118 protein-coding genes and 4 pseudogenes (2 of these 122 cut by a window edge) are annotated in these 110,435 nt (G+C 60.8%); 73 read left to right on the top strand and 49 right to left on the bottom strand.

The window, feature by feature from the left end:
* The 3 genes in view from ACNAOT_RS18120 to ACNAOT_RS18110 are tightly spaced (each overlapping or abutting the next) and all read right to left on the bottom strand, a layout consistent with a single transcriptional unit that may run on beyond the window.
* Positions 1-515, bottom strand: the 5' portion of a protein-coding gene (locus ACNAOT_RS18120; RefSeq protein WP_420178857.1) for an ABC transporter ATP-binding protein. Its footprint begins 589 nt before the window's first position; 515 of the gene's 1,104 nt are visible here — the first part of the coding sequence; it begins with the start codon at positions 513-515; the stop codon falls past the left edge of the window.
* Complete coding sequence (locus ACNAOT_RS18115) at positions 508-2,262, bottom strand: ABC transporter permease (RefSeq protein ID WP_420178856.1); 1,755 nt, start codon at positions 2,260-2,262, stop codon at positions 508-510. Before ACNAOT_RS18115 ends, ACNAOT_RS18120 begins: the two co-directional genes overlap by 8 nt.
* A complete protein-coding gene (locus ACNAOT_RS18110; protein WP_420178855.1) occupies positions 2,259-3,365 on the bottom strand; it encodes an ABC transporter substrate-binding protein in 1,107 nt (368 codons plus the stop codon). The genes ACNAOT_RS18115 and ACNAOT_RS18110 overlap by 4 nt, the downstream gene beginning before the upstream one ends.
* Positions 3,366-3,741: 376 nt before the next feature.
* Between ACNAOT_RS18110 and ACNAOT_RS18105 the strand changes: the two genes are divergently transcribed.
* The 18 genes from ACNAOT_RS18105 (at position 3,742) to ACNAOT_RS18020 (ending at position 22,520) form a co-directional block, all read left to right on the top strand.
* Positions 3,742-4,917, top strand: a complete 1,176-nt coding sequence (locus tag ACNAOT_RS18105) for a TetR/AcrR family transcriptional regulator (RefSeq protein ID WP_420178854.1) — start codon at positions 3,742-3,744, stop codon at positions 4,915-4,917.
* A gap of 223 nt (positions 4,918-5,140) precedes the next feature.
* A complete protein-coding gene (locus ACNAOT_RS18100; RefSeq protein ID WP_420178853.1) occupies positions 5,141-6,496 on the top strand; it encodes an MFS transporter in 1,356 nt (451 codons plus the stop codon).
* Between the two features lie 47 nt (positions 6,497-6,543).
* Positions 6,544-7,398: a TauD/TfdA dioxygenase family protein gene (locus ACNAOT_RS18095; protein ID WP_420178852.1), complete on the top strand. Its 855-nt coding sequence runs from the start codon at positions 6,544-6,546 to the stop codon at positions 7,396-7,398.
* A gap of 152 nt (positions 7,399-7,550) precedes the next feature.
* The gene (locus ACNAOT_RS18090; protein WP_420178851.1) at positions 7,551-8,372 is read left to right on the top strand and encodes an FAD binding domain-containing protein; all 822 of its coding nucleotides are present in this window, start codon (positions 7,551-7,553) and stop codon (positions 8,370-8,372) included.
* Positions 8,373-8,378: 6 nt separating this feature from the next.
* A complete protein-coding gene (locus tag ACNAOT_RS18085; RefSeq protein WP_420178850.1) occupies positions 8,379-8,912 on the top strand; it encodes a (2Fe-2S)-binding protein in 534 nt (177 codons plus the stop codon).
* Complete coding sequence (locus ACNAOT_RS18080) at positions 8,909-11,248, top strand: xanthine dehydrogenase family protein molybdopterin-binding subunit (protein WP_420178849.1); 2,340 nt, start codon at positions 8,909-8,911, stop codon at positions 11,246-11,248. Before ACNAOT_RS18085 ends, ACNAOT_RS18080 begins: the two co-directional genes overlap by 4 nt.
* On the top strand, positions 11,235-12,395 hold the full coding sequence (locus ACNAOT_RS18075; RefSeq protein WP_420178848.1) for an XdhC family protein: 1,161 nt from the start codon (positions 11,235-11,237) through the stop codon (positions 12,393-12,395). The genes ACNAOT_RS18080 and ACNAOT_RS18075 overlap by 14 nt, the downstream gene beginning before the upstream one ends.
* 145 nt (positions 12,396-12,540) lie before the next feature.
* Positions 12,541-14,034: an aldehyde dehydrogenase gene (locus ACNAOT_RS18070; protein WP_420178847.1), complete on the top strand. Its 1,494-nt coding sequence runs from the start codon at positions 12,541-12,543 to the stop codon at positions 14,032-14,034.
* Between the two features lie 42 nt (positions 14,035-14,076).
* A complete protein-coding gene (locus tag ACNAOT_RS18065; RefSeq protein WP_420178846.1) occupies positions 14,077-14,421 on the top strand; it encodes a RidA family protein in 345 nt (114 codons plus the stop codon).
* 6 nt (positions 14,422-14,427) lie between these two features.
* A complete protein-coding gene (locus ACNAOT_RS18060) occupies positions 14,428-15,429 on the top strand; it encodes a PDR/VanB family oxidoreductase (RefSeq protein WP_420178845.1) in 1,002 nt (333 codons plus the stop codon).
* A gap of 32 nt (positions 15,430-15,461) precedes the next feature.
* On the top strand, positions 15,462-16,454 hold the full coding sequence (locus ACNAOT_RS18055; RefSeq protein ID WP_420178844.1) for a VOC family protein: 993 nt from the start codon (positions 15,462-15,464) through the stop codon (positions 16,452-16,454).
* Positions 16,447-17,271, top strand: coding sequence for an alpha/beta fold hydrolase (locus ACNAOT_RS18050; RefSeq protein ID WP_420178843.1), 825 nt, complete (start codon positions 16,447-16,449; stop codon positions 17,269-17,271). Before ACNAOT_RS18055 ends, ACNAOT_RS18050 begins: the two co-directional genes overlap by 8 nt.
* Entirely contained in the window at positions 17,268-18,011 is a 744-nt protein-coding gene (locus ACNAOT_RS18045) for a 3-oxoacyl-ACP reductase family protein (RefSeq protein WP_420178842.1), read from the top strand. Before ACNAOT_RS18050 ends, ACNAOT_RS18045 begins: the two co-directional genes overlap by 4 nt.
* Positions 18,012-18,072: 61 nt before the next feature.
* Positions 18,073-18,861, top strand: coding sequence for an SDR family oxidoreductase (locus ACNAOT_RS18040; RefSeq protein WP_420178841.1), 789 nt, complete (start codon positions 18,073-18,075; stop codon positions 18,859-18,861).
* 33 nt (positions 18,862-18,894) lie between these two features.
* Positions 18,895-20,565 carry a thiamine pyrophosphate-binding protein gene (locus ACNAOT_RS18035; protein ID WP_420178840.1) on the top strand — a complete coding sequence of 557 codons (1,671 nt, stop codon included), beginning with the start codon at positions 18,895-18,897 and terminating at the stop codon, positions 20,563-20,565.
* A 16-nt stretch (positions 20,566-20,581) separates the two neighbouring features.
* Complete coding sequence (locus ACNAOT_RS18030) at positions 20,582-21,208, top strand: alpha/beta fold hydrolase (protein WP_420178839.1); 627 nt, start codon at positions 20,582-20,584, stop codon at positions 21,206-21,208.
* Positions 21,201-21,419, top strand: a complete 219-nt coding sequence (locus ACNAOT_RS18025) for a recombinase-like helix-turn-helix domain-containing protein (RefSeq protein WP_091470632.1) — start codon at positions 21,201-21,203, stop codon at positions 21,417-21,419. The genes ACNAOT_RS18030 and ACNAOT_RS18025 overlap by 8 nt, the downstream gene beginning before the upstream one ends.
* Positions 21,420-21,422: 3 nt before the next feature.
* Complete coding sequence (locus ACNAOT_RS18020) at positions 21,423-22,520, top strand: Rieske 2Fe-2S domain-containing protein (RefSeq protein ID WP_420178838.1); 1,098 nt, start codon at positions 21,423-21,425, stop codon at positions 22,518-22,520.
* Between the two features lie 123 nt (positions 22,521-22,643).
* Here the strand turns inward: ACNAOT_RS18020 and ACNAOT_RS18015 are convergent, their stop codons facing one another.
* Positions 22,644-23,162 carry a cupin domain-containing protein gene (locus ACNAOT_RS18015; RefSeq protein WP_011774625.1) on the bottom strand — a complete coding sequence of 173 codons (519 nt, stop codon included), beginning with the start codon at positions 23,160-23,162 and terminating at the stop codon, positions 22,644-22,646.
* 198 nt (positions 23,163-23,360) lie between these two features.
* Between ACNAOT_RS18015 and ACNAOT_RS18010 the strand changes: the two genes are divergently transcribed.
* Both ACNAOT_RS18010 and ACNAOT_RS18005 read left to right on the top strand, forming a co-directional pair.
* The gene (locus ACNAOT_RS18010) at positions 23,361-23,918 is read left to right on the top strand and encodes a MarR family winged helix-turn-helix transcriptional regulator (protein WP_402934848.1); all 558 of its coding nucleotides are present in this window, start codon (positions 23,361-23,363) and stop codon (positions 23,916-23,918) included.
* 46 nt (positions 23,919-23,964) lie between these two features.
* Positions 23,965-24,762, top strand: a complete 798-nt coding sequence (locus tag ACNAOT_RS18005; RefSeq protein ID WP_420178837.1) for an aspartate dehydrogenase domain-containing protein — start codon at positions 23,965-23,967, stop codon at positions 24,760-24,762.
* Here ACNAOT_RS18005 and ACNAOT_RS18000 read toward each other — a convergent pair.
* The 4 genes and pseudogenes from ACNAOT_RS18000 to ACNAOT_RS17985 form a co-directional block, all read right to left on the bottom strand.
* Positions 24,759-25,664: a glucose-6-phosphate dehydrogenase assembly protein OpcA gene (locus tag ACNAOT_RS18000; protein ID WP_420178836.1), complete on the bottom strand. Its 906-nt coding sequence runs from the start codon at positions 25,662-25,664 to the stop codon at positions 24,759-24,761. The two genes, ACNAOT_RS18005 and ACNAOT_RS18000, sit on opposite strands and share 4 nt — an antisense overlap.
* Positions 25,661-27,214 (bottom strand): glucose-6-phosphate dehydrogenase, encoded by a 1,554-nt coding sequence (gene zwf / locus ACNAOT_RS17995; protein WP_420178835.1) that lies wholly within the window; start codon positions 27,212-27,214, stop codon positions 25,661-25,663. The genes ACNAOT_RS18000 and zwf overlap by 4 nt, the downstream gene beginning before the upstream one ends.
* 123 nt (positions 27,215-27,337) lie before the next feature.
* Entirely contained in the window at positions 27,338-27,988 is a 651-nt protein-coding gene (locus ACNAOT_RS17990; protein WP_420181190.1) for an S-layer homology domain-containing protein, read from the bottom strand.
* A gap of 288 nt (positions 27,989-28,276) precedes the next feature.
* Positions 28,277-28,474, bottom strand: a pseudogene (locus ACNAOT_RS17985) (S-layer protein); the annotation flags it as partial.
* A 554-nt stretch (positions 28,475-29,028) separates the two neighbouring features.
* Between ACNAOT_RS17985 and ACNAOT_RS17980 the strand changes: the two are divergent.
* The 3 genes from ACNAOT_RS17980 to ACNAOT_RS17970 all read left to right on the top strand — a co-directional run bounded on the left by ACNAOT_RS17980 (position 29,029) and on the right by ACNAOT_RS17970 (position 30,438).
* The gene (locus ACNAOT_RS17980) at positions 29,029-29,508 is read left to right on the top strand and encodes a TM2 domain-containing protein (protein WP_420178834.1); all 480 of its coding nucleotides are present in this window, start codon (positions 29,029-29,031) and stop codon (positions 29,506-29,508) included.
* Between the two features lie 137 nt (positions 29,509-29,645).
* The gene (locus ACNAOT_RS17975; protein ID WP_420178833.1) at positions 29,646-29,933 is read left to right on the top strand and encodes a hypothetical protein; all 288 of its coding nucleotides are present in this window, start codon (positions 29,646-29,648) and stop codon (positions 29,931-29,933) included.
* 127 nt (positions 29,934-30,060) lie between these two features.
* Complete coding sequence (locus ACNAOT_RS17970; RefSeq protein WP_420178832.1) at positions 30,061-30,438, top strand: hypothetical protein; 378 nt, start codon at positions 30,061-30,063, stop codon at positions 30,436-30,438.
* A 33-nt stretch (positions 30,439-30,471) separates the two neighbouring features.
* Here ACNAOT_RS17970 and ACNAOT_RS17965 read toward each other — a convergent pair whose 3' ends face one another.
* Positions 30,472-30,660 carry a hypothetical protein gene (locus tag ACNAOT_RS17965; RefSeq protein WP_420178831.1) on the bottom strand — a complete coding sequence of 63 codons (189 nt, stop codon included), beginning with the start codon at positions 30,658-30,660 and terminating at the stop codon, positions 30,472-30,474.
* 181 nt (positions 30,661-30,841) lie between these two features.
* On the opposite strand from ACNAOT_RS17965, the gene ACNAOT_RS17960 reads away from it, so the two are divergent.
* The 3 genes from ACNAOT_RS17960 to ACNAOT_RS17950 all read left to right on the top strand — a co-directional run bounded on the left by ACNAOT_RS17960 (position 30,842) and on the right by ACNAOT_RS17950 (position 32,592).
* Positions 30,842-31,573: a GAF and ANTAR domain-containing protein gene (locus ACNAOT_RS17960; protein ID WP_420178830.1), complete on the top strand. Its 732-nt coding sequence runs from the start codon at positions 30,842-30,844 to the stop codon at positions 31,571-31,573.
* Positions 31,560-31,892 carry a hypothetical protein gene (locus ACNAOT_RS17955; RefSeq protein ID WP_420178829.1) on the top strand — a complete coding sequence of 111 codons (333 nt, stop codon included), beginning with the start codon at positions 31,560-31,562 and terminating at the stop codon, positions 31,890-31,892. Before ACNAOT_RS17960 ends, ACNAOT_RS17955 begins: the two co-directional genes overlap by 14 nt.
* A gap of 166 nt (positions 31,893-32,058) precedes the next feature.
* A complete protein-coding gene (locus ACNAOT_RS17950; RefSeq protein WP_420178828.1) occupies positions 32,059-32,592 on the top strand; it encodes an alpha/beta hydrolase in 534 nt (177 codons plus the stop codon).
* Between the two features lie 81 nt (positions 32,593-32,673).
* On the opposite strand, the gene ACNAOT_RS17945 is transcribed toward ACNAOT_RS17950, so the two are convergent.
* Complete coding sequence (locus ACNAOT_RS17945; RefSeq protein WP_420178827.1) at positions 32,674-34,776, bottom strand: carbohydrate binding domain-containing protein; 2,103 nt, start codon at positions 34,774-34,776, stop codon at positions 32,674-32,676.
* Positions 34,777-35,294: 518 nt separating this feature from the next.
* Here ACNAOT_RS17945 and ACNAOT_RS17940 point away from each other — a divergent pair.
* Positions 35,295-36,530, top strand: a complete 1,236-nt coding sequence (locus tag ACNAOT_RS17940; protein ID WP_420178826.1) for an ROK family protein — start codon at positions 35,295-35,297, stop codon at positions 36,528-36,530.
* Here the strand turns inward: ACNAOT_RS17940 and ACNAOT_RS17935 are convergent.
* Positions 36,527-37,390 (bottom strand): carbohydrate kinase family protein, encoded by an 864-nt coding sequence (locus ACNAOT_RS17935; protein WP_420178825.1) that lies wholly within the window; start codon positions 37,388-37,390, stop codon positions 36,527-36,529. The genes ACNAOT_RS17940 and ACNAOT_RS17935 overlap by 4 nt on opposite strands.
* Positions 37,391-37,499: 109 nt before the next feature.
* On the opposite strand from ACNAOT_RS17935, the gene ACNAOT_RS17930 reads away from it, so the two are divergent.
* On the top strand, positions 37,500-38,963 hold the full coding sequence (locus tag ACNAOT_RS17930) for a protein adenylyltransferase SelO (protein ID WP_420178824.1): 1,464 nt from the start codon (positions 37,500-37,502) through the stop codon (positions 38,961-38,963).
* A gap of 76 nt (positions 38,964-39,039) precedes the next feature.
* Here the strand turns inward: ACNAOT_RS17930 and ACNAOT_RS17925 are convergent, their stop codons facing one another.
* The 3 genes from ACNAOT_RS17925 to ACNAOT_RS17915 form a co-directional block, all read right to left on the bottom strand.
* On the bottom strand, positions 39,040-39,219 hold the full coding sequence (locus ACNAOT_RS17925; protein ID WP_420178823.1) for a hypothetical protein: 180 nt from the start codon (positions 39,217-39,219) through the stop codon (positions 39,040-39,042).
* Between the two features lie 152 nt (positions 39,220-39,371).
* Positions 39,372-39,788: a MarR family winged helix-turn-helix transcriptional regulator gene (locus ACNAOT_RS17920; RefSeq protein ID WP_420178822.1), complete on the bottom strand. Its 417-nt coding sequence runs from the start codon at positions 39,786-39,788 to the stop codon at positions 39,372-39,374.
* 217 nt (positions 39,789-40,005) lie between these two features.
* Entirely contained in the window at positions 40,006-40,263 is a 258-nt protein-coding gene (locus tag ACNAOT_RS17915) for a metal-sensitive transcriptional regulator (protein WP_420178821.1), read from the bottom strand.
* A gap of 122 nt (positions 40,264-40,385) precedes the next feature.
* Here ACNAOT_RS17915 and ACNAOT_RS17910 point away from each other — a divergent pair, with 122 nt between their 5' ends.
* The 7 genes and pseudogenes from ACNAOT_RS17910 (at position 40,386) to ACNAOT_RS17880 (ending at position 45,943) form a co-directional block, all read left to right on the top strand.
* Positions 40,386-41,009, top strand: a complete 624-nt coding sequence (locus ACNAOT_RS17910; RefSeq protein WP_420178820.1) for a rhodanese-like domain-containing protein — start codon at positions 40,386-40,388, stop codon at positions 41,007-41,009.
* Complete coding sequence (locus tag ACNAOT_RS17905) at positions 41,006-41,905, top strand: sulfite exporter TauE/SafE family protein (protein ID WP_420178819.1); 900 nt, start codon at positions 41,006-41,008, stop codon at positions 41,903-41,905. Before ACNAOT_RS17910 ends, ACNAOT_RS17905 begins: the two co-directional genes overlap by 4 nt.
* 25 nt (positions 41,906-41,930) lie before the next feature.
* Positions 41,931-42,272, top strand: a complete 342-nt coding sequence (locus ACNAOT_RS17900; RefSeq protein ID WP_420178818.1) for a rhodanese-like domain-containing protein — start codon at positions 41,931-41,933, stop codon at positions 42,270-42,272.
* Positions 42,273-42,302: 30 nt separating this feature from the next.
* Positions 42,303-42,599 (top strand): rhodanese-like domain-containing protein, encoded by a 297-nt coding sequence (locus ACNAOT_RS17895; RefSeq protein ID WP_420178817.1) that lies wholly within the window; start codon positions 42,303-42,305, stop codon positions 42,597-42,599.
* A gap of 67 nt (positions 42,600-42,666) precedes the next feature.
* Complete coding sequence (trxA, locus tag ACNAOT_RS17890; RefSeq protein WP_420178816.1) at positions 42,667-43,029, top strand: thioredoxin; 363 nt, start codon at positions 42,667-42,669, stop codon at positions 43,027-43,029.
* Positions 43,030-43,146: 117 nt separating this feature from the next.
* The gene (locus ACNAOT_RS17885) at positions 43,147-44,559 is read left to right on the top strand and encodes an MBL fold metallo-hydrolase (protein WP_420178815.1); all 1,413 of its coding nucleotides are present in this window, start codon (positions 43,147-43,149) and stop codon (positions 44,557-44,559) included.
* Between the two features lie 108 nt (positions 44,560-44,667).
* A pseudogene (locus ACNAOT_RS17880) lies at positions 44,668-45,943 on the top strand (MFS transporter).
* A gap of 135 nt (positions 45,944-46,078) precedes the next feature.
* On the opposite strand, the gene ACNAOT_RS17875 reads toward ACNAOT_RS17880, so the two are convergent.
* From ACNAOT_RS17875 to ACNAOT_RS17855, 5 genes are all read right to left on the bottom strand, one after another.
* A complete protein-coding gene (locus tag ACNAOT_RS17875) occupies positions 46,079-46,378 on the bottom strand; it encodes a DUF4193 domain-containing protein (RefSeq protein ID WP_420178814.1) in 300 nt (99 codons plus the stop codon).
* 175 nt (positions 46,379-46,553) lie between these two features.
* Positions 46,554-46,877, bottom strand: coding sequence for a carboxymuconolactone decarboxylase family protein (locus ACNAOT_RS17870; protein ID WP_420178813.1), 324 nt, complete (start codon positions 46,875-46,877; stop codon positions 46,554-46,556).
* Between the two features lie 59 nt (positions 46,878-46,936).
* The gene (locus ACNAOT_RS17865) at positions 46,937-47,509 is read right to left on the bottom strand and encodes a flavodoxin (RefSeq protein WP_420178812.1); all 573 of its coding nucleotides are present in this window, start codon (positions 47,507-47,509) and stop codon (positions 46,937-46,939) included.
* Between the two features lie 134 nt (positions 47,510-47,643).
* A complete protein-coding gene (locus ACNAOT_RS17860; RefSeq protein WP_420178811.1) occupies positions 47,644-48,501 on the bottom strand; it encodes an aldo/keto reductase in 858 nt (285 codons plus the stop codon).
* Positions 48,502-48,532: 31 nt separating this feature from the next.
* Entirely contained in the window at positions 48,533-48,943 is a 411-nt protein-coding gene (locus ACNAOT_RS17855; RefSeq protein ID WP_420178810.1) for a (R)-mandelonitrile lyase, read from the bottom strand.
* 133 nt (positions 48,944-49,076) lie between these two features.
* Here ACNAOT_RS17855 and ACNAOT_RS17850 point away from each other — a divergent pair, with 133 nt between their 5' ends.
* Positions 49,077-49,958 (top strand): helix-turn-helix transcriptional regulator, encoded by an 882-nt coding sequence (locus ACNAOT_RS17850; RefSeq protein ID WP_420178809.1) that lies wholly within the window; start codon positions 49,077-49,079, stop codon positions 49,956-49,958.
* Here ACNAOT_RS17850 and ACNAOT_RS17845 read toward each other — a convergent pair whose 3' ends face one another.
* From ACNAOT_RS17845 to ACNAOT_RS17825, 5 genes are all read right to left on the bottom strand, one after another.
* Entirely contained in the window at positions 49,959-50,366 is a 408-nt protein-coding gene (locus ACNAOT_RS17845; RefSeq protein ID WP_420178808.1) for a hypothetical protein, read from the bottom strand.
* A gap of 232 nt (positions 50,367-50,598) precedes the next feature.
* On the bottom strand, positions 50,599-51,180 hold the full coding sequence (locus ACNAOT_RS17840) for a DUF1349 domain-containing protein (protein WP_420178807.1): 582 nt from the start codon (positions 51,178-51,180) through the stop codon (positions 50,599-50,601).
* A 34-nt stretch (positions 51,181-51,214) separates the two neighbouring features.
* The gene (locus ACNAOT_RS17835; RefSeq protein WP_420178806.1) at positions 51,215-52,087 is read right to left on the bottom strand and encodes a hypothetical protein; all 873 of its coding nucleotides are present in this window, start codon (positions 52,085-52,087) and stop codon (positions 51,215-51,217) included.
* Positions 52,088-52,089: 2 nt separating this feature from the next.
* Positions 52,090-52,593: an RNA polymerase sigma factor gene (locus ACNAOT_RS17830; protein WP_420178805.1), complete on the bottom strand. Its 504-nt coding sequence runs from the start codon at positions 52,591-52,593 to the stop codon at positions 52,090-52,092.
* A 149-nt stretch (positions 52,594-52,742) separates the two neighbouring features.
* Positions 52,743-53,708 carry a hypothetical protein gene (locus ACNAOT_RS17825; RefSeq protein WP_420178804.1) on the bottom strand — a complete coding sequence of 322 codons (966 nt, stop codon included), beginning with the start codon at positions 53,706-53,708 and terminating at the stop codon, positions 52,743-52,745.
* Positions 53,709-53,881: 173 nt separating this feature from the next.
* Between ACNAOT_RS17825 and ACNAOT_RS17820 the strand changes: the two genes are divergently transcribed.
* Positions 53,882-54,463, top strand: coding sequence for a hypothetical protein (locus ACNAOT_RS17820; protein WP_420178803.1), 582 nt, complete (start codon positions 53,882-53,884; stop codon positions 54,461-54,463).
* A gap of 218 nt (positions 54,464-54,681) precedes the next feature.
* Positions 54,682-55,137: an AAA family ATPase gene (locus ACNAOT_RS17815; RefSeq protein ID WP_420178802.1), complete on the top strand. Its 456-nt coding sequence runs from the start codon at positions 54,682-54,684 to the stop codon at positions 55,135-55,137.
* A 79-nt stretch (positions 55,138-55,216) separates the two neighbouring features.
* Here ACNAOT_RS17815 and ACNAOT_RS17810 read toward each other — a convergent pair whose 3' ends face one another.
* The 4 genes from ACNAOT_RS17810 to ACNAOT_RS17795 all read right to left on the bottom strand — a co-directional run bounded on the left by ACNAOT_RS17810 (position 55,217) and on the right by ACNAOT_RS17795 (position 58,701).
* Positions 55,217-55,774: a hypothetical protein gene (locus ACNAOT_RS17810; protein ID WP_420178801.1), complete on the bottom strand. Its 558-nt coding sequence runs from the start codon at positions 55,772-55,774 to the stop codon at positions 55,217-55,219.
* Between the two features lie 364 nt (positions 55,775-56,138).
* Positions 56,139-56,411, bottom strand: a complete 273-nt coding sequence (locus tag ACNAOT_RS17805; RefSeq protein WP_420178800.1) for a hypothetical protein — start codon at positions 56,409-56,411, stop codon at positions 56,139-56,141.
* 156 nt (positions 56,412-56,567) lie between these two features.
* Positions 56,568-57,443 (bottom strand): barstar family protein, encoded by an 876-nt coding sequence (locus tag ACNAOT_RS17800; RefSeq protein WP_420178799.1) that lies wholly within the window; start codon positions 57,441-57,443, stop codon positions 56,568-56,570.
* Between the two features lie 226 nt (positions 57,444-57,669).
* The gene (locus ACNAOT_RS17795) at positions 57,670-58,701 is read right to left on the bottom strand and encodes a tetratricopeptide repeat protein (RefSeq protein WP_420178798.1); all 1,032 of its coding nucleotides are present in this window, start codon (positions 58,699-58,701) and stop codon (positions 57,670-57,672) included.
* 229 nt (positions 58,702-58,930) lie between these two features.
* Between ACNAOT_RS17795 and ACNAOT_RS17790 the strand changes: the two are divergent.
* Positions 58,931-59,124: pseudogene (locus tag ACNAOT_RS17790) on the top strand (recombinase family protein); the annotation flags it as partial.
* Positions 59,125-59,491: 367 nt separating this feature from the next.
* On the opposite strand, the gene ACNAOT_RS17785 reads toward ACNAOT_RS17790, so the two are convergent.
* Positions 59,492-59,929 carry a hypothetical protein gene (locus ACNAOT_RS17785; protein WP_420178797.1) on the bottom strand — a complete coding sequence of 146 codons (438 nt, stop codon included), beginning with the start codon at positions 59,927-59,929 and terminating at the stop codon, positions 59,492-59,494.
* 429 nt (positions 59,930-60,358) lie between these two features.
* On the opposite strand from ACNAOT_RS17785, the gene ACNAOT_RS17780 reads away from it, so the two are divergent.
* The 3 genes from ACNAOT_RS17780 to ACNAOT_RS17770 all read left to right on the top strand — a co-directional run bounded on the left by ACNAOT_RS17780 (position 60,359) and on the right by ACNAOT_RS17770 (position 62,704).
* Positions 60,359-60,976, top strand: a complete 618-nt coding sequence (locus ACNAOT_RS17780) for a hypothetical protein (RefSeq protein WP_420178796.1) — start codon at positions 60,359-60,361, stop codon at positions 60,974-60,976.
* Between the two features lie 493 nt (positions 60,977-61,469).
* Positions 61,470-62,282, top strand: a complete 813-nt coding sequence (locus ACNAOT_RS17775; protein WP_420178795.1) for a hypothetical protein — start codon at positions 61,470-61,472, stop codon at positions 62,280-62,282.
* A 62-nt stretch (positions 62,283-62,344) separates the two neighbouring features.
* Positions 62,345-62,704 carry an iron chaperone gene (locus tag ACNAOT_RS17770; RefSeq protein ID WP_420178793.1) on the top strand — a complete coding sequence of 120 codons (360 nt, stop codon included), beginning with the start codon at positions 62,345-62,347 and terminating at the stop codon, positions 62,702-62,704.
* A gap of 10 nt (positions 62,705-62,714) precedes the next feature.
* On the opposite strand, the gene ACNAOT_RS17765 is transcribed toward ACNAOT_RS17770, so the two are convergent.
* Complete coding sequence (locus ACNAOT_RS17765) at positions 62,715-64,463, bottom strand: L-aspartate oxidase (protein WP_420178792.1); 1,749 nt, start codon at positions 64,461-64,463, stop codon at positions 62,715-62,717.
* A 71-nt stretch (positions 64,464-64,534) separates the two neighbouring features.
* Between ACNAOT_RS17765 and ACNAOT_RS17760 the strand changes: the two genes are divergently transcribed.
* The 3 genes from ACNAOT_RS17760 (at position 64,535) to ACNAOT_RS17750 (ending at position 67,932) form a co-directional block, all read left to right on the top strand.
* The gene (locus ACNAOT_RS17760; RefSeq protein WP_420178791.1) at positions 64,535-65,476 is read left to right on the top strand and encodes a LysR family transcriptional regulator; all 942 of its coding nucleotides are present in this window, start codon (positions 64,535-64,537) and stop codon (positions 65,474-65,476) included.
* Between the two features lie 177 nt (positions 65,477-65,653).
* Entirely contained in the window at positions 65,654-66,271 is a 618-nt protein-coding gene (locus ACNAOT_RS17755; RefSeq protein ID WP_420178790.1) for a hypothetical protein, read from the top strand.
* 74 nt (positions 66,272-66,345) lie between these two features.
* On the top strand, positions 66,346-67,932 hold the full coding sequence (locus tag ACNAOT_RS17750; protein WP_420178788.1) for a molybdopterin-dependent oxidoreductase: 1,587 nt from the start codon (positions 66,346-66,348) through the stop codon (positions 67,930-67,932).
* On the opposite strand, the gene ACNAOT_RS17745 is transcribed toward ACNAOT_RS17750, so the two are convergent.
* Positions 67,919-68,917 (bottom strand): response regulator transcription factor, encoded by a 999-nt coding sequence (locus ACNAOT_RS17745; protein ID WP_420178787.1) that lies wholly within the window; start codon positions 68,915-68,917, stop codon positions 67,919-67,921. The genes ACNAOT_RS17750 and ACNAOT_RS17745 overlap by 14 nt on opposite strands.
* Before the next feature lie 1,034 nt (positions 68,918-69,951).
* Between ACNAOT_RS17745 and ACNAOT_RS17740 the strand changes: the two genes are divergently transcribed.
* From ACNAOT_RS17740 to ACNAOT_RS17685, 12 genes and pseudogenes are all read left to right on the top strand, one after another.
* Positions 69,952-71,358, top strand: coding sequence for an APC family permease (locus tag ACNAOT_RS17740; RefSeq protein ID WP_364306626.1), 1,407 nt, complete (start codon positions 69,952-69,954; stop codon positions 71,356-71,358).
* A gap of 359 nt (positions 71,359-71,717) precedes the next feature.
* Positions 71,718-72,065, top strand: a complete 348-nt coding sequence (locus tag ACNAOT_RS17735; protein ID WP_364306628.1) for a hypothetical protein — start codon at positions 71,718-71,720, stop codon at positions 72,063-72,065.
* Positions 72,066-72,069: 4 nt separating this feature from the next.
* Positions 72,070-74,424: a N,N-dimethylformamidase beta subunit family domain-containing protein gene (locus ACNAOT_RS17730; protein WP_420178786.1), complete on the top strand. Its 2,355-nt coding sequence runs from the start codon at positions 72,070-72,072 to the stop codon at positions 74,422-74,424.
* A 193-nt stretch (positions 74,425-74,617) separates the two neighbouring features.
* Entirely contained in the window at positions 74,618-74,992 is a 375-nt protein-coding gene (locus ACNAOT_RS17725) for an alpha/beta fold hydrolase (RefSeq protein ID WP_420178785.1), read from the top strand.
* A gap of 15 nt (positions 74,993-75,007) precedes the next feature.
* Positions 75,008-75,535: an alpha/beta fold hydrolase gene (locus tag ACNAOT_RS17720; protein WP_420178784.1), complete on the top strand. Its 528-nt coding sequence runs from the start codon at positions 75,008-75,010 to the stop codon at positions 75,533-75,535.
* A gap of 348 nt (positions 75,536-75,883) precedes the next feature.
* Positions 75,884-76,814, top strand: a pseudogene (locus ACNAOT_RS17715) (ATP-binding cassette domain-containing protein).
* On the top strand, positions 76,814-78,433 hold the full coding sequence (locus ACNAOT_RS17710; protein ID WP_420178783.1) for an ABC transporter permease: 1,620 nt from the start codon (positions 76,814-76,816) through the stop codon (positions 78,431-78,433). Before ACNAOT_RS17715 ends, ACNAOT_RS17710 begins: the two are co-directional and overlap by 1 nt.
* A gap of 71 nt (positions 78,434-78,504) precedes the next feature.
* On the top strand, positions 78,505-78,642 hold the full coding sequence (locus ACNAOT_RS17705; protein WP_420178782.1) for a hypothetical protein: 138 nt from the start codon (positions 78,505-78,507) through the stop codon (positions 78,640-78,642).
* Between the two features lie 80 nt (positions 78,643-78,722).
* Positions 78,723-80,372 carry a response regulator transcription factor gene (locus ACNAOT_RS17700; protein WP_420178781.1) on the top strand — a complete coding sequence of 550 codons (1,650 nt, stop codon included), beginning with the start codon at positions 78,723-78,725 and terminating at the stop codon, positions 80,370-80,372.
* A gap of 99 nt (positions 80,373-80,471) precedes the next feature.
* The gene (locus ACNAOT_RS17695; protein ID WP_420178780.1) at positions 80,472-81,071 is read left to right on the top strand and encodes a hypothetical protein; all 600 of its coding nucleotides are present in this window, start codon (positions 80,472-80,474) and stop codon (positions 81,069-81,071) included.
* Positions 81,052-81,426 carry a cupin domain-containing protein gene (locus ACNAOT_RS17690; protein ID WP_420178779.1) on the top strand — a complete coding sequence of 125 codons (375 nt, stop codon included), beginning with the start codon at positions 81,052-81,054 and terminating at the stop codon, positions 81,424-81,426. The genes ACNAOT_RS17695 and ACNAOT_RS17690 overlap by 20 nt, the downstream gene beginning before the upstream one ends.
* 256 nt (positions 81,427-81,682) lie before the next feature.
* Positions 81,683-81,886, top strand: coding sequence for a hypothetical protein (locus ACNAOT_RS17685; RefSeq protein WP_420178778.1), 204 nt, complete (start codon positions 81,683-81,685; stop codon positions 81,884-81,886).
* 264 nt (positions 81,887-82,150) lie between these two features.
* On the opposite strand, the gene ACNAOT_RS17680 is transcribed toward ACNAOT_RS17685, so the two are convergent.
* Complete coding sequence (locus ACNAOT_RS17680; protein WP_420178777.1) at positions 82,151-82,438, bottom strand: hypothetical protein; 288 nt, start codon at positions 82,436-82,438, stop codon at positions 82,151-82,153.
* On the opposite strand from ACNAOT_RS17680, the gene ACNAOT_RS17675 reads away from it, so the two are divergent.
* Complete coding sequence (locus ACNAOT_RS17675) at positions 82,422-82,736, top strand: hypothetical protein (protein ID WP_420178776.1); 315 nt, start codon at positions 82,422-82,424, stop codon at positions 82,734-82,736. The two genes, ACNAOT_RS17680 and ACNAOT_RS17675, sit on opposite strands and share 17 nt — an antisense overlap.
* Before the next feature lie 1,161 nt (positions 82,737-83,897).
* Positions 83,898-84,968, top strand: a complete 1,071-nt coding sequence (locus tag ACNAOT_RS17670; RefSeq protein ID WP_420178775.1) for a DUF4238 domain-containing protein — start codon at positions 83,898-83,900, stop codon at positions 84,966-84,968.
* A 297-nt stretch (positions 84,969-85,265) separates the two neighbouring features.
* Here ACNAOT_RS17670 and ACNAOT_RS17665 read toward each other — a convergent pair whose 3' ends face one another.
* From ACNAOT_RS17665 to ACNAOT_RS17655, 3 genes are all read right to left on the bottom strand, one after another.
* Entirely contained in the window at positions 85,266-85,583 is a 318-nt protein-coding gene (locus tag ACNAOT_RS17665) for a DUF3040 domain-containing protein (RefSeq protein WP_420178774.1), read from the bottom strand.
* 323 nt (positions 85,584-85,906) lie between these two features.
* The gene (locus ACNAOT_RS17660; protein ID WP_420178773.1) at positions 85,907-86,497 is read right to left on the bottom strand and encodes a response regulator; all 591 of its coding nucleotides are present in this window, start codon (positions 86,495-86,497) and stop codon (positions 85,907-85,909) included.
* Between the two features lie 67 nt (positions 86,498-86,564).
* Positions 86,565-87,584, bottom strand: coding sequence for a sensor histidine kinase (locus ACNAOT_RS17655; protein ID WP_420178772.1), 1,020 nt, complete (start codon positions 87,582-87,584; stop codon positions 86,565-86,567).
* A 169-nt stretch (positions 87,585-87,753) separates the two neighbouring features.
* Between ACNAOT_RS17655 and ACNAOT_RS17650 the strand changes: the two genes are divergently transcribed.
* From ACNAOT_RS17650 to ACNAOT_RS17635, 4 genes are all read left to right on the top strand, one after another.
* On the top strand, positions 87,754-88,026 hold the full coding sequence (locus ACNAOT_RS17650; RefSeq protein WP_420178771.1) for a hypothetical protein: 273 nt from the start codon (positions 87,754-87,756) through the stop codon (positions 88,024-88,026).
* 120 nt (positions 88,027-88,146) lie between these two features.
* Positions 88,147-89,631 carry a DUF1538 domain-containing protein gene (locus ACNAOT_RS17645; protein ID WP_420178770.1) on the top strand — a complete coding sequence of 495 codons (1,485 nt, stop codon included), beginning with the start codon at positions 88,147-88,149 and terminating at the stop codon, positions 89,629-89,631.
* The gene (locus tag ACNAOT_RS17640; protein ID WP_420178769.1) at positions 89,628-89,978 is read left to right on the top strand and encodes a P-II family nitrogen regulator; all 351 of its coding nucleotides are present in this window, start codon (positions 89,628-89,630) and stop codon (positions 89,976-89,978) included. The genes ACNAOT_RS17645 and ACNAOT_RS17640 overlap by 4 nt, the downstream gene beginning before the upstream one ends.
* 33 nt (positions 89,979-90,011) lie before the next feature.
* Positions 90,012-90,401, top strand: coding sequence for a CBS domain-containing protein (locus tag ACNAOT_RS17635; RefSeq protein ID WP_420178768.1), 390 nt, complete (start codon positions 90,012-90,014; stop codon positions 90,399-90,401).
* A 104-nt stretch (positions 90,402-90,505) separates the two neighbouring features.
* On the opposite strand, the gene ACNAOT_RS17630 is transcribed toward ACNAOT_RS17635, so the two are convergent.
* The 4 genes from ACNAOT_RS17630 to ACNAOT_RS17615 form a co-directional block, all read right to left on the bottom strand.
* Positions 90,506-90,895 (bottom strand): hypothetical protein, encoded by a 390-nt coding sequence (locus ACNAOT_RS17630; protein ID WP_420178767.1) that lies wholly within the window; start codon positions 90,893-90,895, stop codon positions 90,506-90,508.
* Positions 90,896-91,044: 149 nt separating this feature from the next.
* The gene (locus ACNAOT_RS17625; RefSeq protein WP_420178766.1) at positions 91,045-91,422 is read right to left on the bottom strand and encodes a hypothetical protein; all 378 of its coding nucleotides are present in this window, start codon (positions 91,420-91,422) and stop codon (positions 91,045-91,047) included.
* The gene (locus tag ACNAOT_RS17620) at positions 91,415-92,245 is read right to left on the bottom strand and encodes a potassium-transporting ATPase subunit KdpA (protein WP_420178765.1); all 831 of its coding nucleotides are present in this window, start codon (positions 92,243-92,245) and stop codon (positions 91,415-91,417) included. The genes ACNAOT_RS17625 and ACNAOT_RS17620 overlap by 8 nt, the downstream gene beginning before the upstream one ends.
* A gap of 6 nt (positions 92,246-92,251) precedes the next feature.
* Complete coding sequence (locus ACNAOT_RS17615) at positions 92,252-92,350, bottom strand: potassium-transporting ATPase subunit F (protein ID WP_420178764.1); 99 nt, start codon at positions 92,348-92,350, stop codon at positions 92,252-92,254.
* A gap of 402 nt (positions 92,351-92,752) precedes the next feature.
* Here ACNAOT_RS17615 and ACNAOT_RS17610 point away from each other — a divergent pair, with 402 nt between their 5' ends.
* A complete protein-coding gene (locus tag ACNAOT_RS17610; protein WP_420178763.1) occupies positions 92,753-94,150 on the top strand; it encodes a TrkH family potassium uptake protein in 1,398 nt (465 codons plus the stop codon).
* Between the two features lie 43 nt (positions 94,151-94,193).
* Here ACNAOT_RS17610 and ACNAOT_RS17605 read toward each other — a convergent pair whose 3' ends face one another.
* Positions 94,194-94,373, bottom strand: a complete 180-nt coding sequence (locus ACNAOT_RS17605) for a hypothetical protein (RefSeq protein ID WP_420178762.1) — start codon at positions 94,371-94,373, stop codon at positions 94,194-94,196.
* A gap of 349 nt (positions 94,374-94,722) precedes the next feature.
* Here ACNAOT_RS17605 and ACNAOT_RS17600 point away from each other — a divergent pair, with 349 nt between their 5' ends.
* The 4 genes from ACNAOT_RS17600 to ACNAOT_RS17585 all read left to right on the top strand — a co-directional run bounded on the left by ACNAOT_RS17600 (position 94,723) and on the right by ACNAOT_RS17585 (position 97,869).
* Entirely contained in the window at positions 94,723-95,970 is a 1,248-nt protein-coding gene (locus ACNAOT_RS17600) for an FG-GAP repeat domain-containing protein (RefSeq protein WP_420178761.1), read from the top strand.
* Between the two features lie 292 nt (positions 95,971-96,262).
* Positions 96,263-96,433 (top strand): hypothetical protein, encoded by a 171-nt coding sequence (locus tag ACNAOT_RS17595; protein ID WP_420178760.1) that lies wholly within the window; start codon positions 96,263-96,265, stop codon positions 96,431-96,433.
* Between the two features lie 193 nt (positions 96,434-96,626).
* Positions 96,627-96,764 carry a hypothetical protein gene (locus ACNAOT_RS17590; RefSeq protein WP_420178759.1) on the top strand — a complete coding sequence of 46 codons (138 nt, stop codon included), beginning with the start codon at positions 96,627-96,629 and terminating at the stop codon, positions 96,762-96,764.
* A 235-nt stretch (positions 96,765-96,999) separates the two neighbouring features.
* On the top strand, positions 97,000-97,869 hold the full coding sequence (locus ACNAOT_RS17585; protein ID WP_420178758.1) for a hypothetical protein: 870 nt from the start codon (positions 97,000-97,002) through the stop codon (positions 97,867-97,869).
* 165 nt (positions 97,870-98,034) lie between these two features.
* Here the strand turns inward: ACNAOT_RS17585 and ACNAOT_RS17580 are convergent, their stop codons facing one another.
* The 3 genes from ACNAOT_RS17580 to ACNAOT_RS17570 all read right to left on the bottom strand — a co-directional run bounded on the left by ACNAOT_RS17580 (position 98,035) and on the right by ACNAOT_RS17570 (position 99,374).
* Positions 98,035-98,202, bottom strand: coding sequence for a hypothetical protein (locus ACNAOT_RS17580; RefSeq protein ID WP_420178757.1), 168 nt, complete (start codon positions 98,200-98,202; stop codon positions 98,035-98,037).
* A gap of 13 nt (positions 98,203-98,215) precedes the next feature.
* The gene (locus tag ACNAOT_RS17575; protein ID WP_420178756.1) at positions 98,216-98,788 is read right to left on the bottom strand and encodes an SGNH/GDSL hydrolase family protein; all 573 of its coding nucleotides are present in this window, start codon (positions 98,786-98,788) and stop codon (positions 98,216-98,218) included.
* 352 nt (positions 98,789-99,140) lie between these two features.
* Positions 99,141-99,374, bottom strand: a complete 234-nt coding sequence (locus ACNAOT_RS17570; protein ID WP_420178755.1) for a hypothetical protein — start codon at positions 99,372-99,374, stop codon at positions 99,141-99,143.
* 187 nt (positions 99,375-99,561) lie between these two features.
* On the opposite strand from ACNAOT_RS17570, the gene ACNAOT_RS17565 reads away from it, so the two are divergent.
* Positions 99,562-99,942, top strand: coding sequence for a hypothetical protein (locus ACNAOT_RS17565; protein WP_420178754.1), 381 nt, complete (start codon positions 99,562-99,564; stop codon positions 99,940-99,942).
* Between the two features lie 121 nt (positions 99,943-100,063).
* Here the strand turns inward: ACNAOT_RS17565 and ACNAOT_RS17560 are convergent, their stop codons facing one another.
* Positions 100,064-100,300 (bottom strand): helix-turn-helix domain-containing protein, encoded by a 237-nt coding sequence (locus tag ACNAOT_RS17560; protein ID WP_420178753.1) that lies wholly within the window; start codon positions 100,298-100,300, stop codon positions 100,064-100,066.
* A 129-nt stretch (positions 100,301-100,429) separates the two neighbouring features.
* On the opposite strand from ACNAOT_RS17560, the gene ACNAOT_RS17555 reads away from it, so the two are divergent.
* The 4 genes from ACNAOT_RS17555 to ACNAOT_RS17540 all read left to right on the top strand — a co-directional run bounded on the left by ACNAOT_RS17555 (position 100,430) and on the right by ACNAOT_RS17540 (position 104,496).
* A complete protein-coding gene (locus ACNAOT_RS17555; RefSeq protein WP_420178752.1) occupies positions 100,430-100,606 on the top strand; it encodes a hypothetical protein in 177 nt (58 codons plus the stop codon).
* 396 nt (positions 100,607-101,002) lie between these two features.
* Complete coding sequence (locus tag ACNAOT_RS17550; protein ID WP_420178751.1) at positions 101,003-101,797, top strand: alpha/beta fold hydrolase; 795 nt, start codon at positions 101,003-101,005, stop codon at positions 101,795-101,797.
* A gap of 262 nt (positions 101,798-102,059) precedes the next feature.
* Entirely contained in the window at positions 102,060-103,448 is a 1,389-nt protein-coding gene (locus ACNAOT_RS17545) for an O-antigen polymerase (protein WP_420178750.1), read from the top strand.
* 868 nt (positions 103,449-104,316) lie between these two features.
* Entirely contained in the window at positions 104,317-104,496 is a 180-nt protein-coding gene (locus tag ACNAOT_RS17540; RefSeq protein WP_420178749.1) for a hypothetical protein, read from the top strand.
* 893 nt (positions 104,497-105,389) lie between these two features.
* Here ACNAOT_RS17540 and ACNAOT_RS17535 read toward each other — a convergent pair.
* From ACNAOT_RS17535 to ACNAOT_RS17515, 5 genes are all read right to left on the bottom strand, one after another.
* Positions 105,390-105,821 (bottom strand): VanZ family protein, encoded by a 432-nt coding sequence (locus ACNAOT_RS17535; protein WP_420178748.1) that lies wholly within the window; start codon positions 105,819-105,821, stop codon positions 105,390-105,392.
* 281 nt (positions 105,822-106,102) lie between these two features.
* The gene (locus tag ACNAOT_RS17530; protein ID WP_420178747.1) at positions 106,103-106,720 is read right to left on the bottom strand and encodes an LPXTG cell wall anchor domain-containing protein; all 618 of its coding nucleotides are present in this window, start codon (positions 106,718-106,720) and stop codon (positions 106,103-106,105) included.
* A gap of 175 nt (positions 106,721-106,895) precedes the next feature.
* On the bottom strand, positions 106,896-108,668 hold the full coding sequence (locus tag ACNAOT_RS17525) for a DUF4012 domain-containing protein (RefSeq protein ID WP_420178746.1): 1,773 nt from the start codon (positions 108,666-108,668) through the stop codon (positions 106,896-106,898).
* A 96-nt stretch (positions 108,669-108,764) separates the two neighbouring features.
* Positions 108,765-110,078: a UDP-glucose dehydrogenase family protein gene (locus ACNAOT_RS17520; RefSeq protein ID WP_420178745.1), complete on the bottom strand. Its 1,314-nt coding sequence runs from the start codon at positions 110,076-110,078 to the stop codon at positions 108,765-108,767.
* Between the two features lie 39 nt (positions 110,079-110,117).
* On the bottom strand, positions 110,118-110,435 hold the end of the coding sequence (locus ACNAOT_RS17515) for a sugar transferase (RefSeq protein WP_420178744.1). The gene runs 1,152 nt beyond the window's last position; the window shows 318 of its 1,470 coding nt (coding positions 1,153-1,470); its start codon lies beyond the right edge, outside the window; the stop codon is at positions 110,118-110,120.

Here is a 110,435-nt window from a genome sequence, read left to right as displayed (position 1 = left end):
GCATCAAGATTGGAAAACGGCTCGTCCAGGAGCAGCAAGCGCGGAGGGAAAGCCAAGGCGCGCGCCAGCGCCACTCGTTGCTGCTGACCGCCGGAGAGCTGATGCGGATAGCGGTCTGCCTGATCAGAGAGGTCAACCAGCTCGAGCACTTCATCGACGCGTCTGCGTAGGGCCTCGGGCTTGTAGCGTCGCAGCCGCAGCGGATAGCCCACATTGTCGCGGACCTTCATATGCGGCCACACGGCATAGGACTGGAAAACCACGCCGCAGTCGCGGCGTTCCGGCGGCAGGAAGGCGGAGGAATCGTGGTTGAACAAGGTCTGGTCGCCCACAACAATGCTGCCGCCGTCCGGCTTGAGCAGTCCTGCGATGGACCAGAGCGTTGTGGATTTGCCGCAGCCGCTTGGCCCAAGCAACGTCAGTATCTGTCCGTCGGTGGCTGTCACCGAAACGTTGTCCAGGACCGTCAGACGGCCAAGCTTCTTGGTGAGATTGGTGATGACCAGATCAGACATTAGGGCGAACTCCAAACAGAATGCGTCCTGCGCCCAGGACAGCTGCGGTGATGACGAGTTGGATGACTCCGAGGGCGGCCACGGTGCCGCCGAGGCCATTTGCTGCGATCTGAAGCATGGCCAGTCCCAGAACCTGGGTTTCAGGGGTTACCAGGAAAACTGCGGCGTCGGCTTCGTTGAGCATTGCTACAAACAGCAGGACATATGAGATGCCCATGGCTGGCCTCAGGAGGCTGAGGATGATGGTGCGCATCGCCGTCCACCAATCCGCCCCGGCCGAGCGCGCGGCGCGGTCCAGGTCCGCACCCAGTGCGGCAAGTGAGGGATAGAACGCGGCGTAGCCCATGGCTAGCGCCCGCACCCCGAAAGCGATACCCACCGCCCAAAGTGTGGCCCTGAATGTTCCGGACTGGTCCAGGATGGCAAACGTCCAGAAGAAGGCCATGCCGGTGATCAAGCCCGGGACGGCACGGGGATAAAGCACGATGTGCTCCAGGGATCCACGGAACCGGAAGCTGGAACGGTGGGCAACCAAGGCGATGACGGCGATGCAGGCCGTCGCGATGGCAGCGCCGACTGTGGCAATCAGCAAGCTGTTGCCAATAGCTCCGGTGTAGAGCGGGTTGGTCAAAATCGCGGAGAAGTGGTCAAGCGTCAGCAGGCTGAACGGGTTGATCGCGGGGGTCAGAACAGCGGTGACGGAGGCGAGAACCACCCCGCTGAGCGGCACCAGGGTTGCGCAACCCAGAACAATTCCGACGCCGGCGGACAGCAACCAGCCAAAGGCGCCTAATTTGACGACGTTTGCCGGCCTGGATGACTTGCCGCCGGTGGTGGTGAAGCGGGCGAGGTCGCCGGCCAGGCGGTTGCGCAGCAACAGCAGCAAAGTGACGGCGAGCAACAACATGACCGCTCCTGCAGGCAGAACTCCTCCACCGCCGTCGGCGCTTCCGGTCCACTGCCGGTACAGGTACGTGGACATCATGTCGATGTTCTTTGAAGTACCAAGGATGAGCGGAATTCCCAGCGTTTCCAGCGCCAACGCGAAGACCAGCAGCCCGGAGTTGAGTAGTGCCGGGCGCAGCAACGGCAGAGTCACCGTGATCAAGGCACGGAAGGGACCGGCGCCGCTGCAACGGGCCGCTTCCTCGAGTGTGGAATCACCTGAGGACAGCGTCCCGCGGGCAAAGAGATAGACCACAGGCGAGCCGAGGACAGTACCCATGACCACCATTCCCGCAACACTGTAGAGGTCAAACGGGACAGTGAACGGTGTGTACTGTTCCAGTAAATGTGTGGCATATCCGTTTTTCGACCACATTGACTGCCACCCCACGATGAGCACTAGTCCAGGCAGGACCAAGGGCAGGACGATCAGGGCTGAGTAGAGCTTCCGCAGCGGGAGGTCGGTGCGGGCTACCAACAAGGCCACTGTGGTTCCAACCAGAACTGAGCCGATGGTGGCGAAGACGGCGAACTGGAGACTGTTGGCGACGGCTGACCACCAAAGTGGATCGGTCGCCAGTTTACGGAAGTTGTCCAGGGTGCCGCTGCCGCCGCCCTCATAGAGCGGCGTGGACCACAGTGATGACCAGATGATCGGCACGATCGGGCCGAGGATCAGCAGGACTGCGAGGATCCAGACGCCGTAGTGGATGACTTTCTCCGGCAGCCATGCCCGTTTGATGTTTCCTGCAGCCGGAGCCGGAGGCGGGGCCTTGGGGTCTGTCAGTGTGGAGCTGCTCATCGCCCGAATGCTTCTTTCCAGCGGTTCTTGAAGGCCGGTGCATCGTTCACCAGGGCCTCATCCCACTTGGCGATGTTGATGTTCTCCGCACCCAATTGTTCTGTTACTTTCGCGAGGTTCACCGGGCAGTCCACCCCGTCCAGGTAGGGCGCGAACCCGCCGGCGCAACCGGCTGTCTGGCCGGCCTTGTCAATCAGGAAGTTGAGGAACACTTTGGCCGCGTTGGGTGACTTACCCCCGGTTGTTGCTCCGGCACCGCGGGGCATGAAGGGCGATCCATCCTTGAAGAACTTGTAGTTCAGCACCTTGGCGGTAGCGCCTGTGAGTAGTGGCCGGGTAGCGCCGGACTGGAAGTAGGACATGGTGTACTCGCCCTGCAGGAGTTTGTTGTACATGGGTCCTGCACTGGCTTCCACCTTGGTGTTCTTTCCGAGTTGATCCAGGACGTCCCATCCGGCCTCTCCCGCCTTGGCTATGTAGGCGTGATTTACCGTGTAGCCAAACTCCGTAGTGCCGTCGTAGGTGACGATCTTCCCTGTGAGTTTGGGGTCGCCGGACATCTTGGCGAGTGCTTCAAGGGAATCGGGCTGTTCGGATTCGGGCAGGAGGGTGGTGTTGATCAGCGCCATGACCGGGTTCAGTTCCATTGCGAAGACACCGGGGGCGAGTTTCGCGAAGTCGGGCAGCGGCGCCGCAGCAGGTGGTGTGAAGTCCTGGATGTCACCACGCTTGACCAGATCCAGGAAGTTCGCGCCTTGGAGGCTGACGATGACGTCCGCCGTCTTTCCACCGGTGGCTTTCTCGTTGAGATACCGCTGAAAGCTTTCGGTGCCGCCAAGGCTGATGTAGCTGGTCTTGATATCGGGGTACTGGGTTTGGAAAGCAGCCAGGACCGGTTTCATGGTGGCCTCATTCGCCTCGCCGTAAACCAAAAGCGAGCCTTCCTTGCGGGCAGCATCCAGAATTGCCGGATCCATAGCTGCGGCCGTCGGAATGTCCGTCTTGGCGGCGTAGGCGTTGGGGACGTCATTCCCGGTGCTGCAGCCTGTCAGGGCTGCGAAGCCGCAAAGTGCGGCAACAGCGACTAGTGCACGGCGTTTCATGTGGGACTCCTTTGTCACGGCACTGAACTTTGGGTTGGGACGGTGCTTTGAGTTATCGCGTGGGATGGAAACTCGCGGAAGGGGCGCCGCTGGCGCCCGGGAAAACCTGTCCATCGGGGTGTCTCGTTCTTGCGTTGTTTCTCTTGGTCTACGAGCCACCTTGGCGTCCCGTAAGTGAATCGGCATCGGCTGTGAAGTACTTTTGGCCGGTGCTTGTGTTGCGGAGGAATCTTCGCGTGTCTGCCAGGGTGAGGCATCGCTGTCTCGCGTCAGCTGGCGTTTCCTTAAGTGAAGTTCTGTGATCCGCAGGTTGTTCTTAAACTTTGGCACGTAGCGGGCTATTGCGCAATAAGTGAATGCGACTAATCTTGTGAACATGAAAAAGTCCTCCACCGCCCCGGAGCGCGGCACTAGGCCGCGGAACCGGCGCGCCCTGATTCTTGCTGCTGCAGGTGACCTCTTCGCGCAGAAGGGATATCCCCAGGTCAGCATGACCGATGTAGCCAAGGCGATGGCAGTGCAGCCATCCGCCCTCTATAGACATTTCCCGGGCAAGGGTGAGCTTCTTCGCGAGGCAGTGGTGGCCAGCCTCGAGCCCGTTTTGGATAGCATCACCCAGACGCCCGACGGCGACCTCGAACAGTTGATCACGGCGCTGGGGCGGGCAATTCTGGTGCACCGGGAGAACGGCGTGCTGTGGGAGCGGGAATCCCGCCATCTCCCGCCTGCCGTCCGCTTCGATATTGCCAGCGGTATCAAGTTCGCCATCAGTGGCAAGCTACAGTCCGGCAGCTCCGCTCTGCCCGCTGCCGAGGCGGACCTGCGCGCGTGGGCCATGTTTGCGGCAATGATCAGTGTGTCGCACGACCCAAACCGGCTCTCCAGCGCGGACGAAGAATCCCAGCTGACCACGCTCGCCCGCACACTACTGGTCATGCCAATGCCCCCGATCAAAGCGGCGGCGAATCACCGTAGCGGGCCCCTTGACTTGCCGCGCACCCGCCGCGAGGCGTTGCTGGCAGCCTCAATCCGGCAGTTCGCTGCGAACGGGTTTGACGCCGTCAGCCTTGACGACATCGGCGCTGAAGTTGGAGTGGCGGGTCCCAGCATTTACCGCCATTTCGACAGTAAGGCGGAAATGCTTGCCGCAGCACTGCATCGCGCCAAGGAAGTGCGGTGGATGGACATGTCGCAGGCTCTCACTGAAGCCGCCGATGCGGCCGAGGCGCTGGAGCGCATCCTTTCCTCATACATTGCGTTCTCCTTGGGAAGCCCTGAATTCCTGCAATTGGCAGTGTCCGAACGTCCGCACCTTCCCGAACGGGAGTTGCGAAACTTGATGGAGGCCCAGGGTGACTACATCACCGATGTGGCCTCGCTGGTCCAGGACGTTTACCCCGGCGCCGATCAGGAAGTGGTGAGGACCAGGGTGAAAGCGGCGTTGCACGTGATCAGCAGCGTTGTCCGCACCCCGTTCCTCCGGGACATCCGCGGCATCCAGGAAATTCTTGAACAGATTGCCAAGGGCCTCATCGCTCCCACGCCGCAGTGAGGGGCCGCGCGCCCTCCAGTCCACTTACTGCCTGAGTTTTCCGGCCGCATTCCATTAGAAATGAGATCTTGCGCACAAAGCATCTCAGTCATAAGATAATGACTACTGAAGTAATCTGCATCACTTCAAAGCTCATTCTGAGACAGGTGCCTAAGGCAGCCCTGATCACCAGGGTCCACGCATAGCGGGGCCGACTGTTCGCAAAATTACCTGGAGGCACAATATGAGTGCAGTGGTCGCACAACCATCGGGCGCGAGTTCTCCGAGGAAGGTCGCCTTCGCGAGCCTCATCGGCACGACTATCGAGTGGTACGACTTCTTTATCTACAGCACCGCAGCGGTGCTCGTTTTTCACCACCTCTTCTTTCCTGGCTTCGACCCGACAACCGGGACCCTGCTTGCGTTCTCGACTTTCGCGGCCGGCTTCGTCGCCCGTCCCCTTGGGGCCATCGTCTTCGGCCACTTCGGTGACAGGGCAGGCCGGAAGCCGATGATGGTCCTCACCATCCTGATCATGGGGATTGCCACAGTAGCCATTGGACTACTGCCCACATACGACTCGATAGGCGTGTTCGCCCCAATTCTGCTGGTTGTACTGCGGCTGACCCAAGGATTCGCACTCGGGGGAGAGTGGGGCGGTGCAGTACTGATGGCTACCGAACATTCCCCCGAGGGCAAGCGAGGCTATTTCGGCAGCTGGCCGCAGGCAGGCGTTGCAGTCGGGCTGATCCTGGCCATGACGTTGTACATACCCTTGGAGTCGATGTCGGAGGACGCCTTCATGGCCTGGGGCTGGCGGGTCCCGTTCCTTCTCAGCGCGGTACTGGTTATCACTGGCCTGGTTATTCGTGTGAAGGTCGCAGAGAGCCCGGAGTTCGATCGAGTCAAGGCTGACCACGGCGTTGTGCGTCTGCCTGTAGTCGAGGTGCTTCGGACACACCCCAAGCAAGTGTTCCTTGTAGCCGGTGCCAGTCTGGCACCGGGAATCTTCTTCTACCTGATCACCGTGTACAACTTTGTTTACGCAGGGAAGTCCGGAGATCTGGACTCGACGGCGATGTTGGTCCTGGTGATCGTCACCTCCGCGATTGGCTTCGTAGTTACCCCGATCGCCGGTGCGCTCTCAGACAAATTCGGCGGGCAGCGGGTGTACTTGTGGGGCCTTGCGCTCATCGTCATCGTTGCTTTCCCCTTGTATTTTGCCCTTGATGGGGGCACTTATGGCCTCATCGCCGTGTGCTACGTTGCGGCAACGGTGGCCGTCTATATCCCATGGGCACTGTCACCGGCATACTTCTCAACCGCCTTTGACGCAAAGGTCCGCTATAGCGGGTTGTCCTTGGCTACTACTCTTGGCAATCTCTTCGGCAGCGCCATTGCGCCCCTTATTGCCGGTGCCCTGTTTGCTGCGACAAATGCGTCTGTCTCGACGTCGCTTTACGTCTTCGTCGCTGGAACGGTGTCCATCACTTGCGCTGTTTTGCTCGGTCGGGTCATACGAAAGAAGGCATCGCGGGCTGGGAGACGCAGCGATGCGATCGGGGCTGATGAGGTCCCCTCATCCACGTATTCGGAGTGACACAAGGCATTCCGCTGTATCAAACGCCAACAAAGGAAGGAACTACCATGAGCGGCAACGATCAACAGTTCAAAACATTCACCCTGGAACGAGCAACACCCACCATCGGGGCGTACATCCATGGATTGGATCTACGTGAAGAGATCACCCCGGAATGCCGGACGGAACTACGGGAAGCTTTCCTCGAGCACCAAGTACTGTTTCTCCGCGATCAGCACATCACGCCGGATGATCAAATCGAATTCGCCAAGGTTTTCGGCGACCCCCAGGAAGTAAGTGCGTTCTTCCCCTCCCTCCCCGAATATCCGCACATTGAGGTGCTGGAGTCGCGTGGCCGGGCTGCGGGGACCGACGTCTGGCACTCGGACTTGACCTGGCAGGCGACGCCGAATTCCGCTACCTGCCTCCACGCCCAGGAAATTCCTCCGTGCGGCGGAGATACGCTCTGGGCGAGTATGACTGCCGCGTATGACGCTCTGCCGGAGAACGTGAAAAGCGTCATTGACGGGCTTGAGGGGGTGCACGACTGGGAAAAGGAACTCACCGGAGTTGTCCGCCAGGGTCCCGACGGCGAGGCGCGCTACGACGAGACCCGGCGGAAGTATCCACCCATGACGCACCCTGTTGTGCGTAAGCATCCGGAAACCGGTCGAAAGCTTGTCTACGTCAACGCGTTGTTCACCACCCGGCTTACGGGCATTTCCACCCAGCTGGGGGACTCGCTGAGAAACATGCTCACCGACCTCGCCAGGACTCCGGAATACCAGGTTCGTTTCCGTTGGGAACCGAACTCCCTGGTGATCTGGGACAACCGATCCACCCAACATTACGCGGTGGGGGACTACCACCCGCACTACCGACTGATGCACCGGGTCACCCTGAAGGGCGACCGCCCGGCATAGTCCGGGCCCGAACCGTGCCGGGCGGCCTGTTGCGGGCCGCCCGGCAAAAAGCCCCCTACCGGGCGAACGCGAAAGAAGGCTGACCAATGCGAGGCCAGAAATTAGGGGCAGGGCTGATAGCCCAGAGCCAGTCCGCCCTTCCACCCTTTATATTGCATCAGCCCACTTCGCTCGGAGTTGCTGTGGCTCTTGCCCGGCAGCATCCAGAGGCTGTGATTGCGGCGGGTTGTTCGGACCTGGTGGCGCAATTCCGCGAGGGATTGGAGCCGGAGGTGCTGATTTCCGTGCGACGGATCAAGGAATTGCGGGCCATATCGAATAATGCCGGGGTTCTGCGCATTGGTTCCTTGGTGAGACACGCTGAAGGCAGCAGAAGCCCGGAAATACTGTCCACCCTGCCTGCCCTGGCAGCAGCCTGGGGATCAATTGCCACAGTTCGAATCCGCTATCGCGGCACCCTCGGAGGCAATCTCCTGTCCCGTCGATATAGATACGAAATGCCTGTCATTCTGGCGGCGCTGGGTGGGCAGATGCAGTTTCAAGGGGGTGACGTTGAATCCCTGCCCGTCTTCTCACTGTGGGACCAGGACTCACTCCGGGACCGGAACCTTGGCAACGCAGGCATTCTGACCGCCGTCGCCGTCGACACTGCGTCCCTGTTGTGGTTCGGCTACGAGCGGTCAATGCGCCCGGTGAGCACCGTGTCCCTCGCTGTACGAAAGGACCCTGTGGCCGGCCTCACCGTTTCTGCTGTCTGTGGCAGTGAATACCGGCAGCCTTTCGTGCTGTCACATACTGCCGAGGCAACTGACATCGCCGAGCTTGACCCGGTCTCCGTGGGCGGGGTTTTGGCGGCTCAGCTTCCGGACGAGGCGGGCGACTACGCGGGGTCCATCGACTACCGCCGACACTTGGTGGGCGTTCTCTGCCGCCGTCTCCTTGCCCAAGCAACCGGTAACCAAAGGAAAGGATAGCCAGCCATGAACCTTGAATCACCGGAATCAAGCGAGCAAGCATTCACCCACAAGGTTGAATTCGAGCTGAACGGAAGCCCGGAACGGCATCGTGTCCCTACGAGTGCCACGGTCTTGGACCTGCTTCGCAACAGCTGCGGTAAACAGGGGGTCCGTGCGTCGTGTGAGCGCAGTGTCTGCGGTGCCTGCACTGTTTTGGTTGATGACCTTCCTGTAGCTGCGTGTTCCACGTTTGCCTTCGATGTTGACGGTACGCGTGTTGAAACCGTTGAGGGCTTGGCAGCCCAGGACGGCACGTTGAGTGCCCAACAGCAGGCATTCAGGGAATGTGGCGGCTTCCAGTGCGGCTTCTGCACATCCGGCATGCTGATGCTGACCACGGGGCTGCTGCGGCAGAATCCGCAACCGGACCGGGACCTGATCCGGGAATGGATCAGTTCGAACACCTGCCGTTGTACGGGCTACGAGATGATCTTGGAATCCGTGGAGCGTGCCGCAGAACTGGCCTCAGACAAGCAGCAGGATCAGGATTTCGAATGACCGGGTTCGTGAATCCTTGCACTCCGGACGATGCGCCGATCGTGGGACGCGACCACCCACGCCTGGACAGCACCGCGAAGGTAACCGGCCGTGCCGTCTACACGGTGGACATTGTGAAGCCCGGGATGCTTCACGCGAAGGTCTTGCGAAGCCCGCACGCGCATGCCCGGATTCTGAGCATCGATGCTTCGGCCGCCCGCTCCCTGCCAGGAGTCACTGCCGTGGTCACCCGGGAGGAAATCACCGGACTGCACTCGTACGGCACCTACGTCAAAGACCAGCCGATTGTGGCCACAGAGTCGGTCCGCTATGTTGGCGACGTCGTCGCTGCAGTGGCCGCAGTGGACGAACGCACCGCTTTCGCAGCACTGGATTTGATCCGTGTTGAGTACGGGCAACTGCCGGCTGTCTTTGATGTGAGAGCAGCGATGGAGCCCTCCGCGCCCGCCATTTTTCCCGACCAGCCCTTCGCCGCCTATCCCGAGTACGGCGATGGAGCCTCGGGAGCGGCACACACTGCCCACAACGTGAGCTACGAATTCCGCTACGAAACGGGAGAGGAGAGCGTCTGGGCGGATTGCGACTACATCTTCGAGGACACCTTTACCTTCTCCCGCATGAACCACATGCACCTGGAGCCCTTTGCCACGGTTGCCGAGGCGACAGAGAACGAAATCGAAGTGTGGACCTCTACTCAGAGCCCTTTCCCAATGCGCAAGGAACTGGCGAGGGTTTTTGGGCTGCCTGAAAACGACATTCGGGTCAACGTCCCACTCCTGGGCGGCGGCTTTGGCGCCAAGAACGGCCCAAAAACGGAGGCGATCGCCATCCGGCTCTCACAGTTGTCGGGTGGGCAGCCGGTGCGTTACTGCATGAGCACAGAGGAAGTCTTCCTGACACTGAGCCAGCATGACGCCATCCTCACGGTCACATCGGGGCTCAAGGCTGACGGCGAGTTCATGGCGCGCAAGTCGCGTGTGCTGCTCAACGGTGGGGCTTATGCGGATGCCAGCCCGCTGGTGGCGGAGAAAGCGGGCTATCGGATGCCCGGGGCCTACCGCTGGAAGCGTATTGATTCCGTTTGCCAAGCAGTGATCACCAACTCCGTTCCTGCCGGCGCCTACCGTGGTTTCGGCGCAACGCAGGCCACCTGGGCCAGTGAGCGCCAGGTTGACCTGATCGCCGAACGGCTGGGTTTTGATCCCCTTGAGCTTCGACTAAAAAACGCCAAGGAATTGGGGGAGGAGTTCGTACCAGGAGAAACGCCCATCGATTCGGACCTTAGGCATGGCCTGAACCTGGTGGCGGACGCCATCGGTTATCGCGACCGTACGCGCTCAAGTAATCGTGGCATGGGCGTGGCCATCGGCATCAAAGATGGTGGCGGCGTCAACAAGCCTGCCCAAGCCAGGGTGAAGGTGACCACCAACGGCGATGTGTTCCTGAATTGCGCCCTGGTGGAAATGGGCCAAGGCGGTCATTCGGCGTTGTGCCAGATCGTGGCGGAGACGCTCGGATGCGATCCGAAGCGGGTGAAGTATGCCGCTATTGACACCGACAACACCCCTTTCGACCAAGGCACCAACGCCTCTTCGGGCATCGCAGTCATGGGTCATGCCGTCCTGCAGGCTGCAGAGCGAGTGAAGTGTTCCGTTCTGGACATGGCGGCCGAACACCTGATGCTGGACCGGCAGTCGATCCGTTTGGACAACTGGCACATCGTCGATGCTGAAGGCATCACCTATGAGCTCCCGCCGCTGATTATGGACAGATTCGGCGGAACGGGATTCGAGTTTACGGCGGACGGCTACTACAAGGTCCGTAACTCCAGCAGCGCACCCCTGGAAGCACCCTGCATTTTTTGGGAGATCGGTTGGGCAGCTGCCGAAGTGGAGGTTGATCCGGAAACCGGTCGGGTGGAGCTTTTGCAGCTGGTGGTCAGTGGGGACGCCGGCAAGGTGGTGAACAAGTTGGGTTGCCGCGGCCAGGACGAGGGCGCAGCGGTCTTCGGGCTGGCGCAGGCACTCTTCGAGGAACTGCGTTACGACGACGGTGTGCTGCTGAATGGTGAGGCGCTCCTCTATCGGGTGCCTTTGGCTGAGGACATTCCCCGGCGCTTTTCCTCCATTACCCAGGAACAGGGCCATGGGGCCGGACCCTTTGGGACCAAGGGGATGGGCGAAGGGGGCATGCTGCCCATTGCTCCAGCGATTGCCCAAGCCATCGCTGACGCAACCGGGGCACAGCTGACATCGTTGCCCATGACGCCTGAACGCGTCTACAACGGCATCCGCGCTGCGCGTGTGCGCCAAGGCGGGGCTGATGGAAATGCGTGAGGTGATGGAGGCGCTGGAGAAATCATTGCTGGGCGATCAACATGTCGCCTTGGCCACGGTGGTCCGCACGGAGGGCTCCGCGCCACGGGCAGTCGGAACGTCCATGCTTGTCACCGAAGACGGATCGCCGGTCGGTTCCGTTTCAGGTGGATGCATTGAGGCAAGTGTGATCGAAGCAGCAGCCGGGGTCCTCGCCAGCGGGGTTCCGGAGCTTTACCGATTTGGCATTTCAGACGACGACGGGTTCGGCATCGGGCTGACGTGCGGCGGCAGCGTTGAGATCTTCATCCAAAAGTACGCTCCGGGCTCCTGCGCACAGTTTGCTTCACTGCAGAGGGCGCTGAATGAAAATCTGCCCTGCGCCATGGTCACCATTTTCGACGGCGTACCTGGCCTGGTGGGTCGATCCGAAGTGGTGCTGCAAACTGCGGATGTCGAAGAGCTGTTTGAAGGTACCGCACTTGCTCCCGACGCCGTCAGCGCCGTCGGGGTTGCAGTCCAGGAGGCAATAGCCTCCGGAAGTACGACGTCGGTCACTCTCCTGGCGGATACCGGTACCGAAAAGCCGTTGTCCTTGCTGATCGATGTCTACCGTCCTGCCCGTAGGCTGCTGATCTTCGGGGCCATCGATTTCTCCGCCTCCTTGGCCCAGTTGGGGGCTTTCCTTGGCTTTCACGTCACTGTTTGCGATGCCCGATCTGTGTTCGCGACAGCCGAGCGTATTCCCGCAGCCCATGAGATCGTGGTCGATCAACCGGCGCGCTACCTGCAGGAAGAAATCGCTCTGGGCAGGCTCGCCCCTGATGCCGCTATCTGTGTGTTGACCCATGATGCCAAGTTCGATGTTCCGGTCCTTGATGTAGCCCTAAGACACGGTTTTGCGTACATCGGCGCGATGGGCTCACGCCGAACTGCCAGTGACCGCCGGGAGCGGCTGATTGGCTTGGGCCACACTGATCGGTCGGTGGAACCTCTCCGCTCGCCCATCGGCTTGGGCCTTTCCGCTTCCACTCCCGCTGAAACCGCGGTCTCCATCATGGCGGAGATCATCGCTGCCAAGAGCCAGAGCTCAGGCCTGCCCTTGGCGCACACCAGCGAGCCGATCCATAGAGATGCGCTGGAGCACGCAGATCCAAAGCCACATTAACTTTGAACCTAAATATCTTGACAGAAAGTATCTTACTACTGATATTCTTTTTGTATGACGTAGTTCACAGGATTGGTACGCACCACCCTTGAGCGGCACGCATGAATTGACGCCGTGGGAAAGACAGAGAGATGAACGGAAGCCGATGATGAATACGGACAGCCTGGTGGATACGCGGGATGAAATTTACGTGGGCGGCGTGTGGACCCGAGGCAGCGGCGCACTGATCGAATCCGTGAATCCCGCTAACTCAGAGGTATTCGCCACCCTCCATGGAGCAACGACGGCGGATGTGGACGCCGCGGTAGCTGCTGGCCTGAAAGCCGTGGAAGAGTCCGGATGGGCAAAAAAACTCCCTCACGAACGTGCCGCTGTCCTCCACCGCATCAGCTCAGCGATTGAGGCCAATGCTGACCGCATTGCCGAACTGCAGACGCTGGATACGGGTAAGACACTTGTGGAAACCAAGGCGCTCGCCATGAGCGCGGCAGCCACGTTCCGCTTCACTGCCTCCGCCCTGGAAACCATGGAGGACGCACTGACGTCCCCTCGCGGGAACTACCTCAGCATGTCCACCTATGAGGCGATCGGCGTAGTAGGAGCCATCACGCCATGGAACTCGCCGATTGCCAGTGACGCACAAAAAGTTGCTCCGGCACTCGCGGCGGGAAACGCAGTCCTGGTGAAGCCACCCGTCTGGGCTCCCTGGGTTTCGCTCCTGTTGGCGCGGATTTGTGAGGAGGCAGGACTTCCGGCAGGTCTGCTGTCCGTCCTCCCCGGCCCCGGCCGCGTCATTGGCGATGCGATTGCCCGGCACCCAGACGTTGGCAAGATTTCCTTCACGGGTGGCACTTCCACGGGGCGCCAGCTGGGCCATATTGCGGCGGAGAAAATCATGCCGATCACCTTGGAACTGGGCGGGAAATCGCCCACCATTATTTTTGCTGATGCTGACGTGGACCAGGCTGTGGCCGGCGTGCTTTATGGCATCTTCTCTTCGAGCGGTCAGAGCTGCATTGCCGGCTCGCGCGTCTTCATTCAGCGATCGGTCTACGACGCCGTCGTCGAAAGACTGATCAAGGGTGCCGAAGCCCTGCGAATCGGACCGGGAACGGACCCAAGCACCCAAGTTGGGCCATTGGTTGCCCATGCCCACCGGGACGCCGTGGCCAGGATGGTTGAAGACGCGAGGCTGGCTGGTGCGCAGATCCTCTGCGGTGGCGCCGTGCCCAAGGAGCCCAGACTTCAAGCCGGTGCTTTTTATGAGCCCACCATCATTGCCGGTGTGAGCAACTCTGACGTCATTTGCCAGGAGGAAATCTTCGGGCCCGTGGCCGTGATCCTGCCGTTTGAGGATGAAGCGGACCTCATCCTTCAGGCCAACGACAGTGTCTTTGGTTTGGCCTGCGGAATCTGGACCGCTGACTACCGCCTGGCCTGGCGCACAGCGAGGGCTGTTTCGGCCGGCACCGTCTGGGTCAACACCTATAAGCAATTCAGTATCTCCACCCCGTTCAGCGGGCTTAAGGAAAGCGGTCTGGGCACCGAAAAGGGCCGGGACGGCATCCGATCCTATATGCACCAGAAGAGCATCTACATCGACCTCTCGGGTGCATCCATCCCATGGGCCGGTAACTAGGCCGGACAGGCTGCCACCATCTTGCTTTCGAAAGGTACGTCAATGAATGCTCACCCCTACAGCCCGGCCTTTGTGGCCGGGGGATTCGGCTTTGTCTCCGGCGCCTTGTCGGTTGATGAAAGTGGTACTGCTGTACCCGGCCGCTCTGAAGCACTGGTTGCCGCAGCCGCGAGGCTCTCCGAACGACTGGAAACCGTCGGCATGTCCTTGGCTGACGTCATTAAGACCACCTATTTCGTCACGGATGTGACGCTGCGGGACGAAGCGAACAGTCACTACGAGCAGCTGTTCGAGGAGCCGCGTCCGGCACGTTCGTTTGTGGAGGTCGCTGCCCTGCCCTATGGCGCCACGGTGGAAATCGAAGCAATCGCGCACCGGAGGAAATGAGGACCAATGAGCGTGGAAATTCAGAACCGTGCGGCGGTGACCCTTGATGTCCCCGAACCGAAAATACTGACACTCAGGGTGCACCAGAAAACCTGGGAGGCCGACGGCGTCATCCGGATTATGTTTGTTGATCCTGCGGGGGCGGCGCTCCCGCAGTGGCTTCCCGGTGCCCACCTGAGCCTGCATCTGCCCAATGGGCTTACTCGCGAATACTCCTTGTGTTCGGACCCGGAAGACTCCACCAGCTGGACCGTGGCCGTGCTGCGAACCCCTGATTCCCGCGGTGGCAGCAGGCTGATCCACGACGAGCTCCCCGTGGGAACGCTCATTAAGGTTGAGGGTCCGCGCAACAACTTCCAGCTTGACCATGCCGAACGCTATGCACTGGTAGCTGGCGGTATTGGCATCACCCCGATTATTTCCATGGTGCGGCGGTTGGAATCAGTCGGAGCTGACTGGTCCCTGCTGTATACCGGCCGGTCACGTTCAACCATGGCCTTCCTATCGGAGGTTTCAGGCCTGCCCCGGCACCGGATAAGCATCCACGCTGCCGACGAAGCCGACGGCAAATTCGCGGATCTCTCAAAGGCAGTCGGCTCGCTCCCGCCTGAAGCGCTGGTGTATGCCTGCGGCCCGGAATCATTGATGCAGGCTGTTGCCGGCGCCATGGCAGACGACTCGCAATTGAGAATTGAGCGGTTCAAAGCACCGGACATCGTGCCCGGACCGGAACTCGACCCGACAAGTTTCGACGTCATCTGCCACAGCACTGGTCAGCGGATCGCCGTTGGACCCGATGTTTCGGTTCTGGAGGCCCTCAACGATGCCGGCATCAACGTTCCCAGCTCATGCGCAGAGGGCATCTGCGGAACCTGTGAAACCGGAGTCATCGACGGGGACGTTGAGCACCGTGATTTCCTGCTTTCCCCGGCCGAACGGGCCGAGAACAAGTCAATGTTTGTTTGCGTCTCACGTTGCCGGTCCCGGGACCTGATTTTGGATCTCTAGTACGAACATCACTCGACTGAAGGTTGATTCCCATGAACTATTTCTCAGCAGAGCCTGTCTGCAATCTGCGGTCGCTGCGTTCTGTGTCCCTGAAAGTGCCCGACACCCGGCCGGCCAGGGATTTCTACCATGAAGTCTGGGGCCTTTCCACCGTGGAGGAGGACACTGACAAGTTCTGGCTCCGCGGAACCGGTTCCGAACACCACATCCTGAGGCTGGAAAGAGGCGAGCAGAATGCCTTGGGCGGGGTCTCTTTCGCCCTGGCCACGCCGCAGGACGTTGACCGTGCCGCCACCAAGCTCACCGCTTTGGGGATTCCGCTTTTCCGTGAGCCCGGACCTTTGGATGATGCTGCCGGCGGCTATGGTCTCCAGTTGGTAGACCCCGAAGGCAGGCTGGTGGAGCTCTCGGCCGACGTCCACGCGGTTGTCAGCCAGGAGCCCGCAGGTCGGCGGGCGCTTCCACGCAAGATCGCCCATGTGGTGCTCAATACCGTGGATATTGACCGCGCAACGGCCTTTTATACGCAGGTACTGGGGATGCGGATTTCAGATTGGTCCGAGCACCAGATGGCCTTCCTGCGGTGCAACAGCGAGCACCATGCCATCGCGTTCAACCAGGCTCCCTGGACCTCGGTCAATCATGTGGCTTACGAGATGCAGAGCATTGATCACTTCATGCGCGGCATCGGCAACCTGAAGCGGCACAACATCGCGCCCCAGTGGGGGCCGGGCCGGCACGGTCCGGGTGACAATACGTTTTCCTACTTCACAGACCCCGCGGGCCTGGTTTGCGAATATACCTCCGAAGTAGCCCAAGTGGACGAGGACAGTTGGTTGTGCCGCACTTGGGAGCGCACACCTGAACTGTCCGACCAGTGGGGAACTGCAGGTCCACCCACCACCGCGGTCCGAAGCGCCATGGCCGGCATTCCGGACAGCGGGTACAAGTCGCTGGTGGTCCCTGGACGTGAGGACTACTTCTCCATGCCGGAAACTCCTGCCGCAGAAAAAGCCCATGCGTAGCACCTCGCTGCCGCCAGCCACCGACACAGCGTCGACTGTTGCCGAACGCCGGAAAACTGTCCATGGGGTCTCCCTGGTTATTCGCGGGGAAGGCACTCCTGTCTTCCTCATGCACGGCATCGGAGGCGCCGCGTCATCCTGTGGTGCCCTGTCTCAGTTGCTGAGCGCACACGGATTCCAGACGTTTTGCTGGGATGCACCCGGTTACGGCGAATCATCAGCTCCACCGGAAGGCTTGGATCATCCTGCTTTGGTGTTGGACATCCTGGCCACCTTGAATGTTGGCCCTGCCCACCTGATCGGCACGTCCTGGGGAGGCGTGATCGCCACCCGGATAGCCGCTCAAGCACCTGAGGCAGTGCGTTCCATTGTGCTGGCGGACAGCACCCGTGGTTCGGGAATTACCCGGACCGCAGCGCAACGCATGCTGGCGCGCGTTCCGGAACTGGCCGCCGTCGGTCCCGAAATCCTTGCGGCCCGACGGGCAGCAAGACTGGTTTCCCCGTCAGCCCCGGCATGGGTGGCCGAAGCTGTACGCGCGGATATGGCTGCAGTCCGGCTGTCCGGATTTGCGTCAGCCGCCACCATGATGGCGCAGTGTGACACCACGGACCTGCTGCCTCGACTCCAAGTCCCGGCGCTGGTCTTAGTGGGCCAGGACGACGTGATCACGGGCGTGGCGGAATCCAGGGTCCTTGCAGAGAACATCCCCGGTGCCACGCTGCGCATCATTCCCGGTGCAGGGCACGCCGCAGTGCAGGAAAAGCCGATGGAGATGTCCGCTGCCATCCTTGCTTTCTGGGAGGACCTTCGGTGACGCGCCTCGTGGTAGTTACCGGATCCGGGCGGGGACTTGGCTTCGACATCGCCTACCGGCTGGCAAGTAGCGGAGACCGGATAGTCATTGCCGAGAAGAACCCGGACCTCGCCGGGCAAGCTGCCGCAACACTGTGCGGACAGGGCTTCGACGCCACGGCAATCGTTACCGACATCGCCGACAAAGCCTCGGTGGCGGACCTGGCCACCGCTGTCCAGCGGCTGGGCGGCGCCGATGCGCTGGTCAACAATGCGGCACTGGCCGACGGCGTCGGTGGTGACACTTTTTGGGAGCTGGACGAAGACTTCTTCCAGAGGGTGATGACCGTCAACGCCTACGGGACCTGGTTGGTCAGCAAACACCTTTACCCCCAGCTGGCACAAAGCCAGGCAGGGTCCATTGTCAACATCGCATCAGACGCAGCGCTTTACGGTTCTCCGCGGCTGGTCCACTATGTCGGATCAAAAGGTGCGGTCCTGGCGATGACCCGGACAATGGCCCGCGACGCGGGACCGGCCGGTGTCCGCGTCAATGCGGTTGCTCCGGGCCTGACCCGGGTGGAAGCCACCGAGTCAGTGCCGGCCTCCCGCTACCGCCTCTATGAAGAGAACCGCGTGCTGCCCAGGGATCAACAACCCAAGGACGTATCAGGCGCCGTCCAGTTCCTGTTGTCGGATGCTGCAAGCTTCATCACCGGCCAGACCATCGTGGTGGATGGCGGCTTCGTCATGAGCCACTGAAGCCGCTGAAGCCTCTGAACCGCCCTGCAGCGGAGAAAACACAAAATAAGGAGTCCCACACATGGACCTGCAATTGAAGGACCGCACGGTGGTTGTCACCGGGGCGAGTTCCGGCGTCGGCCTTGCCACTGCCCGATATTTGCTGAGCGAAGGTGCCCGGGTTGCTGCCTGTGCACGTGACGCCGGCCGCTTGGCCGCAGCGTTCGACGAATTCTCCTGGGCTGACAAGGACTCGATTTACCTTGCTTCGTGCGACGTCACGGATCAAGACGCCACCAACAGCTTCATCGCCGGCACCTTGAATCGGTTTGGCGCCGTTGATGGCCTGGTCTGCAACGCCGGCCGTTCCTTGATGGCTACACTCCAGGACACCACGGACCAGCAGTTGCGTGATGAGTTCAGCCTGAAGATCTTCGGGGTTTTGAACATGGTACGTTCCGCCAGGTCTGCCCTGAATGCCTCACCACACGGCTCGGTGGTCAACGTCAACGCGATCCTCTCCCGGCAGCCGGAGTTGCGCCTGGCTGCCACCTCAGCTGCCCGCGCCGCGCTGTTGAACCTCACCCATTCCCTTGCCGAAGACCTGGCAACAGAGGGAACCCGGGTGAATTCGGTCTTGCTCGGACTGGTGGATACCGGCCAGTGGCGGCGACGCTTCGAGGAAGCCGGTTCGGAACTCGACTACGAGGCCTGGAGCGCGGAAATCGCCGCCAACCGCGGCATCAAGCTGGGCCGTTTCGGCACGGCTGAGGAGGTGGCCTTCCATATTGTCTCGCTGCTCTCGCCCCTCAGCGGATACACCACAGGAGCAACCATCGACGTCGGCGGTGGCGTGGGGCGCTATGTCTAGCCAGCGGAACTTCATCATGAAAGAGATCCAGATATGTCAGTGACACAAGCAGCAACGGTCCCGAGGGGGCCAACAGGCGGTGACGTCCTGGTCCGCGTCATGCGTCGGCACGGCATCGATACGGCCTTCGGGGTGATCAGCATCCACAATCTTCCCCTCGTCGAGGCAGTGGACAGGGAGCTGAACTTTGTGGCCGTCCGCCACGAGGCAGCCGCAGTCAACGCGGCTGACGCCTATGCCCGGGCCTCCGGCAAAATCGGGATTGCCCTGACCAGCACCGGTACAGGAGCCGGCAACGCCGCTGGTTCCATGGTGGAAGCGCTCACTGCGGGAAGCCGCGTGCTGCACATTACCGGCCAGATCGACAGCGAATTCATGGGCAGCAACCGTGGAGTGATCCATGAGGTTCCACGCCAATTGCAGATGCTCCATGCGGTCTCCGGCTATGCACGCACCATTTTTAATGGCAAGGACTCTGAAGCGGATCTGGAGGAGGCAATCGCGCACCTGCTCTCCTCGCCTCACACACCGGCCAGCATCGAATGGCCTACAGATTTGCAGTACCTGGCCCACCCGGATGATCAGCGCCCGATCGACGCCCAGGTGAAGCCTTTACCGGATTACGACGCCGATTCCGTCGCCGAAGCGGTTCGGCTGCTGGCAGGTGCCAAGCGCCCGCTCATCTGGGCTGGCGGAGGAGCGGCCGGCGCGGGTAAGGAACTTGCCGCTCTGCTCCACCACCTCGGCGCAGGACTTCTGACCAGCAACTCGGGACGGGGCGTGGTTCCGGAAGATGACCATCTTGTCATCGGGAACTTTGCTACCACTCCCGCCGCTGTCCGGCTGATCGAAGAGTCTGATGTGTTGCTAAGTGTTGGTACGCACTTCCGTTCCAACGAGACGCAGCACTATTCGCTCAAATTGCCTGCCACTCACATTCAGCTGGATCTAAATCCTGAGGCCGTGGGCAGGGTCTATCCGGCCACTGTGGGTTTGGTGGGCGACTCCCGGGAAATTCTGGAGGCGATCGTTAGCCAGTTGGGTAGCCATTCTGTGGACGCAGCGTGGGCGCAGCGGGTGCACGATGTACGCCTTGAGGTACGGGCCACCTTGACTGAGTACATCGGTGGCTATGCGGAAATCTGCCACAGCCTCAGGGAGCGCCTTGACCGGGAATCCGTGGTTGCACGTGATGTGACCATCCCCTCCAGCCAGTGGGGCAACCGCCTGCTGGAGATGTATTCCCGCGAAACAAACATCTTTCCGCTGGGAGGCGGCATCGGCCAGGGTCTGGCCATGGGTATTGGGGCAGCCTGCGCCCGCCCGGACGTTCCCACGGTAGTTATTGCCGGCGACGGCGGCCTGGCCGTTCATCTTGGTGAACTCGCCTCCCTTGCAGGCTCAGGGGTCTGGTGCGTGGTGCTCGTGTTCAATGACGGCGGCTATGGAGTTCTGCGCAACATGCAGAAGGCCAACGGTTTTGCGGAGGCGGGAGTCAACCTGCACACACCGGACTTTGCTTTGCTCGCCCAGTCACTGAACTTGCCGTTCTGGCGGGTGGGCGGCCCCGGCTCGTTTGATGGGGCGTTGGTGGAAGCACTCGCGGTGCGGGGGCCCGCGGTGATCGAGATCGACGTCACTGCTTTGGATCCCGTGCCGGGTGCGTTTGTTCCGCCGGTGCATATTCCAACCCCACATCAGTAGAGGAGCAGGAGAGCACATGAAATCAAGTACGGAAGTAGATCTGCACCTTGGCTATGAGCCAGACGAGGTGGTGCCACAGCACGACGTCGTGTGCTTGCACGGCGGCGAGGAAGCAGCCGAATGGTTCACCCAACAGCTTGACGCTTTGGGGGCCCGTGCCTGGGAACCTCGAATCGGCATCACGTTTGACGTCACCGGACCGCCCGGCCAAATGGATGAGTGGGTAGAAGCGGCGTCGGCAGCCCTCTACGAGTCAACAGCCGGTCCAGCTCATATCCTTGCCAGCGGAACAGCTGCGTACGGGGCCATCATGCTCGCGGCACTGCACCCGGAGCAGGTCAAGAGTGTCATCCTGGGCGACCCACTGGTGGACACGTCGGTTGAGGGGTTCGTGGCCACGCTCCGGCGGGTGCGTGCGCCGTCGTTGGTCATTGCCGCCGCCCCTGACCTGGCCGCCGATATCTCCATACCGCAAAGCATCGCCGGGGGAATCAGGAACGGGGTCTTTGTCATCATCGACAACACTGCCGTTCCAGCACACCAGAGCCGATCCCACTCATTCAACGAGTGGAGCAGGTCATTCATGAACATCGCTGAAGGTCTGCACACCGTCACCGAAACACAGGAGGAACACAGTGCCTGAGCAATATCTTGATGCCAACCAGTCCCGGGTGGGTCCTGCCAATCCTTATGAGCTGAAGCTCGCCGGAGCCCTGTCCGAGATTTTCGCCAGTGGTAGCCACGAGCTGCCGGCCATCATCTCGGGATTGAACAATCTGGGCCTGAACGCCCCGGACGGTGAACCGTGGGATGAAACGCGATTCCGTTCCGAAATGCGACGACTGGGAGAGTAGGACATGACAACTGCAACTGCAACGGCAAGCGCCGCCGGAGCCAGGGCCGGCAGGGCCAAGATCAAAACTGTCGTCGGCACCCGGCGCCAACTCGATGCCGCAGAACTGGCCGCGACGGGACTGAGGGATCGCTGGTACCCCATCTACCCGTCCCGGTTCGTAGGCCCCGGCGACATGGTCAAAGTGCGACGGCTGGGAGTGGATTGGCTCCTGTTCCGCGATGCCAGGGGGCAAATCCGAATGTTGGAGGATCGCTGTCCCCACCGCAGCGCCCCGTTATCCGTGGGCCAACACCTGGGGGACCGGGTGGCATGCAAGTACCACGGCGTTCAGGTGGACGGCCGCGGTACCGTGGTTTCGGTTCCGGGGATGCCCGGCTGCGCGCTTGAGGGTAAGACAGTCACAGCATCGCTGGCAGTGGAGGAAGGCGCTGACATGATCTTTGCCTTTATGCCATTGACCGAGGACTCCGTGGTGACGGCGTTCAAGCTGCCCGATCGCCTGGACAACCCCGAGGTTTCCTGGTTCTCAAACTACGCTGAATGGAAGAGTCCGTGGCGTTTCTATATGGACAACGTCCTGGACCCGATGCACGGCGCGTTCCTCCACCGTGACTCGCATTCCATGTTTGGCGGTGATACCAGTGCCCGCTTCCGTATCCGCGAGACCGATCGTGGATTCTTCTTCGAGAAAACGGACCAGCGTGGCAAGAATTTTGACTGGGTGGAGTACTGCCGTGAAGCCATGGACTACGTGGACCTGGAGATCCCGTATGCCGATTCGGCTGGTCCCGGGGGTTCGTTCGGCATCGTAGGAATGTCCACTCCTATTGATGCCCATACCTCCGCCGTTTTCCACTGGCGTACCCGGACCGTTTCAGACTGGGAACGGGACGTTTGGCGATTCATGTACAAGACAACCCTTGAAGAAAAGCACTGGGTGGTCTTGGAACAGGACCGGGAATTGTTGGAGGCGCTGGCTGCAGATGCGGACAGGGATGAGCACCTGTATCAGCATGATCTTGGAGTAGCCAGGATCCGCAGGGTCCATGATGCCGATGCCCAGAAACAGGCCGCGATTCTCTCAGAGGGAGTCGTTTAGCCCAAAGAGCCTGCAGCTCGAAACTCTTCGAGCTGCAGGCTCTTTCTTGTCGTGTCCCAACCAATTCAGCACAACAAAACCCGGGTACTGGCCACATCGGCCGGTACCCGGGTTCTTGGAGATTTAGCGGGTCACGCCATACATCTCCGAGGTGGGCGGATAGAACGGGATCTCCGGCTTCTTGGCGCCGATAATCACGCAGATGATTGCGTCAACGTCGCTGACGGTGCGCAAACTCCGGGGAACGCCTGCCGGGACGCGGATCAGGTCGCGGTAGCCGAGCACGCGGCTTGCTTTCTTGTTGCCGTCCTCCACGTCGTGCACGCTGAACTCCACCTCTCCTTCGAGGACAAAGAACACCTCTTCGACGTCCGGGTGCGTGTGCTCAGGACCTACGCATCCGGCGGGCAGCACCATGTTGGAAAAGGTGAAGTGCTCCGCCTGGAGGATGTTGTTGTCGTCCGAATGGTCTCCGGTAGCTCCGGAACCGATGTAGCGGACCTGTCCGCGTCGGAACTTTTCACCCATTTTGGTCTGGAATTTCAGGGTATTGAAGTCAACAACCCGGCTCTCACGGGAGGCGATGGCCGAATCAATCAGCTCCTCAAGTTCCGGTAACTTGCTTTCGATAACGTCGCTCATGATGGACCTCTCTCGGATTGGTAATTGCCTGAGTTCGCAAAAGCCGGGATGGTTTCAATCTCCCTCGACTCTAACTATCTCAAGACTAAGATATAGTAGGACGCGCTGCAAGACCCCGGTGGAAAGTGCTCATAATTACTGCCTTCGTTGGGAAGCTCAGTGTTAAGATGCTTAGACCAAATGAAGGAGAGAGTGCGCATGACCACCGAATCGCGGAACACTGACACGGACGCCGTGGACGCCATCATTGAGGACTGGCACCGCGAACGCCCGGACCTTGATCCCAGGACCATCGGCGTCTTTGGCCGCTTGCAGAGCCTGGTGGCACGGCAGCGAGCTGTGCAGGATGTGAACTATGAGGAGTACGGGCTCACGTTGGCATCCTTTGATGTTCTGGCGAACTTGCGTCGATCCGGCCCTCCGCACCGGAAGACTGCTGGTGAACTGGCCAGCTCGTCCATGCTGACCACGGGCGGCATCACCTTCCGGCTGGACCGTATGGAGGAACAAAACCTCATTGAGCGGGTTCGGTCCAAGGAGGATCGTCGGGTGGTCTACGCCCAGATGACGGACCATGGCAAAGAGCTCATTGACGAGGTCATTTCAAAGCATCTGGAAACGCAGCGCAACATGCTCGCCGGCCTGACCTCCAAGGAGATCGAACAACTGGCGTTGCTACTGAAAAAAACTGAAGCCTCCATCGTCGCCTACGACCCGAAGGCTTCCTCCGCGGACGAACTTACGCTGAACGTCTAGATCACGGCGCGGGTTCGTCCATCCACTCCATCAAGCAAGGAATCGAATGAAGCCAGGAGCCCGCAGGATCGGAATCATCGGACATGGAGCCATTGGGGCTCGTGTTGCTGCTGACATTGCAGCTGGAAAAGTCAAGGGGGCCACCCTTGAGGGGGTCATTTGCCGCAGCGCCATAGACAACGCGCCGGCACCGCAGCTTGAGATGGAACAAGCGCTGGAGCGCTGTGACCTCCTGGTTGAATGTGCTGGGCAGGAGGTCTTGGTTGAGCATGGCGAGGCTGTGCTTTCAGCGGGCGTAGACCTGCTCGCTACATCACTCGGGGCGCTTGCGGACCCACACCTCTCACAGCGGTTGTCGGCCGCAGGCCCTGGCAGGCTCTTCTTGACCCCGGGCTCCATTGGTGGCCTGGATCTGTTGGCGTCGGGCGCCCGCGCAACGGGGTACGACGCCGTCAGGATAACCACAACCAAGCTGCCGGGTTCCCTGATTCAGCCGTGGATGGACGAGGTTGAGGCTGATCGCATTCGGAATACTGCCGGCCCCATTGAGATCTTTGCCGGGTCTGCCGCCCGAGCCACTCAATTGTTCCCCAAGTCGCTCAACGTGGCTGCCGCCGTCGCCCTCGCGGTAGACGACTGGGACGCTGTGGCGGTCTCTGTGAGAGCCGACCCGGCGGCTGAGCTGACGACGCACTTGATCGAGGCTTCCGGAAACAGCGGGAATTACCGCTTTGAAATCTGCAATAAAGTATCGCCACAAAACCCGCGCACCAGCGGCGTTGTACCGTTCGCTGTGCTCCGGTCCTTGGAACTGATCATCGGCGCGCGCGGCGGGATGATCTAAGCACGCCTCACGCCGATCACTTCTCCGAAGACCTCGTCGGGGTCGAGGCGCCGGAGTTCTTCTGCGAGGCAGTCTTTGAGGCTTCTGCGGGGGAGCGTGATGCGTTGTGCGGGCTGTCCCGGCTGGGTCAGAATCACCCCTGATTGACCCGGCCGGGACAGTTGGACATCCCCGTTATCGCGGCGGAGCCTGATGCTGCGGATGCCCATCCCTGTCTCTCCTTCCACAACGGTGGTGGGAGCGTTCAGGGAGTGCTGTAGCCATGCTGCCAGCAGGTGGGTGCTGGCGGAATCGTAGGCGCCTTGAACCTCGACGGCGGTCACGGACTGGGCGTCGACGTGGTCGAAGACTGCGGCGAGTTGCATGCGCCAGTTGGTCAGGCGGGTCCAGGCGAGGTCGGTGTCGCCGGCTTTGTAGGTGGCCCGGATGTTCTCCAGCGCCCGGCGGGGGTCGGGTTCGTTGGCTGAGTCGGTGATGCGGCGGTGGGCGATCCGGCCGATGGATGTCTCGCAGGCGCTTTCCGGGGCGCCGTGCGGCCACCAGGCCACGATCGGTGCGTCCGGGAGGAGCAGGGCCGCGACGAGGGATTCGCTTTCGTGGGCCATGTGCCCGTGTCCGCGCAGGACGATGACTTCAGAAGCGCCGGCGTCGCCACCGACACGGATTTGCGCGTCGAGCCGGTCCGGGCCTTCCACGCCTGCGTCGGCCAGCACGATGATCCGGCAGGGGTGTTCCCGGCTGGCTTCGTTGGCTGCCTCGATGGCGTCTTCTTCCTGCCCGGACTTGGTCACCACCACCAGGGTCAGCACACGCCCCAGAGCGATCACGCCGCCTTGTTCGCGCAGCGACATGATCTTCTTGGAGATCTTGGAGGTGGTGGTATCGGGAAGATCTACGATCATGGCCTTCTCCAGGTTCGTCCGTCACGGGCCAGCAGGGCATCGGCCGAGGCCGGCCCCCAACTGCCCGGTGCGTAGGGTTGCGGTTGTTCATCGAGCCCGGCCCAGTATTCCTCGAACGGGTCCAGGATCTTCCAGGACAGTTCCACTTCCTGGTGCCGCGGGAACAAAGGGGGTTCGCCCAGGAGCACGTCCAGGATGAGCCGTTCGTAGGCTTCGGGGCTGGACTCGGTAAAGGAGTGCCCGTAGCCGAAGTCCATGGTCACATCACGGACTTCCATCTGCGTGCCCGGGACCTTGGAACCGAACCGGATCGTGGCGCCCTCGTCGGGCTGGACACGGATCACCACGGCGTTCTGACCGAAGTCATCATCGTTGTGGTCACGGAAGAGCAGGTTCGGTGCCCGCTTGAACACCACCGCGATCTCGGTCACCCGCCGGCCCAGGCGCTTACCGGCCCGCAGGTAGAACGGCACACCATTCCAACGGCGGGTATTGATATCCACCCGGATCGCAGCATAAGTTTCGGTCTTCGAATCGGCCGGGATCCCGTCCTCATCCAAATACCCGAGGACTTCCTCCCCGCCCTGCCACCCGCCGGTGAACTGACCCCGGGCCGAATGGGTGGAGAGGTCCTCGGGCAGTTTGACCGCCGCGAGGACCTTTTCCTTCTCCGCCCGCAAATCATCGGCATTAAACGAGATCGGCTCTTCCATCGCCGTCAACGCCAGCAACTGCAGCAAGTGGTTCTGGATCACGTCACGGGCAGCACCCACACCGTCGTAATAGCCTGCACGTCCGCCCGTGCCGATGTCCTCTGCCATGGTGATCTGGACATGATCCACGTAGTTGGCGTTCCAGAGCGGTTCGAACAACTGGTTCGCGAAACGCAACGCCAGAATGTTCTGCACCGTCTCCTTCCCCAAATAATGGTCAATCCGGAACACCGCATCAGCCGGGAACACCGACTCGACAATGTCGTTCAGCTGCCGGGCCGACTCGAGGTCATGCCCGAACGGCTTCTCGATCACCACACGACGCCACTGACCCGGGTTGGCCTGCGCCAGACCGTGCTTGGACAACTGCCGGCAGACCTGCTCGAACGCCTTGGGCGGGATCGACAAATAGAAACCATGGTTCCCCCGGGTGCCACGGGTCTCATCCAGCTCATCAAGAACATCACCGAGACGCTCGAAAGCGTCGTCGTCGTCGTCGAACTCGCCCTGAACAAAACGGATACCCGAAGCGAGCTGTTCCCATACTGCTTCATCGAACTTCGTCCGGGCGTGGGCCTTGACGTTTTCCTTGACCTCGGCCGCGAAATCCGCGTTATCCCACTCGCGACGGCCGAAACCCACCAAAGCAAAGCTGGGAGGCAACAGGCCACGATTAGCAAGGTCATAGACCGCTGGCATCAGCTTCTTACGGGCAAGATCACCAGTGACTCCGAAGAACACCAACGACGACGGCCCGGCAATACGATTCAGGCGCCGATCCCGCGGATCCCGCAAAGGATTCCGCCGGGAGTCTGATCCAAGCTCAAGAGGGGGCATGCATCTAGCATGGCGCCCTGAACGGACAGCTGGAACGCCATAAATGGATGGGAAATACTGCCCGTTTGTGTAGTGCACGGCGGGTCCTGGCATCAAGAGCCGGGACCCGCCGTCGTCATTCTGTTACGGGTGGCCGGGCAGGGACTCGCAGGCGATGCGGTCGCCGTCGGAGTCCAGCCGCGCGACGTCGCCGTACCACGGGTAGTAGGTGTCGAACCAGGCTTGGGCGGCCTGCCAAGTACTGAAACTCGTGCAGTTCTTGGTGTCACCCGGGTTGGCCGGAGGCTGCGGCGTAACCGGCGGCGGCGGAGGGGAACAGTTGTTCCCCGTGATTCCGCCGGTGCCACCATTGACGAAGCGGTACATGAACGCGGCCATGGCGTCACGGGCCACGGGCTGAACCGGGTTGTAAGCGCGGCAGCCGTAGCCAATGTCCCAACCTGTGGAGATGCCCTGCGATGCCAGCCAGGTGATCTGTTGGTAGAACTGGCTGCCGACTTGAACGTCCACGAACGGTGAGGTGCTCGGTGCCGAGAACGCGGGATTGCCCCCGAACCGGTAGAGGAAGGCAGCCATGGCGTCGCGGTTGACCGGGCTAAGTGGACGGTAGGTCTTGGAACCGTCCTGCTCCGTCCATCCTGTGGAGATGCCGCTTGCCGCGAGCCACGTTATTTCCTTGTAGAACTGGCTCGACGGCGTGATGTCGGTGAAAGGCGACGTCGCCGGGGGAGTGAAGGCAGGTTTGCCGGCCAGGCGATACAGGAAGGCCGCCATGGCGTCACGGTTTACGGCATTCAGCGGCCGATAGGTCCGGCTACCGTCGGCTTCCACCCAACCGGTGGAAATGCCTTGGGAAGCGAGCCACGAAATTTCCACGTTGAATTGAGTGGATCCGTTGACGTCACTGAAAGTGATGGGGCCCGGATCAACAGGTGTGGATTCAACAGCGATGGTTGGCACAGGGACCAGGCTGGTTCCGCAGCCACCTTGCAAGGTGGACGAAATTGCTGCGGATTCGGCTGCATCAACGGTCAACTGCCAGCGGTATTTCACCAGCACCCAGTCCGTGACGTATTCGCAGGCGGTTCCGGCCAGCGGTGGCATCCATTCTGCTGGATCGCGGTCGCTCTTGGACTGGTTCACGTTGTCTGTCACGGCTTCTAGGGCCACGTCCAAGGTGAGGTCGTTGGCGTAGTCGCGCCGCTGCTCGGCCGTCCAGGCGCTCGCGCCGGAACCCCAGGCTTCCGCCAGGGGAACCATGTGGTCGATGTCGACGTCGGACGCAACAGTCCAGGTGCCGCCGTCGTACCAGGAGGTCCACTGCCCTGTGGCTACGGTGCAGCCCGAGCCGAACGTCACCGGCGACAATGACTCCAGTTGGAGCACCTCGGAGCGTGTGTCGCAGCCGTCGCCGTCGGCATCTATCCAATGCTGAAAGAGATCGCGGTCGTAGCCGGTATTAGTTTCAGTGGTGACAGACAAGGACGAGAAAAGTGTTGAAACGCTGGCCGTTTCTGCGGCCATAGCGGTTTGCGGCATAAAGACAGCCGCCGACGCGGTCAGCGAAAGTGCCGCCAACCACGAAAGTGCCTTGGGCATCTGGGTTCCCCATATTCGATTGTGTGCGCTCTGAGCAGCGCATTCTCTCGGATGCTACCCGCGGGGACCGACAGTTAAAGAACATGGTTTAGTTGTGGCGTGGCGGGGCTACGTCCGTCAGACTGATGGTCGGCACATGGATGTTGGGGATCTTGTTGAAGACTGTGGATGCCCTCCACCTTGGGCTGGATCAACATTCTCCGAAAGGCATCCCCATGACACAGCCGCACCCCGACAACAATCCTGATACCCCGGAGGGCAACCAGCCTCCGGCGCCGCAGCAGCCGGATTATTCCGCTCAGCCGCCGCAGTACGCGCAACCGCAGGTGCCCCAGCAACCGCAGCCTCAGTACGGCGCCCAGCCGCCTCAGCCTCAGTACTACGCCCAACCGCAGGTGCCCCAGCAACCGCAGTACGGGGCGCAGCCGCCTCAGCCCAACATGGCCTACGGTTACCCGCAGCCGAAGTCGAAGATCGCCGCCGGCCTTTTGGGAATCTTCCTGGGCGGCCTCGGCATCCACCGCTTCTACCTGGGCTACACCACTATTGGTGTCATCCAACTGGTTCTCACGGTAGTGCTGGGCATCTTCACGTTCGGATTGGTGGGTCTTTGGGGCCTCGTGGAGGGCATTATGATCCTTGCCGGTGCTGAGTACTTCAGGAGGGACGCCAAGGGCGTTCCCCTTCGCGACTGACGCGGGAAGGCAAAACTTTGAGCAACGTCATTCACGACAAGCCCGAGCAACTCGAGCAAATCAGGGCAGGTCTCCTGCAGGGCGAAATAGTCTATGCGGTCTACGACTGCAATCCCGGAACGAGCGAGGGGAGGTAGATGGCTCCGCAGATAGATAGAAACCGAGCACGCAAAGAACAGGTGTTCAAGAAGTTGCGCCGCGAGATTCTCGCGGCACGTCTCAAGGTCACACTCGACCAGCAACTGAACCGGGAGACCTCACCTACCGTGAAGCGCCTTTCTGAAATGAAGCTGCCCCCGGTTGCGAAGCCGGTCTCTGCCCCAGCCAGGAACAGTTCCAAGGTGGACATGGCTCGATCGGGCGGAAGAGTTCAGTATTCCAACACCATGCCGCAGTCGCAGCAAGGACGTCGTGTAGCCAGCTGAGGCTGGCACAAGAGAAGCCCCAGCCGGATGAACCGGGTGGGGCTTCTTGGTGGATGAATCGTCTGAGGTCGGCGATCTCATTTCACCGTTATTGAAGACAGAAACGCCGCATGGCACAGTGAGCGGCATGACTCGAATCCTGATGATCGGTATCCGTGCAAGCGCCCTCGACTACAGCAAGCTCCCTCCCGGACTCGATGAAGCCATCATGACCGAGCGGATCGAGGCCGGCTTCGGGGCGACCATCGCCGCCGGCTTTGATGCCGTGTCCTGCCTCATTGGAACTTCACCGGACGAGGCCGAATCGGAGATCCGTGCAGCGTTCTCGCGTGATCGTTTTGGTCTGGTGATGGTCGGCGGTGGCATCAGGATGGTCCCGGATTACACGGAACTCTTCGAGCGGGTGATCAACACTTGTAGCGCAGAGTCGCCCGGCATCCCGTTCTGCTTCAACACCTCGCCGGAGACCACCCTGGAGGCTTTGCGGCGCCACATCCACCCTTGAGTCGCCGTGGTGTAGGTTTGTGGCGCGTGCGTGTTAAATGCGCGGCAGTGTGGAGTATGGGCGACTCGGAAGTGTTCCTGCAACCCATGGCCGGACGGGTGGCTCCAACGGAATTTCCCCGCGGCCGTCGCGGATTACCAAGACCACTGCGCCTATCGCAGCGGCCAGGCAGATCATGCCCATCAGGACCAGGGCAATTACCAAAGCCAGAGACATCGCCATACCCTCTGGCTTCAATTTTAGTGCTGTTCCTTCGTGAGGACGCAGCCATTTTCCGCTTATCGGTGGCGCGTCCGTTGAGAAGCGAATCCCGCTGTGCCTATTCTGAGAATGAGTCAGGTCCAGCAAGCGGCCTGGAGTTATCGGCGGGATTCGCATCCCGCGGAAGGTCATTTTTTTCATCATGTCCCAGCAACTTCCCCTCGACGAACTGACCCTTACTCTGGCCCGGATCAAGGGCTTACTCCTGACAGAGGAAAAGGTAGATCGGGCCGTGCAGCTGCTTGCCGAAGGGGTCCGCGATGCCTTTCCGGGCAGTGCCGGAGCCGGAGTATCCCTCATTGATGAGCAGGGCAACCGAACCAGTGCGGGGGCAACGGATCCCCTGGTTATCCAGGGTGACCAGTCGCAGTACCGCCTAGGGGAGGGGCCGTGCCTGACCGCGTGGGCAACCGAGCGCACTGTCATCGTTGGCAACGCAGAGGCAGATGATCGTTGGCCTTTGTGGACCGAGTCCGCGCGGGAACTCCAGATTGCCTCAGTCATCAGCGTCCCCTTAATACGCGGAACCAAATGTCTTGGAGCCATGAAGCTCTATGCGGCCGCCCCTGACGCCTACAACCTGACGACAGCGCGTCCCTTGGAGAAGCTTGCGGCCTCTGCCGCCATCCTCTTGGACAACATTCAGAGCTCTGACACACCGAAGCGCTTCAGTGAAGGTCTGGTCGAGGCGCTGATCAGTCGGGACGCTATCAGCCGTGCACAGGGGTACCTCATGGGCCAACGGGGAATGACCGAGGAGGATGCGGTCCGGGAACTGCTGAACATGTCCCAAGCGTCGAAGCAGTCCCTGGCTTCCGTCAGCGCCGAGATCCTCAGCGGCGGGAGGAATGAGGACTCTTATGACGCGACCTGAGCGGAAACGTTGCGAGGGATTACCTCTTCAAGAACAACTCCAGCTCAAGGGTCTACGCAAAGCCTTGGCGAGCGCCGGTATCCCCGAGGAGGATCTGTGGCTGCGCTACTTTTCCATTGGCGGGATGGTTGGCGAATACGAGGTGGATGCCTACCTTCAGTCGCTCCACTCCCTGCCTGCCCTGCAGAGGGATCTGCTGGCGCACGCGGCAAATGAACTCATCGACGAACTGCCTGCCCTGCCCCGCGCGCCCTACGACGAACAAGTGTCTCTGAGCCGGCCACCGCTACCGGACAAAGGGAGGGAGCAGAGGCCCTAGGTTTGCGCCTGAACGTGAACGCCCATGAGCGAGTGCGTCCTTGAGCGCGGTTGACGCTAGGGTCGAGGGCTGCCGGTGGTCACGGTTGATTATCGTCTTGCTCCGGTTCCGGGCTCTCTTGGATCCGCAGAGGAGACGTGCTGCCCCGGGGACGGTTTCCCCTCCCGTGGAAGACCTTCTGACAGGGTTTCGAAGTGTCAGCAGCCAGTCTGCAGGACGGGTAATTCTCGGTGGTGCCAGCGCAGGGGCGTGCCTTGCAGCCGCAGCAGCACTCCAAGCTCTCGACATCGGCTCAGCAGCTAAGGGTGTAATCCTTGCCTACGGCTTCTCTCACTCCTCGCACGCTGTGTCCCGCGAGATCCAACGACGGGTTCGTGATCACCGCCGACTGACACACTCTCGGTTGGTCCTGAACGCTGTGAACCGCAACTACGCGGGCACACGGTCGGCGCTGAATGACCGTTATGCGTTCCCGGGAGGCCACGAGCTGGACGGCTTCCCTCCGACGCTGATGATCAATGCAGATCGCGACGCCATGCGTGCATCGGGTGACCGATTCGCTGCCGAACTGCTAAGTGCGGGAGCCGACGTCGAGCAGCACACGCTACCAGGTACCCGACACGCCTTCCTGAACCGACCACGCTTGGACGCCTTCACCAGGGCTGTTGACCTCATGGCCGAGTGGTCTCTGTCTGGTTAGCGGAGGCGACGCCGGAACCCGGCGCCGCCTCCTTCCCGGCTCACGGGATCGGAAGGCCCCATCCCGTGAGGTCTTAGTGCGTCAGGCGCAGGGGTTTCCTTGGCTGACGATGCCGTCTTTCACCTGCTGGTAGCCAGGAACAGCGGTGTAGTTGTTTGTTCCGTTGTTGTCCCATGTCCCGGCCCCATTGTTGAAGGCTGCGGTAAGTCCGGAAGCTCCATTGAGGGGGACGGAGGTGGTTACCCAACCAGGGCATGAGGCAGCCATGGCTACGCCGGGCGCAGTGGTCCACGCTCCGGTGCCCACCCGATAGTGGGCGTTATAGGCGGACCAGTTCTTGTTGGTCGAGTAGAACAGCACTGCGGTGTCTGTCGGCTCAGGGGTAGATGCACCGCTGCATGGATCGGCATGACTAACCACGCTGCCATTCACCGCTGCGATCCCACCGTTCAATGCATAGTTGTTGGTGTTGTTGTTGTCCCAAACGCCGCTTCCGTTGTTGAACGCGGCCGTTGCCCCGGTTGAGCCGGAGGGGATGGTGTAGGCGACCCAGCCAGTGCAGGCGGCGGTCATGGTTACGCCCGGTGCAGTTGTCCATGAGCCTGTGCCTACCCGGTAGTGCATCTTGTAGTCACTCCAGCCCTTGGCCGTGGAGTAATACACCTTGAGGTTGCTGGCCCCCGGTTCTGTTTGTCCGCCTGCTTTCGCGTTGATGTGCAGCGCGAGGGCGGCGTTTTGGCCGACGGTGGCCTGGAAAGTCCCGGATGCGTCCACGGTTACCACGTCACCCGCCGAGCAGCCGGTGGCGGTGGGCAGTCCCACAATCACGTTGCAGTAGCGGCCAGCGGGAAGGGAGCTCTGGAAGCTCCTGGTGATGGCATTGCCACGGTTGATCGCCACGTAACCTTTGTCGCCACGACCAAAGGCGAGGGCATTCGAGCCGTTATCCCACTTGTTGACGATCGGCGCACCATAGCTTGTATTTCGAAAGCCCACCATGTTTTCGATGTTGGTCTGCGCATGCTTGCACGTCCAGCCATTCTGGCCGCACACGGGATCCATGACTTCCCCGTTGGAGGCAACCGCCGGTCCTGTCTCATTGTTGGAGAAGGAATAACCTGAATGGATCGACGGGGACCCGTAGTTCCAAGCCAGTGTGAAGATCTGGGCAAGATCGTAGTTTGCCCCGTCCTTATAAGTGAGCGTTTCACCATTTCGCTCAGTGTCATGGTTGTCGACGAAGACCGCGGCGTTCTGTTGAGGAAGGAAACCGGCCCAGCTGGAGCCAATGCCACTACCTGTGATCAGCCAGTTGATGTTCCCGCCGTTGAAGGCCTCTTTAAGTTTGCGGGCGAAAGCAAACTCGTGGATATCACCGTTGCTGGTGTATTCCTCCGGCTGGATCGGTTCGTTAGCCCGGATAACTTCCTGGACTATGTAGAGCCGGGCACGGTCATTGACCCTGGAGAGAATTCCTTGCATGTCGTTGGCCGCAATATGTTTGACGGCGTCAATCCGGAACCCGTCAACTCCCAAGGCCACCAGGTCGTTGAGGTATCCGGCAATTCTTCCCTGAACGTAGGGGGAGGACGTGTTGAGGTCTGAGAGGTTGACCAGATTGCACTCCTGAACTTCCCATCGGTTTTGGTAGTTGGCGATGTCCCTTCGGCACGAGTGAAAGTCCTGCCCTTGGTAGTTTCCGGGATAGTCGTAGTGCTGGAATGAGGTTCCTGCCCAACCCGTTCCCCCGGCGCTCTTCCCGGACATGTGGTTGATCACGGCATCCGCAATCACTTTCACACCCGCGGTGTGGCAGGTGTCCACCATCTGCTTGAACTCGGCCCGTGTGCCCAGCCGTGACTCAACCTTGTAGCTGACCGGCTGGTAATGGGTCCACCATTCCGGGCCTTGAACGTGTTCTTGCGGGGGAGATGTCTGTACGTATCCGTATCCGGCTGGCCCGAGGTTCTCTGTGCATTCGCGAGCGATTGCATTCCACGTCCAGGAGAACATCACCGCTGTGGCGTCTTTGGGCCCGGGAGCTGCGGCGAGGGCCGATGGAGCAGAAGCTGTGGAGGAAAAGAGGGTGCCGAAGAAGGCCATGAGGACCAAAGCGGCCAATAACTGAAAGCGTTTCCCATTGCTGGAAAACCGGACTGCGACGTCCTCGTCGTGTGCTGGCATAGAGGTGAGTCTCCTCAATGAGGTGGCCGCTGCAGGCCGGGAGTCCTGGCAGCGGTTGACGCCGCCCATGTGGAACGGGCGGCCGCGTCACGATGACGGCTCCCATCAAGGTAGGCGGAGTTTGGCCAATAAACAAGAGCAACTTAGTAAAAATTGGAAGCGCTTGCAGGTCGGAGAAAGCACGTCTTTGGCACGAAAAAACTCGCGTGCGGAAGGACTGGTTTTGACAGGTCAAAACGTGGGGACGAGGACGAGGGGCCGAGCTAGAGCTGTACTGTCGGCTCTGATGATGAGGGGGCTGCGGAAGGAGGGGCCGGCGTCGGATGTTCGACGACGGGCTGGTACCGGCGAGCGGCGGGCTCCCATAGTGTGTGCCAGCGGTCCAAGCCTGATTCGCTGGAGGTGGGGCTTCCTGAATGGTCCGGGGCTGCATTCATTGTGTCTCCGAAGTTAATTTGGACTCAAAATTTAGTGCCTGAAGTATTATGTGACCTGAGCTACAGAGAGGTCAAGACCCAATGAGCGCCCCTTCCTCCTCGCCCACGCCGCAGATGCTGAGGCGGGCAAGCCTCAGATCGGTCTTGGACTTCATGAGGGCCTCTACCATCGTGACAATCTCGGATGTCATGGAGGGGACGGGGCTAGCGCGGGCAACTGCCATCTCTGTATGTGAAGAGATCGTGGACCGGGGCTGGATCACGGAGCTTGAAAACCAACGCGAGTTTGGTGAGTACCTCAAAGGACGTCCCGCCCGACGGTTCGTTCTGAATGAGGACGCAGGGTACGTTGTTGGCCTGGATGTGGGAGTCTCGAAGGTCACGGCGGTGGTGTCCAACCTTCGTGGGGAAATGGTGGGCAGGGCGAGCCAGCAGTTCCGTGGAGTTCAGATCACGGCTGATGACAGCATTCCGGGCTCCGATATCAGTCCCCGGGAGCGTGTATCGGCCATTGACAGTACGGCATGTGATGCCCTTCGCAAGGCCGGCGTCACCCCCGATGCGGTTCTCGCAGTCAGTGCCGGAATTGCGGCACCGGTGGGCCGTAACGGCGATGTATTGGTGACTCAACCCTTCTGGGCACTTCTGGACGTTGGCTTGAAATCGGCGCTGAAGGAGCTTCACGGGTGGACGGTGTTGCTCGCTAATGACGGAAACCTGGCGGCCCTGGGCGAGCGTTGGCGCGGTTCAGCAGTGGGGGTGGACGACGTCGTGGTTATCCTCGCCAGCGAGCGCTTTGGTTCCGGAGTGATCGACGACGGCCGGCTTCTGCATGGTTGCGGCGGAGGCGCCGGCGAGCTGGCGTTCCTCAAGCAGGTTGAGGGGGTGGGGGACACCTTTGGGATCGCTCTCATGGCACGCACCTGGGCTGCCGAGGCCCTCACTGGGAATGACGAAACGCTACTCCGTGAATATCCTCCAGAGGCCATCGAAGCTGAACACGTCTTCGCTGCCGCTCGCCAAGGTGACGCGGTGGCACGGCGGATTCTGGATCGACTTGCCGATCGTATGGCACGGGTCATCGGGGCCGTCGCTACCATCCACAACCCGGAGCTTGTGGTGATAGGTGGTGCAGTTGCCAAGTCTGCAGGCGCGCTGCTGGACCCAATCGCTGAGCAACTACCCCACTTCACCGCTACACCTCCGCGGCTGGCTGTTTCACCCCTGGGTGATTCCGTGGTGACCATGGGCGCGGTTAGAAGTGCCCTGGACTTCGTCGAGAAGGAAACCCTGGATATCGAGCTGCACCACAGCTAGATCAGCAGCTCCGAAAGTTTCGGGTGCAGATGGTCACTTTCAACCGCCGTGCGGGCCTGAGCCGCGCCTGCCGTCAGGGCACCGTCAATGGTGGCACCGCGGAGTGTCGCGGCGAGGAAGCCGGTCATGAAGGCATCACCGGCACCATTGGTATCAACAACATCGGCGGGAAGAGCGCTGACCTCGTGCCGTGCCCCGGAAGCCTCCAGCGCAATGGCACCCTCTGCTCCGCGGGTGCAAACGGCCAAGCGGGGGCCGCGTTCCAAGCAGGAGCGCATGAGGTCCCACGGGTCTTCTGCACTGTCGGCACTCATGAACACGGTTGTGGCAGCGCGAAGGAACGGTTCATGGAATTCTGACGATCCGTCGTAGTCGTGAAGGTCCGCCCAAATGGGAGTCTCCTGAGCGTCCAAGCGCTGCAACAGGAGCGCACCAAGTTCGCTGAGGTCAACGACGGCGACGTCGGCGGCAGCCACCGCCTCAGCCGCGATGCTGAGTTCGTGCTCGGTGGGCGTCGACGGAACCGCAAGGTACAGCGAGACCCGCTTGCCGTCGTCGGACATTAAGTTGAGGTGGCGTTCGGTCTGCTCGGACGCCAGGGGCTCGACGTCGATCCCGGCTGCCGTAAGGGCGCTGCGGATCCGCTGGCCCTCGGCATCAGTTCCAAGCGGCGAACACAACCGCACATTCACGCCGAGGCCGGCCAGATGTAGTGCCTTGCCAGCGGAGGTCCCACCGATGGTGTGCCACGAGCGGCGGGCAAACTGCATGTGGGGGACAGGCTCCGGAAGGTGGTCGAGGAGGATGAGCTGATTCCACGACGCGGGGCCGCAGACAGCTACAGAGGGAGGAGCAGACATGGCCATATCCAATCACTCGTTGGATGCACTGGTACAGAGCAAGTTCAGGCTGGGCCCTGCTGGCCGGCCCGTCGTTTCGCGCCGGGAACAGCATCTATATCCTTAAGTGATGAGTGACGTAGCGCGTTCCACCATCGCCTTCGAAGGGCATTTCGCACGGGAGCTCCCGGAGCTGGCTATTCCTTGGCATGCGGAGGAGGCCCCGGATCCGCAGCTGCTGGTGCTCAACCAGCCACTCGCCGTCGAGCTTGGTTTTGATCCTGACTTTCTCCGGAGCCCGGAGGGCGTTCGGCTGCTGGTCGGCAATGCCCTGCCGGAGGAAGCGACTCCGGTGGCCCAGGGCTACGCCGGTCACCAGTTCGGCTGGTACTCGCCGCGTTTGGGGGATGGGCGCGCCCTCTTGCTCGGCGAGGTTTCCGGTGCAGACGGGACGCTCCGCGACATTCATCTCAAGGGTTCGGGGCGCACCCCGTTTGCCCGGAATGGTGATGGCCAGGCGGCGATTGGTCCCATGATGCGCGAGTACATCGTGAGTGAGTCCATGCATGCCCTGAACATTCCCACCACCCGGTCCCTCGCGGTGGTGGCCACAGGGCGTCAGGTTCAGCGGGAGACTCTGCTGCCGGGGGCCGTTCTGACCAGGGTCGCCAGCAGTCACCTGCGTGTGGGCAGTTTCCAATATGCCAGGGCATCCAATGACATGGATCTGCTGCGCCGGCTTGCTGATCATGCGATCGAACGCCACCACCCGTCGTCGGCTGATGAAGCAAACCGCTACCTGGAACTCCTCAAGGGCGTCATTTCAGTGCAGGCGAAACTTGTGGCGCAGTGGATGCTGGTCGGATTCGTGCACGGTGTCATGAACACGGACAACATGACGGTGTCCGGTGAAACCATCGACTACGGTCCGTGCGCCTTCATGGAGGGTTTCGATCCTGGTGCGGTGTACAGCTCGATTGATGAGATGGGACGCTACGCCTACCGCAGCCAGCCGGTGGTGGCGGAGTGGAACCTTGCACGTTTCGCCGAATCGATTGCGGCCCTGATCCACCAGGATGAGGAGCAAGCGGTACACCTTGCTGTCGAGGCGCTCAATGGATTCCGCCAGGAGTACAGCGCCACGTGGTTCAACGGCATGAAGGCCAAGCTTGGGCTGCCTGAGGAAATTGACGACGACGTGGCCTCACCTTTGGTGGATGACCTCCTTCAGCTGGTTCAGGAGGCGCGCGCGGACTACACCTCGTTCTTCCGGAGCCTTGGAAAGGCAGCCCGCGGGGAGGCTGAGCCCGCGCGTCGGCAGATCCTGGACCTGGCCGCCTTCGATGCATGGTTGGAACGCTGGCGGGCACTCAATCCGGATGCCGAAGCCATGGACAGGGTCAACCCGATCTATATTCCACGGAACCACTTGGTGGAGGAAGCCCTTGCCGCCGCAAGCGAGGGGGACACAGGCCCTACGGAGCGCTTGCTGGCGGCCGTGTCCGACCCGTTCAGGGAACGCCCGGGCATGGAGAAGTACGCCGAGCCTGCCCCGGAAAGCTTCGGCCCCTACCGGACGTTCTGCGGAACTTAAGGAACGCTGCATGAGGAAAGCAAAGGGCAAGCGACCCGAACGGCGTCGCTTGCCCTTAACTTGTTGTTCGCGTGTTCTAGCTCCAGACGGCCCGAACCACCATGTCTGCGCCTGCAGCCAAATGGTGGCCGGTGTGGCCTGCATCGAGAACGCACACGTCCTCGGATTCAGCGGCGCCTGTTGATACGAGGCACTCTGCTGCCCTGAAACTCAGGAGGTCTACGGGGAGGCTGTCGCCTATTTGAAGTTCACTCATGATGCCCTTTTTTGCTCGTCCGGGCGTCACTCTCAGTGTCTACGGCCCGGTACTGTCGTTGGAGATTTCTCTTTGGGACGCCGGACTTCATCAGCGGATAACTCCATACTGCTAGATAGACGAGCTTTCGTCTACGCGGGGTTACCTAACACTTAGTTGAAATTTGTGTGGCGCACGATTGCCAGAAGCTCTTCGCGGAGGTCCTCGGAGTCCAGGTTGATGGCTGCGAGCACATTGTTTTCTTGGCGGTGGGACTGCTCCAGCAACGTCAGGCCTAGGTCGGTAATGGATATCAGCTGGCTGCGTCGGTCGAATCGATTGGGTTCACGACGGATGAAGCCTCGCGATTCAAGCCTGGTAAGCAGCGGGCCCATGGTTTGGGCTTGCACCCGGACGCTTTTTGCCAGATCTCCAGGCGTGATAGGCCCTGCCGTGGCAACGGCATCAAGAGTAAGTACCGCCGGATAGGTCAACCCCAGCGGGCGTAGTTTGTCGTTCCATGCAAGCTCCACGAGCCGCGCTGCCGTGGACAGCAGTCGGCTGGTTGGCCATAGTTCCATATCAGGCATTCAGGCACCCCCACGCTTGTAAGAATAGTCAGCTTACTTACTAAGGCTACATCAGGCCTGCTGCGTTGAAAGTTGACCCGTGGTGGAAGCTTGTGGACTTGTCCGTTAGATGGCGGCTAGTTGGCGTCGGTGAAGTTTTCCGGCGTTTGTGACAGCTTAAGCGGCGGGGGAGTTTGTAGGCGGCGGTGCTCCCTGGGCTGCTCGACAGTCGGTCTGGCTAGGCGAGCGAGAGGAAGAGCTTTTCCAGGTCCTTCTTGTCCATAGTTGCGTCTTCTTGCACAATGCACTGCTCAAGGCCCGTTGCGATGATGGCGAACCCTGCCCGGTCCAGCGCCTTTGATACAGCTGCGAGCTGCGTGACGACGTCCTTGCAGTCCCGGCCTTCTTCAAGCATGCGGGTGACTGCGGACAGTTGCCCTTGGGCTCGCTTGAGCCGGTTGATGACAGGGGTCAGTTCTGAAGGATTGAGTTCCATGGGTTTCTCCAACTATTGATAACTTCCCCCAATCTTATACCCCCTAGGGTGTTTTGACTACCCCTGGGGGTATCTGTAATACTCGGTGGGGTATCCACCCGACCCCTTCCGAGAGGCCAACCATGACTTCCGCTTCCGCGGCACCGACCGTTACTGCACTCGCCCCTGAAACTCTCCAGTCCTGGTTCCAAGAGCACCAGGACCTCGTGGTGATTGACGTGCGTTCCGCCGCTGAGTTCGAATCCATGCATATCCGTGGCTCCTACAACGTGCCCCTGCCACTTTTGTCCGAGCACACGGATGAACTCGCCTACCGCCTGAGCTCCCGCGTGGTCCTGGTCTGCCAGTCCGGCGTCCGAGCCGAGCAGGCCCGCCAGCGTCTTGCCAAGGCCGGAATCGACACCGCCTACGTCCTGACCGGCGGCGCGCCCGGTTTCGCCGCCGCCGGCGGTGACGTGGTCAAGGGCAAGGATCGCTGGGACCTTGAGCGGCAGGTCCGCCTTGTGGCCGGTTCCCTCGTGGTCCTGGGCCTGGCCGGCGGCAAGTTCATCTCCCCGAAAATCCGGATGCTTGCCGGGGTCATCGGAACCGGACTTACGTTTTCCGCGGCCACCAACACCTGCGCTATGGGCAAGGCCATCTCGGCCATGCCGTGGAACAAGGCCGCCACGGAGCCCACCCGCGAAAGCGCCATCCTTGCCCTGCCCATCAACACCGAGGTTAATGCCGAGGCCAAGGCATCATGACCTTTACCCTGCTCCTGGTTCTTGCCCTCTCGGTGGTGATCGGACTCTCGCTCGGCGTCCTGGGCGGCGGCGGATCCATCCTGACAGTCCCGATCCTGGTCTACGTGGCCGGTTTCGAAGCCAAGGAAGCGATCGCAGCCTCCCTGTTCGTCGTCGGCGTCACCTCCGCCGTGAGCGTGATCAGCCATGCCCGCGGGGGCAGGGTGATGTGGCGAACCGGCCTGATCTTCGGGGCGGCCGGCATGGCTGGCGCATTCGTCGGCGGTCTCCTGGGCGGGCATATCCCCGGCCAGATCCTGCTCATCGCCTTCGCCATCATGATGGTGGCCACCTCCGTGGCCATGCTCCGCGGCCGGAAAAAGAAGAACGACGACGGCGCCGCGCCGGTCAAGCACGAACTGCCCATTGGGCGGGTGCTGCTCGACGGGGCCATCGTGGGGCTCATCACCGGCTTGGTCGGCGCAGGCGGCGGATTCCTCGTGGTCCCGGCCCTGGCGCTGCTCGGCGGGCTGCCGATGTCCGTTGGCGTAGGCACCTCCCTGGTGGTCATCGCCATGAAGTCCTTCGCCGGGCTCGCCGGATACCTCACCACCGTCCAGCTCGACTGGGGCCTCACCCTCGGCGTGACCGCTGCCGCCATCATTGGCTCGCTCATCGGCTCCAAACTCGCCGGCCGCATCCCGGAAGACGCCTTGCGCAAAGCCTTCGGCTGGTTCGTCCTGGCCATGGGAACCTTCGTCCTCATCCAGCAAGCCCCGGCCGACCTGCAATGGTTCATCGCCGCCGGAGTCGCAGCCCTCGCCGCAGCCACTGCGGGCATCTGCTGGTTCTTCATCAGCTCGTGCCCCCTGCGCAGCCGCACCGGCCGCCGCAGCCAAATCCCCTCACCCGCCTGAACTCATCACCACCAAGGAGAACACCATGGGCCTCATCAGTTCCCTGAAAAAAGCCTTCAGCAAGCCCTACACAACGCTCTCGGTTGCTGAGGCCAAGGACCTCCTGTCCTCAGGCGCCGTCCTGATCGATGTCCGCTCCGCCCAAGAATGGCGCTCCGGACGGGCTCCACAGGCCAAGCACATCCCCCTGGACCGACTGCAAACCAGCCCTGCCGGAATCAATAAGAACAAACCCGTGATCGCCATCTGCGCATCCGGAGTCCGCTCCGCCTCGGCCGCCCGGCTCCTTGCCTCCCAGGGGTACCAGGCCTACTCCCTGCGCGGCGGCATGAGCGCCTGGCGCGCAGCCGGCGAACCCATCCGCTAACAACAGCCCACTATTTCGAAGGAGAACCCCATGGCTGAAATCACCATAACCGAAACCGACCAGCGACGCACAAGCGCCCGCATCCTCGATGTCCGCGAAGACTTCGAAGTCGCCGAAGGCATGATCCCCGGCGCCCTGCACATCCCCATGGGCCAACTGCAGGCACGCCTGTCAGAACTGGACCCGGCAGTGCCCGTCATTGCGGTCTGCCGCAGCGGCAACCGTTCAGCCCGCGTGGCCGACGCCCTCAACGGAGCCGGCTTCACCGCCGACACCATGGCAGGCGGCATGACCGCCTGGACCCGCGCCGGCCTCCCCACCATCTGACCCCCTCCGGTCCCCGCCACCACCAAGGCGCCTTCCACCTACAACGCCCGAAAGGACAAGAAAGACGATGGCAACCATCGACATCACCGAAAAGAGCTTCGCCCAGACCCTGGAGAGCAACGAAATCGTCTTCGTTGACTTCTGGGCAGCATGGTGCGGCCCGTGCCGCATGTTCGCCCCCACCTACGGCAAGGCCGCAGAACGGCACCCGGACATCACCTTCGCCAAAGTCGACACCGAAGCCGAACAGGCCCTCGCCGCAGCAGCGAGCATCACTTCCATCCCCACCCTGATGGCCTTCAAGGACAAAACCCTGGTCTTCTCCCAGCCCGGGGCCCTCAACGCCACCGGCCTCGAAGAAGTCATCCAGGCCGTCAAGAACCTGGACATGAATGAACTCCGCGCCCAGGCCGGACCCCAGAACGCCTGATGCAATGCCATGCGACCATGCGTATCGCCCGCAACCTGGTTGCAGGATACCCCCGGGGGTATCTATACTGGATTCAGGACAACCCCCAAACCCCTTTCAACCGAAGGAGATCCCCAGATGCTTATCGAACGCATTTACGATGAAGACCTCGCCCAGGCCAGCTACCTGATCGGATGCCAGGCCAACGGCACCGCCGTTGTGGTCGACGGCCGCCGCGACATCGCCGTCTACCAGGAACTCGCTGAGAAGAACGGCATGAAGATCATCGCCGTCACCGAAACCCACATCCACGCGGACTACCTTTCCGGCACCCGCGAACTCGCCGCCGCCACCGGCGCGAAGATCTACGTCTCCGGCGAAGGCGGACCGGACTGGCAGTACGAATTCGATGGCGAACGCCTCTACGACGGCGACAAGATCACCATCGGCAACATCAGCATCGAAGCCGTGCACACTCCGGGCCACACACCCGAGCACCTTTCCTTTCTGGTCACTGACGGTGCGTTCAGCGACCAGCCCGGCTACCTGCTCTCCGGTGATTTCGTCTTTTCCGGCGACCTGGGACGTCCCGACCTGCTGGACGAGGCAGCCGGCGGGATCGACACCCGCTTCGAAGGCGCAAAGCAGCTCTTCGCCAGCCTGCGGGACAAATTCCTGACCCTGCCGGACTACGTCCAGGTCCACCCCGCACACGGCGCCGGAAGTGCCTGCGGCAAAGCCCTCGGTGCCATCCCCTCCTCCACCGTGGGTTACGAGCGGCTCTACTCCTGGTGGGGCCCCTACCTCGCAGCCAACGACGAACAGGGCTTCATCGACGAGCTCCTCGACGGCCAGCCCGACGCGCACGCCTACTTCGGACGGATGAAGCGCGAAAACCGTGAAGGCCCCGCCGTCATGGGAGAACGCGCACCGCTTGAGGAACTGGACACTGCAGACGTCGCAAAGGACCTGGCGGCGGACAAAGTCACGTTCATCGACACCCGCCCCAACAGCGAAGTCCACGAAGGCACGGTAGCCCGATCCCTGAACGTACCGGCCGGGAAGTCCGTGGCCAGCTACGGTGCATGGGTAGTAAACCCCGAGACCGACAAGAACCCTCTGGTACTGCTCGCAGCAGAACAGGAACAGGCCATGGAGATGTGGGACCACCTGGTCCGGGTCGGCATCGACAACGTCGCCGGCTACGTCACCAGCATCGAGGGGCTCCCCATGACTACCCCGAAGCTGATCCAGCCAGAAGAGCTGCAGGGCTTCGACGCCGCCATGGTCGTGGACGTCCGCAACCGCAGCGAACACACCGCCGGTAACATCCCCGGCTCGTACCAGCTCAGCGGCGGCCGGATCATGTGGCACCTGGACAAGCTCCCCACAGACGGAACCATCGTGACCTACTGCCAGTCCGGCGTCCGGAACTCCGTCGCAGCCAGCGCCCTGCGCCGGGCCGGATACGACGTCGTCGAACTCGACGGCAGCTACGCAGCCTGGGACGCTTTCCAGCAGACCCGACAGAACGCCGTCTCAGCAAAGTAGCCATAAGACCGCCCGGGCAGGACCCCCCTCCTGCCCGGGCCCGCCCGGACGCGTCCCCCATGCGTCCGGGCACCTTTATGTTCCCGGCACGAAAGCGAGTACCCAGGAATGGCCAGAACAAAGGCGGAAAGCGCGATGCACTCCACCCGCGCCGCACTGGGCCTGCGACAGAACCTGGCACAGTTCATGCTGCTGGTGGCAGTGAACGCCCTGGTGGGTGGAACGCTGGGCCAAGAGCGCACCGTGCTTCCCCTTCTCGCTTCGCAGACCTTCCACCTGGACCTTTACACAAGCGCCCTGACCTACATCCTCGCGTTCGGTCTGTCCAAGGCCGCGATGAACTACTTCGCGGGCACACTCTCTGACCGGTACGGCCGCAAACCCGTCCTCATCACAGGATGGCTGGTAGCGATCCCCGTGCCGCTCATGCTCATCTACGGCCCGTCATGGGAATGGATCGTTGCCGCAAACGTGTTCCTCGGAGTCAGTCAAGGCCTGACTTGGTCCACTGCCGTCATCATGAAAATGGACCTGACCGGTCCGAAACAGCGCGGCCTCGCCATGGGCCTGAACGAAGCAGCGGGCTACCTCGGAGTCGCCTTCACGGCCCTCGCGACCGGGTACATTGCCTCCGCGTATGGCCTCCGGCCTGGCCCGTTCCTCCTCGGCGCGGCCTACATCGCTCTCGGGTTAGGCCTATCAGTCCTGACCATTCGCGAGACCCACCACCATGCCAAGATGGAAGCCTCCCAGCACGTAAGTGCACACAGGAGTGCCGACTCCGGCCTCACCACGGGACAGGTTTTCACCCTCACCAGCTTCAAAGACCGCTCACTCTCCGCGGCCAGTCAGGCAGGACTGGTGAACAACCTCAACGACGGCCTCGCCTGGGGCCTCTTTTCCGGTCCTCTTCGTTACTTCCGGGCTAAACCTGAACCAAGTCGGGATCTTGGCCGCCGTTTACCCCGCGGTCTGGGGCGCCGGGCAGCTCTTCACCGGTGCCGCCTCAGACCGATGGGGCCGCAAATGGTTCATTGTGGCCGGCATGATCGTCCAAGCCGCGGGACTCGCCATAGTCGCCGCCTCTCACAGTTTCGGGGCCTGGCTTATCGCCGCTGTCCTCCTCGGATTCGGAACGGCCATGGTCTACCCAGCCCTCCTGGCCGCCATCGGGGACGTCGCCCATCCCACCTGGCGTGCACGCTCCGTCGGGATCTACCGGCTCTGGCGCGACGGCGGCTTCGCCGTAGGAGCACTCCTGTCAGGTCTTCTCGCAGATCTTTATGGGATACCCGCAGCCATCGCGACCGTCGCTGCACTCACAGCAACCTCCGGCCTGGTAGTCGCCGTCCGAATGCGCGGCAACGACCACATAACCGGTTAGGCACTGGTCCTATGGCCAACACGCCAGCCCCGAATGGCTCGGCACCAGCGCACTACCTGTCAGCGGTCAGCTGGAGACGGTCACGACACATAGGACAGACTTCACGTTCCCGAGAGTCAATATTGCCTGCTCCGGCTAGCCTTCACATTCTGTGCAGTACTTCTGCCCGTTGGTTTCCCTTGCGAGTTGGCTGCGGTGGTGGACCAGGAAGCAGGACATACACGTGAACTCGTCGTTCTGAATGGGGACGATCTCAACCTGAAGTTCCTCGCCGGAAAGGTCAGCGCCGGGAAGTTCGAAGGCGTCAGCCAGCTCCCCTTCGTCCAGGTCAATCGTGTCCGTACGTGTAGCGCCCTTGGCAGGTGCCAGCTCGGCCAGAGGCAATGCCAGTTCCTCTTCGGGCAGCGCCCGCGGTGCGTCGTAATCGGTGGCCAAAGCGGTAAACCCCCTTGTAAAAGTGCCTGTTTGGTTATGTGCGCACGTTGTAACTCGGGCTGCCCGTTTTGTATTCCCCACGCGGCGAGCCGGCGACGCGTCGCTGGAACCGCAGATTGGCTGGAACCCAAGAAGGACCTATGGGAGGCCCCACTTGCCTTGCAAACTACCGGGTTTAGTCTTCGCCGAATACCTCTTTCGCGACTTTGATGGCAGACATGGCTTTGGGCCAACCGGCGTAGAAGGCCAAATGGATGATTGCCTCTTTGAGTTCGGTCTCGGTCAGTCCGTTGGTCCGTGCCTTGGAGAGGTGTCCGCGAAGTTGCTCGGTGCTGCCACTGGTGATCAAGCTGGCAACGGTGACCAGGCTTCGCTCCCGGGGGGAAAGCTCTTCTCTTTCCCATATGTCGCCGAAAAGAACTCCGTCTGTGAGCTCGACGAGTTTCGGGGCGAAGTCGCCGATGAGTTGCTGTGCCCTTGTCTGCTGTGACTCGCTCATAAATGATCCTTTCGGGAATGCCTGGTGCTGTGGATTTGTGCTCAGCTTTTCTGCCAGCCCTAAAATGCCGAGAGAAGTCCAGTGCGTTTCAGCCAGGACTCGACGTCGGCTCCAGCGTCGCGGACTTCCTCGCCTCTGACTGCCAATCCATCTGCGATAGTTGCGCCACGGCAGGATTGTCCGTAGTCGCGCGCGGTGTTGCCCAGTCCGCTCATGGCATGGGTGGTGACCGGGTATACGGTCTTGCCGGTGAAGTCGTAGCTTTCGGTGAAGGTGGTCATGATCAGTGGAGCCCTGACGTTCCAGATTCCGCTTGCTAGAAGCACGGTGTCGTACTGCTCGATGGAGGGCAGTGGGTTGCTGATCGCAGGACGGGAACCTTCGTCCTGCTCGCGTACGTTCCGGGCCACAGTGGCGTCATAGCTTTCCGGGTACGGCTCTGCTGCCTCGATGCGGTGTACCTCGCACGGTATTAGGTCTTTGATCATGCCGACCAGTACCTCGGTATTGCCGATCTCCATGTTGGTTCGGCCGCCGTAGTAGTAGTTTTCTCCTGCCCGGGAAAAGTAGGCGGTCAAGACACGTTTACTGCTTTGGTCGGGCTGGCCGGTGCGGGGGGATGACGACGGCACTGTGGCACTTCCTTGGGTTGTGCACCCCGCCGAGGCTGTGGCCAGCAGGGTGCCTGTCAGCCCTGCGGCCGCCCCACGAAGGGCGGACCGACGGCTGATGCTAAAAGGGCTCGTGGCCATGGGATACCCGTCTTTTAGTTGTAGCGACGCCCGCCGAGCCAGCCAACCATGGCAGGGTCGCGGTGGTCGAAGAAGAGGCTGGCCCCGGTGTCCAAGGTTGCAATCGTGCTCATCTGATCCTCGGCGAGGGTGAAGTCGAAGACGTCCAAGTTCTGGGCCATCCGCTCAGGCCGGACGGATTTGGGGATGACCACCACGCCGCGCTGGATGAGCCAGCGGAGCACCACCTGTGCCACGGATTTACCGTGGGCATCAGCGATGAGACTGAGCACAGGATCGGTGAAGATGTTGTTCTTGCCTTCAGCGAATGGCCCCCAAGACTCGATTTGGACGCCACGCTCTTGCATCAACTCCTGGTCTGCGGCGCGTTGGTGGAAGGGGTGAGTCTCGATCTGGTTTACGGCCGGAACGATCTCGTTGTGGTCAATCAGATCAACCAGGCGGTCCGGGTGGAAGTTGGATACACCGATGGCGCGGGCAAGTCCTTGCTTGTTCAGGTCCTGCATGGCCCGCCATTCGCTGTAGTAGTCCCCAAGTGGCTGGTGGATCAGGTAAAGGTCGAGGTAGTCCAGTCCAAGGCGGTTCAGGGAGTTCTGGAAGGAACGTTTGGTCTCGTCGTAGACGCTGCCCGTTGGTGCATGCTGGATCCACAGTTTGGTGGTGATGAACAGTTCCTCGCGAATGATTCCGCTTGCTTTGATGGCGGCGCCGACGGCGTTTTCGTTGCCGTAGGAGGCCGCTGTGTCCAAGTGTCGGTATCCGGCGGCGAGTGCTGCTTCGACAGCTGCCTGCGTATCCTCCTCGGGAATCTGGAATACACCGAAGCCCAGGATTGGCATTTCCACGCCGTTGTTGAGGGTGACGTTCTTCATTTGTGTTCCTTAATGTTGTTGGTTGAGGGCTTTATTCATGGGTGGCGGTGTTAGCCGCCTGATAATCGTGCTCGCTGACCGGTTCAAGCCATGTCGCCGTATGTCCGTCCTCATGTTCAACAAGGGCAAGATGGCACATGAGGCTGTCCTGTGTTGCGCCATGCCAGTGTTCCTCACCGGGCGGGGTGTAGACGGTGTCCCCTGCCCGCATGAGGATGACGTTGCCGTCGCGGGTGGCTACCAGTCCCAGACCATCTGTGCAGTGCAGCGTCTGACCAAGGGGGTGGGAGTGCCAATGGGTGCGGGCTGCGGGACCAAAGCGGACCATGGCAGAGTTCAGCCGTGAGGGATTCTCAGCAGAATGCACGGTGTTGAGATGCACGTCGCCCGTGAATTTGTCGGTGGGTCCTTTAGTACTTGGGCCTGGAATAGCGAGGCGCATGATGAGACGGTGTCCTTCCTTGAACGGGTCCTATTCAAGACAACCAGCCCTTTTACTGGGGTGGGAGGGCCTGTTGTACGGTGTACTGGCAGTTCCTGTTAGGCCGTTCCGCTTTCGCCGTAGCCTAGGAGGCATGGACAACACCAATGACGTCCGCGAGTTCCTTATGAGCCGCCGGGCACGCATCACCCCGGCCCAGGCAGGGCTGCCCGCCTATGGGGGAGTCAGGAGGGTAGCCGGTCTTAAGCGCGAAGAAGTAGCTATGCTCACGGGCGTTAGCACCGAGTATTACGCCCGGCTCGAGCGGGGAAATCTTCGTGGTGTGTCCGACTCCGTTCTTGACTCTTTGGCCCGAGCCCTGCGGCTTGATGAAGCGGAACGCGCCCACTTGTTTGATCTGGCCAAGGCGGCGGTGCCCACCCCAGCGGCAGCCTCGCGGCGTCCCCGTGCGGAAGTACGCCCAAGCATCGAAAGAGTCTTGGCCGGGATGACCGGGACGCCCGCCTACGTCCGGAACGCGCGCATGGACGTCGTAGCCGCCAACGGTTTGTGTTTCGCTCTGTACACCGACATCCTCAGCCCCGAAAAGCTTCCGGTGAACCTTGCCCGTTTCATGTTTTTGGATTCCCGGTCCAAGGACTTCTTTGTCGACTGGGATACTCTCGCCGACGACTTCGCGGCGGCGATGCGCACAGAATCCGGCCAGAATCCACGGGATCGCGCGTTGAACAGTCTCATTGGCGACCTGGCCGCCGGCAGCAGCGAATTCTCAACGCGTTGGGCACGTCACAACGTCCGCTTCCACCGCACTGCCCGCAAAACAATGCGCAACCAGCTCGTCGGGGAAATCGAACTCACCGGCGACGCACTGGAGCTCCCCGGCGAGGGGCTAACCCTGATCGCCTACTCCGCCGAACCGGGAAGTCACGCCCAAGATCAACTCGACTTCCTGGCCAGCTGGAACGCCAGCAACAAGAACCAGACCAAAGCACCAGTCATTCCGCCGAAGGCCTGACTAGGAAAGGTCGAAAGCCGAACGTCCTGCGCCCCGCTCGGCGCCGTGCACCTGCAGGGCGTGGCGCATGGCTTGGCGGTTGTCTTCTGCGAGTTCAGGTTGGTCGGCGACTCGGTAGAGGTCCGCTGCCCACTGAAATTCATCGGCAGCAGCGCGGAAGCGGGCTTCGTCGAAAAGTCGCCTGCCTATGTGGTGGCGAACGTAGGCTTCCTCTTCCGGCGACCGGACTGTTCGGAGCGCTTTTTCATGGAGCACGGCGGCCTCGTGCCACCGGTACTGACGCTGATTGATCTGGGCAAGGACCAGCAACAGCTCCCGGCGGTCAGGTGTGTGGGGGAGTAGTTTGAAGCCTTCGTCCAAGGCCTCGGTGTCCCGGCCAAGTAGCGCAAGATACCTAATGCGTTCCACGGGAGGACACTCGCCTGCTAACGCAGCTTCCAGGGCTTGACGGTCGATCACCACGTCACGAAACGTGGCAGGATCAGTACGCCAAAGACTTGCAGTATCTTCCACCGTGATGTGCCCCCCATAGGCTTGTTACGGAGCCAACTGAGTCGCAGCACTGTCAATGGCAGGCTGCCGGAACCTCCATGATCTCATGAACGGTTGGGCCCGCAAGTTCGCCTCAGCCTCGCTGGCATCAGTGGAGTTGGCTGTCCGGGGGAGTAGCCCACCAAGAGTGGAAAGGGACTGTCAGCCCTGCGCGTGTTGGTGCGCAGGTGAACGGCCCGGCGAGTGCGACCACGTCAGGTGCCAACGGCACAACACGTACCAATTGGAGGTCGTCGCCGCCCGAACCAGCGCGGATGGTTAGGGCGTCGCCCGAGCGGCTGATCCGAATGCGGACCCGCCCGCCGTTCCAGTCCGGGACAGGCGCCAAGGACCAGTCCGAGAAGCGGTCCGTCACCACCGCACCCACTTGAGCGGCGCCGTCGGCGAATTCCACACCGGCCTTGATCCAATGCTCGGCGCTGATGCGCACGAAGATGCCCGCTTGGTCGAACTGTTGGGAGAACGCGGCAGTGAACTCAACCTCCATGGCACTGTCTTGCGGGAAGGGTGCGAGCAGCGCGTGCTCGGTGTCGTGGATGAATCCGTAGGACGTCACGCGCCAAGCGTCGCTGCTTTCGGCTGCAGTCACGAGAAGGTCACCGGCCTGCTCGACGACGGCGGCTGGCCGGTTGGTCCACTCGCCGCGGCTCCAGGGGATGTCAGTTGGCACAGGGCTCCTCGATGTTCATTAATGGGTAGGCGCTTTAGGGGTTTGTCCCGCCAGGGGTGGTGGGTCCCGGTCCAACAAGTTGAGCCCTCAGGCGGACCGGGATGCCCTTGTCGGTGAACTCTTTGTCCATGCCTTCCTGCGCGGTGGCGTACTGGCCGTTTTGGACCGCGTAGGTCTGGAACTCCCAGTTGTAGACGCTTGACCAGAGCTGTCCGTGGTCGTTCAGGTATCGACCGTTGTCCTGCAGCCTGGCCACGCCGTACCAGGCGTTGCCGCCGTCAAGACCGATGGCCTTAATTCCTTCATCGGAGATGGAGTAGGCGAGCCAGCCTTCGGCGCAGCCGAGGACGGTGTAGTACTGCTGTTCATTGGTCGGGATGGGTTTGATGGCCCTGACTTGATCAGCACGTTGGATGTCAATGTTGTCCACGGTGCAGGCACCTGCGGCGGGGCCGGGAGGAGCTGCAATGGTGGGCGGCACAGTGGTGGGGGCGGGAATCGGCGGGGCTACCGGCGCGGTTGTGGCCACGGCCGGGATGGTGGGCATCGGCACTTGGGTAGCCTCCGCCGTCGGGATTGCCGTTGGGGTTGCCGTTGACGAAGGCGAGGGCGAAGGCGTGGCCGTCGGCGTAGCCGTCACAGTGGGGGTTTCGGTGGTGGCAGGTGCCGGCGCAGACTGAGGTGCCAGGTTCCCTGCTACAACGACTGCCCCGACGACGGCCGCCGCAGCGAGAACCACACCTGCGGTGCCTACCCACCCCGATCGCCGACGCTTGTGCTCGGCGAGAGACACGACGTTGGGATCGTCGGAGAAGACATGAGACCGTCCCGTCAGGACACCCGGGGTGGTGCCTGGTGCGGGGACGTGGGGTTTTGAGTTTTTCATGAGTTGTTCGATGCGGTCCATGGTTAGACTTCCCGTTCTGTCATGAGGTATGTCGGTGCGGCTTTCGCAAAGGCCTTGCGGGCCCGGTGAAGCCTGACGGCTGCAGCCGATGGGGAACACCCCAGGCTCTCGGCCAATTGGGCTGTAGTGAGGTCGTCCCAGTAGGAGAGCATCAGGATCTCGCGGTCCTTGTCCTTCAGCTTGGAGAGAATGTCGGCAACGTTGGCCTGTTGGTCATCCTCGCTTTCGGATGCCCTAATGCGGGCTTCTTCGGCGAGGCGCTCCATAAGCTGTTCGCGCCGTCGTCGGCCTTTGTATTCGTTGCCCAGCACGTTCCGGGCTGTGGCTATCAGCCACCCGATGCCCGGCGGTTCGGCAGGCATTTTTTCCCAAACGATCCGGAACACATCATTAGCCAGCTCCTCGGCCCGTTCCCGGTCGTTGATCCGATACGCGATGTATTGGTAGATGCGGCTGAAGTGTTCAGCATGAAGAGCACTCAGTTCCTGCTCTCTAGTAGCCAACATCTTTATTTCTTTCCCCCGGGCTAGCGCTTGATGATTCAAACACTTAGTTTCCCGGAGACGGCTGTTTCTTACATAACTGCTGAAAACTTAAAGAGAGATACCCGGCAAGCCTCCTGGTGGGCTTGCCGGGTATCTGGAGCGTTTGGTGGTTAGGCAGCGTAGCGGAGACTGGTCAGCAGTGCCCGAAGCTTGACGTATTGATCAGTTTTCATCCACGCTGCAGCGGTTTCAGGCGTCATGGACGCGTCGATCTCCGCAACCGCGGTTGCTGCCCCGTTCGGCATGATCATGAAGCTGTTCACGGAGGTGCTGTCGGGACCTTCTGTCATGAAGTACTCAGCCACAACGCCCATGTAATAGCGGACCGGAAATTCAGGGAAGTCGGCATAGTCATCCCTTACGAAAGCGAAGTGAGAGGCGCCGTTGCGACTGTCGAACGCACTGAGTTCCTGCGAGTCGAGGATGGTGCGGTTGACCGGCCCTCCGACCAGACCTCCGGTGCCTCCGCTGGTGATGTGGGCAACTTTGTCACCGTTGTTGTCGAAGATATTGGCAGCCAGTGAGTTCTCCTTTCCGCCGGGATGATTTGCTTCTTCGTTGTACGGTGCCTGCTCCACCTGTACAGTCCAGCCGGTGGGCACATCGAAGGAGATGTGGCCGTCCGGGAAGGTAAACGTGCCGTTCCCGTAGTCGGGCGAGACGTGCGGGGCGGAGGGGATAACGGGAGTAATCGGCGCCTCTACGATGACTGTCGGTGGGGTGCTCACGGGAGACGAGGGGACCGTGGGCTCGCCAGGAATAAGGGGTGTTGCAGGCACTGAAACCGGTGTTGGCCATGGGGAAGTTCCAATAATCGGGGTCTCTGCCGCAGATGTCGGAACATTGGGCAGGGAGTCGTCAGCCGGCGTGAGGGCGCTGGTTGCAGGGGAGGGAAGCCCCTCCTCTTCCATGGGAGCAGGAGATGGCGGCGTGAGGGTCGGGATTTCCTCTGAAACTGTAGCCGTGGTTGACGTCCCTGCCACGAGTGGTGCCGACGTGCACGCGGTGAGAGCAAGTGCAAGTGCAAGCGATGTGAGAATGGCGTACTTCGCGTAGTCGGATCGGTGGTACTTCATGGCTGGGTTCCTTCCCCCTTAGTCGAGCCGGGCAGATCAGCCCGCTCACACATGTTGTTTCCGGGTAGGAACGAATACTTACAACGGCTCCCAAAATCTTTTCAGAACATGCTTCGTTTCCATCTGGAAGGGTGCCGCTCAGCCGCTTCTGTGAGTCGTGAGAACATCATTGAGTGACCGACAGTACTTCGCTTGAACTGCCGCCCCTCTACGAGTCCCTGACCTGGCTTACCCCGCTTTCCGAGGAACGTGCTGCACACCTTGTGGCGTTCCTGTCCGACCCGGCGCCGGCTGAGGTTCTGGACATGGGGTGCGGGTGGGGTGAACTACTACTTCGGGTTTTGACGTCGGCCCCGCAGGCGCTCGACTACGCCGCAGCCCTGCGCGCCCTTCGAGCTCTGGTGCTTCCCGGCGGCCGACTCGTCTACGGTGAGGCGATCTGGTCAGCAACACCTCATCCGGCCGCCACCGCCCCTCTGGCCGGACGTGATGACGAGTACCTGACACAAGATGCGTTACGCGAGCAGATCAGCGCCGCTGGCTTCGAGGTGCTGGACGACGACCAGGCAAGCGTTCAGGAATGGGACGTCTTCGAAGCCGGGTATCGCGACAGGTTTACCCGTTGGCTAGAAGCACATGATGCCGACCATCCCGCCGCAGAGCAGGTCCGTCGGCAATATGAGGAACAGCGCGCTGCATATGAAGAGGGCTATCGAGGCGTACTCGGGATGGCGTATTTCTGCCTAAGGGGGTAGGCGTTCACTGCGACTCACCGTCATGTGACGCACAGACTTGCTGGCGTTCCACCAAGGATCGTGTATCGGGCGGGCCGGGGTCTGCTCGGGGCTCTCAGTCGGACTCACCAGACGACTGATCTATATGCCCTTGCCAATCGGCTACCGGAGGCCAACGGAGATTGTCCGTTCAGGGAACGGCTACCGGACACTCTGGCCCACCGTATACGCTGACTCGCATGTCTCAAGTTCTGATCACCGGCATGTCAGGCGTGGGAAAGACAACGGTGCTGCGCGAGTTGTCCCGGAGAGGCTACCGAACGATCGACACCGACTATGACTCCTGGGTGCTTCCTGACAGCACATGGGATGAACCGCGCATGTCGGCACTTCTGGCATCTGATTCTTCCCTGGTTGTCTCAGGGACTGTCGAGAATCAAGGATGCTTCTATGATCGTTTCGCCGCTGTTGTTCTCCTGAGCGCACCCGTAGATGTCCTCATCGAGCGCGTCTCGGTTCGTAAGAACAATCCCTACGGCAACTCAGAGGCGGACCAGTCCGCGATCCGGCAAAACATTCTCGAAGTCGAACCACTGCTTCGGAACGGGGCGACCCTCGAACTCGATGCTCGTCGGCCGGTCCCAGAGCTGGCGGATGATATTGAACGTCTCATCGCGATGTCCAATGAGTCCTAACGCCCGATAAACGATCGTTCACCGAGACACCTCCATTGCCGTCTGCATCAGGTAGACGCTCCCCTTTGCGACCATATCCCTACCGATCCTTTCGGAGTGCATCGTCCGGAACGACATAGGAGCTGGAGTAGTGAACCCAATGGTCCCTGCGTCCCTCCCTGAAAAGGCGGTCTGCAACCATCCGGCACTCCTGCCAGTCCTTCCGGGAGTTCTGCGGCCCATAACCGACAGCTTGACCGAGTTGATCCAAAGTCACCAGCCGTGTGACTCCCGGCGCAGTCGCTACTTCGTAAGTGAAGGTTCCTTTGATGGAGAACCATCTATTGCGGACGGGAGTTTCGATCAGACGGAAGTAAGTGCCTCCATTGGCGAACATGGCAGCAGCCGCGCTCGCCTTCGATTCCGGCTCAGCATTCATGAAATCCGTGAACTTCTGGAGAAGTTCTTCGTACTCGGCGTTGAGGAGTTCATCCACTGCTCCGTCCTTCTGCACGTACCGGTCACTGAGGCTTCCGCTGCCGCCCTTCAGTGACGAGCGGAGCCACAGGCGAACTTCCTCCACAGACTCTGCCGATGGTTCGGTCTGAAGCGCTCTGGCAAGGGATTCGTATTTGAGCGCCACGACGGAGAGGTTCATGTGTCATAGCAGGGACGCAAATCGCATAAAGTCGGTTGCCAGTACTTCAGTGTCCGTTTTCATCAGGCTTCTTTCGCGGGGTAGGGGTAACGCGAACCACGGGAGGACGTCGCCTTCACGGTATCCCGGCTGAGGAAGCCGATCCCTTCTCGGGGCCCTAGAACCCGACGTAAGCCGGGGTCTATCGGACGCTTCAAGCACCCGGTTAGGGATCGGCTGTGACTTTCAGCAGTAAAGGGCGGCGTTTTAACAGCACTATTTGGCGGATTTGGTCGCCTGCAAGGGGATCCCTTAGCGGGCGCGCCGGGCCCCGATTTTGAACCGGCCGCCATGCCGGCGGGAATTTTGACGGAACGAGCCCTATTCACGGCCGGGAGTACAGGACTCTCCCCGTCGAGGCGTCTCGGACGTGGGTGACCTTGTCGGTAAAGAAGAAATCGATCGGCTGGCCAGCCACGAACGGGCTTGCGTTAGTTGTTATATGCGCGTATTCATCGCCAAGGTCGTATCCCCAAGCGATGTTGAAAACCGTGAAAGTGTCCCCGTCCTGTACGTCCACCAAGGTTCCGATGCCATCACGAGCATTCAAAAGGTCGACTAAATCCGTGTCTCGGGGCTCAGGGTGTAACACTTCCATGAAAGCCAGACTATCGGCGGCACGTCCCGAGCTGTCCAGGCACATACCGAGTAGCCGAACCACGTCCGATAGAGGATCCTCTAGCGGGCACGAGCGCATCCGGTGATCTACCACTTGTCGTGCGCTCTATACGGAAGCGATGAGTCAGCTGAGGCCTCACCGTATGTTCCAAACCATAGCGGCGAACCACTCTGCGGTGTCACGCATCTCTCCGTCGTAATCTTCGGGATCCAGGACGCATAGTAGAGCTCTCGCGTATCTACCTTCCGGACTGACTACGTCCTGTCCAAACTTGAAGGTTTTCAGGACGGTCCAGCATTCCGCCTTCGCTGCTTCTAGAACCTCTGCATCCAGCGCCTCGGACGTCCAGTACCTGCTAGCCGTGGAGAGGATCGGCCTAAGCGGCTGAGGCGTAGGGAGTTCCTCCAGATATTGAAGGAACACCGTCATAAGCGCGCTCCATTCGTCGGTTCCTTCAGCCCATACGATTTCGTCGGCAGCTCCCAACAAGTACGTTGCGGTACGTGGCTGGCTCTGGACCTGTCGTGCGGTGCGGCGAGCAATGGGGCTGGTTGCATCTCCGATCAGTGGGGGCCGACTTGCCACGCTCGAACGTATCTTGGCAAGTACTCCCTGAGGTTGATGGGCAGCGTCACTTTCGACATGCACGGTGTTGAAGGTGATATCCGAGTGTCCTCGTTCGTAGCCAAGGCCCGCAGTCGTGGGCCATGTTTGCCCCGCAGACTGGATTTTGCGCAGATACGTCGTTATCTCTGCCCAATCTTTTGACAGCAGTTGATCCGCACGGCTGATGATGGTCACGTACTTTCGGGCAGGCAGCCATTCCAGGTCGCGTATACATTCATCGAAGGCGTTCCAGTTCCGGCCAAAGTACTCCGGAAACAAGAAGCCCCTTTGGTACTCGGAAAAAAGGCCATCGACCGTCCGCATTTTAGAACCGTCCAATTCGATAATCAGAACATCGGCACCGGTAAGAGTTGCACGGATCATTTCCGCCTGTGATTCGGTCACGTGGTGCACCCATGGTGCTGACCCATCTGTTACAGACTCAACGCTTCGGGGGATGGCCATTGGACAAGTCTGCACCAAAACCAAGAGATAGAAAGCAACGGCCGTACAAGCAGAGGCGGTGGCTGACGCCCGGTAAACATCCCCATTTCACGTGCCGAAGTGCGTCCGGTAAAGGATCCCTTACCGGGCGCGCCCGCCACGCGGTTACGCCACTGCCGGACGGGATCTATTCAGCTATTTGCTGCAGCCAATCCAGAGTTTCGTCGTTCACGTGCACACCCCTGCACCTCTGACTGCACATCTGAGCTGGGAACTGAGGGCCCACTCCAAGGAGGTCCAAGCCACGTCGTGCAGCCTTGCGTGCAGCGTCTTGGTCGCCGATGGCTTGGGCCAAATGGATGACGGCCATGTTCCATCTGAAGTTGTTAACGGCAAAGGGGTCATCTGGCCCCTCGGCCCAGCGTTCGAGCAGCACTGCTGCCTCTTCGAGGTCGGAGGTCTCGCCTCGGGTTATGAGGACTTGAGCAAGTTTGATGGCCTGCGTTCCCGTTGTCATTTGGTGACTGTCTTTTGCCAGCAATCGACGGTAGTAGTGCGCGGACAACTCGGGGTTCTCTTTGGCGTAAATATCACCCAGGCGTTCCAAGGCAGCATTGTGGGACGACATGGCCACGAACTCGTCCGTGTCATCCAGCACCCGTAACCAAAGTTCGCTGGCACCTTTCAGCTCGCCCGCCATTTGGAGTCGGATCGCTTTGCTGTGCAGGTATCCGCTACTCGTGCCAGGGACGCTTAGGAGCTTTTCCTCGAACTCCGACTTTGCCTCATCGCTCCAATCGGGCGAGTCATACCAATCAGTGGAGGGCGCAGGCTTCCTGGGCTTCGGCCATACTTCGTCGGTCTGTAGGTCCATAGCGAACCCGCTGACAGCTTTGGCTAATTTCTTGGCGAAGGCCTGAGCAGAAGGGACGCCCGAAGCATCTCCGTCCCCTTCGATGAGAATGTCGTATCGATACTTGATGCCAAACACGACCATCTCGGCGTACGTTTCGGGAGTGTCTTCGCCGCTATCTTCATAAGGTCCTTCGACCGTGAAGCTGTAAATACGCTTGGGACCTCTGAAGACGCGGAAACTCCAGGGAAAAGCCGTCATGTCGGGGTCCAAGTCAGCGGTCAGGCCGCGGATGTTCGTGATGCGCGTAGTTACATCTCCGCTTAGGAGTGCCTCGGAACCAAAAACTGCCAAGTCATAGGACATCGCTTCAGATTACCCGTGACCTCCATCCGCATAACGATTGGCTAGTTCGGTGGTGTCCGTAAGCCGGTCCTCCATCGGCCGCCGTTCTATCCCACCTTGCGGGCGTCGAAATTCCCGCCGTTCCGGGTCCCCGGATTCCCGTAAGACCCGGCCGCGAAACTGCCCGGTGAAGGGGCCCTAAACGCTACATTCGGCGTCATGCTTATCGGTTACCACAAACACTCAAGATTTGACCGCCCATCGGGATGCTCTCGCGGCCGGCGTGGGTCCCGATGCTATCCACGTGGATCACAGATTCACAGGCACCCAGCGGGAACGCCCGGCCTTTGCAAAGCCCTGGCCGCATGCAGCAACGGAGACACTCTCGTGGTGACCAGGCTTGATCGCCTCGCCCGGTCGCTGCCCGACGCGAGGAATATCGCGGCCATCAATAGGCTCAAGCTATGACGCCAAGGAAGCAGCAGCCCACGAAGGTGCAAGCGGTCTTTTTTGGTGTTCTAGCTCTGATGCTGCTTGGGAGCAGGGTCCTTTCGTTGTTAGAGGGTCATTCTCCGACAGTCCCTTTTTGGATCGTTGTGGGGCTGAATCTCGTCCTCTTGGGCTTGTGCATTTGGTGGTATATCCGCGCTGCAAAGGTCCCCAAACGCTGAAGTGGGGCAATCCGAGGGCCTGATATGGACCCAATATTCGCCCCACCGGTCATGGGCTCCATGTTCCTGGTGGTGGGCACCGTGTCGTTCTGGGCCCGCCGCAAGTTGTCGCGAATGGGAGCAATGCTTGCTGCGGCCAGTCATTTGGTGGATTTGAATACGATCGAGTCGAAGACGCCCCGTGCCTCTCTCGTCAGTTCCGGGTTGATCGATTCGTGGAACGTGGTGAAGCCGACGACAGCGCGTTCGCCGTTCAGGTTGACCACCCGGTAGGTTTCCCGCTCAGCGACGCTGGAGTACCAGCGGGTGCATATGGGCGAGAACTCCGAGCGGACACAGATCTTGTCTTCGTCGCAGCCTTTGATGTCTGCGATGCCTTCGACGGAGTGGTCGAATTCGAAACCGCGGTAGTCGCCCACCACGACCTCGACCGGAGGGGTGCTCGCCGTTGAGGTCTGCGCCGTCATTGCGTCGACAGAGTCTTTAGCGGACGGATCGAGCTCGACCAGCGCGCCCTGCCACGCGCATGCGTCCGTCGGTACGTAGTTCGAAGGCCAGAAAGTCAGGTAGACGGCCATGTCACCCGGGTGATCCGGGTCGTCCTTTCCTGGAGGACGGGGAGATGTCGTCGGGCTTAGACTCGCACCCGCTGAGACATCCAAGCAGGACGATAGCCACCAAAAGCAAGAGATGGTGCGACCGCTGAGCGGCCTTTTCGAGGTGCGTCAAGGAGCTCATCGTTCCACCAAGCCGCTACAGCGTACTGTGAGGCCCCGCAGCCACGTGGCCCCGCGGACGGGCCGGAATGGGATGCCGTAGCCTCAAGTTTCCTCCGGCAGAGAACCCGTGACGAGTGGTACAGAGATCGGACTTATGTCCGGAATTAGGGAAGGTGACCGATGCTCAGCGGCCGGCGCAATGGGCACAACTGCCCCCGCAGGAAGTTCGCTGGTCACCCCCGCAGGTGATTTACTGACGTGACCGTCACATACTGCAGGGGGACAGTTATGAAGGGCTTGGTTGCCACTTTTTTGCTCACGTCGTTGGTGCTCACGGGCTGTGCTGCTGCAGTTCCTAACGGCTCCGCGACGGCGTCAACGGCGCCTTCCGCACTAACTGGCGCGAAGACCTACGCGAGGTTGGACTCGGCGGGCATCGAGCAGATCAAGAAGTCGAGGATGGCAATTTTCGACATGACGTCCGGCGTGCTCACAAAGGAGAGCGTCGGCCTCGAAAACGGCACCAGCCAAGCTCCGGATGTCCTGATTTCTGATGGGCTGATGGACTTGAATATCGAAGCGCCGACGGGCCTGATCAGCGCTAAGACTGATCGGCTCAGGCTCAACGGCATGAACAACAGGTCCGACTTCCGCGAAATCACATACTTCCTCAAGGCCGAATCGTTCGAAGACTTCACAGTCCTGATCCGCGACGGCGTCGACCGGTACGGAATTCCCAGCGAGTCAGCAGAGGGCTGGATCGAATCGATGTCCAGCCGGCCAGAGGATGAAGGCGACTTTTCCTTGGCTTCGGGCACCTCAACAGGCCTCCGGGTCTCGTACGACCTCCGCTACGACGGTTCAAAGGACGTGCAAGTCATAATTGTGCACGTCCACACCGCCTAGTCCCTGCACCAGCGTCTTTAGAAAGAACTCCGTGGAACCTCACAGCCCGTACTCCCCGAATTATTTCCCGAGTCACCCCGGACAGGTCCAACCTCCGCCGTTGCCGGCGTGGGCAAGGACATTTCGGACGATCCTGCTGATCCTGGCAGGTCTTCTGGTGCTCCTTCTGCTGCTTCTTTTCGGCGCAGGTACAACCGGATCGGCCGATATGTACAGCGAAGGCGGGCTGAGCGTTTTACAGGCGACAATCTGGCTAGGTTTGGGGACAGTTTTGCTGGCGTTCCCTTACGTGATCGCCAGCATCATCTACGCTGCTCTATGGGCCAGCAAGCTGCGCGGGAGAGGTTACCGTCGGCACCCGGGGACGACCTGGATCCTGATTGCCGGCCCAATTGTTTCTGCGTTACCTATATTGGGCCTAATAGGGCTGATCACTGCCGACCCCAGCACGTTGTGAACCTCTGACCAGCTGACCTGAAAGAAAGAACGGCCCATGATTTCCGATCGCGAGCGGCGCAATGATGCCGTGTACGCAGAGCACAAGGCTGCAGTGGCCGCCGGGGAAAAGCGAATACTCCGCAACACCAGCACTGGCGAGTTGCACAGCTACCCGGCAGACGAAATTGGCTTTACACCAGGCAGCGGGCAGGCACAGGTCAGCACATGGTGGGGGATGGGAATTCTCGCGGTCGTTGCCGCGATACTCACGGTCTTTTCGGTGGTGATGTTGCTGGCGCCGCTGGGACAGGGGCAAAGCCCTATGTGGGGTGCGCTGTTTCTGACTGCCGGAGGCGGTGCCTTCACCTTCTACGCACTCACGCTGTCCCGCCAGGAATACCGGGCGACGCAGCTCCGTAAGTTGCGGGGTTCGCCGAAACCAAACTCGACTGGCAGAGCAGACTATTGGGAGCCACCTCAGCAGCCAACGAAGGCTAAGAGCAGTATGAAATCCCTGGACGACTACATCTACGACATTCATAACCGTCCATCAAACCGAGAACTCCGTTTTTGGATCGGTTTTCAAGTGGTCGTCGTCGGCGCACTCGGCTATGTGATTCCGCTATTCAGCCTGCACTGGCTGGGCGTGCGGCAATGGGCCCTGGTCTTCATTCCATTGCTCTGCGCGGCGGCCTTGGTCTGGTGGCTCCTTCGCTTCCTGAAACGGCGAGGTGTGAAGACCAAAGCCTTGTACCGGGCTTACGGTGGCGACCCCGCCGGCACAAGTGACCTTCTGTTCGGCCAAGTGACATACAAGATCACGCCGGATGGCCGCTGGAAGTGGCCAACGTCAAGCTCGGGGGACTAGCGCTGGATGGCCCCCGTAAGTACTTGTAATACGATCGCCTTGCGGCGAATAAGGGAGTCCACATGGCAGCGGAATCGATTAGCGAGTACATAGAACAGTACGACGGCGATGTGCGGCTACGGCTGCTGGCGCTGTACCAACTGATCCGGTCAGCCGTGCCCGAGGAAGCTGAAGAGTCCATTAGTTGGCGTATGCCCACCTTCAAACTCGGAACCGAGCCGCTGTTCTTCTTCACCGCAACAAAGAAGCACATCGGGTTCTATCCGACTCCGGACGCAATCGCGCATTTCTCGGCGCAGCTGAGCGAATACGGAACCACTGAGCACCTCGTCCAGCTGCGCCATAACGCCCCGCTGCCCACCGAGCTCATCAGCGAGATCATCGCGTGGCGGCTGCAGCAGCTCCCTTCAGACACGGCCTAAGCCGCGTTATCTACTCCACAAGCTTTCCGGCGACCGAGTCCTCGGCGTATGCCTCAGCCAGGGCTCGGAAGGACTCTGGGGCCGGGGCCGACGTTTCGAAGCTGACACCCTCACCTGGTGACCAGACAAAGTTTCCCTGCAGTGACGGATCCAGCGTTGGGAAGTCGGCCCGGTTGTGTGCTCCGCGCGTTTCGCGGCGTTCAAGAGCACACTCCAAGGTGGCTCGTGCGGCGAGGAGGGAACCTAGAAGGTCGTAGGCGTGGGCAAGATCGTCGAACCCCGCAATGTCCGGATGCGCTGTAACGAACTGCGCACGCCCCTCCAAATCATCCAGAATGCCCAGCCCCGCCTGCAGCCCCTGCTCGGTGCGCACCACTCCGGCGTGCTCAGTCATCAGATTCCGCAGTTCACGCTGCAGCCGACGCGCCGACTCGGTACCTTTCCCGTTCAGCAGACTCTGCATTTCGTTGCGGGCAAGCCCGACTGCTGCGGGATCCCGGTGGACATCGCTGAGCGAACGTACGTATTCGGCCACATGCTCGCCGGTAATACGCCCGTAGACGAGCAGCTCAATCAAGGAGTTGCCTCCGAGGCGATTGGCTCCGTGCAACCCAGAGGATGCCTCTCCGATGGCATACAGTCCGTCCACTCCCGTTCCGTGATCCTCCGGTGCAACCCAGACCCCTCCCATCGAGTAGTGAGCGGTGGGCGCGATCTCCATCTTGGTCGTGGTGATGTCCAGCATCTGGAGGTCGATCAGTGTGCGATAGACCCTGGGCAGCTTTTCCATGATGATCTCTTGAGGCAGATGGGAGACGTCCAGGTAGACACCGCCCTTCTCAGTCCCCCGACCCTCGGCGACCTCGGTGAATCCGGCCAGAGCCACCCGGTCCCGCGTGGAGAGTTCCATCCGCTCGGGGTCGTAACGTTCCATGAAGCGCTCGCCGAGTGCGTTGGTGAGGATCCCGCCTTCTCCGCGTGCTGCTTCGGACACCAAGGTGCCCGCGGCGTCGTCGGGCTCAAGCAGGCCGGAGGGGTGGAACTGGACCAACTCGGCGTCGCGGATCCAGGCACCGGCCAGGGCAGCCAGGCGGAAAGAGTCGCCGGTGTTCTCATCGCGTCGTGAGGACGTGTGGCGCCAGATGCGCGTATGGCCGCCCGCGGCGAGAATGACCGCATCGGCGTGGATCTGGACGGGGGTGCCATCCACTATGTCGAAACCATAGGCCCCGAAGATCGTTCCGTCGGACACTAGTAGCCGGGTGATGTACACGGTGTCGATGATGGGTACGTTCAACTCTGCCGCGCGGCGCATGAGCGTGCGCTGGATCTCCAGCCCGGTGTAGTCCCCGGCATAGGCGGTGCGGCGATACTTGTGAGCGCCGAAGAAGCGCTGGGAGATGCGCCCGTCCTCCTCGCGCGCGAACGGCATGCCCCACTGTTCAAGGTCCTCGATACCCCGGGCCGCGTTCCGGGCTACGGTTTCCACAATGGTCGGGTCGGCCAGGAAGTACGACTCACGCAAGGTGTCTGCGGCGTGCTGCTCCCAGCTGTCTTCCGGGTCCATGGTGCCCAAGGCAGCGTTGATGCCACCGGCGGCCAGGCTCGTGTGCGCATCATGCTTTCTGCGCTTGCCCACAGCGAGCACTTGGACGCCTCTTTGGGCCAGTTCAATTGAGGCGCGCAACCCGGCGCCGCCGGTGCCGATGACCAGCACCGAAGTTGACAAGAGACGTTCTGGAGCAGAAGAGAGGTTCATATCAGCAACCGTAAGAGGAATGCCGCAATGTCTCCAATGAATTATTTGTCTCATCCCGATGCGTTTAGGCTATGACGATGAAGCTAGAGCAGTTGCGTTCCTTTGAGATGGTGGCTCGAGTAGGCCATTTCACACGCGCGGCCGAGGAACTGTATCTTGCCCAGCCGTCATTGAGCCGGCAGATCGCAGCACTTGAGGCTCATCTCGGTACGGAGCTCTTTCACCGTCGGCCTTCAGGGGTGACACTGACAAACGCGGGGGAGTTGCTCCTGCCCATCGCACGGCGCATGCTCGGCGATGCACAGGCCGCCCAAGACCAGATCCAGGAACTCGCAGGATTGCGCCGCGGCCGCGTTCGCCTCGGCGCCCCACCTACTTTGTGCGTCTCGCTGGTGGCCGATGTGCTGGCCGCTTTCCGCAGCGCTTATCCCGGCGTCGAGTTGCACATCACTGAGGGCGGTTCGCGTTTTCTGGTTGAGGCCCTCAACGAAAGCGCGCTGGACCTGGCCTTGGTGGTCACTCGGGGAACGGGCCCCTCCGTGCCAGGCACTGAGCTGGTCCCGCTGCTATCCGAGGAGCTGGTGGTCATATCCGCTGCGAAATCAGGGTCACCGGAAGAGTTCACGCTCGAGGAACTTGCGCACGTGTCGCAGGTTGCGTTCAACCGAAGTTATGAGCTGCGCGTGGCCACCGATGCTGCGTTCTCTGCCGCCGGTCTGGAACCCGTGATTGCCGTTGAGGGTGGGGAGATGGACGCCGTGCTGCGGTTCGTGGAACGCGGGCTGGGTGTAGCGGTGGTGCCGGCCATGGTGGTCATAGACCGGCCTGGGTTGCGTAGCGCACGTTTAGTGCGTCCCTCTCTGACGCGAACCGTCAACCTGGCCCGCCGCAATGACGTCGGACCTTCAGCGGCCGCCGCCGCTATGCAGCAGTTCATCTTCGACACCGTCGACCGGCTCGCAGCACCGGGCACCGAGCTGTCGCGCCTGGTCACGGCAGCGCCACGTCACTGACCGAGATCAAAACGCCGACGACGGCGGCCGGCTGGCTTCAGCGATCGCTCCAAAGGACTCCGTGCTTCAACGAAGCTAGACTGTGCGGATCAGGACGGATTGGGGGATTCCGTGCGAGCTGTTGTCGCCGTTCCGCTGGTCGGTCGCAGCCAGCAGCCAGCGAACTGAGGACACGGCATGAACTTCTTCGAGGACTTCCCCAAGCCTGAACCGGTAGAACGCCCAAAGAGTGTGAAGTTTGTACCACCGCCGTGGGCTGGCCCGTCGCAGGACGAGCTCCCCACAGTGATGCACATCGGGCAGTTTCTACACCGCAGCCCCAACCTCGTTTTGATGGTCAAGAGTGCGGACGTCTTCAGAACCGGGTGTTTGTTCGAAGTGTCGTGGATTATTCGACGGCATGAAGAGAACGACGAGGAATGGTCCATCCTCCATTCGTCAGTTTTTCAGCATGGACCTGTGAGGGGTCCAAGCAGCGAGGACTTGCAGCTGCTGTTCGGCGTTGAACTTCCTGATGGCACCAAGGCCAGAACAACTGTTTTTGGGATGGGCAGCTTCTTGGATCCCAACAATCAACCCGAAGCTCCGGTCCTGTCATTCCGCGGTGGCGGAGGCGGTGGCGGCGACGATGAGCTCTCGTCGTCAGGAAACCTCTGGCTGTGGCCGCTGCCCGCTGACGGAGACATCCGGCTGCTGGCGCAGTGGAAAGGGCTCGGCGTCGAGGAGTGCTCCATCGTGATCGATGGGAGCCAGTTATCGGCTGCCGCGGCCGGCGTGCAAAGCCTCTGGAGGTGACGCGGTTCCGGCGCTGAATGCCAGCGCTCTTCTGAATGACCAATCCCTGCTCCCCGTCGCTCCGAACCATTCACATGACAAACCTCGGAACCCGGGCTAAAGGCCCCACCATTTTGGCCGCACTGGCAGGCGTGGTGTCGGCCGCCGTCGTTCTTGCCGTTGCAGAGCTGATCGGCGCATTCTTCACTGCCAGGGCAACCCCGGTGTTTGCGCTGGGATCCACGTTCATCGACTTCACGCCGTCGTGGATGAAGGACTTCGCGATCGCCACGTTCGGTACCAACGACAAGGCTGCGCTGTTCGTAGGCATGGGCTTGACCATTGCAGTGCTTGCCTGCGTGTTGGGCGTGGTGGCTTACCGGAAGTGGGCTCTGGGTGTCCTGGGCGTGCTGTTCATGGGCGTAGTCATTGTGGCCTCAGTCCTGACGCGCGCCGGGGTGGGACCCGCCGATGCGATCCCTTCCGTGGTGGGAACCATCGCCGGCCTCGTAGCCCTGCGACGCCTCATGATGCCGTTGTGGGGGTTGAAGGCATGGCCGGAAGCTCCCGCTGACATAGCGGCCGACGTCGAAGATCAGGTTGGTGGCATCGGCACCAGCCGCCGTCGCTTCTTTGCTGCTGCCGGGATCACGGCGGTGGCCGCCGGAATCGCGGCGACCGGTGGCCGGCTGCTGGGTGTCGCGCGCAACAATATAGCCCAGGCCCGCGAGGCTCTCCGGCTGCCGGCGCCGGCCAGGGCTGCGGCCGCGGTACCGGCGGGCGTCCAGTCCCCGGTGCCGGGAGTTACCTCTTGGCTGACGCCGAACAGTGAGTTCTACCGCATTGATACGGCCCTAAGCGTCCCTGAGATCAACATCGATGATTGGGAACTGCGGGTGCACGGAATGGTTGAGCAGGAGGTCACCCTCACCTTCCAGGACCTGCTCGACGCCGAGCTGATCGAATCGCACGTCACCCTCACCTGCGTATCGAACCCGGTCAGCGGGAAGCTGGTGGGAAATGCCAAGTGGCTGGGCCTTCCCATCCGCGACGTCCTCGCCAGAGCGAAACCCATGGAGGGCGCGGACATGGTGCTCTCAAGGTCGATTGACGGCTTCAGCGCCTCCACTCCACTGGAGGTCCTGCAGGATGACCGCGATGCCATGCTGGCCATTGGCATGAATGATGAGCCGCTTCCCGTGGAGCACGGATACCCCGTGCGGATGGTGGTTCCGGGGCTGTACGGCTTCGTGTCCGCCACCAAGTGGGTGGTGGATTTGGAGGTCACCCGTTTCGCGGACAGCAAGGCTTACTGGACCGAGCGCGGCTGGTCGGAGCGTGGCCCCATCAAGACCATGGCACGCGTGGACGTACCGGCGTCGTTCGCGAAAATGCCGGCGGGGAAGGTCGCCGTGGGCGGCACCGCATGGGCTCAGACTCGGGGCATCACCAAGGTGGAAGTGCAGATCGACGACGGCGATTGGGTGGAAGCAACGCTTTCCGACGAAGCCTCCGTGATCACTTGGCGCCAGTGGTCCTACGAATGGGACGCCACGCCCGGCATCCACTACGTCAAGGCCCGGGCCACCGACGGAACCGGCGAAACCCAGACGGACAAGCGCGCCGATCCTGTGCCAGACGGGGCCTCGGGCTGGCCGTCGGTGATGGTCACTGTGGAGTAATTGTTGAGTCGAGTCTTCGGAGGCCGGCGCTAATGGCTAGTGCAGCAACCCCGGACCGGGATTCCTGCGCCATTTTCACGAAGATGTTCTCCACATGGGTTGTGACGGTGCGGATGGAAATGCCGAGTTCAGATGCGATCTGTTGGTTTGAGCGGCCCCACGCAATTCGATCGGTAACCTCGGCTTCACGTGAGGTCAGTCCGAAGGGAAGCTCCATGGGGGTCTCAATGATCAAGGCGACGTCACCCTTGCCGGATCTCACTCCGGCGGTGCGGGTGATCTCCAGGGCTACGGCTTCCTTCTCGGAGGTCCAAAGCCCGGACATGGTGGCGGCTGGCCCGGCTAGGAAGTGCGAGATGAAATCCTTGAAGTGGGGGTCGAATACGACGCTGCTCATCTCTCGGGAAATTACGGGCTTGGGTCCATCTTGTCCGTCAAACAGCGCTGCTCTGCAGTCTTCGCGGAGTCTCAGAATTGGATAGCCGGATGATTGCCTTCGGCATAGCTCTGCGACGATCGGGGATAGGGCGCCGATAAGGTCGCGGGCGTCATCGTCGAAGTTGTGGAAGTGAGAGGCGGAAAGGTGGAGCATACCTGCGTACTGGCCGTCGTCGGAGATAAGGCAGGCACTCATGCCATCCGCGAAGCCTGCGGGTGCCAGCGCGTTCTGGTAGAGCTGTGTCCCACGGTAGTCGTACTTCAGGTCGTCGATCCGTAGCGGTTGGTGCAGCTTTAGCAGCTTTCGATGGGCTTTGGTTGACGCGTAGGGGTCACCCAGCGCGGTGAGCGTTTCTGGCAGGTAGCCATCATTGGCCAGTACGTCGTGTTTTGACAGCGCGCGGTTCCAGAAGATGAGGGCCGCGGCGTCATGCTTGGTTCCGTCGGCCAGAACGTGCAGGATCTCGTCAGCGCCGTCGCGCTGATATTGGGCTGCGCCGGCAGCAAAAGCTGCCTTAAGCAGAATGTGGGACTTTCCGCTGACCATGAAGGCCTCCAAGACGGGAGGATCCTGTCCTCCGGGTACGCGCCAATTATACTGCCGTCTCCTTCGCGGCGGACCCGACCCGCACCGCAGGGCGCCGAGGCCGCTTGGTTTTGTCAGCGCGTACGTACAAATACCGATGTTGCTGCGACCGCTGTGTTCCTAGGCTTGATTGTACGGAGTGATGAGCGCCACCTGAGCCGTGAAAGAGAACAAAGTGACAAGCAATGAGCCGAACTTCTTCTTGAAACCCGGACAGCAAGTGACCTCTCTTGAGATCTACGGGCAAGCGGATCGCTTCAACGTCAAGCCGCTCGAGGACATCTGTTTCACGGAAGCACTAACCGGTCATCGCAGACTCGAGCAATTGCCGGCCGTTCCGATAATGCTCGGCACCAGTGCTAAATACGTCTCAGGGTGGAGGGCCGCGGAAGAGTCGTTCAAGGGAACCATCGAGTCACCCTATGTGTGTGCTAGATCCACGCCGGCAACTGCTCTCCGGGGTATGCACGCCCGGCGACTCGACGTCCCCGACCTTGTGGCGGCATGGGATTTCTCTGTATGCCTCTCCTCGGACGGACTCCGCCTCGATCAGGTCCCGGATGTCGTCGGCTCGTTCCACGCTGACTGCGTCAATGCACCCATGAGAGCCGTTCCTGGCCACCGCGACAACCAAACCGGCGAGATCGGAACGATACCGGCGAGCTACGGTGCCATCCACCTGCTCGAAAGACGGCCAGATCCAGAGAGATGGAGATCGCGAATAGTTCTCCCTGTCCCGCAAACATTGCGGGCAGGTTTCTACGCCGTGCGACTAAGGGCATCAAACGTGGAGGAATTCGTTCCCTTTGTCGTCTCGCCCGCAACGGAACCGGACGACCCTCTGCAGCAATCACAGCCATGTCCCACTAATCTCCGCCCACGAGGCCGCATAACACCACAGAGCGCACATCGATCGCTCGTCCCAACAATTCATCTACAGAATCCACTGCGCCGAACTCACGGCTAGGATTTCTTCCGAGAGGCATAGATAGCCCATGAAAACTGACAGTCACGCTACCCCGGCCAGCGATGCCGGAATCAACGACGTCGAACAGCAAAAACTAGGTGCTCTTGGCTACAAGCAGGAGCTCAATCGCACCATGACCCTAACTGACGTCGTTGTCTATGGGCTCATCTTCATGGTGCCGCTGGCCCCCGTGGCCGTTTTTGGCACCATCTTCAACTTCTCGCACGGCATGGCCGCCTTGGTTTACCTGGTTGCAGGTATCGCCATGTTCTTCAGCGCTGTCAGCTATAAGGAGATGGCCAAGGAATACCCCGTCGCAGGGTCCGTATACTCCTACGTCCGCTTGGGCACCAGCAAATTCGTTGGCTTCCTCTCTGGATGGGCCATCCTTCTTGACTACCTTCTCCTGCCGGCGCTGCTGTGCATCCTCGCGGCTTCCGCCATGGGAGCACTCATACCCGATGTCCCAGGCTGGGTCTGGGTCATAGGCTTTATCTCCGTGGTGGCCTTCATCAATCTCCGCGGAATTGTGGTCACGGCACGAATGAACATGATCTTTTTGATCATTCAAGGAGCCGCGCTCGTCGTGTTCGTGGGCGGAGCCTTGGTAGCGATCACCCAGGGGCGGGCGCAGTTCAGCCTTGCACCTTTCTATCAGCCTGAATTCTTCTCGTGGGAGCTCGTGTTCACGGCCATCCCCGTCGCTGCCCTTAGTTACATCGGCTTCGACGCGATCTCCACGCTCAACGAAGAAGCCAAGGGTGGCGGGAAAGCGGTGTCGAAAGCGACCATGATCGTGCTCTGGCTCGTCATCGCAATGTTTGTCGCGCAGGTGTACTTCGCTGCTCTGTTTGTCCCGAGTAATGAACCCTTCGCCGAGGGTGACGCTGTAAACAACGCTTTCTACCACATCAGCGAAACCGTGGTGGCGCCTTGGTTTAAAATCGTCTTTACACTGATCACAGCCCTGATAGCGCTCTTCGCCAACGTGCTGGTATCCCACGCCACAACGTCAAAAATGCTCTTCGCCATGGCCCGCGACGGGCAGCTGCCCCGACGTTTGGCCGTCGTGAGCCAGAAACATCAGGTTCCTGCCACGGCCATGATCGTGGTGACCATCCTCACCGCTGTGATCGGCGTCCTGGCCGTAGGCCAGATCGAACTCATCGTCACGATGGTCACCTTCGGCGCGCTCACGGCCTACATCCTGCTGCATATCAGCGTCATCATCCACTTTGGAATCCGCCGGTCCAGCAAGAAGTACTTCATCCACTGGATCTCGCCCGTCCTTGGCATTGCAGTGCTCGGATACGCCCTCTACAGCACCAACGTCCTGGCCAAAGTTATTGGCATCTCCTGGCTGGTCATAGGAACGATCGTCGCCCTCATTCTGAAGCGCACCGGCCGCACCCTCGAAACCGAAGACGGTCTCTAGGCCGCCACGCCCCCCTTGCCGTTCACCGACGTAGTGAAGTTACCGGGCCTGCCTCTTGGCAGGGCCGGTGCCTTCGTGGCATGTCAGGAGGTCTTTTGCCCCAAAGTCCCCGACGGGAGAGGGCTTCACCCTCCAATAGGGAGGCTCATACGCAAAACTACCGATATTTTTCCCGACACCCCGGTCCTAACGTTGAAGTTACCTAGAACACAAGACGCTTCAGCGCTGGTAAAGGGGGAGCTCCCCAAACCAGCCCGCTCCACAGCAATCCCACCTCAGAATGAAAGCGAGAACCTCTTGAATCCGCGGACCAGTCCACCAAGTGGCCAAGCAAATCGTTGCCGGACGGGAGCGAACTGATGCGTACCAGCGCGGACCGCTCATCCGAACTTATGAGCATTTTTGAACAGCGGTTCTCCTCCCGGCTTCGCCGCGACTTCACCGATGAAGTAACAGCGGCGTACGACCGTTCCCCGCTGGGACCTCACGACGACAAGACCGCACGAGTTGTGCGTGCCTTGGGCAACGCCTCGGTCACCGGTAAAGAGGTCATCCTCAACCTGGGGGCCAATGGTCCATGGGGGATCGGCAGGATCACTGTGGGAGCTCCCGGAAACCTGGTTCTCCTGCCCGCAACCTTCTACACCTATGAAAACGCGTTGCGCGGAGTATTCGCGTTGCGTCGCAAGAACTTTTTGGAGAGCTGAAACCATGACTGCCGAAGCCGCAACCGAGATCCGCGTCGAACCGAAAATATTCGGATACACCGACCGTTTTGCCGCCCGCCCGGGCGAAAGCATTTCCTTCCACGTCAGCTGCGAGGGACCCTCCTCTTACCAAGCCTCACTTGTCCGCCTACGGCACGGGTTCACCGGGGAAGCCGGTCCGGGCTTTCTGGAAACGCCGGTTGCGTCAGAATTCGATGGTCCAAAACAAGGCACGCAATATGCGTGCCAGCCCGGATCCTATGTCGAGGTGCCAGACCCGTCCTCGCTGATGACAAACCCGGACGGATTGGTCATCAAAGCCAAGGTGTATCCCACGTTGCCGCTGAGCTCCCGCTCCGGTAATTACGGTGCCTACAACGTTACTCAGAACTCATTCGGAGGAGGCAGCGACCGGCAGGTCATCCTAGGCAACTGGGACGAAGAATCTTCCAGTGGCTACGCACTTGTCCTGGACGCCGGCCGACCCACCTTCCTCTGGAGCGAACAGGGCACCGTGAAGTCCGTGGCTCTACAGAGCCACCTGGAAGGACACCACTGGTACAGCCTCCGGGTCGAGGTGGACACCGCTGCTGGCGAGATCCATCTGACCCAGGCACCTTTGTCCAACATCATGAACCGGTACACCGACCACGCACTGCCCCTGGAAGCCGAAGACAAGGTCGCAGACGCCGCCCCTGCAGCCGCCGCACTTAAAGCCCCATTCCGAATCGGCGCGGGAGCGCGTCGAGACGGCGAACGATGGCTGGCAGCCAACGGCTTCAACGGGAAGATCGGCGACGTCTCCATCCAACGACGCACACCCACCAGAACCGAGACCCTTGCTGACTGGCACTTTGGACGCAGCAGCCGCGGCGACGGACTGCTCCTGTGGGACGTAATCGACGAATCACCAAACCAGCTCCACGGAACATGTCACAACGCACCAACCCGAGCTGTCGCAGGACACTCGTTCACGGGACTGGTGGACGACTTCCGGATTGCCCCCGATGAATACGACGCAATCCATTTCCACGACGACGACATCACCGACGCCGGCTGGCCGGCAGCATTCACACTCGACGTGCCCCACAACCTGCCAAGCGGCGTATACGCAGCCAAACTTACCGCCGAGGGCGCAGAACAGTACCTTCCCTTCTTCGTCCGGGCAGGCGAAAAGAAGAACGACGTCGCCGTGCTGTTCTCCACAGCGACATACCTGGCCTACGCCAACGACCGCATTGCCTTCGAAGCCGACGGAGCCGAGATAATTGTGAGCCGGACGCCCATCCTGGACCGCGAAGACCTCACCCTCCAGGATCATCCCGAATTCGGCCGCTCCTGCTATGAAATCCACAACGATGGGACGGGAGTTGTCTTCGGCAGCGTCCGCAAACCCATCCTGACGCTCCAGCCCAAACACCGGGCCTGGTTCCAGGCCGAAGGCGTATGGGGACTGCCCGCAGACCTGTGCATCGTTCACTGGCTCGAAACCGAGAACTGCGACTACGACGCCATCACCGATGAAGACCTCGACCGAGAAGGCTACAACCTCCTCAGCGACTACCGAGTAGTCATCACCGGCAGCCACCCCGAGTACGTCACACGCAACGAACTCAACGCCCTTGATGAATTCACCTCCAACGGCGGAAGGCTGATGTACCTGGGCGGCAACGGGTTCTACGCCACCGTCTCCTTCGACCCCGACCAGCCACACCTGATGGAACTCCGCCGCTCCGACGGCGGCACACGCCCCCACCAGTCCCCGTACGGGGACAAACGCCACGCTACGTCCGGGGAACTCGCCGGCATCTGGAGGAACAAAGGCCTACCGCCACAGAAACTCGCCGGAGTGGGATTCGCCGCGCAGGGCTTTGACCGCTGCACCTACTACGAACGGCTTGAAGACAGCCACGCTCCGGAAGCCGCATTCATCTTTGAAGGAATCGGTGAAGACGAACGCATCGGCGAGTTCGGGATCATGGGAGGCGGCGCCGCCGGCGCTGAAGTCGACTGCTACCAGCCCGGCCTCGGCTCGCCCCCCGGAACACTGGTCCTCGCAACATCAGGCCCACTGTCGGACGCTTACCTCCTGGCCGCAGAAGAAGTGTACGAATCCATTCCCGGCATCGGCGCGACCGAACAACCAGGGGTTAGGTCAGACATCGTCTATTGCCCCCTGGAAGGAGGCGGAGGTTTCTTCTCCGTCGGGTCCATCGCCTACACGGCGTCTCTCTCCCATAACAACTACGACAACAACGTCGCCAAAATGACGGGGAACGTCCTGAAGCGATTCCGCCAGGCGCAGCCACTGGAGGTAGAGCTCAATGAAACTGAAGCGCTTCAGGTAACTGGCAGCTGACGCAAAAACCGGAAAGAACCCAGCTGCCCCCACTAGGACAGCAACGCGAAACCTGAGGGCGGCCCCATCTTCTGGACGGGTCGCCCTCAGGCGCGCATCTCCACTTAAGGTTGTCCGCGCCATGAGCTGCCAACCCTTGGTCCTCAAGCGGACTTGTGGCATCAAGGTTGTGCCGCCATTCCCAAGGCCATGAATGGTTCACTGGACTATGACCATGGGCGAACTGCGCACCGCGATGACCGATGACCTCGAGATTGCATACTACGACAACGGCCCGGCGGACGGACCAGTCGCGGTGCTCCTCCACGGCTTTCCCTACGACGTGCTCAGCTTCGAGGCCGTTGTCCCCTTGTTGGCGGAACGCGGGATCCGCACCATAATCCCGTACCTACGCGGCTACGGTCCCACCCGGTTCCGTAAGGCCACGACGCTTCGCTCCGGCCAACAAGCGGCCATCGGACAGGATCTGATCGAACTTATCGATGCCCTGGAACTGCAGCGTCCAGTGGTCGCCGGGTATGACTGGGGCGGGCGGGCGGCCTGCATTGCCGCAGCCGTGCGCCCCTAGGGCATAGCCGGTCTCGTGACTGTCGGGGGCTACGCAATCCAGGACATCGCCGCGTCAGTCGAGCCGGCGGCCCCGTTAGACGAATATCGGGACTGGTATCAGTGGTACTTCAACACTGATCGCGGACGCGCCGGGCTTCGGGCAAACCGCGACGAATTGTGCCGCCTGCTCTGGCAGTTGTGGTCACCGGAATGGGCGGAGGCAAACGATGCATTCACCTCCAGCAGTCCCAGCCTGCACAACGCCGACTTCGTTGATGTCGCGGTACATTCCTATCGACATCGCCATCGTGCCGCGGTTGGTGACGATCGCTTTAACGAGCTCGAAGCGTTTCTCGCGAAGTCGCCGCCCATCTCGGTACCAACCATTTCGCTGGACGCTCTGGCCGACGGGTTCGGGCCAGACGACTCTGAGCGGGACCGGCAGCATTTCGTGGGTCCTTTTGAAATCCGCAGGCTGCCGGGAATAGGCCACAACGTGCCTCAGGAGGCGCCGCGGGCATTCGCCGACGCTATCGGCGACCTTCTGGCCCCGCTTCCTTGAGCGAACAGGTAACACCTACGACGGCGTTGCTGCCGCCAACGAACTGACGGCACCTACCCGCCGTCGGGGCCTATTCGTGGGGCATGCCACCGATCGATGAAGTAGTCCCGGTTGGGCTTCGCCCGCCGGTAGAGGTTGCACTAGCGAAGGCCGTGAAGGTCATCCCTGCCCGGGCTGGAGACGGACGCTACGCCGTTCAAACATCAGCCTCTTCCGCCCCTTTCTTGCCGCTTGTAGTATGTGGTCTGGAGAGCCGGGAAGCCTGGTCGGCCCGCATGCGGTAAGGCCTGCGGCATGCCATGGCACCCGCCTTGGCGTGATAGCTGTGACCAAGGAACGGATCACGTCATGCAGTCAGACTCATCTCCTGTCATCAACACCTCACGCCTCGCAAAGAACTTTGGGCATACCGCCGCGCTTGCGGGTCTGGACCTGTCGGTTCTGCCGGGCGAGGTTCACGGTTTCCTGGGGCCAAATGGGGCCGGGAAGTCCACCACCCTTCGGATCCTCCTGGGACTGATCCGGCCAACATCAGGGACAGCCCGCGTGTTCGGTATCGACCCGTGGGCTGAGCCTGTGCGCACACCGCGATGTCGCCTACGTCCCCGGGGACGTGACGCTCTGGCCCAACCTGACCGGCGGCGAGGTCATCGATCTCCTCGCCGGGCTGCGCGGCGGCGCGGATGAAAACCTGCGCCGGCAGCTCATAGACGAGTTCGACTTCGATCCCCGGAAGAAGGCGCGGACCTATTCCAAAGGCAACAGGCAGAAGGCTGCCCTCATAGCGGCCTTTTCCCGCCCCGCCAGGCTCTACCTGCTGGACGAACCAAGCTCAGGACTGGACCCGGTTATGGATGCCGTGTTCCGCCGTCATGTCCGCCGGGTGACCGCGGACGGCGCCGCCGTGCTGCTGTCCAGCCATATCCTGGCCGAGGTGGAGCAGCTTTGCGACAGAGTGACCATCATTCGGGCCGGCGTGGCCGTGGAATCCGGGACCCTGGCCGAACTCCGGCACCTCACGCGCACTCGCTTCCGTGTCACGTCGTCCGTGAAACCTGAGGTTATGGCAACGTGGCGGGGCGTCCACGACCTCCGAGTTGACGGGACAGCCATAGAGTTCGACGCCGACGCAGCCGACCTGGACTACGTCTTGGATGCTTTGGCTGCTGCAGGTATTACGGGCATCACGGCCGCGCCCCCTTCCCTGGAGGAGCTGTTCATGCGCTACTACGGCGCGCAGGACGCCAGCCACAAGAGCCAGAAGAGCCAGGTGCTGTGATGCGCGCCGTTCTACGGCTGACCCTGCTCCAGGCTCGCAGGGACCGCGGTACCCTGGCCGCCTGGATCTTGGGCATCGCCGGTCTGGGTTACGTGGCCGCCACCGCCGTGACCACACAATTTGGCGAGGACAATGAGCGGGCCGCCCTGATTTCCGTGGCTGCAGCCAGCCCGGCGTTCCTCTTCATCCGGGGGCTGCCCGACGGCATCAGTTCGGGGGCGGTCACCTTCTTCCAGGGCTATTCGTTCACTGCCGTGCTGGCCGGGCTGATGAGCGCATTCCTGGTGGTCCGCCACACCCGCGCGGACGAGGATCAGGGCAGGTTTGAACTGGTCGGTTCCACCCAGGTCACCCGGGTGACGTCCCTGTACGCAACCCTGCTGCTCGGCTTCAGCGCAAACGTGGTCCTTGCCTTGGCCGTTGCCGCCGGATTCATCGGTGCCGGCCTCCCGCTCCAAGGATCATTCCTGGCGGGGACAGCTGTTGGCTCCGTGGGTCTGTTCTTTATGGCGGCCGCCGCGCTGGTAGCCCAGGTCATGCCCTCCGCCAGGAGCGCCAACGGGACAGTTGCGGCCCTGATCGGTGGCGCCTACCTGATCCGCGGTGCCGGCGACGCCCTCGGCACAGCCGACTCATCACTGCTGCACGTTTCCGCGGCGTGGCCATCACTGTTCTCACCCATCGGCTGGGGCCAGCGGATCCGGCCCTTCACCGAGGCGGACACGCTGCCGTTGCTGGCTATCGGTGCCGGTGCCGTTGTCCTGGCAGGGCTTGCCGTGGTGCTGCGGAGCGGCAGGGACCTGGGTGCTAGCTACATTGCAGCGGATGAGGCGGGCGCGGAACGGGCGGGAGCCGGCCTGGCATCAATGCTGGGCCTGGCATGGCGGCTGCAGCGTGGAAGCCTGGCCAGCTGGTGCTTTACCAGCGCTGCGCTGGGGGCCGTTGCCGGCGGCCTGGGTCCGGTGGTCCGCGACGCGCTGGAAGGAAACCCATCCGTTGCGGAACTGATGAGCCGCATCGTTCCAGGCGACGCGGGACTGGTAGACCTGTTCACTACTGCCATGCTGGGCATGGCTGGGATCCTTGCCGCTGCCGCTGGCATCGAGGCGGTGCTGCGGCTTAGGGCGGAAGAGACGGAAGGCCGGGCCGAACTGCTGCTGTCTGTGCCGGCGTCGCGATTCCGCTGGCTGGGCAGCACCCTCGCCGTTGCGGCAATGACGACGACGGCTGTTGCCGTTGCCGCCGGAGCCTCTGCCGCCGTCGTGCTCGCCCTGGGTGAGACAGGGGGAAGCAGCCCCGGAATGGTGTTTGCCGCCGCCCTGGCGCACATTCCGGCAGCGCTTGTCTTCCCTGCCGGAACGGTGCTGGTGTTCGCACTCGCGCCCCGCTGGAGCACCCCCGCGGGCTGGGGTGCCCTGGCCGTCGCGCTGGTCCTGGGGCAGTTCGGGGGGCTACTCAGCCTGCCGGTGTGGCTTCAGGACCTCAGTCCCTTCCGGCATTCCTCAGCCATGCCCGTTGAGGCCTTCAACCCCGAAGGAGCCCTGCTGATGGTCGCCATCGCCGTTATTGCCGCGGCAGCCGGCAGCCGTCTGATCAGGGAAAGAGACGTGGCCATCTGAACGAGCGCGCCGGTAGCCCTGAGGGACCGTAGTCCCGCCTGAGGCGGTCTTCGTGCAGCGCGGCCAGACTCATGGATGCTGGTCTGGACGCACTTGACGCAGTCATCGGCAACGTCGGGACCCACGATGACTCATTGGGAGCGCTCGAAGGTTGCACCGCCGTCGTCTCCGCCATCAGCGACTTCGGCCTGCTGTTATTTCAGAGCTAGCACACAGCTGACATGGGGTTGGACCGAAGCCGCGAGCGAGGGGGCTATGAGTGCACCGTCGCTGAGCGCAGAATGAATTCATGGTTGATGCCGCGGTGTCTGAGGGCCTTAAGGAGGGTGAGCGCCTTCTCTTTTCTACCGAGTGGGTGGCTGCGGCTTCGGCGTTTGAATCCGTGCTGGCCATCCATGACGAACCGGCGGCACATGATGGCTTGGGACGTGCGTTGTGGTGGCTTCGCGATGTTGACCGGGCCATTGCTGAGCGCACGGCGGCTTATGCCGGTTTTCGCCGCCTCGGACAGGACGCGCCTGCCTTCCGGGCAGCAGTTTGGTTGGCACGCGAGTACGCGGAGGTACTGGGCAGCGAGCCGGTCAGCCGCGGTTGGTTTGCCCGTGCGGAGGGTCTCGCATCCCGGCTGCCCGACGGTGCCGAGGTCGGTTGGTTGGCCGTCACGCGGGGCCTATTGCGGCCCGATCCGGCAATGGCCCGGGAGGACGCCCGGGCGGCGCTGAGCGTTGGGCGCATCTCGGGTGACCCGGATCTTGAGGCGACGGCCCTGGCGCTCCTCGGACTTGGGACTATCTCGGCCGGTGAGGTCTCGGACGGGATGACGCTCGTTGACGAGGCGATGGTGGTGGTTACCGCCGGGGAACTTCACGACAGGATGGTTTTCGGCGATGTGTGCTGCATGGTCACGCGGGCCAGCGAAGAGGCCTGTGATGCCTCCCGGCTGAGCCAGTGGAACAAGATCGTCCTGCGGTTCATGCAACGCACCGGCCACCTTGCGCTGCTCCAATTCTGCGGCACCTGCTGCGCTGAGATTTTCCTGGCCTCCGGTGACATCGCAAGCGCCGAGGACTGGCTCACCAAGACACTGCACGAACTGGATCAGGCCGGCCACCGCGCACGATGCGTACACCCGGCAGCCAAATTAGCTGAATTACGCCTGCTCCAGGGCCGCGTGGAGGATGCAAGCCGACTGCTCGCGGGCTTTGAAGACCGCCCCGATGCACTGCTCGCGACGGCGGCAGTCCGCCTGGCTGCCGGTGACACAGCCGTGGCGGCCGCGCTGCTGCATCGCCGCATCGGTCACGTCGTCGGCGGCCTTCTCGCCGTCCCGTTGCTCGCGCTGCTCGCCGAGGTCCAGATGGCACAAAGCGACGCTGGCCAAGCATTGGAAACGGCCAAGCGTCTAGACGAGGTCGCTGCCGAAACTCATTGGCCGAAGGCAATCGGGGCCTCGCACCTGACAGCTGGCCGCGTCGCAGCCCATCTGGGGGATATTGCCGCGGCCCAAGAGCGACTCGACTCAGCAATCGCGATCTTCGATGAACTCAACATGCCGCTCGAGGCCGCCCGTGCACGGCTGTCACTGGCCGAAGCCCTGCGTGATTCGGACCCCGAAGTCGCCGTACACGAGGCAGGTGTGGCCCTGGCCGCGTTCGACGAGGCAGGTGCCGCCGGTATGGCTGACAAGGCTGCGGCGCTTCGACGCGCACTGGGCGGCCCCGCCCGGACGGGCCCCAAGGCTCTTGGCCTGCTCTCACGGCGGGAACGCGAGGTGCTCGAACTGCTCGCCGAAGCCAAGACGAACGCCGAAATCGCGGACCGCCTGTTCATCAGCGCCAAAACGGCCGAGCACCATGTGAGCAACATCCTCGCCAAGCTGCACTTGCGCAGCCGAGGCGAAGCCACAGGGTTCGCCCTGCGGCACTCCCGCCCTGAATAAGGCGGTAAATGGGGGATGCCCCCCATCCTTTCCTCCCGGCGTCGTCACATCCTTGGAGTGTCAGAAAGTCACCAAAGTCACCACACCGGGAGGTGCGGAATGAAGCAGCAACGAACAGCGGGCAACGTCCTCACACAAGAAGTGGCAGTCACCGTCCGTGAGCACACCACAGCCTCTGCCTATTTAATCTTCGATCTTCTCACCAATTTGCCTGGACATCTCCAGTGGGGAGGAGCCGAGGCTTCCACGCTTCTGTCCATAGATGCTCCGGAGGGACAAGCATCCGCCGGAACCGAGTTCATCTCCACAGCTGAAGACCAAATCTGCCGAATCCGGAATTCGTCTGTGGTGACGGAAGCCGTGCGGCCGTTGAGGTTTGAGCACGTCGCCGAGTCCGCCTTAGTGTCGAAGAAGAACGGGACGACGGCGGACTGGATCCTGGTGCACCGCTACGAAATTGAGACGGACGGAAACCAGAGCAACGTCACCTACACGTGCCGACTGGTCCGAGCGACTGGGCTGCCGGGCCTAATGGCAATGTTCGGGATCCCGGTCCTGCGGTCAATCGCCTCGGTTGAATGGGCACTGGCAAGCAGAGCCGGACTGCGGCGGCTCATCGCCGCAGCGGAAACCGCGGTGCAGGATGAGCCTGCGCCAACAACAAGGAAAGAACAAGACGATGGCAAAGCTAACGATTGACGATCAGACCGCCCGCGTCGAGCGCATGACGGGCTACGAGGGCCGTTACCGGGAGGAAGACGGATACACAATCGCCTTCGAAAAGTTCGAAGACGGAGGCGACTTCACACCGTTTTATAAGGGCCTGCCGGATGACCGGTGCCAAAGCCACCACTGGGGGTACGTTGTGAAGGGCCGGCTCATCATGCACATGCCTGCCGGAGACGAGATCATAGAAGCCGGAGAGGCGTATTACACACCTCCGGGACATACCGATGAGCTTGATCCCGGGACGGTTCTGGTGGAGTTCAGCCCGACGGAAGAACTTGCACGGACTTTGGCAGTAGTGGCGCAGAACCTGGAAGAAGCCAGCTAACCGCCAGCGGCCGGGCTACGCATGGAAGTGCGTTCCCCGGCCCGGGCCCCAATGAAGATGAGTGCTCCGGAGACGGATGTCCGTCACTGCTGCGACCCGTCAGCAGCTATTGCGGCGATTGCTCGGTGAAGGTTCTTCCTCCGGCTAGAGTCGAGTAACAGGGGCCTGTTCACTGCGCCTCAAGTATTTTGGGGAATGGACATTAAGTTGCCTAGCTTTAGGGGTTCTAGTGCCCAGAGGATGGGCTCCTTTCCATATGGACAGCAACACTGTAAACCAAACCGTCCTTCTGCTCCGCGCTGGTCGCGGTGATGATGCTGATGAATTGCTAGCTGATGAACGGCAGGGCGCGGGAAGCTGGCGAACGAAGCAGGTGCTCTCCCGAATTTCCGTCATGGCCGCCGGAGAGGGGCAGCCTGAGTATCACGCGCTGTTCAAGGAGCGGGCCGCCTCATCTTGAAAGCCAAAGAACAACACGAAGCCGAGCGGTGTGACGCATCTATCCCTCTGATTCAGAATCAGAGGGAGGGAATAGTGATGGACGTGGCCACTGACAAACCCTGCTTGCCGAGCGCCGTCGCCCCCGCACCCTGACGGCTACAGCCGCTCACTGACCCAGGCGAGTCGGGTAGCAGTCCCTCGCGACCGGACTCGCCGACTTCCGCCCGCCGATTTTCGACAAAGGCTGAGATAATGGGAACCGAACTGCCCCACTATCTGATCATCACCAACCCCGAAGACCTGGCCGGGGCGCCCGCTCCTGCCGATAGGAGCACAGCGTGTCCAGACCCGGACTGCGAGCGGCGGCTGCGGTGGTCCTCGCACTCGTCGCGTCGTCTTGCGCAAGCAGCACCTCGAGCGAGGCCCCGGACTTCACCCCGCCTCCGAGTACGAGCACTACGACACCGGAGAGCCCGCAACCCCCGCCGAGCCAGCCATCCAGCGCGCCAGAGCCGGGCACCACGATCACCACAGCCGCGAGCGACTTCGGCCAGATGCTCTTTGATGCCAAAAAGCAGGCCATCTATATCTGGGAGAGTGAAGAGAGCATCACGCCGGAGTGTTACGACGACTGCGCTGAAGCGTGGCCACCCGTGCTGACCGACGGAGCGCCGACCGCTAGCGGCGAGGTCAAGTCAGCGCTGCTGGGGACAACGAAGCGGCGGGACGGCTCGACCCAGGTTACGTACAACGGGCATCCGCTCTACTTCTACGCGCACGAGGGGCCTGGCGAGGTGAAGTGCCACAACGTCTCGACCCACGGGGGGCTCTGGTGGGTCGTAGATCCGGACGGGATCCGAGCCCCGTAGCTGCAGTGCAGGCGGAGCCGAATCGGCGGCGCATCCTGCAGCTCCGTGGCGTGGGCTCACCATCCGGGGACTGGCTGCGCCTCGTGAAACTCGACGGTGCAGCCACCAGGGATGTTGAGACTTGGCCAGCTCACAGCGGCGAGTACCAGGTCGCCAAAGATCGTCGCCGTTTGGCGAGACGGTGACGGCTTGCGCTGCGTTTTACCTCCCTGCTGACGCTGTCGCGAGCTCATCAGACAAGTCGACCCAGCCCATCTCGACACCGAGATGATTCTTGGATCAGGTCAATCCGCATTGTTGCGAGAAAGGCTGCCAGCAAATGAATGGACAGAGCCGCTGGCGTCTGACTGAGGCGCACCGTAGACCGGACCCGTAGCGGACCGTGCCGCAGAGGATTCCTCAAAAGGACCGGCTTTCTAGAGCCGAACGGGCTTGCGTTGGGGTACGTCTCCCGCGAATGCCTCCGATCCGACCGGCGCAAAACCACTTCCGCTAGCATTTGCTGGCACCATATCCCCCACGCATCTCAACGATGCGCATTTGGGAGATTTTCCCTGTTCAGGGCCCGCAGGAGCCTTGGGTCCGGCCGGACCGATGTCAGCGCTGAGCTGCTGTATCTTCCGGAACAGCATTCTGCGCCGGCGGTGGCTCCTCTCCCCCAAGCTGCGACTCTCAGGGCCGCGGCCCGATGCCGGTCAATTCAAGTTCGCGGCCGGTTGAAGTCTCATCGGCGCATCGAGTACCTCAAGGGTGAACATTACGGGTCACAAACTATTAGCCTGAGATGGGTAGCAGAAATGGCTTTGAACTGCGGAAATGCGCGAAATTGCCTCTGTTTGAACCCATATAAAATTGCAAATCTTCGTGCCAGTGAATGTTGAAACAGGGGGTGGGTCGGTTCAGGCCCGTGTTTCCCCTGTTCAGGCGAGGTTCTCGGCATTCAATGGGCCCCGGTACGGCGATCAAATCGACCGTGCAGAGCTTCTCCGGAGGACGATAGCGACCTTCCGAGAGACCATCTGAGAGGAGATTGACTGACGAACGTTCAAGTACGAGGTGGGTCGGTATGGGCCCAAGTCGCATCGTGCTTGCTCGATCGCTTCTCCTGTAGCCCTGCGGTCGCCAGCACTTCCTCGCTCTGCCTGTGGGAAGATGCCAGACATGACCGGCAAGGGCAATACTGCAAAGCTTCACCATTACGTGCCCCAAGGATACCTTCGGGGATTCGCTACCGAAAAGGGGCGAATCGTTGCCTTGCCCCTCGATCGCTCCCGGACATCGTTCACCTCATCAGTTAAGAACGTAGCGGCGCAAACGCACTTCCACACGGTAGACGGCCTAGAGGAACCTGACGAGTTCGAGAAAGCGTTGAGTGGCGTGGAGGGCCAAGCCATCAGCATCATTGGGAAGCTCGAAGAGAGCAAGTTCCCTCTGTCAGAAAGCGATCGGTGGACGTTCTCCTACTACATGGCGCTTCAGAGCGTGCGCGGACCGGACACTCGTAAGACCATGGAACATCTTCGGGCTAAGTTCGTCCGCGTCGAGATCGGTGCCGGCGGGCGTAAGAACGTTAGTAACTGGACCAAGAAGAATCTGGGCTTCGATCCGTCCCCGGAGCAGGAAGATCGGATCTGGGCCGAGGCGACTCAGCCTGGCGGGCCACCGATCAGCTTTTCAAACTTTGCACATATTCAGCACATGGTGGATACGGCTGAAAAGTTGACGCCCTACTTCGCAGCCAGACCGTGGAGCATAGTGAAGTTTGAGCAACGGTCCCTCATCACCTCGGACGCCCCAGTGAATCTGATCCCCAATCCAAAGGATGCCGCGTCGGAAGGTATGGGTTTCATGACGGCATGGGGCATTACGTTTCCCCTCACACGGAAGCTCGGGTTGCTCATGAGCGACCCCATGGTGATGCTTGACGGACTCGAATCAGACGACTCACGAGTCCAGGAACTCAGAGGCGCTATACTCCGCGGGGAAGCTGACCGCATGCAAACGGGCACAACAGCCATGGAGAAGCTCTTCAACGAACATTTGGCGCACTCCGCAAGGGAATACGTTTACCACCATCCCGAAGACACAAAGTTTGTCCCGGATGGCCTCCCCGAGCCGAACCTCATCAACATGAGTGCGGGTGGATTCATGGACGCGGAGTTCGATGGCGAACCGTGGTTCGGTAGCCCGGAACCGCAGGAAATTAAGGAGGAAGACTTCAATCAGGCGTGAGCGCCTTGCTCCTGTCATGGTGCGTTTCAAGCATTTCGGACAAAACCGGGGTGACGTCCTAACCTTTGACTGACTGGATCTTGACGATGCGACCTTTCACTAGCTGCGGAGAAATGCCAATTCCCACCACGGTGGGTCACCAATGGCCCGGAAGGCCGCTCTGTCTGGCCAAAATGCTGTTCCGCCGCAAGGAACTGTAGATGTTCCTTGCAGGGAGTGATCAATACCTGCATCGGTAAGTCTCCCGTCAGGTGAGGTAGCGATGGTGAACGCCCACACCCCGCGAGCAGGCAGCGGTCAAAGGGGCCAGGGCCCGCCGTCCGCCCGGCGTTCTGGCTGCCGCCCGGGCACGTCCCCTACGCGGAGGCCGCTAAGGAACCAGCTGGCTCCTGCGACCATCAGCAGGAAGCCAGCGACGCCGATGACCGCAAGCTGTGTGATGATGCCGGCGATGACCAAGGCGAAGCCGGCAAGAACGGCCAGGACACCGTAGATAGTACGAGGGGAAGCCGGGTTCCGGCCCGATTGCAACTGCCTGTCCAGACCCGGGTCGGATAGGGCCAGTTCCTGTTCGAGCTTTTCAAGGCGTCTGCGCTCTTCATCTGACAGAGCCATGACCGCTTCCCGCCCTCCTGCATACAACCGTGAGCCGGAGGACTGCAACGTCCCGGCGCGGTCCGACAGGATCGGTCCAGGAGCCCAGGCCAAACAACCTGACTGTACCGGCGGCGGGGCCGATGAGGCCCAGGAGAATCCTCAGCGTGGTGGATTTGCCTGCACTGTGGGGGCCCAGAAAATCGTGGAACTCACCGCAGGCGACTCTCGGGTAAGGTCTGCACGGTGCACGTGTCCTGCCAAAATCTTGGCCAAGGCCGAGAGTTTCAACGAAAGGTTGTGATGGTGCAGTCATGAGCCGTCCACTCCTCAGGTCGGACCGCTTACGGCTCGATGAGCCCCGTGCGGATGGCGAACCTTGTGAGGTCCAGCCGGTCGCGCAAGCCTAGTTTCTGAAGGACGTTGGCCCGGTGGCGATCGACGGTCTTGACGCTGATTCTGAGGATTTCGGCGATCTCCTTGGCGGAGTTCCCTTCTGCGATGAGTTTCGTGATCTGCTCCTCGCGGGGCGTGAGGATGCTGTCCGGCATCCGGTCGCCTCGGCGGTCGCGCTCCAGATAGTCGCGGATGAGCGCGGTGACCGCGCCGGGGTAGAGGAATGACTCCCCGCGCATCGCTGCGCGGCACGCCTCGATGAGGTCGCGGTCGGCGACCGACTTGAGCACGTAACCCGAGGCCCCGGCACGCAGTGCCTCGAAGAAGTACTGCTCGTTGTCGTACATCGAGAGGATGAGGATCCTCACGTCGGGTGCGCTGCGCGCTATCTGCCGCGCCGCCTGGATGCCGGTCATCTGGGGCATGGCGATGTCGAGAACAGCGAGGTCAACCCCGCCCGCGGTCGCGGCGGTGACGGCCTCGGTGCCGTCGGCGGCTCCAGCCACGACGGTGAGGTCGGGTTCCGCGTCGAGAATCATGCGAAGGCCACGGCGGACCAGGGCGTGGTCGTCAGCGAGCAGGATGCGCGTGGGTCCGCCCATCGGATCAGCTCCCCGCCGCGACGCCGGGAACGACGAGGCGAACGTCGGTCCCCCTGCTCTGCCGTGCGGCGACCGTCAGCTCGGCACCGATGAGCAGGGCGCGTTCGCGCATCCCGCGGATGCCTGCGCCCTCTCGGAGGTCACCGCCCTGCCCGTCGTCGCGAATCCGCAGGGTCAGCCCCTTCGTCGTCGAGGTGAGCGCGAAATCGACCCGTGTTGCGTGCGCGTGCCGGGCGACATTGGTGAGCGCCTCCTGCGCTATGCGGTAAAGCACGAGCTCGACGTCCCCGCTGAGCTCGGGCAGGTCGTCATCGAGCTCCCAGTTCACGGGGATCCCGCTCGAGCGGGAGAACTCCGAGCCCAGCGAATTCAGCGCGCTCCGCAGGCCGAGGTCCGCGAGCACGCCCGGGCGCAGACGCTGCGCCACCTGGCGGACCTCCTCCAGGCTGGCGCGGACCGCCTCCTGGGCGACGAGGCTCTCCTCGCGCAGATCCTCGGGAGATCTATCGACAACTCGCTTGAGACTGAGGAGAGCAACGGTCAGGCTCTGGCCGATCTGGTCGTGCAGTTCCCGCGAGATCCGCTGACGTTCCCCCTCCTGCGCGGCCAGCGCGAGGGCGCTGCTCGCGCTGTTCTCCGCCTCCAGCCGGTCAAGCATCTCATTGAAGGTGCGGATGAGGTCGTTGAGGTCGCCGTTGCCGGCTTCGATCGCCCGATCGCCGCCGCGTCGCAGCAGGCCCACCCGGCGCATCACACCCGTCAGAGCGTCAAGCGGTGCGAGGCTGGCCCGAACCAAGGCAGCATTCGCGGCGAGGATGAGAGCCAGTCCGACGAGGAGGACCGGTACCTCGGTGAGCAGGACGGGCGAGGACACCGTCGCCGGCGAGAGTGCCAACACGAGCGTGCCCATCGCGAAGAGCAATCCGTTGATGATGAACAGTCGCCAGAACAGCAACTGTGCCGGTCCTTTCAGAGGCAAGCCGCGTATCATTCCGGTGGCCCTGGTTTCGAGCGCGGTCCGCATGTGACTAGCCTTGCGCGGCCTGCGTCCTTTGTCCATGAGGGCTGGCACCCACGGGCGGCGGAGTCCCGTGCGCGCAGCGCACCGGAAATGGGTGTCAGGCCCAATGGCACCTCCATCCCCGCGAGGGGAGACTGAATGTACCCCAAGAACCGGCGGAACGGAGGGCCTAATGGAGACCACCCACTCCACAGTGCCCGGCTCCGGGGTGCTGCACGACTGCCTGACCCGCGACGGCCAGCAATTCCGCGTCCTCGTCACGCGTCCGGGCGGGCGCGAAATCTTCGTTTACGACCCGGCGGAACCCGACCGGGTGGTGGCAAGGATCGTGCTCGAGGAGGACGAAGCCGATCAGGTCGCCGAGCTACTGCACAGCCAGCCGATCACCGATCGCATCGCCGAACTCGAACGCCGGGTCGCCCAGCTCGCAGAGAGCGGGCGATGACGGTCGTGGACCCGCCCGTGTCGTCGATTCACACCGGAGGCTCGGTTGGTAGACGCGACTTGGCCTGCCCGGCGAACTGAAAAGCCAGGTACTCGCAGGACCATTCCGGGAGAGGACCCGATGGAGCACCTCAGCCGATTCGCCCGCGAATTCCTTAAGGCGCTCAGGAACCTTCTGCCCATCGTTGTCGTGGTTGTTCTGTTCCAACTGCTGGTGTTCCGCTCCATGCCCGATGACCCGCTGGAGCTGGTTGCGGGGCTCCTGATCGTGGCTGTGGGCATTGCCCTGTTCCTCCATGGCCTGGATCTGAGTATCTTCCCGGTGGGCAAGAACCTGGCTAACCAGTTCGTCCGGAGCGGGGCCCTGGGGTTATTACTGTCTTTTGGGTTTGCCATTGGCTTCGCTGCCTCCGTCGCGGAGCCGGCGGTGATCGCTGTCGCGGAGCAGGCCCAATTGGTCAGCGATGGTCGTATCAATGCGCTGGTGCTGCGCTTCGTCATTGCTGCGTCGGTGGCGCTGGTCCTGGTCGTGGGCGTCCTGCGTGTCCTGCGGGGCTGGGCGGTGTACAAACTGCTGATCGCCGGCTACGCGATGGCGCTGGGACTGACGTATATTGCCCCGCCGGAGATCATTGCTCTTGCCTACGATTCGGGCGGGGTCACCACCAATATCGTCAGTGTCCCGCTGATCGCGGCGATTGGTCTTGGCCTGGCCAATTCCATCAGGGGACGCAGCCTTCTCGCCGATGGCTTTGGCCTGGTCGCGCTGTGCGTGATGGTGCCCATGATCGGGGTCCAGCTCTACGGCATCTGGGTCTACACTTTCGGCGGTGCCGGGCCGGCTCTGCCGCTGATCAACGCGGGGGATGACCCAACGGATTGGGTGGTCGGCATGATCCTTGGCCTCGCCTCAATGGTCCGGGAGGTCCTGCCTATTGTTGCCGTTGTCCTCTTCTTCCAATGGGTCGCCCTGCGGCGGAGGCTGCCCCACCCCCTGCGGGTCGTCATTGGCTTCATCATGGTCCTGGTGGGACTGTATGCGTTCGTGGTGGGACTCAAGCTGGGGCTGTTCCCGCTCGGGACCCTCATGGCGGAGCAGCTGATTGAGCAGGGAGTTCCGGCCCTGATCCTGCTCTTCGCGCTGCTCATCGGCTTTGCCGTCACCATGGCCGAACCTGCCCTTGTGGCCATCGGAGAACAGGCGCAGGAGGCATCTCCGGGCAGGATCAGTGCGTTCGCCGTCAGGGTGATTGTCGCCGTCGGTGTAGGCCTCGGGATCGGCTTCGGTGTCTACCGCATTCTCGTGGGAGGACCCTTCCACTACTTCATCATGGCCGCCTATGCGGTCGCTATCGTGCTGGTGTTCTTTGCCCCGAAATACATCATCGCGCTGGCCTTCGACCTCGGCGGAGTGACGACGTCGGAGGTTACCGTACCGCTGGTAACTGCCCTCGGGATCGGCCTCGCGGCCGCTGTGGAGGGCCGAAACGTATTGATCGACGGGTTTGGCCTGATCGCCTACGCCTCGATCTTCCCTGTCATCTCCGTCATGGTGTATGCCATGGTGATGGAGAGAATTCCCCGCCTAAGGAGGGAACCGGCATGAAATTCACCGCAGTCATCGTGATCGCCCCGGACGAGCTTGAAGACAAGGTCATTGAACATGCGCAGCGGGCCGGGGCCACGGGTGTGACCATTTTGCCGGGCAAGGGCATCGGGGGCGAGGCCAGGAAGACGTTTTTCGGGCTCACCTTCGAAGGGACCCAGTCCGTGCTGCTGATGGTCGTGGGGACACACCTGACCGCTCCGATCCTGAAGGAACTGCACCAGATTCTGGTCAAGGGGACGGAATCCCGTGGCCTTGCCTTCGCGATCCCGATCGAGCACCTGACCGGGATCGACATGCGCCAGGTGGTCAGATTCGAGGAGCATCTGCGCCGCGAGGACAGCTGAAGCCGGACCGGGCTCGTTACGAGGAGGAAAAAGATGCTCACTGTCAAAGATGTCATGGTCCCCGAGGTCGTCACGATCTCCCCCTACAGCACACTGCGGGAGGCGCTGTCCATGATGAAGGAACGCCAGGTGAAGAGCCTGGTGGTGGAGCGGCAGCACGCCCATGACGCCTACGGCATGCTGAGCTACAGAGAACTCCTGGACACCGTCGTGGCGCAGGAGGGGGATGTGGATCTCCTGAATGTCTATGACGCCGCCACCATCCCCGCGATCACCGTGAACGAGCAACTGTCGGTGCGTCAGGCGGCGGCCCTGATGAGCCGCTATCACCTCAGCCGGCTGATCGTGGTAGAAGGCAACCAGCTCGTCGGGCTGCTCGCCATGAACGACATCCTGGCCCGGCTGATGGACGATCTGATCTAGCTTCATCTTCACAGTCATGCAACTGGCCGGGTTCGGCGCTCGGGTCCGCGGTCCTTCGTTCAGCGTGGTGGGCTCTCGAACCAAGGCGTCCTCTCAGTCCTCGATCAGCAGGGTTCGCAGGTCCAGCCGCCGCAGCACCCGGTCCACGATTCCGGATCGGGTGCTGCGGGCGGCGTCCAGGCGATTGTCTGGGCGGCGACCAGAATGTCATGGGCGTTGAGCCGGTGTGTTTGGTCGGTACTGTCGGCGTCCTCTTCCGAGCGGTCCCAGCTAAGGTGGGAAAGCCTTGACCGGATGGTTTCCCTTTGGGCCGGCGAGAGGCTGGCCATCACCGGAGAGCTGCGCAGGGCTGACAGTGATGCTTCCTGTGCCAGCTGGGCGAGGACTTCCTCGGCCTCGCGTTCCACGCGGGCGATTCGGCCAGAGCCAGTTTCTTCATCAGCCACGGCAGGGTCAGGCTCGGCAGCACCAGCGTGGTCAACAGTACTGCGCATGCGGTGACAATGATCTGTTCCCTGCCAAAGACCCTCATAGTCCCCGAGCTCGTCACGACCTCCCCTATAGCCCCCCGGCACCACTCAAGCTGGGTAGGCGTCCGGGAGAGGGCATTGGTCGTGCTCTTGCGGGATTTGTTCGTTCGGGTTCAGGGGGTGGTGCGGCCATCCTCGTGGGCGTATGCGGTGAGTATCTCCTCGGTGTCGTTGCCCGTGCGCAGGAAACCGGTCTTTATCTTCTGGGCGAGTTGCTCGAGCGCTTCGCCCAACCGTTGGGCGCTGAGCTGGACCGCCGGGTCTGGTGTGGCGGAGGCGGCCTCTCGCAGCCGGAGTGCGTATGGCAGCTGGCGGGCCAGGGAGATCTTCGGGTCCAGCTCTTGGAAGTAGAAGCTCTCGGTGTGCTGGGTGAAGTCGATGGTACCTTGTCGTCCTCGGCGGCCAGGGTATCGAGGGTCCGGCTCGCGGTTTCGGCCGTGAACTGTCCGATCTTCTCGGCGCAGCCGGCGTCGGCCATCAGTTTTATTCACCCACCATTCGCCCATACATGTAGGGCAGGGCGGACGGGATCAGGAGGATGAGGAACACTTGGAACAGGCTGGTGAAGACGCTCGGGTTTTCAAAGGGATGGGCAGCGTTGGCGTTGAAGTACCCGCCACCGTTGGTACCCAGGACCTTGATCGCTTCCTGGGAGGCGACAGGTCCACCGGGAATCAGCTGGCTGGCGCCGGTGGCCGTATTGGTGACCTCCGTGGACCAGAAATTCTGCACGACGCCGCCAATCACCAAGGCGATGGCCGCCACGGTGGCGATGGGCAACAGGATGCGGAAGGAGGCGCGGGTCAGGTCCACCCAGAAGTTGCCCAGCCGGTCTGTAGTGGTCCGCACTATGCCGCGGACCAGGGCTACTACCACCACGATTCCGACGGCGGCGGACAGGAAATTCTGCACGGCCAGCAGGCACATCTGGACGAAGATGCCTAGGGTGGCCTCAGGTGCATATGTTTGCCAGTTGGTGTTGGTGACAAAAGAGATGGCCGTGTTCATGGCAACCCACGGGTCCACGCCGGGAAGGGAATTGCTGCCCGGCAACACGCCTTGCAGTCGCTGCAGAGCGAAGATCACCAGGATGGAGATCAGCGAGAAGAGCAGGACGCTGCGAAGGTACACAGACCAGCTTTGTTCAGTCCCGGAGTCCACCCCGGCCAGGCGGTAGATGGCCCTTTCAGGTTTGGCGTGTTTGGTACTTGAGAAGACCCGCGCCATATACAAACCCAAGGGCTTGTGCAGCAGTGCCAGAACAAGCACCAGTACGGCTATCTGGGTGACGAAGGATGCAGTGCTGAAAACCACCCGCCGTCACCACTTTTCCGGGTTGAGCAGCACGGCCAGCAGGTATCCGGCAACGGCCAAACCAAGGATGAACAGGCCCACCCACATGTTGGCATCCACGTTCATTGCCCGCTCACCGGGCCGTCGCCGTCCACCATCTTGCCCAGAAGGTGGGCCACCCACATTACGATTCCCATGCTCACCACAAGAATCACCACAACAGCCACGTCGGCCACTGGAACGTCCTTTCATCAGTGCCCCTTTTGCAGGGCTGATGTCAGTCAACTCCTGCAAAAGTGGCGAAAAGGCGTTCCTTACGAATCCTTAATGCGGAAGCGGCAAATCTTGACGCGCTCTTAACGTCATGGCGTTAAGGATCCGTCAAGAAATCTCCGTTTCCCCACTGGTGGTTGGTTATCGGTGCTAATTTCGGCACGTGCTGGATGCTAATGAGCTGTGCGAATGGGGATCTGTGAGCGGACATCCTTGGGTGCTTGCCGCATGACTCGCGCCCCTGAAAAATTTGGCGTGGCTGAAGGTTCCGTGATCCTTCGCAACCCTGCGCTGCAGGCCCTTGTCCACCAGGGAGGGCGGCTGAAGGCAGCGCTCCTGCACCCGGTGCGTTCGGTACCCTTGGCGTTTCTGGCGGTGATCATCCTCGGTGCAGGAACACTGATGCTGCCAATATCGCGGACCGGCGAGGGCGAGGACGTCGTCACCACGGCATTCTTCACTGCAGTTTCAGCTGTATGCGTCACCGGCCTGATCACAGTGGATACTGCCACGTACTGGACACCGTTCGGGCACGCGGTGATCGTGGGACTCATCCAGGTGGGAGGGTTCGGGATCATGTCCTTGGCCACCCTGCTGGCCTTGTTCGTACGGAAGACCATCGGATTGCGAGGCCAACTCGTGGCGCAATCCGAAACCCATACCCTGAATTTCGGAGACGTAAAGTCCGTGCTGTTCAGGGTTCTGAAGATCATGGCTGTCTTTGAGGCCATCACAGCGCTCTTCCTGACGGCACGCTTCTGGATCGCCTATGACGACAACCCCGGTACAGCCCTTTGGCACGGAGTGTTCCACGCCGTCTCCGCGTTCAACAACGCAGGCTTTGCCCTGTACAGCGACAACCTCATTAGCTTCGCGGAAGACCCCTGGATCATCGTCCCCATCTGTGCCGCCATCATTGCCGGTGGACTCGGTTTCCCGGTGATCATCCAATTGTTCAGGGACCGCCTCAATTTCAAGAACTGGACCATTCACCTCCGCCTGACCGTCTACGGGTCCTTGCTGCTGCTGACAGTGGGCACTGTTCTATTCGCCGCCTTCGAGTGGAACCGTCCGGAGACCCTCGGCCAGCTGAGTTTTGGCGGGAAGATACTGGGCTCGCTGGCGGGCGGCGTTTTCCCGCGAACGGCAGGTTTCAACAGCATCGACTATGGGGTGGCTACCCCGGAAACGCTGATGATCACCAACGTGCTGATGTTCATCGGTGGCGGGAGCGCAGGAACGGCCGGCGGTATCAAGATCACGACGTTCCTTGTTCTGGGGTTCGCGATTTGGAATGAGATCCGTGGCCGCGAGCATGTGACCATCGGACACCGTTCCATCAGTTCTTCCACCCAGCGCCAGGCTCTCACTGTCGCTTTGCTGGGCGTCGGAGCGGTCATCCTGGGGACTCTGCTGCTCCTCATGTCCACTGACTACAGCCTTGAGAAGGTACTCTTCGAAACCATCTCTGCATTCGGAACCGTCGGCCTGAGCACCGGTATCACTTACAACTTGCCACCCACTGCAGAGTGGGTGTTGATGGCGCTGATGTTCACCGGGCGCATCGGCACCATCACGGTTGCGTCAGCCATCGCCCTGGCCTCCCGGCCCAGGTTGTTCCAGCTACCCGAAGAGCGGCCCATCATCGGGTGACACTTTCAGAAGGAAAAACGAAGCGCTGAGGTCACTCCGCAATTCAGGAGCGCCCCCTGGGGGCCGCCTCACTTTTCTCCCGGTCCTTCTCCTGCGCGTGGTCAGGGGCTTCTACGCCACCACGGTGTTCTGCCCGGTACAGCCAAGTGAGCATCATCATGATGACTCCCACCCACATCACGGCCGTCACAAGGACTAAGCCCATCAGAACCAGAGCCTGCATGAGCGAAGTCTATCCATCGCAACGTCGACAGACTGTTCCGACATTCAGCCCGCGAAAAATCAAGGAAAAGAGGCTTCTCAGCAAGTAGCGGGCTCTCGGATAGGGCCAAAAGACAAGTACCGACTACTCGTGCGCAGAGAGTACCCAAGGTCTTTACTGAATGCAGCGGCTCAGGAACGACCGCCAATAAACCCCCAACATTTGGTGGTTGTAGGAACCGCGGGCCGGGGCCGGACAAGGTAGCCAAATACAGTTGTCCGGCCCCTCGCCCTACCAAACCCCCGCCTTCGGATTGGTCTTGCCGAGTGTTAGGCTCAGCTCAAATTGGGGTATCTGGGCTGGGGGAATCATGGGAACTTTTCGTGCATTTGCGTTGAAATCAGCGGCACTTGCCGTGTTGGTGGTGGGCTCGACAGTGGCGGGCATAGCCCCGGCCACGGCTGAAGAGGGCGACGGGGCCATAGCATCTACAAGCGAGTTTGTGCCGTTGATGCATGGAATGCCCAACGTGGGATCCGAGCTGACAATAGGCAGGTTCTTCACCCGTTCCTGCCCCGTGACGGAGGAGGCCCCGCATGGGTTCACCATGGAGTGGCTCAGTAACGGTGTGCCCCTGCCCGCCGAACGTCAAGGCGAATTCCTGAAACTCATCCCAGAGGATCGCGGTAACCGCATCTCCTTCACTGCTCAATCCTCTTGTAGGGAAGGAAAGGTGTATCACAGCGCCGAAACACCGCCCATTGCCGCGTCCAACCGGGCCATGGGTTGGACAGGGCGCGGGAACTTCGAGCTTCTGGGCCGAACTTACGACGGTGACCTTGTCCTGTACCCCCGCACGTACGAGTCAACATGGAGATTCTGGGACATGTCCTTCGAGGGGCGCTATTACAGCAGCTCCTGGGATGAACCGAGGGTAGTCGGAACGGGCTGGGACATCTTTGATGTTGTCTTCTCCCCGGGGGACTTCGACGGTGACGGGTACAACGACGTCCTCGCCCGTGACCGCTTTGGAAAGCTGCACCTGTATCCCGGCGACGGAGACGGGGGCTGGCTGGCGCCCTCCCAGGTCGGCGCGGGCTGGAACATGTTCGATTCCATCGTGGGTCCAGGGGACTTCAACGGGGACGGCAACAACGACGTCCTCGCCCGTGACCGCTATGGAAAGCTGCACCTGTACCCCGGCGACGGCCAAGGCGGTTGGCTGGAACCCTCGCAGGTGGGCGCAGGCTGGCAGATCTTCAACAAAATCATCGCCTCCGGGGACACCAACGGTGACGGAGCAGTGGACATCTTCGCTCGCGACAACAGCGGTGTCCTCCACCAGTACCCGGCAGACGGGCAGGGCGGCTGGAGATCCCCCGCTGTGGTGGGTTCTGGATGGGGTGCCATGAGCGAGATCAGCGGCGCCGGCGTGTTCAGCCGAAACTGGGTCACTTACAACCCGGCAAGTGCCGGGCGGGGACCTAGAAATGACGTCATCGCAATAGATCAAGAAGGCGACCTGCGGCTGTACACCGGCGCCTACCCGTACGAGACCGGCCTCTACGAAGTTGGCGAAATCGGTAACGGCTGGGACATCTTCAAGGACCTGATCTGATTCCAGGAGGTTCATCGCGAGGACGATTCCCGCGCACCTCAAAATTACATAGAAAGTATTCGGCTTGGCGACCACCACCGTGGTGCATGCGGTGGCGAGCGCGGGAGAGCCACCGGATCGAGTCGTACGGGCAGAGGTTTCGGTTATGGCCTGAGCGATGGCACGGACAGGGAGCGGACCACGGAGAACATCGCGCAAGAAGTTTATGGGGCACTCGAATCGCTGGACGTTGAGCGCTACGCGCTGATGGGTCACTCCATCGCCGGGCACTGCCTTCCCGAAGGAACTGCCAATGCTGCTGTTCGGGGTAGCCGAGAACAAGAACACTCCTGAGTGGCTCGAGCTACAGCGCCAGGCCGCGAGCGTCGCGAGCGGCACCGTGGTGTCCCTACTCGGCCAGCACTACCTCCACCACGCACGCGAGGGAAGTCGTGGATGGGTTCAAGGAGCGGGGCGTCGGTAGGGCGGACGCGCTCGCTGGATATCAAGCGTACGACGGCGGTGCTGCCGCCACTTGGGGCGGTGGGCGGGTTGCTGGGGTTCACGAAGCGACGCACCAGATTGCACAATCTGTCAAGCTGCACGCCAGGGCACATAATGCCACTTACGTTCCTGGTAATCCGACGCTGTCGGTGACTTACAACCCGGATGGAACGGTGGACACAACCACCGAGAACGGTGTCCTCACGACGTTCGCTTACACCAGTGACGGAACCGTGCACACGCAGACTCGGGCCGGCGTAACAAAGACCTTCACCTACGATGCCAATGGTAACGTGACGGGAGCCGCATGATGGACGTCGTTACCCTTGGTATGGCGAAGGCCGACGCTAAGAGGAAGTATGCGCGGCGGGATGCTGCCACGGCCATTGCTCCACTGTCAGCAGTCTTCCCCAATCTGATGACCGTCCCCCTACGATCACTGCCGTATCGACTAGCACCGGCGCGGCTAGCATAGCTTCGCCCATCACTGGCGAGATTAACCCGGCGACGGCGGGATTCGTAACCTCGACTGCGGCAACTAAACACGTGACCCTGCGGAACGGCGGCTCTTATGCCGCCCTCACGCAGAACTCGGTGGGCTATTGGCAGTCAAAGATCAACAACGCGGTGACAAGCCCGGAAGTGTCCGTGGAGTTCGATTGGGCCGGAACTGAGTTCGCACTAGGCATCCGGAACATCATTGCCGGGGCAACGCGTCTGTGGGTGTGGATCGACGGCATCCCCGCAACAGCAGCGCCAGTGGCCTATGCCGATGGTTCCTCAACCGCGGGGCAGCTCTACTGGCTGCGTGTGGTATTCGCTGCGGCGACTGTGGCGCGTGTCCGCATTTGGATGTTCAACTCAGACTTCAGCCGCATCAGCTACGCCCCCGGAAACCACATGCAGCCGGTAGTGGCGTCCGCGCCCCGCATGTTCATGCTCGGGGATTCCTGGATCGACGGTGCGGCAGGAGTAGAACACTGGGACCTCTCCGGCCACCTCATCCCCCGGCTGCTTGGCATGGAAGGATTCCGCGGCGGGCAGGGCGGTACGGGCTACATGAATCCTGCTACGAGCACCAAGCGGGCATTCACCGACGCTGACCGTCTCACCCGCGTGGCAGCAGCGAATCCGGACTACATTTACATCCACGGTGTGCAGAACGACTACGCGCCAGGGACCAGCTACACGGCTAGTGATGTGGGTGCGGCGGCAGCATCAGTGTTCTCGCAACTGGCCAGCTTGGCACCCAACGCCAAGCTGATCTTGAATCCGTCCTCCAACCTTGGCGTGACGCCGCCAGCCGATCAGGAGCCGAAGCGTGCAGCCGTCTTGGCAGCAGGGGTCGCTGCCCCGAACATCATCGGCATGATCGACGCCAACACAGACACGATCTACGGGCGGGGGGGGCAGTAATCCAAGCCGCATCCGGAACTGCGTGGATCACTGGCACCGGTAACACTGGAGCTCCGACTACGGAAGGCACGAACGCTTCCATGTTCATGCACACGGACAATGCCCACCTCACAAAGGCGGGCCACCGTTACTGGGCTGCGCGTTCGGCGCAGGCGGTTCAGAAGACTATTGCTGCGGCGTGAGTAGGGTGCGGAGTGTGGTTTCATACTCCGCGCCTATCTCAGCGGGAGTGCGGCCTGAGTATGACTGAGCAGCAGACGCCATTAGGGCAGGCCCGCTGACGGCAGCAGCGTATTCGACGGTGAGTGAGAGCAACTTCTCGCCAAGTTCCATGAGCGTGGCGCCTTTAGCCGAGTGCCGAGAGTATGCGCGGTTCTATGAGCTTCGTCATGTAGATGTGCCCCTCATCGACAGGGTGCACCTTGTCAGTGCCGATAAGGCCGGCGTTCTCCCCGTAGAACCAGCCCTCGGCCTGCGGATCAATGAACGTCGCTCCTGCCTCTGCTGCGGCAGCAGACACGGCACGGTTCGTTACGACGGCGTTGGTGGGAACGTCCTCGTTGGTCCACGGCACGCCGATCACCAAGAGCTTAGCTTGAGGCGCTATTGCCTTGGCCTCCGCGTAAGCGGCTGACGCGGCGGTCTTCACCTCTACTGGGGTTGCCTTGATGTCGTTGCGGGAACCAAAGAACACGATGACATCGGACTCAGGTGTGACGACCTTGGGAACCTCGGAACCAAACGTCGTTTGCTGTGGCCCAGCCTGAACGTAACCGGAGCCTCCCTTGCCGCTGACGCTCAGCACAGACTCCTTGCCGGCATCGATCAAAGCCTGGTTGGTCAGGGCGGTCCAGCTCTTGTCCTTGAGGCCGCCCATCTCGGATCCAGCGGTGTAAGAGTCGCCAATGATGGAAACCATGGGGAACACCGGCTTGGGGGTAAAAGTAGAAGTAGGGACAGCAAGTGTCGATGGGGGCGGCGTCGGCGTAGTTGTCAGCGCCATCCCTACGACAGCCAGCGTCGCAACTGCTAGAGCTCCAAGCCCGCCGAACATGAGGACTTTCTTGCCGTCCAGCGTGCTTCCAGACCTACGAGACCGGCCCATCGTTCCCCCAATATCGAATTTGGAGAAGTCACCTGACTTCAACGCCCAAGTATATGGCCTCGTGCGCGTGACCATAGGCATGAGTCCAGCATCCTGCAAGTCACAGAGCCGTCGTTACAACAGAAGTCCCGCAACGCGTCCAAAGCGTTGCGGGACTTCTCAGTAACTACTTCGGGTCAGTGGCAAGCCACGTGTCCATGCCAGTCGAGAGGTCTTTCCATGCAGCGTCGTATTCACGCTCGGCCCGGATAATCTCCACGTGCTCGGGTCCAATCGGTACGGGCGTAGTGGTGTTGTCGATGCCCAGCTCTTCAGCGCGTGCGCTCGTCAGCTTGGTCAGTGTCTCGAACTTTTCCTCAACAGTGTCAAGTAGTTGGCGAATTTCTTGTGTCGTCGTCATGGCCCAAGCCTAAGGGCAACATAAGACCGGTTATGTTCCTTCTCCAGAATGCTCTTCCTTCGAGAACCTCATTTCCTGGAGCGAGAGCAACAGGCATACCTGTGCCGAAGCCCACCCCTGGTCGCGTACTCTCTCACGTGCCAGACATCTGCGCCCCGCTCCGAAGAATCTCGGCCTGCTCCGCCTGATGACCGCTGCTTCCCACGCTAACGACACCTCCGACTGCACGGACCTCGCACGTGAGCAGATACAGATGCTCACCAACAGGAACACCCGCTCACCCGCCTACCTCAACGAGAAGGGCAACATCAAGACCAACTTCGAACGCGCGCTGGGCACGGGCTTGCCGAAGGACTTGCCGCTGCTGCTGTTCGTGGTCGCCGAGAACAAACAGACGCCGGAGTGGCTTGAGCTGCACCATCGCCAGGCCGCGAGCGTCACGAACGGCACCGTTGTGCCCTGCCCGGCGAGCACTACCTCCACCACACGCACGCGGGGGAGATCGTTGACGGGTTCAGGGACTGGGGGCGGGACGGCGGACGCGTCGCTGGAACACGCTCGCGATTAGGGACAAAGCGTACGACGGCGCTGCTGCCGCCAACTTTGGCGGTTGGCGGTTGTCCGGGTTCGTGAAGGGAGAACTCAGGCTCCACAGTGGCAGCAAGGGCCCTTTGGTTCCAAAAACAACACTACTGATCCTCGGCGACCTCGCCGGCAGCTATCCGCTCAGCAGTAATCAAGTAAGCGTGCTCAATGTAGTCCTCAAGATCCTTGACACCGATACGCCAGATACCCCGCCCACCGAGCTGAAATCCACGCAACTCACCAGACTTCAACAACTGGCGGATAGTAGGAAGCCCAACGGCTAGCTCCTCGGCTACCTGCTCGATCGTCATGAATCTGGGGCGCTTCGGGTCATCAATCACCTGACAACCATAACTAGAAGAGGACTGTAACCGCGGTAGGGTAGCCCTGGAACAACGGCCTTGTCACATACATCGCCCGCCAGCGGCCGGCGCGGCCTGCCATTCATCGGCTCCTTCGAGGCGTATTTGTTGGCGATCGAGCTGGGCAAGAACGCATGGCAGGCAACAACTTTTGACGCGTCGAATGCCCTGTTTACCAACTTCCAACGCGCGCTGGCCACGGGCTTCCCGAAGGACTTGCCGCTGCTGCTGTTCGAGGCCGCCGAGAACAAACAGACGCCTAGTGGCTTGTTAGCGCAAGAGTAACGATTGCAATAGTTGCGACGAGAAGTATCGCAAGCCCTACATAAGCGGGCCATTTGGGTCCCGTTTTGTGCGGGTTGATGTCAACATACGGCAAGAGGATTCGGTCCCTTCAAAGAGCAACATTGCTAATTCTGGTGCGGGTGATTTTGGGTCTGCACAAGTGCATCCAGGGTTGGTGGTGCAGCGGCACGCCTCTGTTTGGGCAACATTTGAAGTGAGGCGTGCCGCCTGCATTATCCTAAGGCTACTTTTGGAAATCCCAATATGTTTCATGAACGAAAGCCATACGAATTTCAGCGGTAATGGATCAGAAGCCTCGTTGGGGAGGCCTCGCAGGCGTACCGTTGTCCTATGAAGTCCGAGGTCAGGACTGTCGCCTTGCGCACAGGAATTAGCGTGCCCTGTTTCGTCCAGGGACAACTTGATCAAAGGTACGACGGCGGCATGCCGCTGTTGCTGTTGCACGCCTGGAGTGAATCTTGGGGGAGCTTTGATCGGTTGATCGCCTCGCTTCCGTCACAGGTCCTGGTCGCGCCCGATTTGCGCGGACATGGTGGGGCAGACAAGCCAGAGACGGGATACTCGCTCGAAGACGTTGTTGAGGATGTTGTTGCCCTACTGGAAGCTTTGGGTATCACGCGGGCACATATTCTGGGATCGTCTAGTGGGGGATATGTGGCGCAACAACTGGCGCTGAAGCACTCGCAACTCGTGGCATCGTTGATTCTGGTAGGGGCACCCCTAAGCCTCCAAGGCAAACCGCCGTTTGCGAACGAAGTGGACTCATTGCGCGATCCGATTTCCGAGAACTGGGTCCGCGAGTCTTTGTCCTGGTACAGGTTGCTGCACACCGTGCCACCCTCCTACATAGAGGGCCGTGTGCGGGATGGTCTCGCCATGTCAGCGGCTATCTGGAAAGCTTCACTGCGTGGCTTCTACGAGGCCGTTCCGCCCACGGAAGCGGGAACCATTTCAGTTCCCACGCTCATCCTTTGGGGAGCCCACGATCATTTGGTGCCGCGACGGCACCAAGAGACCCTCTGCGAGCGGATCCAGGGTGCACGGTTGAAGATCTACGAGCAGACCGGCCATCTGGTGCTATGGGAGCGCCCGGACCGTCTGGCGGCGGACGTTCGAACCTGGCTGGGTGATCCTGAGAGTAGAGAACCTACTAGTCCTATGCGCTACTGAGGGGTACGGCCTGTTGTCGACGCGCAGGCGAACTGGAGTCTCACACGCGGACGCACGCGAGACGGCGCTTTGTTGCCCCCGTTGTCCTGTGACTTCGTCCGTCCTCAGTAGTCACGCATCGGGGATTACTTATCCAGCAATGACCTTTTCCAACTTGAGCGACAACGCTGTTGCAAGCTCGAAATGCTAGGATTCAGCAGGGCAAGGACACATGGTAGGGCACGTGTTCGATGTAACAAGACTAGCGGGGGCATGGAAACCTATGGCGTTATTTTCACTGTTCATCGGCGCTGTCTGCTTGCTCTATATTCTTTGCACCAATCCCGTTCGCGGCATCGGCCGCTTCCTCGCCCCCGACACGATGGTGATGTTGACGATGGTGTCGATATTTTCAATCCGACCATTGTTTGAGAATCGCTTCGAAATCCGAACGATTTACGGCATTATGCCGGATGAAGCGAGTGTCGACGCCGCCGTACTGGTGGGCATTGTTTTCATGGTGAGCTTCACTGCAGCGGTATTCCTGAACCGCGTACGTCCCCGAAGGCGCTCCGAACTCGTTGGTGAAGCAAAAGTTATCGAACGCCGAGAGCTCCGCATTACGGCCAGCAAGACCGCCCTTGTCGCTCTGGTGGCATTTGTAGCGTATATCGCGGTCCTGACTGTCCTTTCCGGTCCATCCGTGTTCGCCCGCCTGGCGGCAGGTCGTTCTTCTGAAGCAGGGCTGGGCGGCGTCCCTGAACTAGTGATGATCTTACCTATGGCAGGATCGATTACGGCTGCCCTATTCATTATCAGTCGCCGTGGACTAGTCATCACTCGGAGGGAATGGCTGGTTCTGGCTGTAGCCCCATTGGTATCTGTCATGGCTCTCTCGCAGCTAGGCAACCGACGATTCCTTATTCCGGCTATCTTGATACCTGTGGTGGCGGCGTTGATCCGCAAGCCTGTAAGGGTGAAGCTCAGCCACGTTGTTGTAGCGTTCATTGCGTTCCTTATGCTCGCGATTATCCCTATGGTTCGATCGGCTGGAGCAAGAATGAAAGGAGAGGGGCTGCTAGAGGCCTCGTGGCGCTACTTTCAAACCGAAGGTTTACAAGGAGTCTTAACACCTGTTTTCGCCTCCTTTGACACAGAAATGCTGGACTACATCGCTATAATTTCTAGACCGCTTGGTGACGGAATCCCGTATGGGTTCGGGCGTGGCACGGTCTTGGAGTTCTTTCTGCGGCCGCTGCCTTCAGGTATCTCTGAGACGACGCCGTATTCGGATGCCGTGTTGACTTCTGTGTGGGGAGGAGGCTGCGGGACTCCGGTCTGTCCCGTAGCGTCCACTGCTGGAGTGCTCTACTTTGAAGGTGGGCTAGCCTTCGTAGCTATTGGTGCGTTCTTATACGGAATTCTCGCAGCCCGGCTTTCCAACGCATGGAAATTCAACCAACACCTGAGCACGTTGAAGCTGACGACCGTCGCTCTCGCGTCAGCCTTCGCCCTGGTCGCTACACGTACGAATACAGTCCACGCCATTTGGTGGGCATTGTATGCCGTACTTCTCTGCTTCGCCGTACACTGGTTCTTATCACGACCCATTAAGCCCACCCGCTCGAATTTTGCCTCTACGCAACCCACAGTGGTCCGGACGGTCAATTAGCTCCGTCTACGAATAGCCTGTAATCGTGCGTGAAGAATGCATATGCACGTTTTAAAGCTCGATGTAGTTGGCTGCTCAAATCGCCTTAGGTCGTCAATACAGTGGATTAGGGAGACTGCGTCAGGCTACGATTTCAGGTGATCTAGAGAACCTCGCGGATTGTCTGGACGTGCTGTTTCAAACGTGTCTCTTGAGCCCGACTCTCACTGTCGTAGAACCACCACTGGATATTTCCTTCGATTGCGTACGCTGCAACAATCTCTTCCGCGGTTCCCAATCCCTCGTTAATTATATATAAAGCCATTTCCCCCCCCAATAAGTGCGCCTCAAGTTGTCCCTACCCATGATGACAGCTTATGTTCCTCAATTGCTGCAGGTTCGGCACTGTTGCGATTTTCTGGCGGTGAGTTCAAGGTCAAGTTGCGCGACCCACACGGCAATGATCGAGACAGACCCACGAGCATGTGTGGGCAAACTGGCCTTCACAGGAATACAGCGAGCAGGTCACGATGTCGCTGGGTGCATTGACGGCTTTATCGAGGTTCTCAGCTTCTGATATCTGAACAAATCAAAACGGCTGAGCCCAGACCGTCGCGAGGATGGGAGTCGCGTCGGATTATTGAGCATATGGGTCTTCCCGCATACCTACCTTGCGGGCGGGAATACCGGCCCATATCTCATTTTCACCTGTCGACTCGACGAGAACCGCGTTGGCGGCGATGATGGTTCCGCGTCCCACGCTAAGCGTGCCTGACTTACATAGAATTTTTGCGCCAGTGCATAGAACGGCTCCGTCGCCGATGGAGAACCCCCTCATGTGACTGTCAGACATCGGTCTCCATGCGTCTGCTCGGCCCAGGGTGACGCCATGAAAGACGGTGACATCGCGACCGATTACAGTGTTCGGGTGTATGACGGTTCCAAAACCTCTATGCAGGATCCGAAAGTTATCGCCAATCTGAGCGTCGCGTGGTATTTCCATTCCCAGCAAAGCTATCAACTCCCGCACGATAGGCAAATGACGTTTGTTGACAAGACGGTTGACTAGATCCATATTCTGAAGTTTAGCCGGGGCAGCGGGGTGAGCGCCACGTATGGCCTTCGGCAAGGTGTTGGCTGACGTTTGACTACGAGTTGAAGCAACAGGTACCTGGTTCTCACTGATCAAGATTAACGGGAAAAGTCTCCTCGGGCGGCTGCGGGCTACCAAAAGTGGCTCTCGCCCAGCGCCAGGAACTCCAGCTATACGCAAAAAGTAGTCCCGAAGAACGTGCCGTCAATCCCCTGTGCTGGTGAGTAGCCGTCACGGCGGGGCCCACTTTCTGATGCTTACCAGTCTTGGTAGGGGCGTAGCGGGAAGCCTTATGACATGAGCACCAGATTCTTGGTGGCCGTTCAAAGAATGGGGACAAGCGCATTTGATGCGCACGTTGAGTTATGTCGTCAGGAAGCGATCTGTCACGTCCGCCACGGCGAATCCCGGGGTGCGGGACTGCGGTAGCCAGTGCTTGTCAACTCATGGGGTAAGCGCCGCCATTACTGCTCTGAGTGATTTTGTCATCGCTGAGGGGACGTCCAAAAGCTTAACTCTGGACATCCCGACAACCTGTAGAAGTGATTGTCCGGACCGACGCAAAACCACCGCGAATGGTTGCATTGAGGGTTTGCCGCTATTCGAGATAAACGTCGAAGAGTATCCCTTAGGGCTGACGACTCCCTTTACCACCCTGGCAGCCGAACGGACACTACGTTCTGCGCCATGCCGCCTTTGTTCCCGTCACCAACAGAGTCCAGAGTCGGCAGGGAACCCAGCTCACTGACGTGACGCGCCTCTTTGCGCGGTCCGGTCCCGTGTTCCGGGGGAACCAATGTTTGGCAAGGAGGTAGGTTTCAATGACTGGGGCTCATCTGCTAATTGCGTGCGACTTGACCTGCTGAAGCTCAGTTCGAAGTGTCAGGAGTGGCTACCTGGCCGCGCAGGACGACGCGGGCAGCCGTTATACCCATGACAGTCCCAATTGTATTTGTGACAAAGTCCAGAAGACTTGAGAAGCGCGCTGCGATGAACAGCAACTGTCCCATTTCCATGCAAACTGATGCCAACACGCCGATACCAGCAACTTTCCACCAGGGTTGTAGTGGCATGGCCATACCGGCTAAGAAACCAAATGGAACGAACAATGCCACGTTGGCAGAGACCTCAATGAAGTTGTAGTCGAGCCATTCAGGTACGCCAAGTCCGTGGAGATATGCAAGCATCGTAGTGAGAGTTCCATAAACTGGTCTATCCACTGGGGTTGGCCAAAAACCGACCACGGCCAAACCGACAAGATAGATACCTAGCGCAGTTCGCCATGGGCTTTGATTTTTCAAGCACACCTTCACGAAGTTTGGATGAGAGCCCACGCGCTGACAGTTACGGCTGCTACTGTTAGCAAACCTAGCAGTGCATATTGAACAAACTGTTGGGGCAGTGACGGCACCTTTATTGCGGGGACGCGCAGCTCCATATGCCACCAACGTCTTCTCCAGTGTCGCCCCATAGTTCATATGGATACCACATACGAGTTCCGCGAGGAAACGAAATCAAAAAATGAGGGTGGATTGCAACAAGGCTCTTGTTGCAATCCACCCTCAAATGGTTTGAGCCTAGGTTAGGCAGAAACCTCGGTGCTCTTAGCACGGCGGCGAGCTACAACGACGGACGTCGTTCCAGCTGCCAGTGCGCCTGCGCCCACGAGGGACCACAGGATGAGACTGGAGTCAGCGCCTGTGTTGGCAAGCGGAACGCCTCCGGTGTTTGCCAGGTTGGTTCCCGTGCCAGCGTTGCTGCCTGTGTTCGAGAGAGCAGCGCCACCGACAACTACCGTTACAGGCCCAGCTGTCACGCCGGAAGAGTTACCCGTAGCGGTAACTGAGTAGGCACCCGGTTCGTTGATGACGATGGAAGCGGAGAACGCGCCATTTCCATCTGCAACAGCAGACAGAGTTGACGGTGCCAACGGAATCCGTGCGGCGACTGAAAGGCTACCTGCGGAAACACTGCCGGCAGCTGCCGGGGTGCCCGTTGGCGTAACCGTGATGGTAATGCCTTCACCCGGCGTGAAGCCGGTGCCGCTGAAGACAAAAGCTTCGCCCGGTGCCACTGAAGCATCGGAAACGGCAACGCTAGTGTTGGGAGCCGGGTAATTGGCGTTATTTGCTACTGCCGGTACTGCACCGACAAGCGCGATAGAACCTGCGAGCGTAAGTGCTGCAAGAGATTTCCTCATGTGTGTCCCCCCTGAGACCTTTGGTGGTGCTACGTGGTGTATGGAGATTTCCGAGACCCTACGTGACCGTAAGCGAAATCTCAGTGTGCTGCCCACATAGAACTTACCATTCAATGCTTGCAGGCTGCAAAGAAAATCCACACCCGTTACAAAGGGTTAACCTATGTGCCTTTTGTTATTCACAAGGAGTCGTCGTCGGTGCTTGGACGACTTCGTTTACAGGCTGTGTTGTTGGCGTAACAGCTACGTCAGGCTCCGCATGTTGCACGATATGACCGAAGGTGAAATCTAGCGTAGTGCTCTGGCCGGGGGCGAGCCGGATAGTCGACGTGCCTACTGGCCGTTGGCTGTGCCGCTGGGCGGCGAACGGAATTTTCACACCATCCTTGACAACTGTGTCAACATTCGACTGTGCTGGCCCGTAGGCCACGATATTCGTTTGAACGAAACCGGCCGGCACGCCGTAGGCGCCAGCACCAGTCACATATGGAGACAGGGTGGAACCGGCGTTGGAAGGTGCTGTATTGGTACTAACCACCCGCACAGCGACTTCACGATATCCGTCGCGTGTGCAGTCTTTGACAATCTGCACCTTGCGCTTCACCCAGTAGTCCATTTTGGCTCCAGTTCCGTCATTGAAATAGACCCCGAACTGAGTTGGTGAGACGCTGGGGCCTGAAATCAAGCCCGCTATCGGATACTTGCCGATGACTGCTTGTTCTTCGGTCTCTGCGGACCACAGCAGAATTCGCCGATCATCCACACCCCTCGAAATCGCGTCCATCAACTTCTTCGGATCTGTGTTTCCGGAGGATACCCCCGCGAAGATCTCTTGCGCTGCCCCTGCGAAGTAAATGTCTTGAAGCTTCGGTTCCTCAATCTTGGCGTAAGCATCAGACAGCAGCGTCTGAACCACGTTGCTGCTATTCAACTGGGCTGGGAGTTCGCTACCTATGCGTTGAACCACAGGATCCGTGATTTCTACGGGTCCGGTAGCTTCCAGGATGAAGCTAAGGGCGACAGGGTCCAGCGACAGCACTCCGCTGAGCTGCTCGCCTGAATTTTTCTCCCACATGGCTTGGGCGGTACTAGCAGTTGTTTCAAAATCCGGTGTCAGATTGACGTCTTGCATGAATTTCCCGACACGGCCGGAATAGATTGCCTGCTCTTCCGGGCTGATGGTCACTGGAGGGACAAATGAGCCCAGCGCTGAAGCGCTTGTCTGTGCCTCCAGATCAATCTTGCCCTTTGTGACAGTAAGGACGGCCAAGGCACCAGGGATCCCACCGCTAGCTCGGGACTCTGCATTATTTTGCATCAATAGTAGATAGCGTCGGGGTGAGTCCGCTCCAAGCATCCCTGGAGCCAGTCGAGCAGCGTCTGCCGCAGAGTTTAGACCCGCGCTGAGACCCTTCAATTCGCTTCGCGCTGAGACAAGTGGTTCTGCAATCTGCGGCAGTAGACCTTCGACATTTATATTGTTAAGTCGATTAGAGGTTTCACGAACTGCATGTGCCGCTGCTTGTACTTGTGGAGCCGCTTTTCTTAATGGTTCAAGATCGGATCCGGTCTGCGTGGGAGTCAAAGACTTCCAGTCCAAGGACTGAAATGCCTTTACTAAGGGCATTGCACCCAGACGCGCCACATCGTCCGCCGAAGTTGCAACCTCGCTGGCTGCCTGCAAGTTTGGTCCCACCCAGGGCAAGATGGATGCGGCCCTCCATACGGGATCGTTGGCTGCTTCCCGTGCCAAACTGGTGTGCTCCACGAGCGCGTCAACAGTTTGCCCAGCCGCCGTGGCATCATTGGCTGCAATTTGTGCCTTAAGCGGTGAGAGAAGTTTTGTTGCGGACTGCAACTCGGACTTGATAACTGTTGCCTTTGAGTTGAGCCAGGCACCCAATCCAGCGAACAAAATGAGCGTAACCGCTATCCAGAGGGCGGCCACCAATATTTGACGGCGCCTGCGGCGAACTGTCTTGGAATTTCCTCGTCTTCTCACGGCATTCCTGTCAAGAGTGTCTTGGCTAGCGCTTCTCACAGGCTAGGGCCGTCCCAGCCCACGATACTGCCAACCGGCAGCGCGCCATTTGGCGGGGTCGAGAACGTTGCGTCCGTCCAGAATGCGCGGGTTCGCAACCAAGGACTTCAGGAGATACGGGTCGAGATCTCGGTACTCCAGCCATTCTGTGAGGAGCAAGACGGCATCGGCCTGTCGGAGGGCTGTCTCCGTGTCCTGAACATAGTGCAGCTCTGGAAAGCGGCGGGCCGCATTCACCAAGGCCTTGGGGTCGGACACGGTAACGACTGCACCCTGCAGTTGGAGTTGGGCCGCGATACTCAGGGCTGGGGAGTCCCGTACGTCATCGCTTTCTGGCTTAAAAGCCGCGCCCAAGACAGTTATTCGCTTTCCCAAAAGTCCGTCTCCGCAGAGCTCACGAGTCAGCTCAACAACTCTACTGCGACGGCGCATATTGATAGCGTCAACTTCGCGGAGGAATGTAAGTGCTTGGTCGGCGCCTAGTTCGCCGGCCCTTGCCATGAATGCCCGAATGTCCTTAGGCAGGCAACCACCTCCGAACCCTATCCCGGCGTTTAGGAACTTTCGTCCGATGCGCTCGTCCAGGCCGATAGCGTCTGCAAGCCTTGTAACGTCGGCGCCAGCTGCATCGCAGAGTTCGGCCATCGCATTTATAAAGGAGATTTTCGTGGCTAGGAAGGAATTTGCTGCCGTTTTGACGAGCTCCGCTGTTGGAAGATCGGTGACGAGTCTCGGGGTGCCGGAGGCAAGCGGTGCAGCGTAAACCTCGTCGAGTATCGCGACTGCCGGGTTCTCTTCTGACCCGTCGCTGACTCCGTAAACAAGGCGATCCGGTTGGAGTGTGTCACTAACCGCATGACCTTCGCGAAGGAACTCAGGATTCCAGAGCAACTGCGCGTTTGGTTCATGATCAGCGACCAGCCCCGCAAGCCGCGCAGCAGTTCCCACCGGGACCGTTGACTTGCCGACTACGATGTCACCAGGATTCAGATGAGGTATCAAGCCAGCAACGGCAGAGTCCACGTAGGACATATCGGCGCCGTTCTCACCCTTTTTCTGAGGAGTTCCGACACAAATGAAATGGACGTCGCTGCCTGCGGCTGCCGTCATGTCAGTAGAAAATGTTAGACGGCCCGTCGCCTGAACGTCTTCCAAGAGGTTCTCGAGGCCGGGCTCATAGAAAGGCGCTTTGGCGACAGAGAGATCAGAGATCTTGTTGGGGTCAACGTCAATCCCGACCACCTCGTGGCCCAGCTTTGCCATGCATGCCGCATGGACAGCACCTAGGTAGCCGCAGCCAATAACAGAAATACGCATGTAGTTGATTCCTTCCGCAGTTCTCTGCGCGATTATGAGCTAGTAAGCGCCCGTGCTGCGGAATACAGCACGGACTGTGCGGAGAATGATTACGAGATCGCCGGCCAGCGACCAATTTTCGACGTAGTAGAGATCCAGCCGAACAGAGTCCTGCCAGGAAAGATTGGAACGCCCACTTACTTGCCAAAGACCTGTTAGGCCGGGCTTAACGAGAAGACGGCGCCGGACGTCATGCTCATACGCCTCGACTTCGCGCGGCAACGGGGGGCGGGGTCCAACGAGACTCATTGAGCCAGCCAAGATGTTGAATAACTGCGGCAACTCGTCCAGGCTGTATTTGCGAAGGACGCCGCCCAC

Origin of the sequence: Paenarthrobacter sp. TA1.8, from assembly GCF_048595705.1 — a bacterium.
In the GTDB taxonomy this organism is placed as follows: Bacteria; Actinomycetota; Actinomycetes; order Actinomycetales; family Micrococcaceae; genus Arthrobacter; species Arthrobacter nitroguajacolicus.
This window is presented reverse-complemented; position numbering and strand designations above follow the sequence as displayed.

Excerpts from the sequence above, each read along its gene's own strand:
- ACNAOT_RS18115 (WP_420178856.1), bottom strand. The coding sequence starts at position 2,262 with ATGAGCAGCTCCACACTGACAGACCCCAAGGCCCCGCCTCCGGCTCCG.
- ACNAOT_RS18110 (WP_420178855.1), bottom strand. The coding sequence starts at position 3,365 with ATGAAACGCCGTGCACTAGTCGCTGTTGCCGCACTTTGCGGCTTCGCA.
- ACNAOT_RS18105 (WP_420178854.1), top strand. The coding sequence starts at position 3,742 with ATGAAAAAGTCCTCCACCGCCCCGGAGCGCGGCACTAGGCCGCGGAAC.
- ACNAOT_RS18100 (WP_420178853.1), top strand. The coding sequence starts at position 5,141 with ATGAGTGCAGTGGTCGCACAACCATCGGGCGCGAGTTCTCCGAGGAAG.
- ACNAOT_RS18095 (WP_420178852.1), top strand. The coding sequence starts at position 6,544 with ATGAGCGGCAACGATCAACAGTTCAAAACATTCACCCTGGAACGAGCA.
- ACNAOT_RS18085 (WP_420178850.1), top strand. The coding sequence starts at position 8,379 with ATGAACCTTGAATCACCGGAATCAAGCGAGCAAGCATTCACCCACAAG.
- ACNAOT_RS18080 (WP_420178849.1), top strand. The coding sequence starts at position 8,909 with ATGACCGGGTTCGTGAATCCTTGCACTCCGGACGATGCGCCGATCGTG.
- ACNAOT_RS18075 (WP_420178848.1), top strand. The coding sequence starts at position 11,235 with ATGGAAATGCGTGAGGTGATGGAGGCGCTGGAGAAATCATTGCTGGGC.
- ACNAOT_RS18070 (WP_420178847.1), top strand. The coding sequence starts at position 12,541 with ATGATGAATACGGACAGCCTGGTGGATACGCGGGATGAAATTTACGTG.
- ACNAOT_RS18065 (WP_420178846.1), top strand. The coding sequence starts at position 14,077 with ATGAATGCTCACCCCTACAGCCCGGCCTTTGTGGCCGGGGGATTCGGC.
- ACNAOT_RS18060 (WP_420178845.1), top strand. The coding sequence starts at position 14,428 with ATGAGCGTGGAAATTCAGAACCGTGCGGCGGTGACCCTTGATGTCCCC.
- ACNAOT_RS18055 (WP_420178844.1), top strand. The coding sequence starts at position 15,462 with ATGAACTATTTCTCAGCAGAGCCTGTCTGCAATCTGCGGTCGCTGCGT.
- ACNAOT_RS18050 (WP_420178843.1), top strand. The coding sequence starts at position 16,447 with ATGCGTAGCACCTCGCTGCCGCCAGCCACCGACACAGCGTCGACTGTT.
- ACNAOT_RS18040 (WP_420178841.1), top strand. The coding sequence starts at position 18,073 with ATGGACCTGCAATTGAAGGACCGCACGGTGGTTGTCACCGGGGCGAGT.
- ACNAOT_RS18035 (WP_420178840.1), top strand. The coding sequence starts at position 18,895 with ATGTCAGTGACACAAGCAGCAACGGTCCCGAGGGGGCCAACAGGCGGT.
- ACNAOT_RS18030 (WP_420178839.1), top strand. The coding sequence starts at position 20,582 with ATGAAATCAAGTACGGAAGTAGATCTGCACCTTGGCTATGAGCCAGAC.
- ACNAOT_RS18020 (WP_420178838.1), top strand. The coding sequence starts at position 21,423 with ATGACAACTGCAACTGCAACGGCAAGCGCCGCCGGAGCCAGGGCCGGC.
- ACNAOT_RS18015 (WP_011774625.1), bottom strand. The coding sequence starts at position 23,162 with ATGAGCGACGTTATCGAAAGCAAGTTACCGGAACTTGAGGAGCTGATT.
- ACNAOT_RS18010 (WP_402934848.1), top strand. The coding sequence starts at position 23,361 with ATGACCACCGAATCGCGGAACACTGACACGGACGCCGTGGACGCCATC.
- ACNAOT_RS18005 (WP_420178837.1), top strand. The coding sequence starts at position 23,965 with ATGAAGCCAGGAGCCCGCAGGATCGGAATCATCGGACATGGAGCCATT.
- ACNAOT_RS18000 (WP_420178836.1), bottom strand. The coding sequence starts at position 25,664 with ATGATCGTAGATCTTCCCGATACCACCACCTCCAAGATCTCCAAGAAG.
- zwf (WP_420178835.1), bottom strand. The coding sequence starts at position 27,214 with ATGCCCCCTCTTGAGCTTGGATCAGACTCCCGGCGGAATCCTTTGCGG.
- ACNAOT_RS17990 (WP_420181190.1), bottom strand. The coding sequence starts at position 27,988 with ATGGCGGCCTTCCTGTATCGCCTGGCCGGCAAACCTGCCTTCACTCCC.
- ACNAOT_RS17980 (WP_420178834.1), top strand. The coding sequence starts at position 29,029 with ATGACACAGCCGCACCCCGACAACAATCCTGATACCCCGGAGGGCAAC.
- ACNAOT_RS17975 (WP_420178833.1), top strand. The coding sequence starts at position 29,646 with ATGGCTCCGCAGATAGATAGAAACCGAGCACGCAAAGAACAGGTGTTC.
- ACNAOT_RS17970 (WP_420178832.1), top strand. The coding sequence starts at position 30,061 with ATGACTCGAATCCTGATGATCGGTATCCGTGCAAGCGCCCTCGACTAC.
- ACNAOT_RS17965 (WP_420178831.1), bottom strand. The coding sequence starts at position 30,660 with ATGGCGATGTCTCTGGCTTTGGTAATTGCCCTGGTCCTGATGGGCATG.
- ACNAOT_RS17960 (WP_420178830.1), top strand. The coding sequence starts at position 30,842 with ATGTCCCAGCAACTTCCCCTCGACGAACTGACCCTTACTCTGGCCCGG.
- ACNAOT_RS17955 (WP_420178829.1), top strand. The coding sequence starts at position 31,560 with ATGACGCGACCTGAGCGGAAACGTTGCGAGGGATTACCTCTTCAAGAA.
- ACNAOT_RS17945 (WP_420178827.1), bottom strand. The coding sequence starts at position 34,776 with ATGCCAGCACACGACGAGGACGTCGCAGTCCGGTTTTCCAGCAATGGG.
- ACNAOT_RS17940 (WP_420178826.1), top strand. The coding sequence starts at position 35,295 with ATGAGCGCCCCTTCCTCCTCGCCCACGCCGCAGATGCTGAGGCGGGCA.
- ACNAOT_RS17935 (WP_420178825.1), bottom strand. The coding sequence starts at position 37,390 with ATGTCTGCTCCTCCCTCTGTAGCTGTCTGCGGCCCCGCGTCGTGGAAT.
- ACNAOT_RS17930 (WP_420178824.1), top strand. The coding sequence starts at position 37,500 with ATGAGTGACGTAGCGCGTTCCACCATCGCCTTCGAAGGGCATTTCGCA.
- ACNAOT_RS17925 (WP_420178823.1), bottom strand. The coding sequence starts at position 39,219 with ATGAGTGAACTTCAAATAGGCGACAGCCTCCCCGTAGACCTCCTGAGT.
- ACNAOT_RS17920 (WP_420178822.1), bottom strand. The coding sequence starts at position 39,788 with ATGCCTGATATGGAACTATGGCCAACCAGCCGACTGCTGTCCACGGCA.
- ACNAOT_RS17915 (WP_420178821.1), bottom strand. The coding sequence starts at position 40,263 with ATGGAACTCAATCCTTCAGAACTGACCCCTGTCATCAACCGGCTCAAG.
- ACNAOT_RS17910 (WP_420178820.1), top strand. The coding sequence starts at position 40,386 with ATGACTTCCGCTTCCGCGGCACCGACCGTTACTGCACTCGCCCCTGAA.
- ACNAOT_RS17905 (WP_420178819.1), top strand. The coding sequence starts at position 41,006 with ATGACCTTTACCCTGCTCCTGGTTCTTGCCCTCTCGGTGGTGATCGGA.
- ACNAOT_RS17900 (WP_420178818.1), top strand. The coding sequence starts at position 41,931 with ATGGGCCTCATCAGTTCCCTGAAAAAAGCCTTCAGCAAGCCCTACACA.
- ACNAOT_RS17895 (WP_420178817.1), top strand. The coding sequence starts at position 42,303 with ATGGCTGAAATCACCATAACCGAAACCGACCAGCGACGCACAAGCGCC.
- trxA (WP_420178816.1), top strand. The coding sequence starts at position 42,667 with ATGGCAACCATCGACATCACCGAAAAGAGCTTCGCCCAGACCCTGGAG.
- ACNAOT_RS17885 (WP_420178815.1), top strand. The coding sequence starts at position 43,147 with ATGCTTATCGAACGCATTTACGATGAAGACCTCGCCCAGGCCAGCTAC.
- ACNAOT_RS17870 (WP_420178813.1), bottom strand. The coding sequence starts at position 46,877 with ATGAGCGAGTCACAGCAGACAAGGGCACAGCAACTCATCGGCGACTTC.
- ACNAOT_RS17860 (WP_420178811.1), bottom strand. The coding sequence starts at position 48,501 with ATGAAGAACGTCACCCTCAACAACGGCGTGGAAATGCCAATCCTGGGC.
- ACNAOT_RS17855 (WP_420178810.1), bottom strand. The coding sequence starts at position 48,943 with ATGCGCCTCGCTATTCCAGGCCCAAGTACTAAAGGACCCACCGACAAA.
- ACNAOT_RS17850 (WP_420178809.1), top strand. The coding sequence starts at position 49,077 with ATGGACAACACCAATGACGTCCGCGAGTTCCTTATGAGCCGCCGGGCA.
- ACNAOT_RS17835 (WP_420178806.1), bottom strand. The coding sequence starts at position 52,087 with ATGGACCGCATCGAACAACTCATGAAAAACTCAAAACCCCACGTCCCC.
- ACNAOT_RS17830 (WP_420178805.1), bottom strand. The coding sequence starts at position 52,593 with ATGTTGGCTACTAGAGAGCAGGAACTGAGTGCTCTTCATGCTGAACAC.
- ACNAOT_RS17825 (WP_420178804.1), bottom strand. The coding sequence starts at position 53,708 with ATGAAGTACCACCGATCCGACTACGCGAAGTACGCCATTCTCACATCG.
- ACNAOT_RS17815 (WP_420178802.1), top strand. The coding sequence starts at position 54,682 with ATGTCTCAAGTTCTGATCACCGGCATGTCAGGCGTGGGAAAGACAACG.
- ACNAOT_RS17810 (WP_420178801.1), bottom strand. The coding sequence starts at position 55,774 with ATGAACCTCTCCGTCGTGGCGCTCAAATACGAATCCCTTGCCAGAGCG.
- ACNAOT_RS17805 (WP_420178800.1), bottom strand. The coding sequence starts at position 56,411 with ATGGAAGTGTTACACCCTGAGCCCCGAGACACGGATTTAGTCGACCTT.
- ACNAOT_RS17795 (WP_420178798.1), bottom strand. The coding sequence starts at position 58,701 with ATGTCCTATGACTTGGCAGTTTTTGGTTCCGAGGCACTCCTAAGCGGA.
- ACNAOT_RS17785 (WP_420178797.1), bottom strand. The coding sequence starts at position 59,929 with ATGGCCGTCTACCTGACTTTCTGGCCTTCGAACTACGTACCGACGGAC.
- ACNAOT_RS17780 (WP_420178796.1), top strand. The coding sequence starts at position 60,359 with ATGAAGGGCTTGGTTGCCACTTTTTTGCTCACGTCGTTGGTGCTCACG.
- ACNAOT_RS17775 (WP_420178795.1), top strand. The coding sequence starts at position 61,470 with ATGATTTCCGATCGCGAGCGGCGCAATGATGCCGTGTACGCAGAGCAC.
- ACNAOT_RS17770 (WP_420178793.1), top strand. The coding sequence starts at position 62,345 with ATGGCAGCGGAATCGATTAGCGAGTACATAGAACAGTACGACGGCGAT.
- ACNAOT_RS17765 (WP_420178792.1), bottom strand. The coding sequence starts at position 64,463 with ATGAACCTCTCTTCTGCTCCAGAACGTCTCTTGTCAACTTCGGTGCTG.
- ACNAOT_RS17760 (WP_420178791.1), top strand. The coding sequence starts at position 64,535 with ATGACGATGAAGCTAGAGCAGTTGCGTTCCTTTGAGATGGTGGCTCGA.
- ACNAOT_RS17755 (WP_420178790.1), top strand. The coding sequence starts at position 65,654 with ATGAACTTCTTCGAGGACTTCCCCAAGCCTGAACCGGTAGAACGCCCA.
- ACNAOT_RS17750 (WP_420178788.1), top strand. The coding sequence starts at position 66,346 with ATGACAAACCTCGGAACCCGGGCTAAAGGCCCCACCATTTTGGCCGCA.
- ACNAOT_RS17745 (WP_420178787.1), bottom strand. The coding sequence starts at position 68,917 with ATGGTCAGCGGAAAGTCCCACATTCTGCTTAAGGCAGCTTTTGCTGCC.
- ACNAOT_RS17740 (WP_364306626.1), top strand. The coding sequence starts at position 69,952 with ATGAAAACTGACAGTCACGCTACCCCGGCCAGCGATGCCGGAATCAAC.
- ACNAOT_RS17735 (WP_364306628.1), top strand. The coding sequence starts at position 71,718 with ATGCGTACCAGCGCGGACCGCTCATCCGAACTTATGAGCATTTTTGAA.
- ACNAOT_RS17730 (WP_420178786.1), top strand. The coding sequence starts at position 72,070 with ATGACTGCCGAAGCCGCAACCGAGATCCGCGTCGAACCGAAAATATTC.
- ACNAOT_RS17725 (WP_420178785.1), top strand. The coding sequence starts at position 74,618 with ATGGTTCACTGGACTATGACCATGGGCGAACTGCGCACCGCGATGACC.
- ACNAOT_RS17710 (WP_420178783.1), top strand. The coding sequence starts at position 76,814 with ATGCGCGCCGTTCTACGGCTGACCCTGCTCCAGGCTCGCAGGGACCGC.
- ACNAOT_RS17705 (WP_420178782.1), top strand. The coding sequence starts at position 78,505 with ATGGATGCTGGTCTGGACGCACTTGACGCAGTCATCGGCAACGTCGGG.
- ACNAOT_RS17700 (WP_420178781.1), top strand. The coding sequence starts at position 78,723 with ATGGTTGATGCCGCGGTGTCTGAGGGCCTTAAGGAGGGTGAGCGCCTT.
- ACNAOT_RS17695 (WP_420178780.1), top strand. The coding sequence starts at position 80,472 with ATGAAGCAGCAACGAACAGCGGGCAACGTCCTCACACAAGAAGTGGCA.
- ACNAOT_RS17690 (WP_420178779.1), top strand. The coding sequence starts at position 81,052 with ATGGCAAAGCTAACGATTGACGATCAGACCGCCCGCGTCGAGCGCATG.
- ACNAOT_RS17685 (WP_420178778.1), top strand. The coding sequence starts at position 81,683 with ATGGACAGCAACACTGTAAACCAAACCGTCCTTCTGCTCCGCGCTGGT.
- ACNAOT_RS17675 (WP_420178776.1), top strand. The coding sequence starts at position 82,422 with ATGCTCTTTGATGCCAAAAAGCAGGCCATCTATATCTGGGAGAGTGAA.
- ACNAOT_RS17670 (WP_420178775.1), top strand. The coding sequence starts at position 83,898 with ATGACCGGCAAGGGCAATACTGCAAAGCTTCACCATTACGTGCCCCAA.
- ACNAOT_RS17665 (WP_420178774.1), bottom strand. The coding sequence starts at position 85,583 with ATGGCTCTGTCAGATGAAGAGCGCAGACGCCTTGAAAAGCTCGAACAG.
- ACNAOT_RS17660 (WP_420178773.1), bottom strand. The coding sequence starts at position 86,497 with ATGATTCTCGACGCGGAACCCGACCTCACCGTCGTGGCTGGAGCCGCC.
- ACNAOT_RS17655 (WP_420178772.1), bottom strand. The coding sequence starts at position 87,584 with ATGCGGACCGCGCTCGAAACCAGGGCCACCGGAATGATACGCGGCTTG.
- ACNAOT_RS17650 (WP_420178771.1), top strand. The coding sequence starts at position 87,754 with ATGGAGACCACCCACTCCACAGTGCCCGGCTCCGGGGTGCTGCACGAC.
- ACNAOT_RS17645 (WP_420178770.1), top strand. The coding sequence starts at position 88,147 with ATGGAGCACCTCAGCCGATTCGCCCGCGAATTCCTTAAGGCGCTCAGG.
- ACNAOT_RS17640 (WP_420178769.1), top strand. The coding sequence starts at position 89,628 with ATGAAATTCACCGCAGTCATCGTGATCGCCCCGGACGAGCTTGAAGAC.
- ACNAOT_RS17635 (WP_420178768.1), top strand. The coding sequence starts at position 90,012 with ATGCTCACTGTCAAAGATGTCATGGTCCCCGAGGTCGTCACGATCTCC.
- ACNAOT_RS17630 (WP_420178767.1), bottom strand. The coding sequence starts at position 90,895 with ATGCGCAGTACTGTTGACCACGCTGGTGCTGCCGAGCCTGACCCTGCC.
- ACNAOT_RS17615 (WP_420178764.1), bottom strand. The coding sequence starts at position 92,350 with ATGAACGTGGATGCCAACATGTGGGTGGGCCTGTTCATCCTTGGTTTG.
- ACNAOT_RS17605 (WP_420178762.1), bottom strand. The coding sequence starts at position 94,373 with ATGCAGGCTCTGGTTCTGATGGGCTTAGTCCTTGTGACGGCCGTGATG.
- ACNAOT_RS17600 (WP_420178761.1), top strand. The coding sequence starts at position 94,723 with ATGGGAACTTTTCGTGCATTTGCGTTGAAATCAGCGGCACTTGCCGTG.
- ACNAOT_RS17595 (WP_420178760.1), top strand. The coding sequence starts at position 96,263 with ATGCTGCTGTTCGGGGTAGCCGAGAACAAGAACACTCCTGAGTGGCTC.
- ACNAOT_RS17580 (WP_420178757.1), bottom strand. The coding sequence starts at position 98,202 with ATGGAACTTGGCGAGAAGTTGCTCTCACTCACCGTCGAATACGCTGCT.
- ACNAOT_RS17575 (WP_420178756.1), bottom strand. The coding sequence starts at position 98,788 with ATGGTTTCCATCATTGGCGACTCTTACACCGCTGGATCCGAGATGGGC.
- ACNAOT_RS17570 (WP_420178755.1), bottom strand. The coding sequence starts at position 99,374 with ATGACGACGACACAAGAAATTCGCCAACTACTTGACACTGTTGAGGAA.
- ACNAOT_RS17565 (WP_420178754.1), top strand. The coding sequence starts at position 99,562 with ATGACCGCTGCTTCCCACGCTAACGACACCTCCGACTGCACGGACCTC.
- ACNAOT_RS17545 (WP_420178750.1), top strand. The coding sequence starts at position 102,060 with ATGGCGTTATTTTCACTGTTCATCGGCGCTGTCTGCTTGCTCTATATT.
- ACNAOT_RS17540 (WP_420178749.1), top strand. The coding sequence starts at position 104,317 with ATGAAAGACGGTGACATCGCGACCGATTACAGTGTTCGGGTGTATGAC.
- ACNAOT_RS17530 (WP_420178747.1), bottom strand. The coding sequence starts at position 106,720 with ATGAGGAAATCTCTTGCAGCACTTACGCTCGCAGGTTCTATCGCGCTT.
- ACNAOT_RS17520 (WP_420178745.1), bottom strand. The coding sequence starts at position 110,078 with ATGCGTATTTCTGTTATTGGCTGCGGCTACCTAGGTGCTGTCCATGCG.